Annotated in this window: 123 protein-coding genes, 2 tRNA genes, 1 riboswitch and 3 other annotated features (2 of these 129 cut by a window edge); of the genes, 15 read left to right on the plus strand and 110 right to left on the minus strand. The window is 46.2% G+C overall.

Annotation, left to right across the window (positions count from 1 at the left end; all coding sequences use genetic code 11):
- The 10 genes from EV210_RS12715 to yedF all read right to left on the minus strand — a co-directional run.
- Positions 1-5, minus strand: the beginning of a protein-coding gene (locus EV210_RS12715; RefSeq protein WP_207900729.1) for a corrinoid protein. 643 nt of this gene lie to the left of the window's left edge; only the first 5 of its 648 coding nucleotides appear in the window; it begins with the start codon at positions 3-5; its stop codon lies beyond the left edge, outside the window.
- A gap of 28 nt (positions 6-33) precedes the next feature.
- Positions 34-1,113 carry a uroporphyrinogen decarboxylase family protein gene (locus tag EV210_RS12720; protein WP_132081041.1) on the minus strand — a complete coding sequence of 360 codons (1,080 nt, stop codon included), beginning with the start codon at positions 1,111-1,113 and terminating at the stop codon, positions 34-36.
- A 17-nt stretch (positions 1,114-1,130) separates the two neighbouring features.
- Complete coding sequence (locus tag EV210_RS12725; protein WP_132081044.1) at positions 1,131-1,889, minus strand: ABC transporter permease; 759 nt, start codon at positions 1,887-1,889, stop codon at positions 1,131-1,133.
- Between the two features lie 74 nt (positions 1,890-1,963).
- Complete coding sequence (locus EV210_RS12730) at positions 1,964-3,040, minus strand: ABC transporter substrate-binding protein (RefSeq protein WP_132081047.1); 1,077 nt, start codon at positions 3,038-3,040, stop codon at positions 1,964-1,966.
- On the minus strand, positions 3,040-3,903 hold the full coding sequence (locus tag EV210_RS12735; protein ID WP_132081050.1) for an ABC transporter ATP-binding protein: 864 nt from the start codon (positions 3,901-3,903) through the stop codon (positions 3,040-3,042). Before EV210_RS12735 ends, EV210_RS12730 begins: the two co-directional genes overlap by 1 nt.
- Before the next feature lie 177 nt (positions 3,904-4,080).
- Positions 4,081-4,872, minus strand: a complete 792-nt coding sequence (locus tag EV210_RS12740) for an acyl-CoA dehydratase activase (protein WP_132081053.1) — start codon at positions 4,870-4,872, stop codon at positions 4,081-4,083.
- A gap of 3 nt (positions 4,873-4,875) precedes the next feature.
- The gene (locus tag EV210_RS12745; RefSeq protein ID WP_132081056.1) at positions 4,876-6,033 is read right to left on the minus strand and encodes a double-cubane-cluster-containing anaerobic reductase; all 1,158 of its coding nucleotides are present in this window, start codon (positions 6,031-6,033) and stop codon (positions 4,876-4,878) included.
- A 17-nt stretch (positions 6,034-6,050) separates the two neighbouring features.
- Entirely contained in the window at positions 6,051-6,287 is a 237-nt protein-coding gene (locus EV210_RS12750; RefSeq protein ID WP_207900730.1) for a putative Se/S carrier protein, read from the minus strand.
- On the minus strand, positions 6,280-7,440 hold the full coding sequence (locus EV210_RS12755) for an aminotransferase class V-fold PLP-dependent enzyme (RefSeq protein WP_243650540.1): 1,161 nt from the start codon (positions 7,438-7,440) through the stop codon (positions 6,280-6,282). The genes EV210_RS12750 and EV210_RS12755 overlap by 8 nt, the downstream gene beginning before the upstream one ends.
- Complete coding sequence (gene yedF, locus EV210_RS12760) at positions 7,437-8,027, minus strand: sulfurtransferase-like selenium metabolism protein YedF (RefSeq protein ID WP_132081059.1); 591 nt, start codon at positions 8,025-8,027, stop codon at positions 7,437-7,439. Before yedF ends, EV210_RS12755 begins: the two co-directional genes overlap by 4 nt.
- 309 nt (positions 8,028-8,336) lie before the next feature.
- On the opposite strand from yedF, the gene EV210_RS12765 reads away from it, so the two are divergent.
- Together EV210_RS12765 and EV210_RS12770 are read left to right on the plus strand one after the other, a co-directional pair.
- Positions 8,337-8,894 carry a DUF3841 domain-containing protein gene (locus EV210_RS12765; RefSeq protein WP_132081062.1) on the plus strand — a complete coding sequence of 186 codons (558 nt, stop codon included), beginning with the start codon at positions 8,337-8,339 and terminating at the stop codon, positions 8,892-8,894.
- Positions 8,870-9,463 (plus strand): DUF3841 domain-containing protein, encoded by a 594-nt coding sequence (locus EV210_RS12770; protein WP_132081065.1) that lies wholly within the window; start codon positions 8,870-8,872, stop codon positions 9,461-9,463. The genes EV210_RS12765 and EV210_RS12770 overlap by 25 nt, the downstream gene beginning before the upstream one ends.
- A gap of 48 nt (positions 9,464-9,511) precedes the next feature.
- On the opposite strand, the gene leuS is transcribed toward EV210_RS12770, so the two are convergent.
- Positions 9,512-11,989 carry a leucine--tRNA ligase gene (gene leuS / locus EV210_RS12775; RefSeq protein WP_132081068.1) on the minus strand — a complete coding sequence of 826 codons (2,478 nt, stop codon included), beginning with the start codon at positions 11,987-11,989 and terminating at the stop codon, positions 9,512-9,514.
- 53 nt (positions 11,990-12,042) lie between these two features.
- Positions 12,043-12,250: a binding site (T-box leader), on the minus strand.
- A gap of 102 nt (positions 12,251-12,352) precedes the next feature.
- Here leuS and EV210_RS12780 point away from each other — a divergent pair.
- Positions 12,353-12,748, plus strand: a complete 396-nt coding sequence (locus tag EV210_RS12780) for a hypothetical protein (protein ID WP_132081071.1) — start codon at positions 12,353-12,355, stop codon at positions 12,746-12,748.
- Between the two features lie 62 nt (positions 12,749-12,810).
- Here the strand turns inward: EV210_RS12780 and EV210_RS12785 are convergent, their stop codons facing one another.
- The 3 genes from EV210_RS12785 to EV210_RS12795 form a co-directional block, all read right to left on the minus strand.
- A complete protein-coding gene (locus EV210_RS12785; protein ID WP_165898891.1) occupies positions 12,811-14,325 on the minus strand; it encodes a glycosyl hydrolase family 18 protein in 1,515 nt (504 codons plus the stop codon).
- A 70-nt stretch (positions 14,326-14,395) separates the two neighbouring features.
- On the minus strand, positions 14,396-15,268 hold the full coding sequence (gene pheA, locus EV210_RS12790) for a prephenate dehydratase (RefSeq protein ID WP_132081077.1): 873 nt from the start codon (positions 15,266-15,268) through the stop codon (positions 14,396-14,398).
- A 43-nt stretch (positions 15,269-15,311) separates the two neighbouring features.
- Positions 15,312-15,573 (minus strand) — a binding site (T-box leader).
- 73 nt (positions 15,574-15,646) lie between these two features.
- Positions 15,647-16,708, minus strand: a complete 1,062-nt coding sequence (locus tag EV210_RS12795) for an HD-GYP domain-containing protein (RefSeq protein WP_132081080.1) — start codon at positions 16,706-16,708, stop codon at positions 15,647-15,649.
- 107 nt (positions 16,709-16,815) lie between these two features.
- On the opposite strand from EV210_RS12795, the gene EV210_RS12800 reads away from it, so the two are divergent.
- A complete protein-coding gene (locus tag EV210_RS12800; protein ID WP_132081083.1) occupies positions 16,816-17,091 on the plus strand; it encodes a metal-sensitive transcriptional regulator in 276 nt (91 codons plus the stop codon).
- Between the two features lie 45 nt (positions 17,092-17,136).
- Here EV210_RS12800 and EV210_RS12805 read toward each other — a convergent pair whose 3' ends face one another.
- The gene (locus EV210_RS12805) at positions 17,137-17,658 is read right to left on the minus strand and encodes a TlpA family protein disulfide reductase (RefSeq protein WP_132081086.1); all 522 of its coding nucleotides are present in this window, start codon (positions 17,656-17,658) and stop codon (positions 17,137-17,139) included.
- Between the two features lie 132 nt (positions 17,659-17,790).
- Between EV210_RS12805 and lgt the strand changes: the two genes are divergently transcribed.
- The gene (gene lgt / locus EV210_RS12810) at positions 17,791-18,579 is read left to right on the plus strand and encodes a prolipoprotein diacylglyceryl transferase (protein WP_132081089.1); all 789 of its coding nucleotides are present in this window, start codon (positions 17,791-17,793) and stop codon (positions 18,577-18,579) included.
- 276 nt (positions 18,580-18,855) lie between these two features.
- Here lgt and EV210_RS12815 read toward each other — a convergent pair whose 3' ends face one another.
- Both EV210_RS12815 and EV210_RS12820 read right to left on the minus strand, forming a co-directional pair.
- Complete coding sequence (locus tag EV210_RS12815) at positions 18,856-19,284, minus strand: HutP family protein (RefSeq protein ID WP_132081091.1); 429 nt, start codon at positions 19,282-19,284, stop codon at positions 18,856-18,858.
- Between the two features lie 143 nt (positions 19,285-19,427).
- Positions 19,428-20,123 carry a TerC family protein gene (locus tag EV210_RS12820; RefSeq protein WP_132081094.1) on the minus strand — a complete coding sequence of 232 codons (696 nt, stop codon included), beginning with the start codon at positions 20,121-20,123 and terminating at the stop codon, positions 19,428-19,430.
- Positions 20,124-20,468: 345 nt separating this feature from the next.
- Positions 20,469-20,650, plus strand: a riboswitch (Lysine riboswitch).
- A gap of 78 nt (positions 20,651-20,728) precedes the next feature.
- Between EV210_RS12820 and EV210_RS12825 the strand changes: the two genes are divergently transcribed.
- Entirely contained in the window at positions 20,729-22,150 is a 1,422-nt protein-coding gene (locus EV210_RS12825) for an amino acid permease (RefSeq protein WP_132081097.1), read from the plus strand.
- Between the two features lie 52 nt (positions 22,151-22,202).
- On the opposite strand, the gene EV210_RS22660 is transcribed toward EV210_RS12825, so the two are convergent.
- Entirely contained in the window at positions 22,203-22,346 is a 144-nt protein-coding gene (locus EV210_RS22660) for a hypothetical protein (protein WP_165898892.1), read from the minus strand.
- Between the two features lie 149 nt (positions 22,347-22,495).
- On the opposite strand from EV210_RS22660, the gene EV210_RS12830 reads away from it, so the two are divergent.
- Positions 22,496-23,437: a metal-dependent hydrolase gene (locus tag EV210_RS12830; RefSeq protein ID WP_132081100.1), complete on the plus strand. Its 942-nt coding sequence runs from the start codon at positions 22,496-22,498 to the stop codon at positions 23,435-23,437.
- A 209-nt stretch (positions 23,438-23,646) separates the two neighbouring features.
- Entirely contained in the window at positions 23,647-24,537 is an 891-nt protein-coding gene (locus tag EV210_RS12835) for a hypothetical protein (protein WP_132081103.1), read from the plus strand.
- A 19-nt stretch (positions 24,538-24,556) separates the two neighbouring features.
- On the opposite strand, the gene EV210_RS12840 is transcribed toward EV210_RS12835, so the two are convergent.
- Positions 24,557-25,216 (minus strand): TerC family protein, encoded by a 660-nt coding sequence (locus EV210_RS12840; RefSeq protein ID WP_132081106.1) that lies wholly within the window; start codon positions 25,214-25,216, stop codon positions 24,557-24,559.
- Between the two features lie 280 nt (positions 25,217-25,496).
- Complete coding sequence (locus tag EV210_RS23110) at positions 25,497-25,697, minus strand: hypothetical protein (protein ID WP_243650541.1); 201 nt, start codon at positions 25,695-25,697, stop codon at positions 25,497-25,499.
- A 229-nt stretch (positions 25,698-25,926) separates the two neighbouring features.
- Here EV210_RS23110 and EV210_RS12850 point away from each other — a divergent pair, with 229 nt between their 5' ends.
- On the plus strand, positions 25,927-26,601 hold the full coding sequence (locus tag EV210_RS12850) for a response regulator transcription factor (protein ID WP_132081110.1): 675 nt from the start codon (positions 25,927-25,929) through the stop codon (positions 26,599-26,601).
- Entirely contained in the window at positions 26,591-27,871 is a 1,281-nt protein-coding gene (locus EV210_RS12855; RefSeq protein ID WP_132081113.1) for a sensor histidine kinase, read from the plus strand. Before EV210_RS12850 ends, EV210_RS12855 begins: the two co-directional genes overlap by 11 nt.
- Before the next feature lie 37 nt (positions 27,872-27,908).
- Here the strand turns inward: EV210_RS12855 and EV210_RS12860 are convergent, their stop codons facing one another.
- Complete coding sequence (locus EV210_RS12860; protein ID WP_132081116.1) at positions 27,909-28,247, minus strand: FlxA-like family protein; 339 nt, start codon at positions 28,245-28,247, stop codon at positions 27,909-27,911.
- A gap of 147 nt (positions 28,248-28,394) precedes the next feature.
- Between EV210_RS12860 and EV210_RS12865 the strand changes: the two genes are divergently transcribed.
- The gene (locus tag EV210_RS12865) at positions 28,395-28,880 is read left to right on the plus strand and encodes a spore coat protein (RefSeq protein ID WP_132081119.1); all 486 of its coding nucleotides are present in this window, start codon (positions 28,395-28,397) and stop codon (positions 28,878-28,880) included.
- A 103-nt stretch (positions 28,881-28,983) separates the two neighbouring features.
- Here the strand turns inward: EV210_RS12865 and EV210_RS12870 are convergent.
- From EV210_RS12870 to EV210_RS13050, 38 genes are all read right to left on the minus strand, one after another.
- Positions 28,984-29,059: transfer RNA gene (locus EV210_RS12870), tRNA-Ala, on the minus strand.
- 79 nt (positions 29,060-29,138) lie between these two features.
- On the minus strand, positions 29,139-30,029 hold the full coding sequence (locus EV210_RS12875) for a CvfB family protein (RefSeq protein WP_132081122.1): 891 nt from the start codon (positions 30,027-30,029) through the stop codon (positions 29,139-29,141).
- A 9-nt stretch (positions 30,030-30,038) separates the two neighbouring features.
- Positions 30,039-30,389, minus strand: coding sequence for a ribosome silencing factor (gene rsfS, locus EV210_RS12880; protein ID WP_132081125.1), 351 nt, complete (start codon positions 30,387-30,389; stop codon positions 30,039-30,041).
- 154 nt (positions 30,390-30,543) lie between these two features.
- Positions 30,544-31,515 (minus strand): LCP family protein, encoded by a 972-nt coding sequence (locus tag EV210_RS12885; RefSeq protein ID WP_132081128.1) that lies wholly within the window; start codon positions 31,513-31,515, stop codon positions 30,544-30,546.
- A 25-nt stretch (positions 31,516-31,540) separates the two neighbouring features.
- Positions 31,541-32,125, minus strand: a complete 585-nt coding sequence (gene yqeK / locus EV210_RS12890) for a bis(5'-nucleosyl)-tetraphosphatase (symmetrical) YqeK (protein ID WP_243650542.1) — start codon at positions 32,123-32,125, stop codon at positions 31,541-31,543.
- 110 nt (positions 32,126-32,235) lie between these two features.
- Positions 32,236-32,487, minus strand: coding sequence for an RNA recognition motif domain-containing protein (locus tag EV210_RS12895; protein WP_132081131.1), 252 nt, complete (start codon positions 32,485-32,487; stop codon positions 32,236-32,238).
- A 75-nt stretch (positions 32,488-32,562) separates the two neighbouring features.
- A complete protein-coding gene (nadD, locus tag EV210_RS12900; RefSeq protein WP_132081134.1) occupies positions 32,563-33,189 on the minus strand; it encodes a nicotinate-nucleotide adenylyltransferase in 627 nt (208 codons plus the stop codon).
- A 99-nt stretch (positions 33,190-33,288) separates the two neighbouring features.
- The gene (locus EV210_RS22665) at positions 33,289-33,426 is read right to left on the minus strand and encodes a hypothetical protein (RefSeq protein WP_165898893.1); all 138 of its coding nucleotides are present in this window, start codon (positions 33,424-33,426) and stop codon (positions 33,289-33,291) included.
- Positions 33,427-33,471: 45 nt separating this feature from the next.
- Positions 33,472-34,686, minus strand: coding sequence for an ABC transporter permease (locus EV210_RS12905; protein WP_132081137.1), 1,215 nt, complete (start codon positions 34,684-34,686; stop codon positions 33,472-33,474).
- Between the two features lie 3 nt (positions 34,687-34,689).
- Positions 34,690-35,373, minus strand: a complete 684-nt coding sequence (locus EV210_RS12910; protein WP_132081140.1) for an ABC transporter ATP-binding protein — start codon at positions 35,371-35,373, stop codon at positions 34,690-34,692.
- Between the two features lie 71 nt (positions 35,374-35,444).
- Positions 35,445-36,518 carry an efflux RND transporter periplasmic adaptor subunit gene (locus tag EV210_RS12915; protein ID WP_132081142.1) on the minus strand — a complete coding sequence of 358 codons (1,074 nt, stop codon included), beginning with the start codon at positions 36,516-36,518 and terminating at the stop codon, positions 35,445-35,447.
- A gap of 142 nt (positions 36,519-36,660) precedes the next feature.
- Positions 36,661-37,914, minus strand: coding sequence for a glutamate-5-semialdehyde dehydrogenase (locus tag EV210_RS12920; RefSeq protein ID WP_132081145.1), 1,254 nt, complete (start codon positions 37,912-37,914; stop codon positions 36,661-36,663).
- Positions 37,915-37,926: 12 nt separating this feature from the next.
- Positions 37,927-39,054: a glutamate 5-kinase gene (gene proB, locus EV210_RS12925; RefSeq protein WP_132081148.1), complete on the minus strand. Its 1,128-nt coding sequence runs from the start codon at positions 39,052-39,054 to the stop codon at positions 37,927-37,929.
- Between the two features lie 12 nt (positions 39,055-39,066).
- On the minus strand, positions 39,067-39,360 hold the full coding sequence (gene yhbY / locus EV210_RS12930; protein WP_132081573.1) for a ribosome assembly RNA-binding protein YhbY: 294 nt from the start codon (positions 39,358-39,360) through the stop codon (positions 39,067-39,069).
- 20 nt (positions 39,361-39,380) lie between these two features.
- Positions 39,381-40,652 (minus strand): GTPase ObgE, encoded by a 1,272-nt coding sequence (obgE, locus tag EV210_RS12935; protein WP_132081151.1) that lies wholly within the window; start codon positions 40,650-40,652, stop codon positions 39,381-39,383.
- 73 nt (positions 40,653-40,725) lie between these two features.
- The gene (locus tag EV210_RS12940; protein WP_132081154.1) at positions 40,726-40,950 is read right to left on the minus strand and encodes a Spo0B domain-containing protein; all 225 of its coding nucleotides are present in this window, start codon (positions 40,948-40,950) and stop codon (positions 40,726-40,728) included.
- Positions 40,951-41,102: 152 nt separating this feature from the next.
- Positions 41,103-41,396 (minus strand): 50S ribosomal protein L27, encoded by a 294-nt coding sequence (gene rpmA, locus EV210_RS12945; protein WP_132081157.1) that lies wholly within the window; start codon positions 41,394-41,396, stop codon positions 41,103-41,105.
- Positions 41,397-41,401: 5 nt separating this feature from the next.
- Complete coding sequence (locus EV210_RS12950) at positions 41,402-41,722, minus strand: ribosomal-processing cysteine protease Prp (RefSeq protein WP_132081160.1); 321 nt, start codon at positions 41,720-41,722, stop codon at positions 41,402-41,404.
- On the minus strand, positions 41,722-42,033 hold the full coding sequence (rplU, locus tag EV210_RS12955) for a 50S ribosomal protein L21 (RefSeq protein ID WP_132081163.1): 312 nt from the start codon (positions 42,031-42,033) through the stop codon (positions 41,722-41,724). Before rplU ends, EV210_RS12950 begins: the two co-directional genes overlap by 1 nt.
- Positions 42,034-42,215: 182 nt before the next feature.
- On the minus strand, positions 42,216-43,658 hold the full coding sequence (locus EV210_RS12960; RefSeq protein ID WP_132081166.1) for an Rne/Rng family ribonuclease: 1,443 nt from the start codon (positions 43,656-43,658) through the stop codon (positions 42,216-42,218).
- A 22-nt stretch (positions 43,659-43,680) separates the two neighbouring features.
- Positions 43,681-44,382 carry a TIGR03936 family radical SAM-associated protein gene (locus EV210_RS12965; RefSeq protein ID WP_132081169.1) on the minus strand — a complete coding sequence of 234 codons (702 nt, stop codon included), beginning with the start codon at positions 44,380-44,382 and terminating at the stop codon, positions 43,681-43,683.
- Positions 44,382-46,235: a TIGR03960 family B12-binding radical SAM protein gene (locus EV210_RS12970; RefSeq protein WP_132081172.1), complete on the minus strand. Its 1,854-nt coding sequence runs from the start codon at positions 46,233-46,235 to the stop codon at positions 44,382-44,384. The genes EV210_RS12965 and EV210_RS12970 overlap by 1 nt, the downstream gene beginning before the upstream one ends.
- A 140-nt stretch (positions 46,236-46,375) precedes the next feature.
- Positions 46,376-47,251 carry a site-2 protease family protein gene (locus EV210_RS12975; RefSeq protein WP_132081174.1) on the minus strand — a complete coding sequence of 292 codons (876 nt, stop codon included), beginning with the start codon at positions 47,249-47,251 and terminating at the stop codon, positions 46,376-46,378.
- Positions 47,252-47,255: 4 nt separating this feature from the next.
- Complete coding sequence (locus EV210_RS12980) at positions 47,256-48,005, minus strand: M23 family metallopeptidase (protein WP_132081177.1); 750 nt, start codon at positions 48,003-48,005, stop codon at positions 47,256-47,258.
- 114 nt (positions 48,006-48,119) lie between these two features.
- Positions 48,120-49,226, minus strand: coding sequence for a rod shape-determining protein RodA (rodA, locus tag EV210_RS12985; protein ID WP_132081180.1), 1,107 nt, complete (start codon positions 49,224-49,226; stop codon positions 48,120-48,122).
- A gap of 144 nt (positions 49,227-49,370) precedes the next feature.
- Positions 49,371-49,649 (minus strand): cell division topological specificity factor MinE, encoded by a 279-nt coding sequence (gene minE, locus EV210_RS12990; RefSeq protein ID WP_132081182.1) that lies wholly within the window; start codon positions 49,647-49,649, stop codon positions 49,371-49,373.
- A 17-nt stretch (positions 49,650-49,666) separates the two neighbouring features.
- On the minus strand, positions 49,667-50,458 hold the full coding sequence (gene minD / locus EV210_RS12995) for a septum site-determining protein MinD (protein ID WP_132081185.1): 792 nt from the start codon (positions 50,456-50,458) through the stop codon (positions 49,667-49,669).
- Positions 50,458-51,108, minus strand: a complete 651-nt coding sequence (gene minC, locus EV210_RS13000; RefSeq protein ID WP_132081189.1) for a septum site-determining protein MinC — start codon at positions 51,106-51,108, stop codon at positions 50,458-50,460. The genes minD and minC overlap by 1 nt, the downstream gene beginning before the upstream one ends.
- Positions 51,109-51,240: 132 nt before the next feature.
- Positions 51,241-53,073: a penicillin-binding protein 2 gene (gene mrdA, locus EV210_RS13005; protein WP_132081192.1), complete on the minus strand. Its 1,833-nt coding sequence runs from the start codon at positions 53,071-53,073 to the stop codon at positions 51,241-51,243.
- 75 nt (positions 53,074-53,148) lie between these two features.
- A complete protein-coding gene (gene mreD / locus EV210_RS13010; protein WP_132081194.1) occupies positions 53,149-53,643 on the minus strand; it encodes a rod shape-determining protein MreD in 495 nt (164 codons plus the stop codon).
- Positions 53,640-54,548: a rod shape-determining protein MreC gene (mreC, locus tag EV210_RS13015; protein WP_132081197.1), complete on the minus strand. Its 909-nt coding sequence runs from the start codon at positions 54,546-54,548 to the stop codon at positions 53,640-53,642. Before mreC ends, mreD begins: the two co-directional genes overlap by 4 nt.
- A gap of 1 nt (position 54,549) precedes the next feature.
- Positions 54,550-55,596 (minus strand): rod shape-determining protein, encoded by a 1,047-nt coding sequence (locus EV210_RS13020; RefSeq protein WP_132081199.1) that lies wholly within the window; start codon positions 55,594-55,596, stop codon positions 54,550-54,552.
- Positions 55,597-55,656: 60 nt separating this feature from the next.
- Positions 55,657-56,355 carry a RadC family protein gene (radC, locus tag EV210_RS13025; protein WP_132081201.1) on the minus strand — a complete coding sequence of 233 codons (699 nt, stop codon included), beginning with the start codon at positions 56,353-56,355 and terminating at the stop codon, positions 55,657-55,659.
- Positions 56,352-56,921 carry a Maf family protein gene (locus EV210_RS13030; protein WP_132081203.1) on the minus strand — a complete coding sequence of 190 codons (570 nt, stop codon included), beginning with the start codon at positions 56,919-56,921 and terminating at the stop codon, positions 56,352-56,354. The genes radC and EV210_RS13030 overlap by 4 nt, the downstream gene beginning before the upstream one ends.
- Before the next feature lie 11 nt (positions 56,922-56,932).
- The gene (locus EV210_RS13035; protein WP_132081205.1) at positions 56,933-57,205 is read right to left on the minus strand and encodes a DUF4321 domain-containing protein; all 273 of its coding nucleotides are present in this window, start codon (positions 57,203-57,205) and stop codon (positions 56,933-56,935) included.
- A gap of 86 nt (positions 57,206-57,291) precedes the next feature.
- The gene (locus tag EV210_RS13040) at positions 57,292-57,819 is read right to left on the minus strand and encodes a Gx transporter family protein (RefSeq protein WP_132081207.1); all 528 of its coding nucleotides are present in this window, start codon (positions 57,817-57,819) and stop codon (positions 57,292-57,294) included.
- A 117-nt stretch (positions 57,820-57,936) separates the two neighbouring features.
- On the minus strand, positions 57,937-58,383 hold the full coding sequence (locus EV210_RS13045; RefSeq protein WP_132081209.1) for a hypothetical protein: 447 nt from the start codon (positions 58,381-58,383) through the stop codon (positions 57,937-57,939).
- Positions 58,380-59,198 carry a DUF3100 domain-containing protein gene (locus EV210_RS13050; RefSeq protein ID WP_132081211.1) on the minus strand — a complete coding sequence of 273 codons (819 nt, stop codon included), beginning with the start codon at positions 59,196-59,198 and terminating at the stop codon, positions 58,380-58,382. Before EV210_RS13050 ends, EV210_RS13045 begins: the two co-directional genes overlap by 4 nt.
- A 351-nt stretch (positions 59,199-59,549) precedes the next feature.
- Here EV210_RS13050 and EV210_RS13055 point away from each other — a divergent pair, with 351 nt between their 5' ends.
- The gene (locus tag EV210_RS13055) at positions 59,550-60,857 is read left to right on the plus strand and encodes a peptidase dimerization domain-containing protein (RefSeq protein WP_132081213.1); all 1,308 of its coding nucleotides are present in this window, start codon (positions 59,550-59,552) and stop codon (positions 60,855-60,857) included.
- Positions 60,858-60,931: 74 nt separating this feature from the next.
- On the opposite strand, the gene rnfB is transcribed toward EV210_RS13055, so the two are convergent.
- From rnfB to EV210_RS13305, 51 genes are all read right to left on the minus strand, one after another.
- On the minus strand, positions 60,932-61,819 hold the full coding sequence (gene rnfB / locus EV210_RS13060; protein WP_132081215.1) for an RnfABCDGE type electron transport complex subunit B: 888 nt from the start codon (positions 61,817-61,819) through the stop codon (positions 60,932-60,934).
- Between the two features lie 30 nt (positions 61,820-61,849).
- Positions 61,850-62,431, minus strand: a complete 582-nt coding sequence (locus EV210_RS13065; protein ID WP_132081217.1) for an electron transport complex protein RnfA — start codon at positions 62,429-62,431, stop codon at positions 61,850-61,852.
- Positions 62,431-63,090: an electron transport complex subunit RsxE gene (rsxE, locus tag EV210_RS13070; protein WP_132081219.1), complete on the minus strand. Its 660-nt coding sequence runs from the start codon at positions 63,088-63,090 to the stop codon at positions 62,431-62,433. Before rsxE ends, EV210_RS13065 begins: the two co-directional genes overlap by 1 nt.
- Before the next feature lie 10 nt (positions 63,091-63,100).
- Positions 63,101-63,676, minus strand: a complete 576-nt coding sequence (locus EV210_RS13075; protein WP_132081221.1) for an RnfABCDGE type electron transport complex subunit G — start codon at positions 63,674-63,676, stop codon at positions 63,101-63,103.
- Positions 63,677-63,681: 5 nt separating this feature from the next.
- Positions 63,682-64,677, minus strand: coding sequence for an RnfABCDGE type electron transport complex subunit D (locus EV210_RS13080; protein ID WP_132081223.1), 996 nt, complete (start codon positions 64,675-64,677; stop codon positions 63,682-63,684).
- A 12-nt stretch (positions 64,678-64,689) separates the two neighbouring features.
- Positions 64,690-66,009: an electron transport complex subunit RsxC gene (rsxC, locus tag EV210_RS13085; protein ID WP_132081225.1), complete on the minus strand. Its 1,320-nt coding sequence runs from the start codon at positions 66,007-66,009 to the stop codon at positions 64,690-64,692.
- A gap of 22 nt (positions 66,010-66,031) precedes the next feature.
- On the minus strand, positions 66,032-66,448 hold the full coding sequence (locus EV210_RS13090) for a SoxR reducing system RseC family protein (protein ID WP_132081227.1): 417 nt from the start codon (positions 66,446-66,448) through the stop codon (positions 66,032-66,034).
- A 312-nt stretch (positions 66,449-66,760) separates the two neighbouring features.
- Entirely contained in the window at positions 66,761-67,303 is a 543-nt protein-coding gene (locus tag EV210_RS13095) for a hypothetical protein (RefSeq protein ID WP_132081230.1), read from the minus strand.
- 118 nt (positions 67,304-67,421) lie between these two features.
- Positions 67,422-68,765 carry an SLC13 family permease gene (locus EV210_RS13100; protein ID WP_132081233.1) on the minus strand — a complete coding sequence of 448 codons (1,344 nt, stop codon included), beginning with the start codon at positions 68,763-68,765 and terminating at the stop codon, positions 67,422-67,424.
- A 393-nt stretch (positions 68,766-69,158) separates the two neighbouring features.
- Positions 69,159-70,460, minus strand: a complete 1,302-nt coding sequence (locus tag EV210_RS13105) for an SLC13 family permease (RefSeq protein WP_132081236.1) — start codon at positions 70,458-70,460, stop codon at positions 69,159-69,161.
- A gap of 161 nt (positions 70,461-70,621) precedes the next feature.
- Complete coding sequence (locus tag EV210_RS22670) at positions 70,622-70,771, minus strand: hypothetical protein (protein WP_165898894.1); 150 nt, start codon at positions 70,769-70,771, stop codon at positions 70,622-70,624.
- Between the two features lie 16 nt (positions 70,772-70,787).
- Positions 70,788-71,945, minus strand: a complete 1,158-nt coding sequence (locus EV210_RS13110) for a sodium ion-translocating decarboxylase subunit beta (protein ID WP_132081239.1) — start codon at positions 71,943-71,945, stop codon at positions 70,788-70,790.
- 119 nt (positions 71,946-72,064) lie between these two features.
- Positions 72,065-72,487 carry a biotin/lipoyl-containing protein gene (locus EV210_RS13115; protein ID WP_132081242.1) on the minus strand — a complete coding sequence of 141 codons (423 nt, stop codon included), beginning with the start codon at positions 72,485-72,487 and terminating at the stop codon, positions 72,065-72,067.
- 27 nt (positions 72,488-72,514) lie between these two features.
- Positions 72,515-72,832, minus strand: a complete 318-nt coding sequence (locus EV210_RS13120; protein WP_132081245.1) for an OadG family protein — start codon at positions 72,830-72,832, stop codon at positions 72,515-72,517.
- 26 nt (positions 72,833-72,858) lie between these two features.
- Positions 72,859-74,388 carry a methylmalonyl-CoA decarboxylase subunit alpha gene (gene mmdA / locus EV210_RS13125; protein ID WP_132081248.1) on the minus strand — a complete coding sequence of 510 codons (1,530 nt, stop codon included), beginning with the start codon at positions 74,386-74,388 and terminating at the stop codon, positions 72,859-72,861.
- Between the two features lie 90 nt (positions 74,389-74,478).
- Positions 74,479-74,892: a methylmalonyl-CoA epimerase gene (mce, locus tag EV210_RS13130; RefSeq protein WP_132081251.1), complete on the minus strand. Its 414-nt coding sequence runs from the start codon at positions 74,890-74,892 to the stop codon at positions 74,479-74,481.
- Positions 74,893-74,919: 27 nt separating this feature from the next.
- The gene (gene meaB / locus EV210_RS13135; RefSeq protein WP_132081254.1) at positions 74,920-75,858 is read right to left on the minus strand and encodes a methylmalonyl Co-A mutase-associated GTPase MeaB; all 939 of its coding nucleotides are present in this window, start codon (positions 75,856-75,858) and stop codon (positions 74,920-74,922) included.
- 77 nt (positions 75,859-75,935) lie between these two features.
- The gene (locus EV210_RS13140) at positions 75,936-76,328 is read right to left on the minus strand and encodes a cobalamin B12-binding domain-containing protein (RefSeq protein WP_132081257.1); all 393 of its coding nucleotides are present in this window, start codon (positions 76,326-76,328) and stop codon (positions 75,936-75,938) included.
- A gap of 21 nt (positions 76,329-76,349) precedes the next feature.
- Entirely contained in the window at positions 76,350-77,996 is a 1,647-nt protein-coding gene (locus EV210_RS13145) for an acyl-CoA mutase large subunit family protein (RefSeq protein WP_132081260.1), read from the minus strand.
- Between the two features lie 22 nt (positions 77,997-78,018).
- Entirely contained in the window at positions 78,019-79,524 is a 1,506-nt protein-coding gene (locus tag EV210_RS13150) for an acetyl-CoA hydrolase/transferase family protein (RefSeq protein ID WP_132081263.1), read from the minus strand.
- A gap of 682 nt (positions 79,525-80,206) precedes the next feature.
- Complete coding sequence (locus EV210_RS13155; protein ID WP_132081266.1) at positions 80,207-80,845, minus strand: redox-sensing transcriptional repressor Rex; 639 nt, start codon at positions 80,843-80,845, stop codon at positions 80,207-80,209.
- A gap of 161 nt (positions 80,846-81,006) precedes the next feature.
- The gene (locus tag EV210_RS13160; protein ID WP_132081269.1) at positions 81,007-82,731 is read right to left on the minus strand and encodes an NADH-dependent [FeFe] hydrogenase, group A6; all 1,725 of its coding nucleotides are present in this window, start codon (positions 82,729-82,731) and stop codon (positions 81,007-81,009) included.
- A gap of 25 nt (positions 82,732-82,756) precedes the next feature.
- Positions 82,757-84,547 carry an NADH-quinone oxidoreductase subunit NuoF gene (nuoF, locus tag EV210_RS13165; RefSeq protein ID WP_132081272.1) on the minus strand — a complete coding sequence of 597 codons (1,791 nt, stop codon included), beginning with the start codon at positions 84,545-84,547 and terminating at the stop codon, positions 82,757-82,759.
- 27 nt (positions 84,548-84,574) lie between these two features.
- Positions 84,575-84,940, minus strand: coding sequence for a (2Fe-2S) ferredoxin domain-containing protein (locus tag EV210_RS13170; protein ID WP_132081275.1), 366 nt, complete (start codon positions 84,938-84,940; stop codon positions 84,575-84,577).
- On the minus strand, positions 84,927-85,490 hold the full coding sequence (locus EV210_RS13175; protein ID WP_132081279.1) for an ATP-binding protein: 564 nt from the start codon (positions 85,488-85,490) through the stop codon (positions 84,927-84,929). Before EV210_RS13175 ends, EV210_RS13170 begins: the two co-directional genes overlap by 14 nt.
- 2 nt (positions 85,491-85,492) lie before the next feature.
- Complete coding sequence (nuoE, locus tag EV210_RS13180; protein WP_132081282.1) at positions 85,493-85,993, minus strand: NADH-quinone oxidoreductase subunit NuoE; 501 nt, start codon at positions 85,991-85,993, stop codon at positions 85,493-85,495.
- 75 nt (positions 85,994-86,068) lie between these two features.
- Complete coding sequence (locus EV210_RS13185; protein ID WP_132081285.1) at positions 86,069-86,806, minus strand: PHP domain-containing protein; 738 nt, start codon at positions 86,804-86,806, stop codon at positions 86,069-86,071.
- Entirely contained in the window at positions 86,806-87,144 is a 339-nt protein-coding gene (locus EV210_RS13190; RefSeq protein WP_132081288.1) for a DRTGG domain-containing protein, read from the minus strand. Before EV210_RS13190 ends, EV210_RS13185 begins: the two co-directional genes overlap by 1 nt.
- 15 nt (positions 87,145-87,159) lie before the next feature.
- On the minus strand, positions 87,160-88,491 hold the full coding sequence (locus tag EV210_RS13195; RefSeq protein ID WP_132081291.1) for a [Fe-Fe] hydrogenase large subunit C-terminal domain-containing protein: 1,332 nt from the start codon (positions 88,489-88,491) through the stop codon (positions 87,160-87,162).
- 17 nt (positions 88,492-88,508) lie between these two features.
- Positions 88,509-88,937 (minus strand): ATP-binding protein, encoded by a 429-nt coding sequence (locus tag EV210_RS13200; protein WP_243650544.1) that lies wholly within the window; start codon positions 88,935-88,937, stop codon positions 88,509-88,511.
- Positions 88,930-89,295, minus strand: a complete 366-nt coding sequence (locus tag EV210_RS13205; protein WP_132081297.1) for a DRTGG domain-containing protein — start codon at positions 89,293-89,295, stop codon at positions 88,930-88,932. Before EV210_RS13205 ends, EV210_RS13200 begins: the two co-directional genes overlap by 8 nt.
- A 199-nt stretch (positions 89,296-89,494) precedes the next feature.
- A complete protein-coding gene (locus tag EV210_RS13210; RefSeq protein ID WP_207900731.1) occupies positions 89,495-90,727 on the minus strand; it encodes an O-antigen ligase family protein in 1,233 nt (410 codons plus the stop codon).
- A 51-nt stretch (positions 90,728-90,778) separates the two neighbouring features.
- Entirely contained in the window at positions 90,779-92,092 is a 1,314-nt protein-coding gene (locus EV210_RS13215; RefSeq protein ID WP_243650545.1) for a bifunctional folylpolyglutamate synthase/dihydrofolate synthase, read from the minus strand.
- The gene (locus tag EV210_RS13220) at positions 92,092-94,749 is read right to left on the minus strand and encodes a valine--tRNA ligase (RefSeq protein ID WP_132081581.1); all 2,658 of its coding nucleotides are present in this window, start codon (positions 94,747-94,749) and stop codon (positions 92,092-92,094) included. Before EV210_RS13220 ends, EV210_RS13215 begins: the two co-directional genes overlap by 1 nt.
- A 36-nt stretch (positions 94,750-94,785) precedes the next feature.
- Positions 94,786-95,004: a binding site (T-box leader), on the minus strand.
- Positions 95,005-95,064: 60 nt separating this feature from the next.
- Positions 95,065-95,844 carry a twin-arginine translocase subunit TatC gene (gene tatC / locus EV210_RS13225; protein ID WP_132081299.1) on the minus strand — a complete coding sequence of 260 codons (780 nt, stop codon included), beginning with the start codon at positions 95,842-95,844 and terminating at the stop codon, positions 95,065-95,067.
- A gap of 158 nt (positions 95,845-96,002) precedes the next feature.
- Entirely contained in the window at positions 96,003-97,658 is a 1,656-nt protein-coding gene (locus tag EV210_RS13230; RefSeq protein WP_132081302.1) for an L-lactate permease, read from the minus strand.
- A 230-nt stretch (positions 97,659-97,888) separates the two neighbouring features.
- Positions 97,889-98,671, minus strand: coding sequence for a FadR/GntR family transcriptional regulator (locus tag EV210_RS13235; RefSeq protein WP_132081305.1), 783 nt, complete (start codon positions 98,669-98,671; stop codon positions 97,889-97,891).
- A 14-nt stretch (positions 98,672-98,685) separates the two neighbouring features.
- A complete protein-coding gene (locus tag EV210_RS13240; RefSeq protein WP_243650546.1) occupies positions 98,686-99,654 on the minus strand; it encodes a polyprenyl synthetase family protein in 969 nt (322 codons plus the stop codon).
- A 61-nt stretch (positions 99,655-99,715) separates the two neighbouring features.
- The gene (locus EV210_RS13245) at positions 99,716-99,964 is read right to left on the minus strand and encodes a 4Fe-4S binding protein (RefSeq protein WP_132081308.1); all 249 of its coding nucleotides are present in this window, start codon (positions 99,962-99,964) and stop codon (positions 99,716-99,718) included.
- An 11-nt stretch (positions 99,965-99,975) separates the two neighbouring features.
- Entirely contained in the window at positions 99,976-100,725 is a 750-nt protein-coding gene (locus EV210_RS13250; RefSeq protein WP_132081311.1) for a 2-oxoacid:acceptor oxidoreductase family protein, read from the minus strand.
- 3 nt (positions 100,726-100,728) lie between these two features.
- Positions 100,729-101,499, minus strand: a complete 771-nt coding sequence (locus EV210_RS13255; RefSeq protein ID WP_132081314.1) for a thiamine pyrophosphate-dependent enzyme — start codon at positions 101,497-101,499, stop codon at positions 100,729-100,731.
- A 20-nt stretch (positions 101,500-101,519) separates the two neighbouring features.
- Positions 101,520-102,593, minus strand: a complete 1,074-nt coding sequence (locus EV210_RS13260) for a ferredoxin oxidoreductase (RefSeq protein WP_132081317.1) — start codon at positions 102,591-102,593, stop codon at positions 101,520-101,522.
- Between the two features lie 310 nt (positions 102,594-102,903).
- Positions 102,904-103,386, minus strand: a complete 483-nt coding sequence (gene ahbB / locus EV210_RS13265) for a siroheme decarboxylase subunit beta (protein ID WP_132081320.1) — start codon at positions 103,384-103,386, stop codon at positions 102,904-102,906.
- Between the two features lie 31 nt (positions 103,387-103,417).
- On the minus strand, positions 103,418-103,870 hold the full coding sequence (ahbA, locus tag EV210_RS13270; RefSeq protein WP_132081323.1) for a siroheme decarboxylase subunit alpha: 453 nt from the start codon (positions 103,868-103,870) through the stop codon (positions 103,418-103,420).
- 85 nt (positions 103,871-103,955) lie between these two features.
- The gene (yihA, locus tag EV210_RS13275) at positions 103,956-104,588 is read right to left on the minus strand and encodes a ribosome biogenesis GTP-binding protein YihA/YsxC (protein WP_376746769.1); all 633 of its coding nucleotides are present in this window, start codon (positions 104,586-104,588) and stop codon (positions 103,956-103,958) included.
- Positions 104,585-106,897, minus strand: a complete 2,313-nt coding sequence (gene lon, locus EV210_RS13280; RefSeq protein WP_424218040.1) for an endopeptidase La — start codon at positions 106,895-106,897, stop codon at positions 104,585-104,587. Before lon ends, yihA begins: the two co-directional genes overlap by 4 nt.
- A gap of 195 nt (positions 106,898-107,092) precedes the next feature.
- Entirely contained in the window at positions 107,093-108,781 is a 1,689-nt protein-coding gene (gene lonB, locus EV210_RS13285; protein WP_132081329.1) for an ATP-dependent protease LonB, read from the minus strand.
- A 138-nt stretch (positions 108,782-108,919) separates the two neighbouring features.
- The gene (clpX, locus tag EV210_RS13290) at positions 108,920-110,182 is read right to left on the minus strand and encodes an ATP-dependent Clp protease ATP-binding subunit ClpX (protein ID WP_132081332.1); all 1,263 of its coding nucleotides are present in this window, start codon (positions 110,180-110,182) and stop codon (positions 108,920-108,922) included.
- Between the two features lie 12 nt (positions 110,183-110,194).
- Positions 110,195-110,800: an ATP-dependent Clp endopeptidase proteolytic subunit ClpP gene (clpP, locus tag EV210_RS13295; RefSeq protein WP_132081335.1), complete on the minus strand. Its 606-nt coding sequence runs from the start codon at positions 110,798-110,800 to the stop codon at positions 110,195-110,197.
- Positions 110,801-110,843: 43 nt separating this feature from the next.
- Positions 110,844-112,133 (minus strand): trigger factor, encoded by a 1,290-nt coding sequence (gene tig / locus EV210_RS13300; RefSeq protein ID WP_132081338.1) that lies wholly within the window; start codon positions 112,131-112,133, stop codon positions 110,844-110,846.
- Between the two features lie 290 nt (positions 112,134-112,423).
- Positions 112,424-112,498: transfer RNA gene (locus EV210_RS13305), tRNA-Gly, on the minus strand.
- Positions 112,499-112,658: 160 nt separating this feature from the next.
- On the opposite strand from EV210_RS13305, the gene EV210_RS13310 reads away from it, so the two are divergent.
- From EV210_RS13310 to EV210_RS13320, 3 genes are all read left to right on the plus strand, one after another.
- Positions 112,659-112,943, plus strand: a complete 285-nt coding sequence (locus EV210_RS13310) for a hypothetical protein (protein ID WP_132081341.1) — start codon at positions 112,659-112,661, stop codon at positions 112,941-112,943.
- 103 nt (positions 112,944-113,046) lie between these two features.
- A complete protein-coding gene (locus EV210_RS13315) occupies positions 113,047-114,282 on the plus strand; it encodes a radical SAM/SPASM domain-containing protein (protein ID WP_132081345.1) in 1,236 nt (411 codons plus the stop codon).
- A gap of 198 nt (positions 114,283-114,480) precedes the next feature.
- A protein-coding gene (locus EV210_RS13320) for a TrkH family potassium uptake protein (protein WP_424218041.1) crosses the window boundary here: on the plus strand, positions 114,481-115,343 show its 5' portion. The gene runs 496 nt beyond the window's last position; 863 of the gene's 1,359 nt are visible here — the first part of the coding sequence; the start codon lies at positions 114,481-114,483; its stop codon lies beyond the right edge, outside the window.

Below are 115,343 nucleotides of genomic sequence, written 5' to 3' on the forward strand. Positions count from 1 at the left end.
ATCATAATCTAATCCCTTCTTGAGCCAATTTGCTTATTGCTTACAGCCTTGAATCATTTCCATGACACGCTCGGGACAAACGGGATAACCAACCTCGCGAACAGTATCCATCATCATTTGGATGTTTTCCAACGGCGTTTCCACAGGGAGGCTGCATCCCGACATAACCACATACCCCTTCGGCGAATCATAAGCTTCCAGAATCCCCTCCAAGGTTTTAAGGCGGACATCTTGCGGTGATCCAGAGTACATAACCCCGCCGGGGTCTACATTCCCCATAATCTTGGTTTGAGAGCCAATAGCATTTTTACAATCCCTTAGGCTTGCTACATTATCAATACTCATGCCGCCAATTCCCAGGTCAGCCAGATCTTTCCAAATCTTATCAGTCTGGCCGCAAATATGAATAACGGGATTCGACCCATAACTTTTAATAAAATCTACAAGCTCTTTAAGATATGGCAGTGAAAACTCCCGGAAAACCTTGGGACTAACAACCGTACAAGACGACATGGGTTCTGATATCGTGGGATTAATGCCGATCTCCAGTGCTGCTTGCGCATAGGCTTTGCAGGTTTCCAGCGAAACCCGGCACAGCTTATGCACTGCCTGTGGATTTTTATGAATAAGCTTTAGTGTCTCGTTAGTAGTAAATAGAAAAAAAGCATTTGTGAATGCGCCGACAACACCGGCAGAGCATGCCACTTCATCTTTGGCAAGCTCCTTTAAATATTTCATTGCTTCCAGCTGCACCGGCAGCCGACCGTCCTTATAGGGATCAGCAGGACGAAGCTTATCGATATCCTGTACGCTGGCAATTGCCGGTTTTAATAAATCAGCCGTATCATCCTCCGGATAAAAAACAGTCGCTCCCATTGCTTCGGCCCAGGGAAATAAATCATTAAAAACCCGGAGACTGTCACCGCCAAACTTACGATATGCCGCCATTTGCGCCTGAGCAATCGCTTTCGGATTATGCCTAAATTCAGAAATTTTACAACCGTAGATGCGGGCAGTACCATTGGCAATATTGGGATTGCATTGCAATCTGTCTGCCGCAGAGCCATTGGCAATAGCAGCCGCTCGCTGCGCCGGCGTCATTTGATCTTGCATATTCATTCAATCCTTTATCAGTTATTAATTGTCCAATGTAGAATTCGATGTTTGATTGTATCAAAAACATACATAATCAAAACCAAAACCGCTGATGTAAAGAAAAAACCGAGCATTACCACATCAAATTTTGCGAAGTCGGAATAGTATTGAACAAAATAAGCCATGCCTGACCTTGCGCCAAACATCTCAGCAACAGACAGCATCATAAACGATAAGGTCAATGCTATGGAACAACCCACTAAAATACTGGGAGATGCCGCTGGCAAAATGATCTTATACAACTTCTCGGCTTTAGACATCTCCAGGATTGCCGCAGTTTCCAAATAACGTTTATCGATACTCATAACAGCACCAATGGTTGTCCCAAAAATAACCCAAAATGCAGCAAGCCAAATCAAGAAGATGGAGGCAGCCTGAAAGGTTGGCAGCAAATTAATGGCATACGGCGTTAAGAGCGGTACCGGAATAGCGCTGAAGGCATAGATATAAGGCGTCACATTTTTGCGCAAACCGCTTTTTAAACCAACGATTGTGCCAAGGGTAATGGCCGTGATGACCGCCATTACATAAGCAGTAATCAGCAGAAATAAAGAGCTTAACAAACCGGTCATCAGTTGGTCAATATATTGCGGAAACAACTTTAGAACTTTAAAAATGCTGGGGAAAAGAAACGCTGATAAGACGCCAAACACATCGGTCAGCAAGACATAGCCGACTAACAGGCACATCCCTATAGCCATAACCCCAAAATAGTCTTTTGCAAATTTAATCATTGGCTAAAATACCTCTTTTTCAAACTCAACAGCCTCTCTATTACATTACATCAGCTATAAACGGAGTAATTCACCTAGCTATTATTCTGATTAAATTGAACAAGTTTATCTTTGAAGAACTGGCTGTTCGGATAGTCCTTAAGCAAAGAATCCAGTGCTCTTTTATAAATAGTAGTATTAATATGATCTTCAATTTTGATATTGTTATCTTTTATATAGCCGAAATTCCCCATCTTATTCCACATCTTGACTACACTGTTTCTATATGGATCGGAATCATATTTCATATGTTCACTCTTAACAAAGCTTGCTACGGTGGCTTTATCAAGATCAAGCTTTTTTACAACTAACTCAACCACTTCGTCTTTGTTCCCCTGCATTGCTTCTTCAGCCCGCAAATAAGCACGCAGCAGGCGATAAAGTGCTTCTTGATTTTTTTCATTTTTCATCCAGGCCCCGGTAGCAAGCATCCGGCAGCAGGAATGGTTCGGCCAGTATTCATCCGGCCACATTTTGACTTTCAACCCCAAATCGGCAGCTTGCAATTGATAGCCGGTTGCAGTGGCGCCAAAATCAACCTCTCCGCTAGCTATAGCCTGTAAAACCTCTTGGTTTTTCTTATATTCAACAAAGGTTACCTCATTTAGAAGTCCGGCATCATACAATATGCCTTTCAAGACAATATCTGGCGTGCCGCCGCGAGTGATACCAATCTTTTTGCCGCGAAAGCTTTCAATGCTTTTCCATTCCGCTTCCGGTTTACCGTAGAGAGGTGTCTCGCCAATAATCATATAGCCGCCGAAAACAGTGAAATCTTGTCCATTGGCAATCTGAATAAGCGGACCGCCTGTACCATAGGTAGATATGACATCCACCTTGCCGCCGGCAAGAGCAGTAAAAGCATCTGTACCATTGTTGATATACACCATATTAACATCAATGCCCTCTTCCTTTAAAAAGCCGCGGGCTTCTGCCATATATTGAAAAACCTGACCGGAGTTATTTTGGGCAGCAACCGAAATTTTCAAAGCATCCTTGCTTGCTTTATCCTTGGTATCGGCAGTACCGCCAACGGGAGCATTGGCGCCACAGCCTACAAGAACCAGTGCCGCCACTAAGCAAAAAGCAAATAGAAACAATAGTTTTCGCATTACATAGCCTTCCTTTTTTTAAAAAATGATGGTTTCTCCGAACCGTGCTCAGTAATGGTATTGGCTTTTTTCTGCTTTAGGCGGAGTGCCTTTTCGTTAATTTCATCATAAATGATTTTTGTCAGGCGATTGCGCAAATCCAGCACCGCCGGGTCAGTAAACAGTGTCTCCCTGCTAGGCTTGGTTTTCTCGGTAAAAGAGTGGGTATAAATAATTTTGCTGGGAGCTTGTCCTAAAACCAAAATGTCTGTTGCTAACAGTAACGCCTCATCAACACTGTGCGTTACAAAAAAAATAGTCTTACGTTTTTCTTTGCCAGTCTGCCACAGCTCTAAGACGGTATCCTGCAGCAAGGCTTTGGTAACAGCATCTAAAGCACCGAAAGGCTCATCCATCAAAAGCAGGGGTGCATCAATTGCAAAAGCACGGGCGGTTGCAAAACGCTGCTTTTGCCCACCTGAGAGGTTCATGGGGTATTTGTCAAACAATTCTTCGTCCAAGCCCAAATTACATGTCCATTCTAATGCCGCCTCTTTGATTTTATGCTTATCCCAGGTCTTAAATTTCTGTTTTAATGCAATACAGATGTTATCACCTGCTGTCATCCAGGGAAATAAGCCATAATCCTGAAACACCATCGTTCTATCCAGGCTTGGCCCGCTTACAGGCTTGCCGCCAACCATCAACTGGTCCGGATTTGACTTTTCCAGTCCTGCAAGCAATCGCAGCAGCGTACTTTTCCCACAACCAGACTGACCCAGGAGACAAACAAAATCGCCAGCCTTAGCTTGATAATTCAACCCGCTTAAAACGAGTTCCTCACTATAGCCAAACTGCAGATTGTTCATTGCTACTTCTAACATTTTAACCTCCATTACGCCCCACTGCTCTCAACTTTACAAAGCGCAACTAAACTTTCCTTGGGTGTCATCCTAACATAAATACATAGAATGTACTAATTGCATTTTTCAATTGTAAATTAGGGCAGTAATCGAAAAATACTATAAACGGAAAAGAAGCGTCTCGCCCATACCGCCTGTTTATTGTTCAATAGTATTTTTCCTGGCTTTTTTCACCCAATAGGCTCTGGCGGCACCGATGGCGCCGGCAAAACAGGACAAACCGGCCGAAGTCACCGGATAGCCCAGCTGCCTTTCCAAGGCAATTCTCAGTCCCGCCATACCTGCCAAACCACCTGTCAGCAAGATGGGCGGCGCAAAATCCACCCGGGCCGTTAACGCCACCGCCCGATCCACAATCAGCTGAATAATGCCGCCAGCCACTTCCTCACGGCTTTTTCCCGCCGCCAGCTGGGAAACGATCTCCGAATCGGCAAACACAGCACACATGCTGCTGAGTGAACAGCTTTTTCCAGCTGCAAGCAGGTCCGAGAACTCTGACAGTTCAATGCCCATCCGGTTGGCCGACATTTCCAGAAAACGGCCGGTGCCTGCTGCGCACTTGGTATTCATCTGAAACGAGCGAACCTGTCCATCCTCGACGGCAATGACCTTTGAATCCTGACCGCCGATATCAATAACGGTGCGCACGCCAGGCAGCAGATAATCCGCACCAAGTGCATGACAAGTGATTTCTGTGATGGTCTGGTGGGCAAAATCAATGCCGATCCGGCCATAGCCGGTAGCAGTAATATATACAGTCTCTCTTTCAAGCCCCGCCTGCTCCAGCAGTTGTTCGAACACCGCCCGGGAAGTGTTCTTCGGGCTCCAGCCGGTGGGAAGCACACAAGAGGCAAGGATGGCGTCCTCTTGGAAGAGGACGCCTTTGCATGCGGTAGACCCGCAGTCAATACCGATTGACGCTTTAATCATTCGTTATAACATCTCCACAAAGGCACCGGCCCGGGTAGACAGCTGGCCAATATCCGCAGTACCATAGTCGGTTTCCAGTTGTAGATAGGGAATGCCCTTTTTCTGCATAAAAGCCTTAACGGCATGCGCTTCCACTGCGTAAGGATGACAGGCTTGCAGCGTCATTTCCACCACGCCGTCGACCTGAAATTGTTCACAAAGGCGTTCCAAAAGTACGAAACGGTTGTTGTCGGGCGTCATTACAGCACAGCCAATCTGCAGGTAATGCTCGGCAATACTGGTAAGCGGATCGCCTTCCTCCGGACATTGTCTATCCAGCTGTTTGGCGCCGGTACAGTTTTCAAAGACAACAACGACCGCACCGGCCTCTTCCAGCACCTTAACTACCTTTTCTGTAACGCCGCCCATAGGACAGCCGGTAATCAGAATCCGGGGCGCAGTTTCCGAAACCGGGCGTTCCCCTGCTGCATAAGCTGCCCGAATGCTGTCAATGGCATTCTGGATTTCGGCAACCTTCATATCCCAGTCAAATTTAAACTGAGCGCCAAAAAGGATTTGCAGCTGCCTGAGTCCGGTAATAGGCGGCGGCGTCATTGTGCTCAACTCATACAATTTCTTTAGCAGCTTGCGCTCGATATTCCGCCGGCGAATAGCATCCCGCAAATTATCATCGGTAATCGTAACGCCGAAGTCCTTTTCCACCCGTTCCTTTAGACGCACCAGTTCCGCCCGCCAGAGTGCTTTGGCTTCCGGGGTATCCTGACGCCGGGGAAGCTCCAGAATATGGACATTCTTGATTTGGGCCAGAAGCTCGTACATTTTCACTTTACCGTCACAGGTAGTCTCGCCCACCACCAAATCGGAGAAATACATGTAAGGGCATTTGTCGGTAATCGCAAAGCCATAGCTGGACTTTATCAGCGGACACAGGTTGCTCGGCAACACTTTCTCCGCCTCAGGGATGGTCTCGTCACTGGTAGAACACAACCCCACACTAACAAGGCCGGCAGCCATAAAAATCTCCAGCGGGGTATAGGTGCAGAACTGGCCTACCACCCCTTTGCCGCTGTCTTTAATTTTCTTCATTGCAATAAATCCATTTTGTCTTGCCTCCGCAAAACTTTCAAATATTTGGGGCAGCTCGGTCTTTCTCTCGATCATGTATTTCTCTCCCTTCATTAATACAATAAAATAATCCGCTTCTCCTGATATTCAATCTTGTTTTTTTCCATTATCTGGAGCAGCAGCTCCTCCCACTGCGGTTCCGCACACCAGGCAAGACCGCAGCTGCCGCTGATTTCCCGCGGAATCGGTATCAGCCGCCCTTGCTTGGGTTCACAGACAGCTTCCATAGCCATTGCTGCCGTAGTAGTAGGAAAGGCAATAACTAATTTGGGTAGTTTCTCTCTAGCCAATTATCCCTGCTCCCCCTTCTGCGGCAATCTCAGCAATTGCCTGAATTCCTGTGTAAATTTGCTCTTCTGTATTGAAAGAGGAAAAACTGAACCGTACAGCCCCTTGCTCCTGCGTGCCTAAAGCCATATGAGCCAGCGGAGCACAATGAGCACCTGCTCGTACACAAATATTGTAATCGTTTGCCAAGCGATCCCCCACTTCGCCGGAATCCATCGCGCCGATATTTAAGGTGACAATGGGTGCATGCGGCACAGCAGGATCGCCATAAACCTGAACGCCGGGAATTGCAGCAATCCCTTGGCGAAAAAGCTTCGTCAGTGCCAGCTCTTTGCTGCGTATCACCGCCATATCCGAAGTAATGATATACTCAACTCCTGCCAGCAAGCCAGCGATTCCATGACTGTTGGCAGTACCTGCCTCCAAGGCTTCCGGCATGCCCGTCGGATGAGTTTGTAAATAACTGTGATGCCCGCTGCCCCCTACCTTAAGCGGCATTACAGCAAGCCCTTTGCGGACACAAAACCCACCTGTCCCCTGAGGCCCCAGCAGACCTTTGTGACCGGTGAAGCAGAGAACATCAATGCCCAGCTTGTCCGCATGAAGAGGAAATACCCCGGCTGTTTGTGATGCATCCACGATCAACAGCAAACCGTTCTTTTGGCAAAAATCGGCGATAAATTCCAAATTAGTAATTGTACCGGTCAGATTAGAGGCATGAGTACAGACAACCGCTTTACTATTGGGACGAAGGGAACGGTAAAAACCTTCATAATCCAAATTTCCCTTTTGGTCAATGCCGATAATGGATAATCCCATCCCCTGGGAACGGAGCTTGTAAAGAGGACGCAGTACGGAATTATGCTCCAGAGCGGTGGTAATAACATGATCTTCTGGGGTCAGTAAACCAAGGATAGCTATATTTAAGCTTTCCGTTGCATTAGAGGTAAAAACCGTCTGGTCGGCAGTTGATCCCAGCAGCTCAGCAACAGCTTTGCGAGCCCGGAAAATACAGCGGGTTGCAGCCAGAGACGCCGGATGGCCTCCTCTCCCCGCCCCGCCGAACGTATTGATGGCCTCCAGTACCGCAAGCCCAACCGCCGGCGGCTTAGGCAGACTGGTGGCTGCATTATCAAAATAAATCATATTCATCATGGCCGCAAGATGCTTTCAGCGTCCCGCATCTCTTCGACGATGCGATACATATTGGTCGTTTCCCCTACGCCAAGCTGCTCGGCGATACCCAAATGATTCAAACAAGTACCGCAGGTCAGGACTAAAACCCCTTCCCGCTCCAGGCTGATTAAGTCAGCAAGAGAACTTGAGCCATGTACCGCCAGTTTTGCACCCGTGTTATACAGCAAGATTGTATGAGGCAGGTTTTCCAGCTGGGTAAGCGTAAAAATAAACCCTTTCAACAAGATGCGTCCCAGCTCATCATTGCCAGCCCCCATCGTATCGGAAGACAGAACGACAACCGTTTTTTTCGCACTTGCTGTTTGTTTGGGAGAAGAATCACCTTGCAGCGGTGCTCCTTTTAAAAGCGTAATGTGAAAAATACCAGCTTCACGAAATACGTCAAACTGGCATCCTGCTGACTCGGCAAACCGCCGGATATTCTGAGCTGCAGCCTCATTGTCCACCAGCACCTCTAATTGGCCCTGTTCCATTGCAGCGAGTCCTTTTTTTGTTTTAATCACAGGAAGAGGACAGGCATCTCCAATAGCATTAATTTGTTGCATGTGTTATCTCCCTTATCTCTCAGTTTCCTGATAAAGCATGCCTTCTTTTTTGTATCCTAGCACAGATACTCGAATTCCACTAATCGCAATTTTCAATCATGATTTTGAATATTCATTGATAAATCCGATAAACCACATTAATTTCTGGAAATCATTTGTTAATTGGGAGCGGTTGAAATCAATCTGATAGAAAAAAGATAAATTAAGCTGATTTTATCGAAATACTCAATAAAGTTTGACGCTGCTGATTCATTCATTATAAAATAATTGCAATTTAAGCCATTCTGCTGTGATGGGTAGGGATGAACTGTGAAAAATCTCGTAAAAGTATGGACCAAGCAGCACAAAAATATCGTAGATGATTTAGCAGGCAATAACCGGTATATTGTGAAAAAAGAGTACATTGTCAGTAAAATGGAGGATCATGCCGCCTTATACCTGGATGTGTATAACTGGTACTATCAAGCGGCAAGCAAGCTGGTACGACCACCTGATGATGTAAAATATCCTATTTGGGTGTCCCTGGCAGAAGAAGATAAGATCGGCAACAGCCCTGGCAATGTGCAAATAGAACTCTTGGTTGAGCAAGAGCAGTTGATCACCATGGACATTGATAAGTGGGGTAAGATCGTCAATTATATGTACATTCCGGCAGATACTCAGGATGCAAAAGAGCATGCTTCTCTGTTAAACCGCTACGGTATTGATGATTGCACGGCCTATATGACGCCCTTTTATCCCAACCTCAAACGAAAGATCATTAAGAGCTGGGATCGCTTATTTGATGAAAGTATTATCCTAAGTGAAGTCAGGGTAGGAACCATCTGGGAGCTGAGAAAAGAATGGATTGTCATGATAGCCAAATAACGCTATATACTGCTCAGAGTGATGAAGTAGTTCAGCATTTATTGAAGCAAGGCGATCATTATGTCAAGTTGGAATATATTATACAGAAGTACGAAGAAGTGTCCGCCGTGTTTTTGCAGTCTTACTTGTGGTACACTAAACACGCTCAGCAGGTTCTAGCCAAACCTAAGCGGGCAGAATCGGCGGTTTGGACTTTTTGTGACCTGCGATACCTTGACTGCTACCCCGGCAGCCAAATCTTGAAGCTTAGTGTACCGCTCCAGCATGCAGTATTTTTCCGGATGAGCGACTGGAACAAGGTTTTAAACCGGCAGTACATTGGGGAATCGGAAGAAGAAGAAGCAAAGTTCGCCGGAAAAATAGCCCGCTTCGGTATTGGTTATAGTGGAGATGTGTATACTACCCCCTTTTATCCGCACCTCAAAAAAGAACTCCAGGACAGCTGGAAGAAACTGTTCCGTTATGATCGGCAGATAAAGGAAACAGGCTCCTGCCTATATCCGGACATGCAGGCAGGATTGTGGTATATTGACCGGCAGTGGTTACAAGAAATCATTCCCTTTCCCTAGAATAAAAAGGCATCTTACGCATTGAAGCGTAAGATGCCTTTTTTTCCTTTATTTTACTACTATATTCACCAGTTTTTGCGGAACGCAGATGACTTTTACAATCTGCTTATCTTCAATTAGCGCCTTTACTTTATCTTGTTCCAACGCTTTTTTCTCTAGTTCGGCAGCATCAATTCCTACTGGAATCAACAGCTTATCGCGAACTTTTCCGTTGATTTGCAAGACAATTTCTACTTCAGCAACTTTAATTGCCTCGGCATCAAAGGCAGGCCACGGTTGTTTATGAACGCTATTTTCACCGATGGTTTCATGCCATAATTCTTCCGCTATATGCGGTGCAAAAGGCGCTAACAGTCTAAGCAGGCTGGAAATGACCTCATGTGCCAGTGCAGATGTAATTGGCTGCTGCTGCTCTTTAAAAGCATACATGGCATTAACCAGTTCCATAATTGCGCTAATGGCGGTATTAAAGTTGAAGCGTTCACCGATATCTTCGGTAACTTTTTTAATCGAAGTATGCAATACCCGCCGCAACTCACGTTCACTTTTACTTAAAGCTTCCTGATTAATTTCCTCCAAAGTTCCCAGGGATGGAGCGAAATGATCTACAATGCGCCACAGTCTGTTAAGGAAACGGAATGCGCCTTCTACCCCCTGTTCACTCCATTCCAGATCGCGCTCAGGCGGAGCAGCAAACAAGATAAACAGCCGGGCAGTATCGGCACCATACTTGCCTACAATTTCTTCCGGTGAAACTACATTTCCCTTCGACTTGGACATTTTTGCACCATCTTTTATAACCATACCTTGGGTCAGCAGGTTTTTAAATGGCTCATTCACATTCACCAGGCCGGCATCCTTTAGTACTTTGGTAAAGAACCGGGAATATAATAGATGGAGTATAGCATGCTCAATACCACCGATATATTGATCAACCGGCATCCAGTAGTTCGCTTTGGCCGCATCAAAGGCTTCCGTTAAGCTTTGCGGACTGGTATAGCGCAGGTAGTACCAGGAAGAATCAATAAAGGTATCCATCGTATCTGTTTCGCGGCGGGCTTTGCCACCACATTTGGGGCAGGAGCAGTTAACAAACTCTTCTACCTGCGCCAGCGGCGACACCGAGCCGGAAGTAAAATCAACATTCTCCGGCAGCTTAACCGGTAAGTCTTTATGAGGTACAGGCACCACACCGCATTGATCACAATAAATCATCGGAATAGGCGCCCCCCAGTAGCGTTGCCGGGAAACCAGCCAGTCTCTTAAGCGGTAATTGACTCTCCGTTTCCCAATGCCCTGCTGCTCCAGCCACTCTGCTATTTTCAGCTTCCCTTGCTCATTGGAGAGCCCTGAGAAATCACCGGAATCAACCATTACGCCCGAACCATCATAGGCACCGGTCATTTGGTCTAACTGGAGCTGCTTGTCATTAGGCTGAATGACGACTTTTTTCGCTAAGCTGTACTTCGTAGAAAACTGCCAGTCCCGTTCATCATGCGCCGGAACCCCCATTACAGCACCTGTACCGTAATCAACCAGCACATAATTGGCCACCCAGATCGGTACCTGAGCACCAGTGAAGGGGTTCACAGCATATGCACCGGTAAACAAACCTTCTTTTTCCGTCTCGGTCGAAGTACGGCTCACTTCGCTCATGTTGCGAATTCGCTCAACAAACTGCCGCACAGCCTGTTCAGTGGATTTACCGGCAATTAATTTTTCTACAAGGCGGTGTTCAGGAGCAAGCACCAGATAAGTGACCCCAAAAACAGTATCATGCCGGGTAGTATAAACCGCAATTTTTTCGTTTAATTCTGGTACATCAAAGGAAAATTCGGCTCCTTCACTGCGGCCGATCCAGTTTTCCTGCATCGTTTTTACGCGTTCTGGCCAGCCTTTCAACTCACTCAAATCAGCCAGCAGGCGGTCAGCATATTCGGTAATTTTGAAAAACCATTGTTCGAGTTCTTTTTTTACAACTATCGAATCACAGCGCCAGCATTGACCGTTTACCACTTGTTCGTTTGCTAAAACAGTATTGCAGTCATTGCACCAATTGACGGCTGCTTTCTTTTTGTAGGCCAGTCCACGTTCATAAAAGAGCTGAAAAAGCCACTGTGTCCATTTATAGTAGTCCGGATGGCACGTTGCAACTTCTCTGTCCCAATCATAGGACAGGCCAAGCTGCTGTTGCTGGCGGCGCATATTGGCAATATTATCCCATGTCCAGCTGGCGGGATGAATCCCATGTTTAATAGCTGCATTTTCAGCAGGCATACCAAATGCATCCCAGCCCATGGGATGCAGTACATTATAGCCTTGCATGGACTTAAAACGGGCAACTACGTCACCAATCGAATAATTGCGCACATGTCCCATATGTAAATTTCCCGAAGGATAGGGAAACATCTCCAGAACATAATACTCTGGACGCTGACGGTTCACTTCGGTGCTAAAGGCCTTGGTATCAGCCCAGTGCTGCTGCCATTTAGCTTCAATTTCGTGAGGTGCATACTTTTCTTTCATAAAGAACCTCCTAGGCTTTTTTGCATAAAAACAAAAAACGTCCACGGCTGCTAGCCAGGGACGATTTACTCGCGGTACCACCCTGATTGACGGGATTCCCCATCCACTCATACCGTTAACGCCGGTAACACGTAGACTGCTAATCGAGTTTTCGCAGCCGCTCCTTCACAGCGAGTTCAGCTTAACATGGTTTGGCTCGCAACAACCGCCAACTCTCTGCACCTGCTTTCAAGACTTACTACTCTGTGTCATTGGATTATTGATTACCATTATATAGTAGCCAAAATAGAATGTCAACTTTCGGCTATTTACTAGTTCTAACATGAAAAAGTAAGCAATAAAATAGTTTATAGGAGGTGTATTATGTATAAGTTGATTATTGGCAATGTCCGCATATCTGTAATGAATGATGATATTAAACGGGAAGAAGCAACCTCTGCTGCTAAGAAGGCCATCGCCGCTGCCAGCCAAAGGAGCAAACTGCTCAGTCACGTCGAAGTTAATACTGGTCCAAATGGACTGGAAGTGACAACTACAGAAAAAATCGGCGCTAAAGTAACAAGAAAAACGATTAAACAAAGTATGCTCGATGGTGTTTATACATCTGCCAGGGAAAAGTTTTTCCCTACCAGTGCCTTTAGCCAGAAAGACAGCTGGTTTGATGGTGATACCGGACAAGAATGGTCAGGCGAAGCAGTCCGGGTAGCCCGTGAGGAAGTATTAAAAGAACTGGAAGCTTGGATAAAATCAGTAAAATAAAGTAGACGGTCTGAACAGTACAGTTCAGGCCGTCTACTTTTATTGGTATTTCCTGGAAATAATTATTTTTTCTTTTTATTTCTCTTCTGCTTTTTCTGCTCTTTTTGCTCGGTATTTTCTGTTGCTGCTAGGGCTGGGGCTGGCTTTAATACAGTTTTCAGTACTCCCCAGACTTGCTCTTCTTCAAAATCCTTGCGCCAGGCAGCAACTCCTGCCAATTGATACTTCAACGCGAGCTGGGCTTTCAGCTTCAGCGAATCTGACTCTTCCAGCCAAATTTTATATTGTTTATCGCTTTTCGTATATTCAGCATAGAACTGGCCTTTGTCTTCCTGCCAGACAGGCTTAACACCATTTTCCCGAAGAATTTCATTCGCCTGCGTCATTGACAATGTTTTTGCCTGCACCTTAATAGTACCATCACTGCTGCTTTCTTCCCATTCACGGGTATAAAAGGGAATCCCGAGAATTACTTTTTCTTTTGGTATATCCGCCAAAGTTGCCACAATTCCTTTTTCAACCCAGCCGTAGGAAGCGACCGATCCGCTGACAGGACTTAGGCGGGGATGCTCATCATAGGCCATTACCATAACATAATCGGCGATTTGGCCAAGCTCACGCCGGTCGTAGCAGCGCGACCAGAAGGCCGAGTTGGAAGGAATCGTAACATCAATAGACAAAGCTGCATTCTGCTCATGCAAAGCAGCTGCCAGCAGCTTTACAAACGAAGCAAATCGATCCTTATCCTCTTCATACATATTTTCGAAATCAAGATTAATGCCATCAAGATTATAGAGACTCACATACAGCACCAGCTGTTTAATTATGTTTTGCTGCGCATTTGCATCCTGCAATATTTTTCTTGTCAAACCCCGGTCAAAGCCATTAGATAATAATGCCCATACCTTATACCTTTTTTCATGTGCATCAGCAACATAGCGCTGGTCGGCTTTATTCAGCACCAGGCCATCAGCATTGGCGATCGTGAACCAGGTAGGTAAGATAACATCCAGACCATCAATTGCCGGTTCAATCCCTAAATTGCGGTTTACGAGCCCTACATGGTCCCACACGGCATTAATCTTGCCCGTAAAAACAGCCTTATCTCTTGGTTTATTTACTTGATATGCCGTATAGCCCAAGCTGGCTTCCGGAATTAAGTCTACAATCCTTTCTTCTTTACGCGGTTTAGCGGTTACCCCCAATATACGGTCTAAGTTGTATAGATTGATATAAGGCTTACCAGCAATGAGCTTTAAGGGAAAATTAAGCGTTAATCCTTTTTGCAGGGTGCGATCCAAATTGGCTGTTTCCAGTTGAAATCTTGGAGTGCCTAGCGTCACATATACTCGCTTTTCTGCCAAATCAAACCGCAGCTGCTCATCAGAATACCATTTTACCGTCTCAACCGGCAGCCAGGTCTCGCCTCTGTCAACAAATGCTTTGGTTCCGCTGTCCACTTTTGCTCCCCATGCATCAGTCACAACAATATCGTTTTCCAGCAGCTGCGCCATGGAAACAACGGGAGTAAACAATAGCAATAGTCCCAAAAAAGTTAGAATGAACCGGTTACACATACTTCCTCCAGTGGTTTCTATCATACAATATTACATAATATAATATTCGTGGCTAGTTACAAATTTCCTGTTACAAACGCTCTCCATTTGGCTGGCTTGTATCGACTACAGGATAAGAACCAAAGCTTTTAAACCAGATACTTTTTTCCTGTACAGCCTTAACGGCTGCGAATACCTCGTAGTCTGCCAAACTGCCATCCAGATCAAGAAAAAAGATATAGGCTCCCATTTGTGTACGGGCAGGGCGTGACTCAATCCGCGTCAAATTCACATTACGCCGGGCAAACTCCTGTAAAATTTCACACAAGCTGCCTGGCTTCTTGCCATCGATTTGACATACAATAGACGTCTTATGCGGTTCTTTTTGTAAAACTGCCGGTTTTCGCCCCAAAACCAGAAAGCGGGTGCTGTTATACGAATTATCCTGAATGCCTGCTGCGGCAACATCCAATTCATATAATTTTGCAGCTCGCAAACTGCCTATTGCCGCATGATTGGGCATACCTGACGCGACACAGCATGCTGCTTCCGCTGTACTTTGCACTGCTTTGACCTGAGCAGACGGATAGTGTTCCTGCAGATAGCTGCGACACTGCGCCAGTGCCTGACTGTGAGATACGATCACTTCAACAGGACCATTTTGTGGATTTACCAGCAAGTTATGTCTGATCGCATGCGTAGATTCCCTGATGATAAATAGATTTTCCACAAGGGCCAGCGTGTCTAAGGTAATGGTTACTGAACCTTCCAGAGAGTTTTCGACAGGCACCACGCATTCATCACTAACACCGTTTACAACTGACATAATGGCGGCGTCAATGCTGCTATACGCAGTAAAAAGCACTTGATTTCCTGTATGAATTTGATAGGCAACTTCTTCGCTGTAAGTCCCGCGTGGTCCTAAATAAGCAACTGTCTTTTCTTCGCATTCCTGTTTCAGCATTGCTGTTCCTCCCTTAACATGCAATAAAAAAACTTCCCGCCCCGAAAAGGACGGGAAGTTATTCCCGTGGTACCACCTAAATTATCCGCCAAAGGCGAATCACTTGCTAAAGTACGGGCACTAAGCCGATACTTCCCTTTCTGTAACGGTAAAGGCTCCGGCGTAACCTACACTTTGCCTTCAGGCAAATTTCAGACCGCAACTCCCAGGTGAACTTCAGCCAAACCTTTAGTACCAGGCTCCCACCTCTTCCCGGCTCTCTGCGACAACAGTTTACGCTTACTTTTCCTGATCCTCGTTATTCGTTATTTCAGTTATTGCTGTTACTGTACCATAAGGTACAAAACGATGCAATATATTTTTTCAATCTGCCGCAATTCAGCTGTTTTCCCGGCCAGCCTGAACCAAAACTGTAAAAGCGTCTACAATGTCCGGGTCAAACTGTCTTTTCTTCTCCAGCTGTAAAATGGCAATCGCACTTTCAACATCCCGCCGCCCAAGTATAGACCGGCCTGTCGTCATCGCATCGAAGGCATCAATTACGGCAATTACCCTCGCTCCGAAAGGGATATTGTCTCCCGCCAGGCCATCCGGATACCCACGACCATCATACCGTTCATGGTGATGGCGGACCAGTAATTCGGCATCCTTAAGGCCTCTTACATTCCGGGCAATCTCTGCGCCAATGCCGGCATGCTTGCGAATAATCTCATAATTAGAATCCGTTAACTCCGCCTGCGCCAGGATGTCTTGAGCAATTGTTGCTTTGCCGATATCGTGAATTAATGCGGCTTTGGTAATTAAGGCAACTTCCTCTGGCGACAGCTCAAGCGACTGGGCCAGATCATGAGCCAGATTGCTGACAGTAACCGAATGTCCCTGTCCGAACGGATCCTTAAGCTCAAACATATTAACCATCACTTTTACGACTTCCAGAAAGTCTGCTTCATGTTGCGCTATTGCTTCTTGTTCGCTGGTTTGCTCGCGCAATAGATTAATGATAGATAGAAGGCGATTCTGAAAAACAGTAATAAAGCTGCTGTGAATATGCGCGATCCCCTGGGAAGTAGGAACCGACCAGGCTAATGATTCCGCCGTCCCTGTTTCCAACGCTCTCTTCAGGGCCGCATCCTGAGGCTGCCCGGGGCAGCCTGACTGCAGCCGGCTGTAGGCCAAATTAGTAAAACCTATTTTCCCTTCCCGGTTATAACAAGCGATTCCATAGGGAATACTCTGCCATATAGCATTATGGAACTTCACGTCTTCCCTGATTTTATGCAGCCAATATTGACTAAAACCAACATAAATCACCATGAGTATTACCAATGCAAGCCGGAGAATGTGGTTAGCCAATGCGTTACTGTCAACAATTACGCCAAATATTTGTAAAATCGCCATCGCAACAACAATGATTACTAATGGGCGTTCAACGTATTTCATCTGTTAATCACCTCTCTTCACCCATTATGCTACTATATATTATGTTGAGTTAATGAGCTCTGCCACTTCTCTCCGTTTTTAATCTGAAGACTAAAAGAGGTACAACTATGTCAGAAACTTTACCGCGCACAGAAACCTTGAACCGGCTTCGGAATATTCGAGGTCATATTGCGGGCATTGAAAGAATGGTTGACGAACAGCAAGACTGTGGCAATATCTTAATCCAGCTTTCTGCCGTCCGTTCTTCCATTGAAAAAATAGGCCTGATGCTGCTGGAAAATAACGCACTGAATTGTGTGCGTAACAGCAATTATTCGACAACGGACGATCAGAAAAACTTAGAACAGGCTATCAGGCAGATGCTGACCTTTCTAAAAAGATAACAGCCACCCGCTGCCGGGTGGCTGTTATCTTTTAACGTTAAGCAATTATAACCCTTTAATTACTTCTTCCAATTCGCTCATTGTTACCGGTCCTGACTTGCGAAATTTAATCAGACCGTCTTTGTCAATAACGATAGTAGTAGGAATAGCGCTTATGCGGAAGTTTTTTGCAACGGTGCCGTCATTATCCAAAAGCGTTGTCATCGTATAGTTGTTTTTATTAATAAACTCGCCAACTTTGTCACTGTCCTCCTGGATGTCGACTGCATAAAATGCCAAGGACTGCTGGTACTTTTTGGCGAACTTGTTTAATTCAGGCAGTTCCTCCCTGCATGGCGGGCACCAGGTAGCCCAAAAATTAATGACCGTAACTTTCCCTGACGAACCAACCGTTATCGGCTTACCGTCTAAGTTGGTCAACGTAAAACCATCAAACTGCTTTCCGGGCGTTACACCGATTTCAGCGGTAACCGTTTTTGTTGCCTTACCAGTATGAACAGCTATATACCACAGGCCTGTAACAGCCAAAATAACACACATTGCAATCAATAAAAAACGTTTTCGCACAATAATCCCTCCTAAACCTCTATTCTTCGATCTTATTCGCTAACCTGACGTAAAATTCCTATACGAATTAATTTACCTGCACCCTATCCTTTGGTAAACTATACCTAATCAGTTAATTAACAGGAGGTTTTTATGCACCAGTATCTTTTCTTTATCGGAGATTTTCCCATCAGAGCATACGGGCTGATCCTCAGTCTAGCGATTATCCTTGCTACCGGAACCGCCTATTTTTTTGCCAAACAGGACGGGAGATGGCATCAGCATATTCCAGATATGGGAATTTATTGCGGCCTGGCCGGTATTGTAGGTGCCCGCTTATGGGATGTATTCTTTTTTGACTGGCACTATTATCAGGATCATCTCTTGGAAATTCCTTTCGTCTGGCAAGGCGGCATGGCAATTCAGGGAGGAGTCTTGCTCGGTACCATTGTCGGCTATCTTTATACAAAGCGGCATGGGATAGATACCTGGGCTTTTGCTGACATTGTAGCTGCTCCTGCCGTTATTATGGGGCAGGCAATCGGACGCATGGCAAATCTGATGAATGGTGATGCCTTTGGTCATCCTACGGGAGGGAATTTCGGCATTTTATATCCCACTACTACGCTGGCTTATCAAACTTACGGCAACCAGCCGCTATGGCCCGCAGAAATCTGGGAAGGCCAAATCGATGTCATTATCTTTGTTCTTTTGCTGCTGTTTCGGACAACCAATCACGCTAAAGGACAAGTATTTATCCTTTATGCCGTGTTGTATTCCACAGCCCGCTTTTTCCTTGAATATCTGCGGGGTGATTACACCACCTTGCTGTGGGGATTGAAATCAGCCCAGCTGACTAGTCTGTCTGTCATTATATTGGGACTGGCACTCTTTTTCTGGGTTGGCAGAAAAAAGAGCCATTTGCCCAAAAAGGGCAAATAGCTCAAGCAGATTGCTCGATTGTTAATGCTCCGCTGACAAATAGCTGCACTAGCACATCGACCACTGCAGCATCAACTGCAGTGGACAAGGCAAAAAGAGCCGGCCATCAGGCCGGCTCTTTATCAATTTATTTCGAAGACCCGCTCTAGGTCGTTGAGCACGCTCTCCATCTCAAGTGTCTGCTTTTGGACAACAAAATGATGTGAGCGCGGGGAACTCCAGGGTAGCGAGTGAAGACAGTACAACGTAGCTGGGGCTTGTAGAGCGCCCGGCTGGTTACGGTTGATCTGACGGTAAGGACCGGTGCGCCAAGCCTACGGCAACTTCATTGAGATTCAATACTCCCACCCCAAAATAAATAGCTACGCACAAATGCTCTTCATAACGGGCAATGCCAATTTTCCCACCTACATTCAACCCGATAGCCCGGGAGGCAATTTGCTCCAGGGCCGCTCTAGTGGCACCGGCAACCGCTCCTTCCCCTACATGATTAGCAGCCACCACTCCCTGGCGCTGTGCAGCTACGACCGCACGTTCAATTATTTTCTTTACGGACGGAACGAACTCTCCACCAAAATCAACAGCAACCGATAATATATTCCGCTTCTGCAACCCTTGGCGGGTATCTTGCTCGTCTTGCCGGGTTTCGCTAAGCGCCATGCGCAGTGCTGCCCGCCCTATATCAATACTGGTAATTTCGTTCATAAAAAACGCACCCTTACAATTTATTTTCAACTTAAGAGCATTGTCCAATTTTATGGTAGCAGTCTACCTATCGGCTGTCAATATCTCAGCCCTACCCGTGAAAAGTAAAAAACCGGCTCGCTGCTGCGATGCCGGTTCTTAGCTTATTTTTCACTGTCCCGAAAGGCCGGAGCCCCTTCCGTATCGGCTGCAACGCTGTGTGAGCGCTGTTTCAGCCAGTGTCCTATACCAACAACAGTCACTGTTAAAGCAATTTCAAGCGGCAAAGCATAAGCTTCAAGGATCGGCCCCATTGCAGCGTCAGCTACCATCATTTTCGATGCCGTCCAACCCAAAATTGCCGCTCCAATATAAATGATGATTGGATACCGGTCCATCAGGGACATCAGCATCTGGCTGCCAAAGACAACCAGCGGAACACTCATTGCCAATCCTGCAATAAGCAGGATCATATTGCCATTCGCCACTCCGGCAATAGCCAGAACATTATCAAGACTCATAATCAGATCAGCAAATAAGATTACTTTTATCGCTTCTGTAAAGCTCGCAGCTTCTTTGCAAGCCACATCGTGCTTTTTTTCTTCTCCCAGTAAACTTACAGCAATCCACAGTAACGCTAACCCACCTACAAATTGAACATAAGGAATTTGCAGCAAGAGAGCTGCGATCATTGTTAAAACAATCCGCAACACCACTGCTCCCGCACTTCCCCAAAGGACAGCCTTTTTGCGCTGTTCGGGGGGTAAGTTTCTACTAGCCAGAGCTATGATGACCGCATTATCACCGCTTAGTATTAGATTGATGAATGTAATACTGCCTAACGCCGCCAATAGTTCCATCGAAATAACCCCTTTCTCCTGAATGTTATAGAAAAACAATAAAAGGCCTTACAAACTTTGTAAGGCCTTCTCTCCTCTAGCGAAAACAAGACCTTAGTATGCATTGGCCATACTAAAGGTCTCGCTGTTGGTTATTCCAACGGTATAGCCATGCGTTAGCAGTGGTGTTGACTATACCTAGTAGCTACTCCCCTTTAGATATTGAATTATTATCATCATATTATACCGGCCCATATCAGTCAATACATTTCTCATTTCCTCCTATGTATTTTCCTGATTTGCAATAGACAAAACATTGACGTGTCCACGAGCGGTATACTATAATCATAAATAGAAATAAATAGTGTGTCAGATAGAGGCGCGAATCATCATTATTACCTGTAATTAGCTTTGCCAAATGCCATGAGTTACAGAGAAAGGGATATTCGCCGAAGCGTAGGCTAAAAGGCTAACGTCTGCTGCTGGGCTTGTACTGAATAAGTGCAGGACTGTCACCTAGTATTTTTAGGTGGAGAACTATCTCATTAGCGGTAAGATATCTATCTTAAACAGCGTGAGATTGCTTCACGCTGTTTTTTTACGCAAATCTATAAGGAGGTTGAAGTATGCCAAAAACAACTGTTGATTTAAAACAGCTCTGTCCGGAAAAACAAGGGTTAAAACGGGATATGCTGCCGCGTCACTTAATGATGATTTCCATTGGTGGTACTATCGGTACCGGTTTATTTATGGGTTCAGGTCAAACAATACACCAGGCTGGCCCTTTTGGTGCCATTCTCGCTTATCTTGCCGGCGGTCTGGTAATGTATCTTGTATTGCTCTGTCTCATGGAGCTGACAGTTGCCATGCCTGTTTCCGGTTCATTCCAGAGTTATGCGACCCGCTTTATTTCTCCAGGTGCTGGTTTTACCACCGGCTGGCTGTATTGGATTAACTGGGCAATCTGTATTGCCGCAGACTTTACGGCAGCGGGCATTATTATGAACCATTGGTTCGGTCAAGTGCCTGTATGGATTTGGTGTGCAGTCTTTGCCGCTGCTCTGGCCTTACTCAATCTCATTTCCGTCAAAGCTTACGGGGAAACAGAGTTTTGGTTTGCCAGTATTAAAGTCGCTGCTATTGTAGGCTTTATTATTGCCGGTTCCGGTTTGATATTCGGCTTCTCCGGAAATGAAGGTGCTCTTGGCTTTTCTAATTACAATACAGGCAGCGGTTTATTCCCCAATGGTTTTAGTGCTGTCTTTTTGACAATGATTGCCGTCGTTTACTCCTTCCAGGGTGCAGAACTTGTCGGTATCGCCGCAGGTGAATGCCAGGATCCTGCTAAACATGTTCCTAAAATTATCCGGGGTATTGGCCTTAGAATTATTATCTTCTACGTCTTAGCGATTATTATTTTAGCCGCCACCATTCCTATGGAAGAAGCCGGTGTGCTGGAAAGTCCTTTTGCGCATGTCTTTGGACGTCTGGGGATTCCTTTTGCTAAGGATGTCATGAGTTTTGTCGTGCTGACTTCTGCCTTGTCGGCAGGCAACTCGGCCTTATATGCCTGCTCCCGTCTACTCTGGTCAATGTCGAAAGACGGTCATGCTCCGTCCTTTCTGGGAAGACTGAATAAAAACGGCGTTCCTTACGGCGGCGTATTAATAACACTTGTACTGGCTTGCCTCTCCCTTTTAACAGAATCGTATGCAGCGGATACAGTGTATCTCTGGCTCATGTCCAGTACCGGTCTTACAGGCTGCCTGATCTGGATGATTATTGCCTGGTGTCAGCTTAACTTCCGGCGCAAATATGTCAGCTTAGGCGGGCAGCTGGATAAGCTGACAGTCCGTACACCGTTATATCCGCTTGTACCGGTAGCAGCATTTCTACTGAATGCCGGCATTATTGCCAGTCTTTATTTTGATGAATCACAGCGAATTGTACTATATACCGGGATACCCGTCGTAGCAATTATTTATTTATACTATGTATTCTTCCTTAATAAAAAGGATAATAAGAGCTTGCCCAGCAGCTCACAATAGCTAAAACAGGCCGATGACCGCTTTGGTGGCAGACATCGGCCTGCTTTTTTTATCAAGGTCCCCCGGAGAGACGCATCAAGGTTTCGTCAATATCCGAATCCACACCTCCCGATGACGCATTAATTCCACCAACATGCTCAGCGAGCTGCGGGAACTGCTGTTGTTCTGCCTCAGGCTTTTGGTTTTTCCTATCCATGTTTATCACCTCCTCTGTTATTGCTATTATTCCTCACTTACTGCTAAGTCAACGCAGCATCCATAACTTACCGTGGACGTTTCACCATTCTTCCGTGTTATAATGTTATGTAAACTTTCTTGGAAACAAGACGGCAGGGAAGTGAATGGATGGACGCACTCACACATGGCGTGATTGGTATTACGCTAGCCGGTCTTTCGGGACAACCGGTGGCAATTGATAATCCAATTTATATTGCTGCATTTTTGGGTTCTCAGGCGCCGGATTTTGATTTTCTTACCATCATTCGCGGCGGAATGAGTTACCTGAAACAACACCGCGCTGCCTCCCATTCTTTACCTGGACTGGTAGTATGGGCTGCACTGATTGCGGGGGGGATTTTTTTCTTTTATCCCGATTCCTCATTACTACAATTGTTTTTCTGGGCTTTTGCAGGCGGTTTATCACATATCGCATCAGACTTTTTCAATACTCATGGCGCTGCAGTATTGTGGCCCCTGCGCAAAGAAAGATTAAGCTGTAATTTACTAAATGTCTTTGACCCGCTGCTATTACTTCTATTGCTTTCTCCCTATGTGTCAGGCTTACCGATTCAACAAGTGGCTTTTATCAGCTTCGCTAATGTACTGGTATATACCGGACTGCGCTTACTGTTTCGAATGCACACCACCCATCAGTTGAAGCAGCAGGTAAGCAGTGATGAACTTGAGCGTATTTTGGTAATGCCTTCATTGGAGAGAATTTTTTATTGGGATTTTGTCATTGAAACGACAGAAGGCTATCAGCTTGGGCAAACAGGATTCTTTCACTCTTCTATTAGGCTGAAAGCCAAGCTTCCGAAGCAGCCGGAATCCACCATTATGCTGGAAGCCCAGAAAACAAATCTGGCTGAATTTTTTTTGTGGTTCACTCCGTTTCGTTATTTTTCCACAGAGCATCAGGAAGGTAACTTGAATGTTCACATTTATGATTTGCGCTATTTCCAAAATCATAGCTTTCTTCACAGAGGTACGATTATCTTCGATAACGATAATTTGCCGGCAGAAAGTTACCTGCATTCTTACGGTCGAAAACTAAAGTTTCCATCTTAACAATAAGCAGCAGCCCGGCGAAGCCCGACTGCTGCTTATTGGTATTGAGGACAATTGCTAGCTGGCCCTGCCCTTAGTGGATGATTAGAAACGCCGCAGCCTTGTTTAGCTAATATCTTGCAATATTTACTAGCTAATTGGGAAAAGGTGCTGCACGTTAAGCAGCGAATAACCTACTAATCAAACGTTATGTTAAGTGAGGAATTACCATGCTACAGGCTCTGATTTTGTTTCGTGTATTACTGCCCTGCCTGCTCCTGGCAGCCGCGCTTTCTCCAGTTTCAGCGGCAGATTTCTCCCTCGGCTTTTGGCCTGCCGAGGGTTACTCTGCCTGGCGCATCGGCTTTCCCGCCACCAGCACAACTGCTTCAACCGTCGGCAGCGGTGCTTCTGAGCTTTACTATCCCCTGTCCGGTACCTACATAACAGCCCGCTATCGCTCCAATCCAATTGGCCGGTACTATTTTACGGCCGACGGTGGTTTTATGAAATCACTGTCTCCGGCAACAGGCAGTGACGCCGATTGGAATTATGCCAACAGCAGTCAATATTGGTATTACGGCAATTTTAAAACCACTGGTTCCAGCGGTTACCTGCAGCTCAGCTGGCATCGCCCGGTTCGCGTCGATACGGAAATTTTTTATGGCTATAGCTACCGGAATAATCATTTTCAGATGACTGACGGATTTTATACGGTAAATAATTATCAGAGCGTCCAAACATCACTGCCCTTATTAAATTCATCCTATAATTTACGCTATCAGGGACCGCATATAGGCCTGCAGACTACCAAGAAACTAAATGCCGCGCTTTCGGCAGTCGGTTCAGTAACCTACACTCCCCTGGCACTTGTGCAGGGGCATGGCTTGTGGAATTTGCGTGAACTGGACTTTGCTCATATTGGCCCCGGACAAATGTGGGATGCGCAGCTGGCCCTGCAGGTTAAAGTACCCAAAACCGCTGGTACCATAACCGTGGGCTACCGCTGTCAGTGGCTTGATATTTATACCGGCACGGAAAACACAAACGATTCCATTACCTGGGAAAAGGCTGCTACTATCCAAAAAGGTCTATTCTTAGCAGGGCAGCTTCGCTTTTAACCACGCCAGACCATTACCCTCATTTGATTGCCGCAGGTTTATGTAGCATTTTCCCGACGACAATGACGAATATCGCCAAGCTGAGCGGTATAAGCCAATGAGCCCAGGGGTAGGGAACCAGTAGCTGCTCTATCTTGGTATCACCTGTCATCATTTCCCCTGCAGTCCAGCCCAAAAATGCCGCTCCGGCTGTAATAATGACCGGCCATTTTTCCATTAAGGACATGATCAGCCGGCTTCCCCACAGGATGATCGGAATACTGATTGCCAGTCCAATTATTAATAATCCCAAATGTCCTTTGGCCACACCAGCAATCGCAATAACATTATCCAGGCTCATCACCAAATCTGCTATTAAAATTGTTTTTACCGCATCCCAAATGGTGCTGGCCGCTTTAATGTCCTCATGGCTTTCATGCTCACCCTTCATTAGTTTGACTGCAACCCACAGGAGTAATAAGCCTCCCGCAAATTGCAGATAAGGTACCTGGAGCAAGATAATGGCAAACAAAGTCAGTAAAATCCGTAAGCCAACCGCACCTGCGCCGCCCCAGAAAATTGCTTTTTTTTGCTGTGCTTTCGGCAGTGCCCGGCTGGCCAGCGCAATAACCAGGGCATTGTCACCGCTTAATAGCAAATTAATCATAATAATGCTAAACAGGGGCACAAGTAACTCCATTTCGTGCACCTCGCTTTTTTTGAACTGTACTATTCTCAGTGCCTATTGCAGTTCATATTATGAAAGCAACAGCCCCCCGAAGCTTTTTGCTTTGAGGGGCCTTACTATTTCCTTATGGTAAAGAGCCCGCAACAATCTACGCTACAGCCCATACCGATCATTACATACCTATACGCAGACTTTCGCCTACCCACAAGCATTACACAACCGGCACACACCTTTGCTTGACCGTCACAGATAGCTACTGAACCGCCTGCAATCTCCCGACTGCAAACGACCCTTATGTTTCACAACCCATAACGATCGCAGCTCGACCAACATACATCATTTGGGACCACACGACAACAGTTGGGCTGCCGTACAGCCTTTCACGACCCATGCCAGTCTTCCCGCCGGCTAACACCGAACCTTTCGACCCGATGCTAACCTTTGGCCGACTACTACCGAGCACCAGTGATACCCGGCACCAATCTGGGCTCAACTGTTACAGCCCCCTTACATTAATAGTATTTACAGTTATTCTTTTTTCATTCCCAGTAAAATTTGTCATACACTTTTCAACGGAAATTTATTAATCGTTCATTAAATCTTTGATTTTTCTTTGAAATATTAAATGAAAATCAAAGAATAACACGTTAAAATAGTAACTAGAAAATAATCCAAGGATGGGTAAATCTAAGAAACAAGGCTGTTACTGTTATGGGGATTTAATGAGATTATTAGTAGTAGAAGATGAACAGAAAATCGTTGATGCATTAGCCTGTTTATTGAAGAAAAATGGTTACATAGTCGATACAGCGCTGGATGGCGAAACCGGCTTGGAGATGGCTGTTTCCGGTGTATATGATACGATTGTACTTGACTGCATGCTGCCGTGCCGCGATGGGCTTAGTTTTGTAAAAGAACTCCGCCGTACAGGTTTTGATGTACCGGTGATTTTCCTAACCGCCAGAGATGCACCAAAAGAGCGGGTAGCCGGCTTAGATGCCGGTGCGGATGATTATTTGGTTAAACCCTTCTATTCGGAGGAATTATTGGCCCGGATCCGTTCCCTTACCAGGAGAAAGAGTAAAAGCTATATTGGTGAAACAATTTCTGCCGGCGGACTAACGCTAAACCCGCTGGGGGGACAAGTTACCAAAGGTAATGAAGTTATTCAGCTTACCGTAAAAGAATCGTTATTATTAGAAGTACTGATGCACAATTTCGGACAGGTCATGACCAAAGAGCGGATCATGGAAAAGGTCTGGGGCTACAATTCAGAAACTGACTTAGCGAATGTCGACCTTTATATTTATTATTTACGCAGAAAACTGAATATATCTAACATCAAGACCGTACGAGGTGTCGGATATTTTTTACAGGGAGAAGATGATGTTCGATAAATTGAGACTAAAGCTTACATTCATTAATGTCTCTATTATTTTATTATTGTTTTTGTTACTTACGGCCGGAACCTATTCTTATTCCCGGGGAGAGATTGCCCGTCGTTCGGACATGATATCCAACAGGCTGATCACCGAAATTAAGTCAGGCTTGGTCACTGATCTTCCAGTGCGCCGAGGACCGCTTCCGCCGCCCCTGCGGACTGGTCCGGCAGTTCCGTCCGGCGAGCTGCATCCCCCTGATGTCCCTCCCGGTCCCAGCTTCTTTTTTGTTAAAACTGACTTTAATGGTGTCATCCAGTCCCATTCCTCTAATCAGTCACTATTGGCTGACGAGCTAGCCGCGCTCGTCAAAACAGCCGTCCGGGAAAACACTCCCCGGGGGATTGTCTACCTTGGCAAGAGCGAGTATCCCTATCAGAGGGCTGAACTGGAAACGGAAGAAGGTCTGGTTATTTTGTTCCAGGACTTTACACGGGAAAATGATCTGCTGCGCATTCAGTTGACAGCACTTACTTTTACCGGACTCATCTGCCTCATCTTGTCTTTTTTCGGCAGTTTTTTTATGGCCCATCGCGCTATGATTCCGATTCAGACAGCCTGGCGTCAACAAAAAGACTTTTTATCCGATGCCTCTCATGAATTGCGCACGCCGCTGACTGTGATACAGACTAATCTTGATGTTGTAATGTCCAATCACACGGAAACGGTCGCTAGCCAGCTGAAATGGCTGAACAATATTCAGGAAGAGTCCATAAACATGCATAAAATTGTGGATTCCCTGCTATTTTTGGCACGAGCGGATTCAAACCAGCAGTTGCTCGACAAACAATTTTTTTCCCTTAATGCTGCCCTGATCCGGGCGGTAGATCCCTTTGAACCGCTGGCTGCCGCTAAAGGCATTACGCTGGAAGTGCTGGCCAAAACTGCGTTGAGCTGCTACGGAGATGAAATGAGACTGAAACAAGTCATCTGCATCTTGCTTGATAACGCAATCCGGCATACTCCCCGGGGCGGAAAAATTTCTATTCAGCTCTCCCAGCTCAATCAAGAAACCGTCTTAACAGTTACTGACTCCGGTGAGGGCATCGAAGCAAAGCATTTAGATAAAATTTTTGATCGTTTTTATCAGGTCGATAATTCCCGCTCTAAGGGAGGCTCCGGCCTCGGCTTAGCAATTGCCAAGCTAATAGTAGAGAGTCATAATGGTTACATCCAGGTACACAGTTCTCCCGGAGCAGGCACCACGTTTATTGTTCACCTGCCTTAATACACGAAAAAAGCCGCTGCAACCGCAACGGCTTTTTTTACGCTTCTATATCGACAGTCTGCCGCAGTAATTGCTGCTTACTGCCTGTACTTTGTTGAACTGCTGCAGCAGAAGTATTACCCGGCTGGCTGCCGGCAGCCGCTGTCGATTGCTGCTCCAGCTGTTGGATTTGAGTCTCAATCGTCTGCAGTTGTTTTTGCAGCACTTGTATCTGTTTCTGTTTATCCTCTGCGGTGGTTTCTTTATCTTGGTTAATATCGTTGATTTCTTTTTGAATTTGCTGTTTTTGCTTTTCTAACGCTTTTATTTGGCTTTGATTACTTGAACTTACCTGCCCTGTGCTAGTTTGTCCCGCCGAAACCGCAGATATTGCCATAACTAATCCCCTTCCTCTCTCACTATCCGTAACTACTTAGATATAATAAGGATAAACTATTATTCTTTGGTTTCCGTTTGAAAAACTGCAATACATTAAATCATTGTGTTTGGTAAAACTATAAGGAAACGAAAGGAGTGTTAATCAATGTCCTTACAACTTACCGAAAAAGAGATGCAATTATTGCAGGATCAACAATCTCATGAGAAAGTATGTATCGAAAAATATCAGAAATATGCCGCTCAGGCTAATGCCCCGCAGCTCAAGCAACTGTTTCAGTCTTATGCACAACAGGAGCAACAGCATCTAAATACAATCAATTCTATTCTGAGCGGGCAAGTCCCGATGATGAATCAAAATCAGCAGCAACAGCAATCTACCCAATCACAACCCAGCCAGACAGCGAATCAAACTGCAGCACCTTCCGCTAACGCCAACCCAGTTGATACCATGCTTTGCAAAGATATGCTGATGACCGAGAAGTATGTTTCCGGCGCATATGATACAGCTATCTTCGAATTCACAGACACTAATATACGGCAGGCTTTAAATCATATACAAAAAGAAGAGCAGAAGCATGGTGAGGGAATCTTTCATTATATGAGCAGTAATGGTATGTATAACGTTCAATAGACGGCACATTAAAGCAGTTAAGGTTCATCCAGCAGCCGCTGGGTGAACCTTTTTATTGATATAAAATAAAAACCCTTGCAGAATCACTGCAAAGGTTTTATTTTGGTGGAGATAAGCAGGATCGAACTGCTGACCTCTTGAATGCCATTCAAGCGCTCTCCCAGCTGAGCTATACCCCCATGTTCTGTTGACATAGATTATTATAAGACATAAAAAATCAAATGTCAACAGGATCTCCGGTAGCAATTTAGAAAATTTTTACTCTTTTTCTTCAATCTCCGGAGTAGTTTCTACCATATATGTCCACCCGTCACGCTGCTCAATCAGTCTGGCCTTGAATAGTCTTCCCAGTGCCCTTTTAAAAGCACTTTTACTCAAATTAAACTTTTCCCTGACGATTTCGGGCGCTGTATCATCGCTGTAAGGCATCCGTCCCTTACGTGCTTTCAGATACTTCAGCAGAGACTCTGCATCCTGATCCATCGCTTCTTCTTTCACCGGGCGCATGGAAACATTCAGCCGGCCGTCTTCACGGATAAATGTGACTCTGGCCGTAATGGTTTCCCCTACCTTCGGACGAGTTACCACTTCGCTGTTATGCAAAAATGCAATAAATCGCTCTTCGGTAATCAGGAAGGCTCCTTCTTCACTGTAATTATATACCGAGCCTGTAACCAAATCACCGATAGCAACATCGGTTGCCGGTTTGGAAGCAAGCCGCATTTCGTTTTCCACTTCCATCGTTACGGCTAAACGATCTGATTTATCCCGGTATAGTTTAACCCATACCTTATCGCCCGTACGCAAACGTCCACGCATGCCGGCAAACGGCATAAAGACGCCCCGTTCTGCTCCGATATCGACAAATGCACCATCACGGGTTGTATTAATAACAGTAACGTGTGCAACCTGCCCTTCTTTCATCTTGGGCAGTTTCATGCTGGCCGTCAAACGCCCTTTAGGGTCTTTATACAGATAAACAGTAACCTCATCGCCTACCTTTACGTCCGTAAGCTGCTGGGCCTTATGTAGTAAAATATCATCCGAGGTATTGCCTGTACCGGCATTTAAAAAAGCTCCTAAATCAGATACACGGGCCACTGTTAAAGCAGCCACATCGCCTGCTTTCCACTTGCTATTTCCTGTCATGCTATACTCCTACGCTTCATATACTCTCTGCGCTGCGTCATTCCACAGCCGTTCCAAATTATAAAACCGGCGATCTTCTTCTACAAAAATATGGGCTATGCATGTACCAAAATCAATGAGAATCCAGCGGGCTTCACGGTAGCCTTCCCGATGATAGGTTTTAATGCCTCGTTCCCGCATTTTTTCTTCCATATGTTCGGCAATTGCCTGAACCTGTGTTGTCGAGTTAGCACTGCATATCACAAAATAATCGGTCACCATAGAAATTCCCTGCATATCCATAATGACGATATCTCGTGCTTTCTTGTCACTTGCGGCTTCAGCTACCCACTCAGGTAAGTTGTTATGGACCTGGGTCATATTTACCTCCCGGCATTCGATTCATATACTTGAATTTTTCCAAATTATATCCTATTCTATTCTTTTTTGCAATAATCCTTTCCTGCACAGCAGGCGCAAAATTAAACAGACTGCTTTACTTACGTAAAACAATCTGTTCTTTGCATTTATTATTTTAATTTATCGCTGCTTGTGCACCCGGTATAGCACTAACCTTGGTTGTCCGCTTTAAAAACATACGTTCAACAACCTGACGGGTTTGTTCTTTATCCGGTATCCAGTAGCTCAAGCCGTCAATAGTAGCAAAATCACCAGGCACCATTTCTGCTTTTAAGGCGCTTGCCGGTTCATCTTTTATACTATTGGCGATTTTGACCATCGTAAAGATACTCATATCGGTCGATACATACTGCTGCAAAGTTGAAGTCAATGCAGGCAGCTTAAACACAGTGCCCACTTGGAACATTTGATCCGACAGGGTTTTTAAAAGCCGTTGCTGCCGCTGAACGCGGCCGATATCACCAAGTTCGTCGTGACGGAAGCGGACATATTGACCAGCTTTGCCGCCATCCAGATGTTGATAGCCCTTTTTTAAATGAATATCCAAATCCGCATACGGGTCCTGATAGCTCATATCCTGCTCTACATATAAATCAACACCGCCGAGAATATCAATCACTTTGATGAAGCCTTGCCAATCGGCTGCAACATAGTAATGGATCGGGATGTTGAGGAACTCCTGTACCGTTCGAACAGCCAGCGGTGCTCCACCATACGCATAAGCATGCGTGATCTTATCATAGCCTTTATATCCGGGAATTGAAACCTTCGTATCCCGGGGAATGGATAATAAATTAACAGCACCATCTTCAGGATTAATGCTGGCAACAATCATGGTGTCCGAACGCTGAACCTTCGATTGATCATCGCCATCATCGACACCAAGCAGCAGGATGTTAATCCGTTTATTTAACTTATCTTCCGCCAGCGTTGTAGTACCTTGAGGTTGACTGGCGACAGCAGGATGTTCCGTAAAGCGATTCCAGACGTATACAGCACCGGCGGCAGCCGCTGATAAGAAAGCAGCTAAAACCACCACAACTACCAGGACGCGGGACCAGCGGATTCTACGACGCGCTCTACGCATTGCGCATCCTCCTCTCTCCCTAATATCATTCATTTTTCTTTAATTTCATTAACATACTATTACGGCCTTCTACTGAAGCAATGTGAATAAGACCACCTTGGGCAATAATAAACTGCAGCGTTTGGTCATAGGCAGCAAGGACAGCATGATCCAAACTGCTTTCTGCCGTTTCTCTCAATTTATCCACTCCGGGAAAAGAGCGATTAGGCTCGATATAGTCGGCCAGAAAAACAATTTTGTCCAGCACCGTCATAGCAGGAGCGCCAGTTGTATGCAGTTTCACTGCCTGTAAAATCTGCTCATCTTCTATGCCAAAATCAGCTTTGGCCAGCTGTGCTCCAACCGGTGCGTGAAGCAACGATGGGTTGGCCATTTCAACATCACTGATCACTATATCAAACGATTGCGCCTTTTGCAACAGGATATTATTGGGCAGCTCCCGGGCGCAGTCATGAACCAGCCCGGCTATGCGCGCTTTTTCCGGATCAGCTCCATATTTTACGGCGAGTTTCCAGGCAGTTTCACTTACTCCCAGCGAGTGAGACAGCCTTTTCGGGGTCAAGCGTACCGTTAACATTTTTAGTATTTTTTCCAAGTCAATCACCTGCACGTTACGTTCTCCATAATTTCCGAAATTCCTCTTTTTTACCCTAAAATGGCGTATATTACAACAAAAAACCCCCTCATTACGAGGAGGATTTGTTGAATCAGTAAAGCCTATCAATTTTGGCGTGGTTTAGCTTCGTTTACTACAATCGTACGTCCGCCAAATTCAGTTTGATTCATTGCACTGATCATTTTCTCAGCATCACCATCTTCCACTTCCACAAAACCGAAGCCTCGGGAGCGGCCGGTTTCTTTATCTGTGATAATACGAGTGGAAATCACAGTACCGTAGGGAGTAAAAGCGTCAGCAAGGGCAGCATCAGTTGTGTTCCAGGGTAAGTTACCAACATACAAAGTCGTAGCCATTCGGGGATTCACCTCTTTCGCGAATTCAAGATTACAGCTTCATTATTTGCTATTTCCTTATTATTATGCGTACCTTTATTTGGAACGATTCTGATATAATTTTTCTTTGATAATATATTGTTCCACACTTTCCGGCACAATATAGGTAATTGATCTGCCTTCTCTTATCCGCTCCCGTATATCAGTTGACGATATTTCCAGTTCAGGTGTGGCCAGGCGGTGAATCCGCTGGCTGCCGATTTCCCCAAAGCGTTCTATAATCGTATCGATCATACTGTTGCAGCCTGGTCTGGTTGCCCCGACGAAACGGCACAGGTGCAGCAGCTCCGTAATATTATGCCAGGTAGGCAGCTCATGAATGGTATCAGTTCCTGTTATAAAATAAAATTCGGCCAGGCCGCCATATTGCTCAATTAGCGCTTTTACCGTGTCAATTGTGTAGGATGGGCCGGAGCGATCCATTTCAATCGAGGATACGCTGAAAAAGGGGTTCGAACAGGTAGCCATAACTGTCATAAGATAGCGATGAAGCATAGGAGTAATATTCGCATCCGACTTGTGAGGCGGATGCCCCGCCGGAACAAACAGAACTTCATCCAGACCATACTCCATGCGCACAGCTTCGGCTGTAACTAAATGGCCAATATGAATCGGATCAAAGGTCCCCCCCATAATTCCTAGTTTTCGCTTGTTCTGCTCCAATTTTTTCTCTCCCTTACAGTCTCATAATACTATTATAGCAGAATATGGTAACAAGAGTGAGCAAAAAAGCCATGCCGCGTACTCGGGCATGGCCGGCAATTAACGAAAGATTTCTAGTCCAATACGAATAACAGCCATTGCGGCTGCCATAATGACGGCTGCACGAAAGTAGTCGAATACATCATGTCTGGCCTTTTCTGTTCGCAAATAATTCAGGATTGCATATATGTATCCCATAAAAAACCCTTCCCGCTTTTCTCTTTAGTATGCAAAATTCGTAATTTATTCATACCGCAGAGCATCGATAGGATCAAGTAATGCCGCCTTGCGGGCAGGATAAATTCCAAAAAACAATCCAATTAAAACAGAGAAACTGAAGGCTAAAACAATAGAGGCCGTGGATACCACCGTATTCCAGCCGGCTATCTGTGATATCGCCAAAGACGCTCCCAGGCCAAGCAATACCCCGATGATTCCGCCTGTTACACCGATAACAATAGCTTCGATCAGAAATTGCAGCAAGATATTGTAGTAAGTTGCTCCCAATGCTTTGCGAATGCCAATTTCCCGTGTTCGTTCCGTGACCGAAACCAGCATAATGTTCATAATCCCAATACCGCCTACCAGCAAAGATATGGCGGCAATATTGCCCAGCAGCAGCGTAATCGTCTGCGTAGTCTCTTCAGCGGTAGCCATAACGGCAGCCAGATTGCGGACCGTAAAATCATCCGTCATCGTAAGGGATAAACGGTGACGACTGCGCAGCAGTTCCGTAATATCTTCTTGCACTTGGTTGATTTCATCGCCATTAGCCGCCTGAACGCTTATCGAATGTAAATTGGTTATCCCCATCATTCTTTCCTGTGCAGTTGTTAAGGGAATAAGCACAAGATCATCCTGATCCATACCGCCGGCAGACTGCCCTTTTGCTTCCAGGACACCGATAACCTGAAAAGGCGCCTTGTTAATACGAATGGTTTGTCCAAGCGGGTTAATTTCGCCGAACATATTATCAACTGTCGTTTTACCCAGTACTGCCACCCTGGAACGGGTATCCAAATCTTTCAGCGTAAAGAACGTACCTGCGCCTATTGCAAAATTACGAACATCCAAATATTCCGGCGTTACGCCTTGCACACTGGTGACCCAGTTTTTATTTCCATAGACCAGCTGATACTGCTTGCTGACACTGGGAGCAACAAAGCTTACGCCCGCTACCTCTCTGGCAATGGCTTGCGCATCCTTATTAGTCAAGCTATTGTTCGATCCCGCCGCCAAACGGACACCTGACGGTGATGTGGCACCTGGAGAAATGATCAGCAGGTTGCTGCCGAGGCTGGCAATAGAACTTTGCACCTTGTCCCGTACTCCCATGCCGATGGAAACCATCGCAATAACAGCACCAACGCCGATAATGATGCCCAGCATCGTTAAAACGGAACGCAGCTTATTGGCCTTCAAGCCTTCTAATGCAATGGTAATACTTTCCCAGAACATGTTTCACCTCCGCTTCCGGTCATCGCGCACAATCTGCCCATCTCTTACCAGAATAATCCGTTTTGCATGATCCGCTATCTCCGGCTCGTGCGTAACCAGAATTACCGTGCGGCCTTGCGTATTTAACTCATTAAAAATGTCCATAATTTCTTCGCCCGACTTTGAATCCAAATTGCCTGTAGGCTCATCAGCCATAATAATGGTAGGGTCATTAATCAGCGCTCTGGCTATGGCCACACGCTGACGCTGCCCTCCTGACAATTCATTCGGCTTATGATCAAGCCGGTTGCCCAAACCGACTAATGCCAGCGCGGCTGCTGCTCGGGTTAAGCGGTCGCTTTTGGCAACATTGCCATACACTAACGGCAGAGCAACATTCTGCAATGCCGACATGCGTGGCAGTAAATTAAAATTTTGAAAAACAAAACCAATCTTTTTATTGCGGGTTTTCGCCAGCTGATCATCGGTAAGTGCAGCAACTTCCTGGTTATCCAAACAATAAGATCCGCTGGATGGACGATCCAGGCAGCCTAGTATATTCATCAAAGTCGATTTTCCGGATCCTGAAGGTCCCATGATCGCCGCAAAGTCACCTGCCATGATTTGTAACGAAACACCGGCTAAGGCATGAACCTGCTGATCTCCCATCTGGTAGACTTTCGTAACACCGGTTAATGAAATCGTCATCCTCTGCCTCCTGCGCCTTGCATTGCAAAAAAATTTACACTGTCCAATTCTTTCCCAACTTTGCCAAGACACTACCGGCCGAACATCCCCCGCGCGGCACCGGAATTATTGGGTCCTGTTTTAGCCTGCGGCAGAATAAGCTGATCTCCGTCTTTCAAGCCGCTAAGCACTTCCACTTTGTCATCGCCCATCAAGCCTGTCGTAACAGTTACATTCTGCGGCTGCCCGTCCTGCAATACTTGTATGTACCGGCCGGCTTTATTCTCTTTTACCACTGTTAAAGGAACTAAGAGCGCATTTTTAACCTCACCGGCATGAATAGTAACACGGGCTGTCATTGTCGGCTTTAATCCCGCTGCCGCATCTACATCAATAATAACCGGGTAATAGACAACATTTTGCTGAATATTCGCCTTCTGCGATATATTGGAAACGGTACCGGTAAACGTACGGCCCGAATATGCATCCACGGTAAAGGTTACCTGCTGGCCTTCGACCACTTTGCCGATATCGGATTCATCTACCTGTGTTTCGATTTGCATTTTCGACATGTCCGCAATCGTCATTAAAACCATTGGCGTTGAGATACCGGGGGCCACCGTCTGGCCTGCCGGAATCGGCTTGCCAATGACAGTACCGGATATGGGCGCTTTAATAATTGTATCCCCTAGCTGTGCCACTGCATCATCACAAGCGGCCCTGGCCACCTCATATTCCATTCTGGCAGCATCCAGCTGCTGTAAGGCAATAGCGCCTGAGGCACCTAAACGTTCCAGACGCTCCAAGTTGGCTGCCGCATTATTCAGTTTTGACTGAGCTTGCATCACCATCGCCCGTAAATGAGTATCGTCAAGTACGGCGAGTACCTGTCCTGCCGTTACCTGTTCATTCTCATTAACGCCTACCTGCCTGATCAGCCCGGTGATTTTTGAGCTGATGTCCACACTGTTCACCGGTTTAATTGTACCTGTTGCCGACACATACGAGATAAGATCGCCCCGTTCAACAGCAGCAGTCCGGACATTTACCGCCGGCTTATTTTTATTTTGGTACCAAGTATAGCTTAATTGAGCAGTTCCTGCTATAACAAGTATAGCAATCAGCCAGCTTTTGTACTTCAATATTGTATTTCCTAGTGCAGCCATAGGCATACCTCCATCCATAATTATCTAGTACTCTCTTATTGTACGGTGTAGGGACAATACCGTCAATGAAGTTAAATAAAAATGAGGGTAGCACAAACGCTTTTGTAAAGCATTTGCGCCACCCTCATTTTTCCCGCTTTTATCAGCGAATCTGGCCGTCACCATAGATAACATACTTCGTACTAGTCAATTCGGGCAGCCCCATCGGGCCGCGGGCATGCATTTTTTGCGTGCTGATGCCAATCTCGGCACCAAAGCCGAATTCGAAACCATCTGTGAAACGGGTAGATGCATTGATATAAACAGCAGCAGCATCTACCTCCTGCAGAAAACGGCGTCCATTCGCATAATCACTGGTAACGATTGCTTCGGAATGACGTGTGCTGTAAGCAGCAATATGCTCCAGTGCAGTATCCATATCCGGAACGATTCGAATCGATAAAATAAGATCGTGATATTCGGTAGCCCAGTCCTCTTCTGTTGCAGGCTGGACAGCCTCGTGATACTTCCGGGTCTCCGGGCAGCCGCGCAGCTCCACACCGGCCTGGTGATAATCTGCCAATAGCGCAGGCAGCACTGCCGCAGCAGCGGCTTGATGAACAAGCAGCGTCTCCATTGAATTGCATACTGCCGGGCGGGAAACTTTCGCATTAAAAGCAATTTTATGTGCCATTTCCACATCAGCAGATGCATCGATAAAAGTATGACAAACGCCGGTGCCTGTTTCAATAACCGGTACCGTGCTATTTTCTACTACGGTCTTGATCAGACCTGCTCCGCCGCGGGGAATAATGACATCCAGATATTGATTCAGTTTGAGCAAAGCATTGACAGCCTGCCGGTCCGTTGTTTCGATTAACTGAACAGTACCCGCCGGTAGCCCAGCCACCTTGCCAGCCTCAGTTAAAATCTTTACAATGGCGGTATTCGAATGAATTGCTTCCGAGCCGCCGCGCAAAATGCACGCATTACCCGATTTCAGACACAAGCCTGCCGCATCGACGGTAACATTGGGACGTGCTTCATAAATAATGCCAATAACACCCAGCGGAACACGCATTTTACCAATGTCCAGGCCATTGGGGCGGTGCTGCATGCCAAGCACTTCTCCAATTGGGTCAGGCAAAGCAATAATTTGACGCAAGCCTTCCGCCATAGCTGCAATACGTGCCTCATTCAGCATTAGCCTGTCAATAAGAGAGGCGGTCATTCCCTTATCCTTACCATTTTGAATATCAATTGCATTAGCAGCAAGAAGGACAGCACTGTGTTGTTCCAAAGCACTGGCCATAGCCGCCAAGCCTTTATTCTTTATAGCTGTTGATAGTGTAGCTAATTTACGGGCTGCCTGTTTCGCCTGCCGCCCCTTGTCAGTTAACTCTGCTAGGTACTCCATAGCCTCTCCTCCTTATACCAATACTACCATATTATCGCGATGGATAACTTCATCATATAGTTTGCTGCCCAGCTTTTCTATTATATCCTGAGTCCGGACACCAGCAATTTTACGCACATCATCGGAGCCGTAATTGACCACGCCACGGGCTATTTCCCTGCCTTCACTGTTTAAAACGCGGATGGTGCTGCCTTGCTCAAATTCTCCGTCAACCTCAGTAATCCCGGCAGGCAGCAAGCTGGAGCCGGTAGTGACAATAGCCTGCTCGCAGCCTTTGTCAACAACCACCGAGCCGCGAATCCGGGCCCCAAATGCCAGCCAGCGCTTCCGGATATGCAGCCGGCTCTCCTTGGATAAAAATAAAGTCCCTACATTTGAGCCGCTCAGCACTTCCCTCACCACGCCATCACGGAAGCCTGAGGCAATAACCATCACCACCCCGGAATTAACGGCGATTTTCGCAGCTTGTATTTTGGTGTACATCCCGCCGGTACCGCGCATTGATCCCGGACCACCGGCTAAATCCTCAAGTTCAGGCGTAATATCACTGATCTCAGGAATCAGGGCGGCTGTCGGGTCACTTTGCGGGTTAGCGGTAAAAACCCCTTCTACATCAGACAGAATAATCAATACATCGGCGTCAACAATACTTGCAACCATTGCCGAAAGAGTATCATTATCACCGATCTTCAACTCATCTACCGCTACGGCATCATTTTCATTAATGATAGGAATTACACCCATACTCAGCAGTGTCAATAGTGTATTGCGGGAATTAGCATAGCGTTTTCGATTAACGGAATCCTCCCTGGTCAAAAGAACCTGAGCAACAATTTGACCGTATTCACCAAAAATCTTTTCATACGTATGGAGCAATATCCCTTGTCCCACCGCAGCGGCAGCCTGCTTTTCCGGTATCGTCTTAGGCTTTTCTTTCAATCCCAGACGATCCATGCCGGCACTTACCGCTCCTGAGGTTACTAAGATAATTTCCTTACCCTGATTCGCTAGATCCGCTAGCTCTCGCACCAGATTTTCGATCCGCTGAAAGTTTAGTTTTCCCGTTGAATGGCTCAGCGTACTAGTCCCTACTTTGATGACAATCCGCTTTGCAGTAGGAATATTGCTTCTGGTAAGCATAATCCTCTCCCCTTATGACGGCAGCTCTATCCGGCTTTTTTCTTCATTGCGCTTGTATAAAAGCCCGTTGCGGCCAATTACCTGCACTAATTGTGCGCCTGTTTCCTCTGCTAAATATTGGAGCGCATCCTTTGGCTCTTCCGGGCAATTACGCAGCACCCGTACTTTTATCAGTTCACGGGCCTGTAGAGCGTCTTGTGCGCTTTGTGCCACCGAGTCAACTACACCGCCTTTGCCGATCTGTACAACCGGATCAAGTACACTGCCCATTGCCCGTAAATGTCGTTTTTGTTTTCCTGTCAGCATATCTAGTCCCAAACTCTCCCTTATGGTCTAAATTCAAATTCCATTTCTTTGATCCGAACGGTATCCCCTTCTTTTATGCCCCGTTCTTTAAGTGCTTCATCAATGCCTTGTTTACGCCAGATGTTTTGGAAGCGCCTGAGACCCTCGTCATCTTCGAAGTTTGTCATGGCGACCAATTTCTCCAGGTTTTTGCCTTCGACAACATACGCTCCGTCATCATCTCTGCGGATACTATATTCTTCATTGGGCGTAGGCTCATAAACGACTACATCTTCCGTAGCTTCCGGTTCTTCTACATACTCGGAAAGCATTTTCCATGCCCGGTCCATTAACTCCGGCATTCCCTCACCCGTAGCGGCAGAGATAGGGAAAATCTCCCGGCCTTCTGCTTTCATAAACTCCGCTACCCGGGCAAAGTTTTCCTGACCTTCAGGCAAGTCCATTTTGTTTGCCGCAATAATTTGCGGTCTGCGAGCTAAACGTTCATTATATTGCTGAAGCTCATGGTTTATTTTCTTATAGTCTTCAATAGGATCACGGCCTTCTATGCCGGACACATCCAATACATGGATCAGTACACGGGTACGCTCAATATGACGCAGGAAATCATGCCCTAAACCGACTCCTTCATGGGCTCCTTCAATAAGCCCCGGTATATCGGCCAGCACAAAGCTTTGTCCTTCCCGCAGGCTTACCACTCCCAGGATCGGACTTAGCGTAGTAAAATGATAGGCAGCGATTTCCGGCTTGGCAGCAGATACGCGTGCCAATATACTCGACTTACCAACACTGGGATACCCTACGAGACCGACATCGGCTAATACCTTCAATTCAAGCGTCAGCCAGCGCTCAGCACCCGGCTCACCACGCTCGGCAAATGTAGGAGCCCGGTTGACGCTGTTGACAAAGCGGGCATTGCCGCGTCCGCCGCGTCCGGCTCTTGCTACCACTACTTCCTGACCAACTTCCGTAAGGTCAGCTAAAACCCGGCCTGTTTCCTCGTCCCTGGCAACAGTTCCCGGCGGGACGGAAATGTACATCGGCTCTGCGCCCCGGCCATGCATATTACTGGTTTGACCATTTCCGCCGGGCTGTGCCTTAAATTGCCGCTTGTAGCGAAAATCGATCAATGTGTTCAAGTTTTCGTCAACGACTAATATAACGTCGCCGCCCCGGCCGCCGTCACCGCCGCTAGGGCCTCCTTTGGGAACATACTTTTCCCGCCGGAAGCTGGACATACCATTACCGCCGTCACCAGCTTTAACAAAAATTCGTGCGCGATCAATAAACATGAAAATCATCCTTTAATGTGGAATCCAAAAAATACCTGCTTACTTTAATATGTACGGGTCAGCCATTTTCTACTCATGCTCCTGCTTTCAACTGACCGGTTAATTCTTCTGCCTTGACTGTCAGCTCTTCTGTCACCAGACGGTTAGGATCTTTTGACAGTTCTTCAATATATATGAGCGCCTTATCCATTTTGCCTAATTGAATCATGGCATGAATAACCTGTAGATGATTAATAAAATCATGGCGTTGCATTTTCAACAACAGGAGCACTTCCTCCTGTACTTCAAGTTTAGCCATACATCGATCAGTCCTTCCTTATTATCGACACAATGTTATCTTCTTCGCTTAATATAGTAAAAATCCTACCAAGAGAAGGTCGCTCACGATAAAAAGGATAAAAAAAAAGCAAAAACCTGCGGCGGTATGCCGCAGGTCAAGACTTTATAGGATTACATTGCAGTTTCTTCTACAGGATATACGCTTACCTGACGGTCAACGCGGCCTTTACGTTCAAAAGAAACTTTCCCTGCGATTTTAGCAAATAGCGTATCATCGCTGCCAATGCCTACATTATGTCCTGGATGGAATTTAGTGCCACGTTGACGGACGATAATGCTGCCGGCAGTTACAACTTCGCCTGCCTGGCGTTTTACACCAAGACGTTGAGCAGCACTGTCACGACCGTTCCGTGAACTACCAACACCTTTTTTATGCGCAAATAACTGAAGGTCAAATTTAAACATCTCATTCACCTCCTGTGTTCTTGAATTTGAACACTTTTAGGATAAGTGCCGGCGATTTCCTTGATCCCAAGCAACATAGTTTCAAGAATAGCCTGCGTTCGTTCATCCGGCGGACCGGTTAGTTCCATAAGAAGTCTTCCGCTCGTGATTTCAAGTTTCATTTGGCGTTGTAAACAGCGATCAAGCCCTAAAACAGCAGCCTGCGTCAATGCAGATACACCGGCACAGACAATGTCCTGTCCTTTGGGAGCAGTATTGGCATGTCCGCTTACGCGAAATCCAATTATGCTTTCCTCTGCTTCTCGCGTAATCTGTACTTTAATCATTAAGCTTCGATCTTTTCAATCACAACTTTAGTGAAAGGCTGACGATGGCCTTGACGTTTGCGGTAGTTGGATTTGGCTTTGTATTTGAAGACAAGAATCTTCTTTCCTTTGCCATGTTCAACTACTTTCGCAGTAACTTTAGCTCCTGCTACTAACGGTCTGCCGATTACGACTTCGCCTTCTTTAACTACAGTCAGAACACGGCCAAATTCAACCGCTTCTCCTTGATTAGCTTCCAGCTTTTCGATCGTTACTACATCGCCTTCAGTTACACGGTATTGTTTACCGCCTGTTTCGATAATTGCGTACATGATTACACCTCCCTTGCTTATATACTCGCCGAATACGGTATCCTTACGGATTTTAAAACCTCTCCGTGCGGTTTGGGACAGTAAGTATAGGTACTTACATCATGAAATTGTAACATACTGCCAGCTTGTTGTCAATAATTCGTAGTACCTTGGCCGCATTATATTTGAGGCAGGTTGAGGTACTAGTCCTTAACGGACAGTATGGAAAAACTTTCGGCATGCTGCGACGGCGCCGCCTCAATCGTAATCGTCCGGGAAAACTCTTGTTCAAACCGTTCTTTTTCCCCTTTGCGCAGCAATATCTCTGCTACCCGGGGATGAACCTGTACCAGCAGATTCCCTTTTACATGCTGCCGGTGAACAAGATGCCGCAGCTTGCGCAGCACATGAATTGCCACTGTTTCGGCTGACATGATCCGCCCCCGGCCTTCACAGCAGGGACATTCATTATACAAAGATTGATCCATATTCTGTCTGGCTTTTTTCCGGGTCATCTCAACGAGTCCCAGGCTGGTAAGACCTAAAATACTTGTCTTAGTCCGGTCTTCTTTTACCCTTTGCTCCAGTGCTGCTAAGACGGCCTTTTTTTGCTCTTCCTTATCCATATCGATAAAGTCAATAATAATGATCCCGCCAATATCCCGCAGTCTGATCTGACGGGCAATTTCTGCCGCCGCCTCGAGGTTGGTTTGAAAAACAGTCTCAGATAAACTGGTACGTCCGACAAACTTCCCGGTATTTACATCAATAACCGTCAGGGCTTCGGTATGATCAATCACAATATAACCGCCGCATTTCAGCCAGATTTTTCGTTTGGCCAGCTGCTCAATTTCCTCAGCTATGTTATAAAAAGAAAAAATATCCTCCGCTCCCTGATACAGCTGTACCCGCTGCACCAGCTCCGGTGAACTGAAATTCAGCAAATCACATACCCGTCCGTATGCTTCCCGGCTGTCAAGAATAAACTCGGCCACATCAGGCGACAAATAGTCGCGAACAATACGGATGACTAAATCCACATCACGAAACAACAGCGCCGGAGCGGCCGAACGCTTTGCTCTCGCCGTGAGAGCGTTCCAAAAATTCAACAAATACGCAATATCTTTGGCAATATCATCTTCACTTTTTCCTTGAGCCACTGTGCGTACGATTAACCCCATTCCCTGAGGGCGCACATTTTCGGCAACCTGTTTCAGGCGCTCCCGCTCCGCCTCGCTGTCAATCCGCCGAGAAATACCGATATAATCTACTGTCGGCATTAATACGACGAATCGCCCGGGCAAAGTAATCTGTGTAGTCACGCGAGGTCCCTTTGTCCCCATCGCATCCTTGACAATTTGCACAACTATTTCCTGACCTGCGGTTACGTTGGGGCGTTGTCCGCCAGAATCAGAAGCTGTGCGTGGTAGATCTCCCAAATATAAAAATGCATTTTTATCCCGGCCAATATCGACAAATGCAGCTTGCATACCAGGTAAAATATTTTTAACTTTACCTTTATAAATATTGCCAACAATGTGTCCGCTTTCGCTGCGTTCAACGGAAACTTCCGCCAAGTGTCCATTTTCGACCAGCGCCATACGCGTTTCTTCCGCCATGATATTGGCAATAATCGTCTTTGTCATGCCCCTCCCCCCTCGTACAGCGCTACACTACTTCCATGGGTGTTATCCGCCGCTCGTCATCGGCAATCAACAATTCCTGTCTGTCAATAAACGCACTATCCTTTTTGACAGGCAGTCCATACGTGTCAACCAGAACTGCAAGTACTTCGCCCGGCTTAACGCTGCCGGTAGGAGTCATCCGTATGCATAAACGGATTTCAAGTTCTGCCCCTTTCATCACCGCTGTCGCTTCACAGTCCATATATTGCTTAACATCGATTTCGCGCCGTCCTTTTGGTGATTCTCGTACATAGATCGTACTTTGTGCTGAATTAAAAGCGTCTAGTGCAGCTTGAATAGCGGCATTATCAGCTCCATCTACGAGCGGAACAGTCAGACTGAAAACCGACAGGTTAACAGCAGCCATTAATGCCGGTGTTCTGTCAGCAATATATTTCAATCGCCTAAGAACGATCCCTTCCGGCAGTTGCTCCTCCAGCCGTGCTTTAATCACTTGTGGTTCCAGCGTCTCGGACAAATCCATATCCATATATTCAACCCGGCTTGCCACACCTACACTTAAAGCCGAAGCATAGGCAACCTTCATATGGGGGTTGAAGCCTTCCGAATAGGCAACAGGCAGCTTGGAGCGCCGCACGGCGCGCTCAATCGTACGGGCATAGTCCAAATGCGATAAGAAGCGAATCTCATCACCTTTGCTGATTTCCAGCCTTACTTTTGCCATTATGCTCTCGCCTCCCAATCAATTACTGCCACGCCTAAATCAGGACACACCCCGCAGGTTCCACACACATCCCGGCGACAGTCAATTGTAGCATCCTGGGCCACTGCCCGGTCATATTCCTGCAGCAAATATTCTTTATGTACCGCAGATTCCAGATGATCCCACGGCAGCAGTTCATCATTGGACCTCTCCCGGTTAGCATAAAATGCCGGGTCCAGTCCGACGTCTGCAAAAGCCTGCATCCATACATCATAACGGAAATGTTCGGTCCAGCCGTCATATTTGGCACCGTTACGCCAGGCGGCAAGAATAACCTGACTAAGCCTGCGGTCGCCTCTGGCAAATACGCCTTCCAAAAAGCTTGTCCGTGCATCATGATAGTTATAAGAAATGTTGCGGTCCCGAATGAGCGACCGTAAGTATTGCTGTTTGCGTTCGATTTCAGCAACCGTATTTTGACCAAACCACTGAAAAGCCGTATGAGATTTTGGTACAAAGGATGAAACGCCGATGGTCACTTTAGCACCGCGTTTTCCCTTTACCTCCCGGTACAAGTCCAAGACTTTATATGCCAAATCGGCAATTCCCTTAATATCTTCATCTGTCTCGGTCGGCAAACCAATCATGAAATACAGTTTGACGGAAGACCAGCCTGCTTGAAAAGCAGAGCTTACCGCATCTTCAAAGTTCTTCTCAGTTACGCCTTTATTAATTACATCACGGAGCCGTTGGCTGCCGGCTTCAGGAGCGAACGTAAGCCCGCTTTTTCTTACCTGCTGCACTTCCTGGGCTAATTGAATCGAAAAGCTGTCAATGCGTAAGGACGGCAGTGATACACTGACACCTTGATCTTTAAACTGTTCAATCAGCTTTGTCACCAATTCATGCAGACAGGAGTAATCCGCCGAACTGAGTGAGGTTAAGGATATCTCACTATAGCCAGTATTGTCGATAATTTGCTGCGCCTGCTTCAACAACGTTTCCGGTTTCCGTTCCCGCACAGGGCGATACAGCATGCCGGCTTGACAGAACCGGCAGCCGCGGGTACACCCACGAAACAGCTCAATTACGGCCCGGTCATGAACAACGTCCAGATATGGCATAACCGGCTTCGTCGGATAATCAACCGTTTCTAGATCTTTGACAATCCGTTTTACGATTTTCGCTTTTGCTTCCGGACGATTGGGTGCTATTTTTTCCAGTGTTCCGTCCTGATGATAAGAAACATCATAAAACGCCGGTACATATATTCCTTCAAACTGAGCTATCTTTCTCAGCAAACCCTGGCGTCCTTCTGGTTTGCCGGCTTTTTTCCACGCTGCCACACATTCGGCAATTTCCTCTATGGCTTCTTCCGATTCGCCAAGCGAGAAGAAGTCGATAAAGTCAGCAATCGGTTCGCCATTATACGAGCAGGGACCGCCAACGATGATAAACGGATGCTCGTCAGTTCTTTCTGCCGACAATAATGGTATGCCTGCCAAATCAAGCATATTGATTATATTGGTATAGCTCAGCTCATATTGCAGCGTAAAGCCGACTACATCGAACTCCTTGACCGGACGAAAGCTCTCCAGCGTATGCAGGGGAATATCAGCGGCCCGCATTTCCGCTTCCATATCAACCCAGGGTGCAAATACGCGCTCTGCTGCCGTGTCAGGACGGCGATTCAAAATATGATACAGAATTTTCAAGCCCAGATGAGACATCCCGACCTCATAAACATCAGGAAAAGCCAGGGCGAAAGTAACATCTACCGTCTCATGGTCTTTTTTTATACTGTTCCATTCGTGTCCGGTATAGCGGGAAGGCTTGGACACCCGGTTCAAAATAGCAGGATCAAGTTGTATCATTACGTACCTCCATATGCAATCACTATAAAATAGTATTACCAAGAATTAGCATATTAAAATGCAAAGTGTTACGACAAAAAACATCATAAGCTTTATGAATGTTCTATGATAAAAGAAAAAATCCTGCCCCTTGAGCAGGATTACTGCAAAATATCAAATAGCGTAGCCGAAATTCCTTTCTTTGTCAATACTTCCCATAATTCGGTTTCGGTAACCTGCCCCTGTACTGCCAGGCTTTCATCTACCACAATAACAAGATAATATTGCTCAGGCTGAAAGTGCTTCATTACTTCTTTGATTGGCATGGAGCCTACGGCAGTGAAATGAGCCGTAGACATGATCCCCTTAGCGGTGAGCAACTCTTTTTTGTGTGCTAATACACGCATGGTTCGAAAGCCGGCAATCTGTGTCTCTGCTCTGGCCGAGGCAAAAAGAAAAATACCTGCTGCAATAAACGTTACATTAACTGTGCCGCTTAAGCCAAAGTCTGCAAGGGAATAACCCAGTAAGCCCAGGCTGATTCCTTTGCTGACAGTAACCACAATTTGCGTAGCCCTGCCATAATCCAAAACCCGGCACAGCCACGCCCGGAAGATTCGCCCGCCGTCCAAAGGGAGCGCCGGTAAAAGGTTAAAGCAAGCCAGCATAATATTCACTTGCAGAAAAAAAGCCCACTCTTCATGGCGATAAGCAAACTTAGTCATCATCAGGTGGGTGAACGCAGCTAATACCAGACTGCACAGTGGTCCGGCAGCAGCAATGAGCATGTCTTGGACCGGAGCAGCTTCATTCAGGCGATCAATACGCGCTACTCCGCCAAAAGGCAGCAATTCAATCTCTCGTACCTTAAATCCCAGCAGATGAGCTGTCCCCGCATGCGCAAGCTCATGGCAAATAATCGCTCCAAAAACGATCAACACCTTGCCAAGCATTCCTGCCAATGCAAACAAACCCAAAAGCACTAAAAACCAGTTATTTAATATAATTTGGGTTCCTGCCACCTTTCCGGTGTGCAAACCTTCACTTCCCTTCTTTGTTAGATGAATTAGCCGGAAAATCTCCTTTCAGCCGTGTCATCGGATCAACAGGCTTCCCTTTTTCCCTTAATTCAAAATATAAGATGGGCCCAGTTGTCATACCGGTTTTACCTGATTTAGCTACGACCTGTCCCTGGCTGACCATATCGCCGGCATTCACCAGAACTTCTCCCAAATGTCCATAAAGTGTCTCAATTTCCTGTCCATGTTCAATGATCAGGGTCTTGCCGAATTGGGCACTTTCTGTTATTGTTTTGACTTTACCGGAAGATGCCGCCTTTACATTCGTACCTGGGAGTGCCTCAAAATTAATGCCTTCATGCATCATTTCCTGTTTTAATACCGGATGCGTCCACCAGCCAAAGGGAGCAAGTATTTTGCCTTCAACAGGTTTAGACATATACAGCAGCGGATCGGCAGGTTTGGAAACCGTAGTTTGCACCCGTTTCAGCACCATTGTATTAAAGCCTTGCGGCGCATAAGGTGCCAGCCGTTCCGCTATATAACCAAAATCGGTCTCAACAGACAGAACATAACGAATGCCGCCTGTTACTGTTTTGCCGATTGCCGTATCGGAAATCTGGGCAATATAGCCAACCGTAAAAATAAGTGCTGCAACCACAAGCTTTTTCAGCCAGGTATAATCCGGTTCTTCGTCATATTGCCAGTGATAATCCCGGGCTGACTCACCCCACCGGGTATCTTTTTTCCATTTATTTAACAGCTTTGCCATTATTCATCCCCCCACATGCAATGGTCGCCCTTTAGTGAAAAATATATGATCAATACCCGTAAATAGACCAAAAAAGTGCACAAGCATAGCTTGTGCACTTTAAGAAGGTAACGATTAAAACATAATTTTTTGGCGCCGCATATAAATATTAAGCAGGATTCCAATGCTGACCAGGTTAGTTGTAAGAGCACTGACGCCATAACTCATCAGTGGCAGCGGAATTCCGGTGACAGGCATAATACCGGCTGTCATGCCGACATTAACCAAAACGTGGAATGTCAGCATAGATGTAATCCCGGTAGCCAGCAGTGTCCCGAAATTATCCTTGGCGGAGGCAGCAATTTTGACGCCGCGATACAGTAAGATCAAGTAGAGTATGAGAATAATCGCCGATCCGATAAATCCCAATTCCTCCCCAATAACAGCAAAAATAAAATCTGTATGGTTCTCCGGCAAAAAATTTAATTGACTCTGCGTACCGCCAAATAAGCCTTTACCGAACAGCATCCCCGAACCAATGGCAATTTTTGACTGGATAATATGATAGCCTGATCCGAGTGGGTCGACGTTAGGATCAATAAAGACCGTCAGCCGCTGCTTCTGGTAATCTTTTAAGAAATGCCAAAAGATTGGCATGATAGCCAGTCCTGCCCCAAAAATCATCATAAGGTGCCGGATGCTGATGCCGGCAATGAAAATCATCCCAAACAGTATAGCCAGAAACACAAGCGAGGTTCCTAAATCTGGCTGTTTAAGCACAAGCAGAAAAGGAATACCTACATAAATAAATACAGGTATTATCTCGCGAAATGTATTTAGCTGTCCGATTCGTTTCTCCAGCATACTTGCCAGACAAATGATCATGATCAGCTTGGAAAACTCTGAGGGCTGCAGGCTGATTGGGCCGATTTGAATCCATCGCTGTGCACCAAGCGCCGAGGTCCCGACAAACATAACTGCCAACAGCATGGCAAGGTTTGTCCAGTACAAAAAGTTAGCATACTTCGACAATACTTTATAATCCATGTGCAGCATAATAACAATAATAATAATATTGGCAATAGCAAAAAGACCCTGCCGCTGAACATACCAATATCGGTCTTCACTCGGATTGTTAATATGGGTCGCACTACCGATGATGATAAGACTAGTTACCATGAGCAATGCCGTAACTACAATAACCACAAAATCCAAATTCTTTAATAAACGCCGGTTGAGCATGATAAACTTCTTCTCCGTCTATCTACATTATCGTATTCATTATAATCATATTTTACCGCTTAGTCCAGTTTTCTTTCAAAAGTGCTAAGGACTTTTACACCCATGACTTAAGAAGGCACAGACCTTGCGTCCGTGCCTTCTTGCTTACTCATTTATATTGATATTGCGCTTCATGCGGTTTACAGGAATATTCGCAACCAAAGCTACCGAAGAATTGGAACTGGTCAAATTGACCTCCATATCCTTCTCATTAATGTCCATATAATTTGAAATCACTTTGATCATATCATCTTTCAAGACTTCCATAAACTGCGGCGAGACATTGACTCGGTCATGTACCAGCACCAAACGCAGCCGTTCTTTGGCAATATCCTTTGATCCACTATTTTCTTTGGAAAATAACCGATTAATCAGCTCAAACATTTCGTACGCTCGCCTCCTCAAAAGCCAAATATTTTTTTCAGTTTGTGCAGCAGTCCAGCTTCTGCCTGCATTTCCATCAGTGGCACATTTTCACCCGCCAGGCGGCGGACAATATTCTTATATGCAGTGCTGGCCAAAGCGGTGGGATTCACTACCGCCGGTTCACCCCGGTTAGTTGATACAACAATATATTCATCTTCCGGAATAATTCCCAGTAAATCAATTGCCAGTATTTCGATGATATCGTCAATATTCATCATATCGCCTTTTTTCACCATATGAGGGCGAATACGATTTACAATCAGCTTAGGATTGCTTTTCCCCTCTGATTCCAGCAATCCAATAATGCGGTCAGCATCACGAACGGCAGATACTTCCGGCGTTGTCACAATAATTGCTTTGTCAGCTCCGGCAATTGCATTTTTAAACCCTTGTTCAATACCAGCCGGACAATCAATCAGCACATAATCAAACTCTTGCGCTAAATCCAGGCAAAGCTGCTTCATTTGTTCCGGATTAACCGCATTTTTATCCCGCGTTTGCGCAGCAGGCAGCAGATACAGCGTTTCGTAGCGCTTGTCCCTGATCAAGGCCTGTCTTAAGCGGCAATTGCCTTCGGTAACGTCAACCAAATCATAAACGATTCGGTTTTCCAACCCCATCACAACATCCAAATTCCGCAATCCGATATCAGCGTCAACTAATACTACTTTTTTGCCTTGCAGGGCAAATCCTGTGCCCAGATTAGCGGTTGTCGTTGTTTTGCCAACGCCGCCTTTGCCGGACGTAATTACAATAACTTCACCCATTATAGCTCTTCCTCCCCTAAAGTCGCCGGCTCAATAATGATAAGTTGATTATCAATGCGTGCAGTTTCCGCACAAGTCGAAACATCCGGATGGTCCGGTGCCCGGGCAATAAGGCCTGCAATCCTGAGTTGACTAGCCATCAGCCGTTTCGCTGTAATCGTAGCTTCCTGATTGCCATAGGCGCCGGCATGAGCAATTCCCCGGCAAGTGCCTAATACGGTAATATTGCCGCCCGCAATCACTTCCGCTCCAGGATTGACATCGCCATCAATAATGACAGCACCGTCATGAATCAGCTTTTGACCGCCCCGCAAAGTCCGCGGGACAATCAGTGTTTCCTGTACATGACGCTCCATATCGGCAGGTACATAAGCCGGAACTTCCAGTGCTTCGTCCTGCTCCTCATGCTCACTGCATTCTGCACACTGCAGTCCATAATGAGCTAATAATCCCGCTAACTCTTCCCGCTGCTGCCCGCTTAAAAATCCGAGGGCAGCCGGGACTTTTACCGTTGTACCGGCAGTAAAAAAGTCTGCCGCTTCATCTAATTTTGCTTTCAGCTGGTTTAGGATAAACCCAAACTCAACTGACTGATTAATAATTAATCGAATACCATCGCGGTTTCCTTTAAACATTACTGCTTCTTGCATACTTGTCTCCTAAATATTACCATAGATCATCTGTTATTTGTCAACTAAAATTCGCTATTTCTTTTAACTATTCCTGCCATCATACAAAAAAAGAGGGGTATCCCCTCTTTTTCTTACCTTAAGAACCAAATTTTACAAAGCAGTTTGCGTTTTATAGACCTTATTGGCCTCTGCTTGCGGCTGATTAATATTAAAAGCAGCTTCCAAAATCTTTTTAGCAATCGGAACGGCTGATGACGCACCATAACCACCTTGCTCAACAATAACAACTACGACAATTCGTGGATCCTCATAAGGTCCGTAAGCAACAAACCAGCCGTGGTCATCTCCGTGTGAGTTTTCGGCCGTACCTGTTTTACCGGCAATGGATACGGGAAAATCCCGAAAAGCATCCCCTGCCGTGCCGCCTTCCTGTGCTACCTCCCGGAGAGCATCCCGAATCAAATTGAGTGTCCTGCTGGATATATCAATCTTGCCAACTTCCTCAGGTGCAAAAGACTTCGAAACCGATCCGTCGGGAGCAGTAATTTTACTGACCAAATAGGGACGGTAACGATGTCCGCCATTCGCAATTTCTCCCAGCATGACTGCAACCTGCAGCGGTGTAGTCAATTGAAAGCCCTGACCAATAGCGGCATCAAACGTCTCGGATAAATACCAGTCCTCTTCATAGACTTTCTCCTTGTAGCGCCGGTTAGCTACAAGGCCATTGCTTTCTCCCGGTAAGTTAATCCCGGTATAAGTACCAAGGCCAAAAGCACGGGCATACTTCTCCAGGTTATCAATTCCCAGCCGGTTGCCCATTTCATAAAAGTAAACATTATCTGACTTAGCGAGAGCTTCGCGAAAATTAATCCAGCCCAAAGCTTCTCCGCCTGCATTTCCCTTAGGAATAATCCAGTGTGTACCAGTATCCAGAATTTTTTCTTCCGGCGTTACTTTCCCCATTTCTAATGCAGCGGTACCTGTAACAATTTTAAAAGTAGAGCCAGGCGGGTATTCACCGGAAATCACTTTATTATCCATAGGATGATAGGGATTTTCATTAATTAATTTCCAGTCTTTGGTCGAAATACCGACGGCAAATAGATTTGGATTAAAGGTAGGCCGGCTGACCATTGCCAAAATTTCACCGGTCTGGGGGTTCATCGCAACAGCAGCGGCTGCTTTGGCATTAGTAAACTCGCTCTTTGTTTGTAAGTATTTTAACTGCTCATCAATCGCTGTTTCAGCAGCTTTTTGAATGCGGTAATCAATCGTTAATGTGAGATTACTGCCCGGTACCGGTTCTTTTTTGCCTAATTCCTGCACCGGCCTGCCGGTAACGTCAACTTCGACCTGTCCGCCGCCGTCAATCCCGCGCAGTTCCTTATCATAAACCCGCTCCAGGCCAAATTTACCAATGATATCTCCCTGCTTATAGCCTTCGGGTTTGCGCTTTTCCAACTCAACATCATTGATTTCACTCACATAGCCAAAAGCATGTGCTGCCAGTTCATTGTTAACATAATTTCGTATCGGTTGTATTTCAATTGCTACCCCGGGCAGTTCACTGCGCCGTTCTTCTATTTTCGTTACAATATCCGGTCCAATATCAGTCTTAATGCGTATTGGTTCAAAGGCTCCGTTATTTTGCTGAATTTTTGTACGGATATCGGTTTCATTCATTGCCAGAATCGCCGATAATTTGCGAATTACATCATCCGGAATCGGACCGCTTATCGGTACTAATGACACGGTAAATCCGGGACGGTTTGATACCAGCGCCACTCCATTGCGGTCATAAAAAACCCCTCGCGGGGCCATAATAGGAATTAGACGAATGCGGTTGCCGTCTGCCAACCTTTCATAATACTTACCTTGTACCACTTGCAAATAGCCTAACCGGCTAACAAGCGCGACAAAAACAATAAAAACGATAAGACCGAGCACATCGAATCGTTGATTCACCCGTTTTGCCAGCATGACAACAACCTACTCTCTCAATGATTAAAAACAAGGGTAAGAGCAACCGCACGGTTGCTCTTACGCCATCCAATACTAAGCATAATAAGCATTAACTTTCCGTATTGCTTTAGCAAAGACTTGGTGCATAGGAATAGCCATAGCCATATTATATAAGGTTATGGGAAAAACGGTGTGCACGATCGCCGCAGCAATATCCATCTTATAGCCACTTACAACAACAAAACACGTCACTATAGCACTGTTCAAAAGGGATGCCAGCAAGAGAGCGAAGGCAGGCAGTAATATATTTTCCTTAAAAACTTTCCTCTCAGCCAGGCCGAACAAATAGCCGACAGCCATTTTTGCCAATAGGTTAAGGCCAAAAACATTGCCTGAGGCCAAATCCTGAAGAAGTCCGGCGAAAAAACCAGCCCCTATGCCAGCTTCTTTTCCATAGAGTAAACTAGCTGATACTACCACTATCAACAGTAAATCCGGGCGGATCCCCTGTATGGATAGTAATGGCATAACAACCGCTTGTACAACTAGTGTAATAACGATAAAGGCTCCCCATATGATTGCCCTCATTGCCCTGTCCCCTTAACAGCCTGTCCGGGATTTTGTTCAGGATTGACGGGTGCGGCCGGATTGGGCAGGACAGGCACAGGCTCACGGGATCGAACGATGACTTGAACTTCTTCTAGTCTATCAAAATCTACAGCAGGGTTCAAGACGGCATATTTTAACAAGCCGCCTTCTTCATTGACAATATCCGTCACTTCCCCTACCAGCAGTCCTTTTGGGTAAATTCCGCCAAAACCGGAAGTAATCACCTTATCTCCCCTGATTATATCCGCATCGCGTGACAAATTCACCATGTGCGGAGACAGCGGCTTTGCGCTGTTGCCCTCCACGATTGCCGCCACCCGGGATTCAGGGCGTTGAATAAGCGAACCAACCGCACTGCGTGGATCGAGAATGAGCTGTACTTTCGCGGTTGAGGAAAATACCTGTACCACATTTCCGGCAAGTCCCTGTGGAGTAACAACAGGCATGTCTTTCGCCAAACCATCGTTGGAACCTTTATTAATGATCATAATATTTGTCCAGGCTCCCGGATCACGGGCAATTACAGCCGCAGTTACAAAATCAAACTGAGGGGCGCTTTTTTTATAATCCAGCATTGTTCGTAAGCGCAAATTTTCTGCCATAATTTCGGTAACATTTAATTCGTTTTGTTTTAACTGATCAATTTGTTCCCGCAAAGCCTGATTATCACGATATACCACGAATAACTGTCCTGTCGAAGTGGTAACACTCTGCAAGCCATAAGTCATGCGTGCCACCAGTGCTTCTACCGGCGATAGAGCAGTTGTTACAAGCTTTTCAACAAAGGTTAGTCGATAAATATTGCGGCCCGCAAAATTCGCCAGCAAAAAGACGGTTACTACAGCCATCACCAGGATGACCGCCTTTTTGTTCAAGAATCCCACTTTACAGGCCCCTTTCTCCCAGTTTTTTCGGTGTCATAAGTACACGCTTCAATAAATCAAGTGTTTCCAGGGCTCTGCCAGTGCCAATCGCCACACAGGATAAAGCATCTTCGGCAATATGGACCGGCATGCCGGTTTCTTTATTTAAGAGTGTATCGAGGCCGCGCAGTAATGAGCCGCCTCCGGTCATCACAATACCACGGTCCATAATATCAGAAGCGAGTTCAGGCGGAGTTTTCTCAAGCGTAACTTTTACCGCCTCGATTATCCCAAAAACAGGTTCATTCAATGCCCGCTGAATTTCCGTTGCCCGAATGGTCAGCGTTTTGGGCAGACCAGTTACCAAGTCCCGGCCTCTAATATCGAGCGACTCGTCAACAACAGGCGGAATAGCAGAACCGATTGAAATTTTCACTTCTTCAGCCGTTCTTTCCCCAATCATTAAATTATAGGTGCGTTTAATGTATTGAATAATTGCTTCATCCAGTTCATCACCGCCAATGCGGATGGAACGGCTGGTAACAATGCCGCCAAGTGAAATAACCGCAACTTCCGTCGTACCGCCGCCAATATCAACAACCATGTTACCCGTTGGCTCATGAACAGGTAACCCCGCGCCAATTGCAGCGGCCATTGGCTCTTCAATCAGATAGGCTTCTCTGGCGCCAGCTTGTATAGTAGCGTCAATAACAGCTCTTTTTTCCACTTCGGTAACACCGGAAGGAACGCCTACAACCACTCTGGGTCGAATAAATGATTTTGTGTCAATTGCTTTGCGAATAAAATACTTGAGCATCGCTTGTGTTACGTCAAAATCTGCTATTACACCATCCTTCAGCGGACGAATAGCAATAATGTTACCCGGTGTGCGGCCAATCATCTGTTTAGCCTCTTCACCAACAGCCAGTACCTCCCCGGTATCGCGCTGAATCGCCACTACAGACGGTTCTCTGAGCACGATTCCCTTCCCTTTTACATGGACGAGCGTATTCGCAGTCCCGAGGTCTATTCCCATATCACGAGAAAATGATCCAAAAAAATTCACCATAAAAAAACATGACTCCTTTCATAAAAGCAGTCGACGCGGTATGATTGCTTTTCGATACTGTTATAGTATACCCTTTTCTTTTAAGCTAACATACTTGCCGTCTCCGATAATTACATGATCTAATACAGAAATATCTAATAAATGACCCGCTTCCACCAATTTTTTAGTTAAAACAATATCCTCTGTACTGGGGGTCGGGTCTCCACTGGGATGGTTATGAACAAGAATAACTGAAGCAGCACTATAATTGATCGCTTCACGAAATAATTCGCGAGGATGAACGATGCTGGCATTTAAGCACCCTACCGAAATAACCGGTGTACTTAGCACATGATTCTTTGTGGAAAGCATAATAGCAACAAATGACTCTTTGGGCTCATACCGCAGTCGCGGCATCATGAGCCAAGCCGCCTCATGAGGTGAGCGAATAATAACTTTGTCACCGGGACCCTGCATAGCCATCCGCTTGCCTAATTCAACCGCCGCGGTAATGGTAACAGCCTTAGCGGCCCCAATACCCTTTACTCTGCTGATTTCCCGCGGTGTTAATCTGCCAAGAGCAGACAGACCGTCATTCTCAAATTGTTCAAGAACACGTTCCGCCAAGCGCATAACCGATTCATTGGCCGTGCCTGTACGAATCAAAATAGCCAGTAATTCAGAATTACTAAGCGCTTGTGGTCCCTTTGCAAGCAGTTTTTCACGGGGCCTCTCATCCTCTGGAAGTTCCTTCATCATCAAGGGTTTTGCATCTGTCATAGCAAAACTACACCAACCTCTGACATAAGTCGGGCCAGCGTGACCAGAGGCAGGCCCACTATATTCGTGTAACAGCCACAAATGTTTTCAACAAGCAAAGCCCCGACGCCTTGAATTGCATAGGCGCCGGCTTTGTCTTCAGGTTCACCGGTGGCAATATATCGTTCAATTTCAGTCGCAGAAAGTGTACGGAACTGTACTGCGGTCATTGCGTAATCGGTCACAACCCGATTGCCCTGAACAACAGCCAAACCCGTTATCACCTGATGCTTCCGACCTGATAAACTGGTTAACATTCGGCAGGCATCTTCCTTATCAACCGGTTTTCCAAAAACCTGCCCGTCCAGAACGACAATAGTATCCGCACCAATAACAATATCCCCTGCATTCGCTTTTTCCGCCACAGCCAGTGCTTTGGCTTTTGCCTGCATTACAGCCAATTCGGCTGCAGGCAGATCTAGCGTGTTATCCTCACTAAAATCACTTGCCATTACTACGAAAGCACAGCCAATCTGCTCTAACAATTGTTGTCGGCGAGGCGAAGCGGATGCAAGTATGATTGCCATGTTAATTCCTCCTAAAAACGTCGAAAAAGCGCAGCTGCGGCTACCATGCCGAGTAAGCTAATTAAATTGGGATAGAGAGCAAATCCAATTACGAATTTAATCACATAAAGGTTAATGGTAACCGGAGGCAAATCAAAGATCAGAAATTGCTTTACCAGGTACGGTGTTACTCCGGCGAGCAAAGTCGAATCTGCAATAATCTCACCGATAATGCCGCCTAAAACTGCTCCGGTAATCAGAAACAGCGCCAGCATACCAAAACCTTTGTTACTACCGCCTCTCATTAGTATACCTCCATCTTCAGTTCAAACACTGGTGCTTCATCAGACTTCTACAAGAATAAACAAAAATCCTCTCCTAGCGGGGATTTTTATGCCTCAAGATTCTTATTCCAGTCAAGAAATGAGCCTGACCGCTCAAAAAATACCGCAGCACATAAGCCAGTGCCAATGCCTGTCGGCAGGGCAAACAAAGTCAGCCAGGGCAAATACCAGAAAATCCCGTTGTTTGAAACCAGCTGGGATGCAATGACTAACTGCAGACTGTTATGAACAAAAGCGCCCAATACACTGATGCCAACAATGGAAAGACAGGGGCGCCAATGATTCCAGGCGTAGTCCATCACCAGTAAGCTGCCAAGCGCCCCGGACATGCTCATCACAAAAGCAGGGCCTAAAAACACACCACCGGCAACTGAACCTAAAAGCACTCGTCCAACTGACACATATAATGCCTGCCGCCAGCCAAAGCAAACAATCGCTACCAAGGATATGACATTGGCCAGACCAAGTTTAGCGCCAGGCAAAGGAAGCGGCAGCGGCAGCCAGCTCTCAACAATATGAAGCACAGCTGCAATTCCAATCAGTAAGCCTACTTGGACCATTGACTTAGCATGCATAAGCCGGTTACCTCTCAATTCCTTTACGGCATGGATATCTCCTATCTATTGTACCTCATCCTTACGGCAGGAACAATGTGCAAAAAAAACAGCGCCCTTGAAAGAGCGCTGTTTTTTTTAAATAATACCTTCAATATGCAGCATCAATTGTGCAATAAAGGTAGCGAAAACAAATGTTCCTGTATAAACGGCCAATGCTACTACAACAATACGCCATGACATCTTCTTAAACATAGCAAGATCTTTTCCTACGGCCAGCCCGGCATAAGCGAGAATAGGAGTACACAGGGCCAGGAAATCAATTTTACCGGTAAACGCCAATATTTCCTTGGCAAAAGGTGATAACGGCGATGTGGAGAGTACGGCGATAATCGATATCCAGAATACCATAGGCAGCTTCAGCGGTACAATACGCGCCAAAGCAATCCCAATTAAGGTAATTGCCATCATAATTGCATAACCGATAACGGCGTCGAGTATTGGCATTTTATAGCCGAGTGTATTCCCTGCTATTGTCATAATGCCCATTAAAGTAAAAATCTTAATGATATCCTGCCAGCTCATTTTGCTAATTCCTCCTTTTTGGAAGTGTCTGTAGGTCTGCCCAAAATAGGAGTAAGTACCTTATATAAGTAGTTCGTAATAGGCAGCGAAATAAAGAGGCTGAAATAGATCCCTACGATGGTAGTCAACAAATTACTGGCTCCGGCATAGAGCAAGATCTCATTTGCATACTCCGGAAAAACAGCTTTTATAGCGCCGGAAGCCGCAGCCATCATACTGCCTGAACCAACACCGGCCCCCATGGCAAGAGCAAAGGGATGAAAAATTTTCAACGCTGCCAGATAACCGGCTAAAAGCCCCAGCCACACTGCCCCAAACAAGGTTCCACAAATATAAACAGACATAACCCCCCGTCCCTCAGGCGAATCCAGTCCGTATTTTTCAGCAATAATTGCAATGTTAGGTTCTCTGTCTATGGAAAAAGTAGCTCCTACAGCTTCTCTTCCCAGCCCAAGCAGGATAGCAATTGGCAAGCCCAGAATAACCGTTCCGAAGAAATGGCCAACTTCTTGCAGTGAAAGAGCTAAGCCGGATTTGATCAGCTTATCCATGGAAGGACCGATAATAACACCAAGTTTTGCCACCAACATTAATGTTACCATACTAAGTACAGCTGAAGCTTTATTCATTTCCTCCAGCTTTATCAACTTCAGGCGGGGCCAGCTGATTATTCCGCCTAAAATCATTGCATACAGCATAGGCAGGAACAGCAATACGCCAGGACCTAACGGCACCTTATGTGTTCCAATGAGCTCACAAATAACAACAATTAAGAATGCACAAATATGAATTTTCCCTGATTTTAAAACACTCATCCTCTTCCTCCTTGATCCAATAGTAAAGAAAATTTGTTCCACGGAGACAATAGTACTATGTATAAACACAACTGTCAATATCGATCAGGAAATCTTTCACAAATAAAATAATGACTGATTTTTCTTACGAAGGAACCGCTTATATTTACAGCGAACTAGTACCTTGACAGGTCTAAAACGGTAGGATAATGGCGAGGCTGTTTTCTGCAAACCAAGACGGAGGAGGGAGGCATACCGGACGTATGCTGACTGACGACAACGAAGGGGTGCGGTAAACAGACCGTCAGCATTCACTGGATTAGATCTGACGAGGTACTGGTATAGAATGATTATCGCTGATGAGGTGACACAATGAATGTAAACGAATTAAAAAAGCTTGTATGTCAGGCTATTGATAACCATGCGGAACAGATTATTGCCTATGCCCAGCAGGTAGAGCAAAATCCGGAACTAGGCTTTAAAGAAGTTCAAACAGCGCGCCAAACTGCTGACTTCCTTACGTCGCTTGGCTATTCCTGCCGGGAAGAAATTGCGCTTACCGGCCTTAAAACCAGTCTTAAATCAACTGCAGCCGGCCCGAATATCGCTATTTTAGGTGAGCTCGATGCTGTTATTTGCCCCGATAGTGCAAAAGCAAACCCGCTTACCGGCGCGGCTCATACCTGCGGGCATCACGTCCAGCTTGGTGTAATGGCCGGTACGGCCTTAGGCTTGAAGCTGGCAGGTATAGCCGACGAGCTTCACGGCAATGTTACGTTCATGGCCGTTCCCGCCGAAGAGTTTATTGAGATCGCTTACCGTTCAAAATTGCGGGCTGAAGGTAAAATTCACTTCCTTGGCGGCAAACAGGAATTGATTTATCGCGGTGAATTTGATGACATTGATATAGCCATGATGGTTCATTCCGCCAAAAATGCCCCTCAGGCCAGTATCTCTATTGGCGAATCCAGTAATGGCTTTATTGGAAAAACCATTCAATACCTTGGCAAAGAGGCTCATGCAGCGGAGGCCCCGCAGCAGGGAATCAATGCCCTAAACGCTGCGATGCTGGGTTTAATGGGTATTCATGCCCTGCGGGAAACATTTTATGATCAGGATATCGTGCGGGTCCATCCGATTATTACGAAAGGCGGCGACCTGGTTAATAGTGTGCCTGCAGATGTGCGGCTGGAAACATACGTCCGGGCTAAAACGATGGCAGCCATTGATGCCACACATCATAAGGTAGACCGAGCCTTAAAAGCCGGCGGCGATGCCATTGGTGCGCAAACAATTATTCATACATTACCCGGCTATCTGCCGCTTCATTGCCCCCAAGCTTTAAATGATCTTTTCTCGGACAACGCCCGCCAGTTTATGCCTGACGAACAAATTATTCAGGTAGGACATTTTGGCGGCTCCACCGATATGGGTGATGTTTCCCACTTGATGCCGACAATTCATCCCTATGTGGGCGGGGCAACCGGCTCTCTGCATGTGCGTGATTTTTCGGTTGTCGATTATGATGCAGCCTGCATAATCCCTGCCAAAATTATGGCAATGACAGTAATTGACCTGCTTAGCGGCCAGGCCGAACAAGCGCAAACTATCTTGAAAGACTTTACCCCCTTATTAACCAAAGAAGAGTATATTCAACTGCTCAACAGCTATTACTTATAAACGAGACAGAGAAAAAGGAGACTCAGGCGTAGTGCCTGAGTCTCCTTTTTCTCTGCTAACTCTGTTGCTGCCGCCTAACCGGCTACCCCGGTCTGTCGGCACGACACACACACAGCTTCAACACTGGCCTGACTTTCTGTGCCAGGCACCAGTCCTAAAACTGCAGGTCTAATTGCTTTGGTCGGACATTTCGTTAAACAGCTGGCATCGGTGCATACTTGACGACAAATTTCAGGATTGACAACAGCCAGATTACTCTCCATTGTTATAGCCCCATGCGGACATTGGCGCATGCATAACGAGCAGGCTATACAGGCAGCCGTACATACCTTGCGGGCCACCGCTCCTTTGTCTTTGGAGTTGCAGTTAATGCGGACACTAGCCGTAAGCGGCATCATTGCAATAACCTGCTTAGGACATACAGTCTCACATTTACCACAGCCGGTGCATTTTGCCGGGTTAATAACCGGCAGCCCCTCTGCACTCATCGTCATGGCGTCAAAAGGGCAATTACGTACGCAGGTACCCAATCCCAGACAGCCATACTTACAGCTTTTCTGCCCGCCAAACAGTAAACTCGCTGCCACACAATCACTGATTCCTTCATATTGGTAAGCTTTGACTGCCCGGCCCTCACTTCCGGCACACTTTACCTGCGCAATCCGCGGCTCTATATCAGCCGCCGCTTTGCCGGTCAGTTCCGCCACCGCTTTGGCAATAGGTTCTTTGCCGGGTATGCATAAGTTCGGTGACACATCGGGATTTAACACAACAGCTTCGGCATATGCCTGACAGCCCGCATACCCGCAGGCACCGCACTGCCCTTTGGGAAGAACGTCTTCGACAATGTGGATCAACGGATTAATTTCAATAGCGAATTTGCGGTTTGCATAGGCTAATACAAAGCCAAAAACTAATCCTAATGTTGTTAATACAACTAAAATCATCATAGAAGTACTCATTTTTCTCCTCCTCTGCCGCTACAGAACACGCTATAGCGGAATCATTCCCGAGAACCCGAAGAATGACAACGCCAGCATACCTGCCAAAATAAAGGCAATCCCTAAGCCGTTTAATGATTTGGGCACATCAGCATATTGCAGCTTTTCCCGTAAGCTGGCCATGAGAATAATAGCCAGCGCAAAGCCTGCACCTGAACCGATAGCATGCACGACACTTTTGGCAAATGTAAAATTGGATTCTGCATTTAAGAGCGGTACGCCAAGCACGATACAGTTAGTGGCAATCAGCACCAGATAAATTCCCCACATATTGTATAAGGCAGGGGCGTGCTTTTTAATGATCATTTCCGTCAGCTGCACAAAGCTTGCGATTAAAACAACAAAAACAATTGTTGTAAGAAACGTTAATTGAAACGGATGCAAGACAAAGGTGTAAACGACCCAGGCCAAAATTGAGCTTAGTGTCATAATTGAAGTAACAGCCATCCCCATCCCGATGGAGGCATTCAGGTTTTTAGAAACGCCAAAGAAAATACACAGCCCCAGAAAACGGGTCAACACAAAGTTGTTAACAATAACAGCGCCCATAAAGAGTGTAAAATATTCACCCATTATCCCTCACTCCTTTGCACACCGATTGTCGGCATAATCACGGCATTATTTTTCGCTGCCTGTTGTTTTTCCTGATACTCGCTAATGAGATTAAACGCTCCCAGCATAAGCCCCATAAGTAAAAAACCTCCTGGAGCAAGTACCATGATCAGCGGAGGATCATAAGCAGCCCCGAAGATTTGTATCCCGCCAATACTGCCTGAACCAAACAGTTCGCGAATAACACCGATTAACAACATTGCACCGGCAAAGCCTGCTCCCATACCCAGTCCGTCAAAAAAAGAAGGAATAACCGGATTTTTGGCGGCAAAGACTTCAGCACGGGCAAGAATGACGGCAAATACCACAATTAAGGCCAAATAGATGCCCAGCTCACTGTACAGCATAGGCAGATACGCTTCCATTACAAGCTGTACAAGTGTAACAATGGTTGCTATCGAAGTAATATATACCGGCACACGGACTTTGGGGTTGACCCAGTGCCGGAAGATTGAAACGACTACGTTGTTGGCGGTTATAACGAACATAACGGACAACCCCATGCCAAGCGAATTAATCACAGTTGAGGTAACTGCCAATGCCGGGCAAAGACTAAGTGCAAGCCGGAAGATAGGGTTTTGTTCAAATATTCCCTTATAAAAAATATCCCATAACTTCATTGTTTCCACCTCACTTCTTTTGCGCAGCGTATTCAGCTACCTGCTCGACTGCTTCCCGAATCCCCTTGGTAACCGCCCGTGACGTGATTGTGGCTCCCGTTAACGCTTGTATATTTTTATCCGATGGTACTTTCACGACTTCCATATCTTCTGCTGCTTTGCCTGCAAAGCGCTGACGAAATTTAGAATCAGCCGCTTTATCACCTAGTCCTGGCGTTTCATTATGCGCCAGGATTTTATAATCCAGCATCTTGCCTTCCGGTGTAACAGCAGCCAGCATACGAATTGCCCCGCCATACCCTTTGCTTTCAGCCGGAACTACATAGGCGATGGTTTTGCCATCTTTTTGCGCAGCATACCAATCCGCTTTTCCCTGAATAGGTTGGAACGTTTGCGCCTCTGCTACCAATTCCTTCATTGCCCGGTTTTTTAAATTGACTCTCTCCTGCGCTGCAATGGGAGCCGTTATGGAATAGGTGCCGGCTATAATAGCACCTGATAAAAGACAGGCAATGGTTAAATTGATACCGATCTTGAAAATGCTGTTCTGCTCGTCGTGCCCGTGTCCTTGTACTGCTTCTGCCATCAGTCTTACCTCCTAGTACCGAATTTAACCGGCTTCACAAGCCGATCGATCAGCGGCGTCACCGAGTTCATCAGTAGTATGGCATAACAGACGCCTTCAGGATAACCCCCCAGCAGCCGGATGAGTACCGTTAATGCTCCGGCACCTATGGCAAAAATGATTTGCCCTTTGACGGTTATCGGAATGGTCACCATATCGGTAGCCATATAAAACGAGCCCAAAACGAGTCCGCCCGATAACATTGCCAGCAGAGGATCTCCTGTAAATAGCCCGCCATGGCCGCCGAACAGCCAGGTTAAGCCCGCAACTGTGACAATCATGAATACTGGCACATGCCAGTTAATATAGCCACGGTAAATTAAATACAATCCGCCAATAAGCAATAGCACGACTGATGTCTCCCCGGCACTGCCACTGCGTGTCCCCAGAAACAGTGCTTTATACAAAGAAGGCTGATCGCCAAAAACCTGAACTAATTTTTCATATCCCTGCAGCTTTAATATGCCAAGCGGAGTAGCAGAAGTCACTCCGTCTATTTGACTTGGCATGGAAGGCCACGTTGTCATCGCGATCGGCCAGGACGCCAGTAGAAAGGCCCGTCCGATTAAGGCCGGATTAAAAATATTGTAGCCTAAGCCCCCCATCGTATGTTTCGCGACCCCTATCGCTACCAGGGAACCCAGCAAAGGCATATACCAGGGAACAGTAGCAGGAATGTTCATTGCCAATAGCAAGCCGGTCAAAAAAGCACTGCCATCGGAAATACTCACCGGTTTATTCTGCCACTTTTGGATCAAATATTCGGTACCTACAGACGCTGCAATACAAATTATCAAAGTCAGCAATGCAGGCATACCAAAATGCCATACGGAAAATAAGGCTGCTGGAGCCAGTGTCACATTAACTGTCCACATTATTTTTGCTATTGACTCGTCACAGCGAATATGAGGCGATGCCGAAACGGCTAAGATTCCTGTCTCAATTTTACCCTCTGCATTCATTCGCCCCACCTCCTATTTTTTTACCGCCTGGGCGGCATTTTGGGCTTTAGACAATTTGATATACTGAACAATGTTTCGTTTAGCAGGACATACATACACACAGGAACCGCATTCCACACAATCCAGTAGATTATACTCTTCCTTCGCCTCCTGGTAACGGCTGCGTTCTCCCAGCAGGCTGAGCATACTCGGCACTAAGCCCATTGGGCAGGTTGCAACACAGCGCCCACAACGAATACAGGGCCGCTCCGGCCCAACATTGACATCAGCAGCGCTTAAGGCCAAAATACCAGAGGTGCCTTTAATAATGGGAGTATCCAGCGTCCGCTGCGCTAATCCCATCATTGGGCCACCCATGATAATTTTAACAGGTGGTTCCCTAAAGCCTCCGCAGCATTCAATCGCCTGGGAAAAAGTCGCACCTACCCTAAGTGACAAGTTCTGCGGTTCAGCGATAGCGCCGCCGGTTACGGTTGTAACCCGCTCAATAAGGGGAAGGCCATTTTGCACAGCATCAGCAATAGCCACTGCGGTACCGACGTTCTGAACAACAATGCCCACATCCATCGGTAAGCCGCCTGATGGAACTTCACGGTCAGCAATAACCTTAATCAGAGTTTTTTCTGCGCCCTGGGGATATTTTGTTTGCAAGGCAACCACTTGGATCGAGGTCCCTTCTGCCGCTTTGCGCATAGCAGCAATGGCGTCAGGTTTATTTTCCTCAATTCCAATGAATCCCCGGGTTACTCCGAGAATTTTCATCGCAATTTGTGTTCCTGTTATCACGTCCTGGGAGCGGTCCAGCATTACGCGATGGTCTGCCGTCAAAAAGGGTTCACACTCAGCACCATTTAAAATAAACATGTCAATTGGCTTTTCTGCAGGTGGGGCCATTTTAACGTGTGTTGGAAAGGTAGCCCCGCCCATACCGACAATTCCTGCCTGGCGGACAAATTCTTTCAGCTCGCTGCGATCAAAATCCTGCCAGTTACGCGAAAGCGGTAAACCTTCCTGCCATTCATCCTGACCATCGCTTTCAATAACAATAGCAGGACAGGTCCCAAAAACGGGATGTGGATATTCGGAGATTTCAACAATCTTACCGGATATTGAAGCATGCACCGGAGCAGAAACAAAGGCCTGTGCTTCTGCAATAATCTGTCCCTTTTTTACCAGATCCCCTGGCTGAACAATTGGAGTACAGGGTGCACCAATGTGCTGGCGGGTGGGAATAATCACCCGTGATGGAAGAGGGGCTGACCGGATGTGTTTGCTTGCAGTGTAAGCCTTGCGGTCATTCGGATGAACGCCGCCGCGAAAACTTTTTGCCATACTGTCACCTCGTTTGCATCTGTTAATTATAAATGCGGGTAATAACGGGCTGCATCTTGACATCCGACCGGATAGAGACATCCACATACTTGATATACATGACTGCCAGGCCGAACGACAGTACGCCACCGATTATTTCCGGCAATTGCGCATCATATCCAGCATTAGCTGCTAGCATCCCACCGCTGATTCCACCTATAAAGGCCGCTACCAGGGGAAGCACAAAGACGATAAACGCCGCTTTTAACATTCCGGCTTCACGAATTTCAAATTCCACACGCTGTCCAGGTAAAGCGCCTACAGGATTCTTAGCCTCCAGCACGAGCGCCGAATTGCCCGGGCAAGCCCCGCAGCTTTCACAATTATTATGCCGGCTCGCTTTTATCTTGGCCGTTTTTCCTGTAACCTCCAACACAACACCCTCCTGGCGCTTAACCATATTCCCCCTCCTTTTTGTCTACTATTCTATTAGCATCATATTCTTACATTACACATCTTAGTAACATTCTTTATCCTTTCTGCTTTCAATTATCATTTCCTGCTAATTTACGGTAAATTTACAACTTTGGCAATATTGATTTATTTTATGTAATCACGGCTTTTACCGGTAAATAAAAGAAGGGAGAGTGTTTAATGCACTCTCCCTTAGTTCATACATAAAGAAAATTTATATTGATTTTTTTATACAAATAAGCCAATCACCTGCGGATAAAGAATCCCGGGTACAGTAATTGTACCCGGGGCTCTTACTTCACTCTTTTTCATTTAAGATAATATTGCGTACAGCTTCTTCCTCTGAAATCCGCACCTTGTTAGGCAAGCGCTGATTTAAGCCATTCAATAGTTCTTCACTTGCTTTAAAAAATACTTTCTGATTTTCAGTTTTGCCCTTTTTCATTACCCGAAAGGCCAGTGTCCAGACCTTACGTCCGTCAAGCGCGGAGTGAAGACGGTATGTGCGGCGAAACTTAACGGCACCTACCAGTTTGGGAACATAGTCATAAATACCAAAAACATCTTTATAGGGTATCTCATGCACCTGAGTGCCGAATAAGCTCTTTTTCGTAATCCGGAACACTTTTTTGTCTAATTCATAGGTAAGCTTTGATTGTGCCCTGTCAATCAATACAAAAATGATCATTAATTCAGCAAAAACTTCCAGCGGAGAGAAAAAGCCAATATCAAAATACCGATAAACACTAAAACCAATCATCGCAACAAGCATAATTACACTAAAAGAAATAGCGTACGTATTCTTTTGGGTAACAATAGACCGATCTACAATTTTCTCCATATTTCCTCCTGTATCACTAAACTTACCGTTATAGTATACAGTATTTAAAGTAATCCGTACAATATGTTGACAAAATAAAATGGCCGGGATTTATTCCCGGCCATACAGAATGAATGAATTAGAGATTGAGCAATCCAAAGAAGACATAGCAGACGATTGCGCCAACCACTGACATGGACAGACCCCAGATCAACAGGTTACGGAACAATTTTGCTTTATCTTCATGCTCACCGGCGCAAGCGATGCAAAGAGCGCCGAGCGTAGAAAGAGGCGAAGTATCAACTAAGTGAGCACCGATGTTGATTGAAGAAATCATAGCAATTGGGTTACCGCCGCCAACTTCTTTAATCAAGCCGGGAACCATTGGCAGGAACATCGGCATAACTACGCCGGACGAGCTGGAGTATGCTGATATAGCACCTGTAATCAAACCAAGCCAAGCATTAACTGTGGTAGGAGTAGAGATAGCGCCAATTACTTTAACCAGAGCATTGAGTCCGCCGGCTTTATCCATAACTTCGATAAGCACGGTTACACCGCACACCATGAGCATTACGCCCCAGGGCATTACCTTAATAGCGGCTTTGCTGTCCCCTGAGCCAGTCAGCATCAATACGCCAGCCAGCATAAAGGCAATGGAACCAACATTACTCAATAGATTCAGGACAGTTTTGGAGAATAAGGCTTTCGTTGCAGGCAAGCCGGGAAGTACAACCAAGAGGATCAAAATGCCTACCATTGAGAGTGTAAGAATTTGATGCTTATTGAAAGGTTCCGGTTTGGGAGCCAATTCATCAATATTGAGCGTTTCACCGCGTTGTTTCTTAATCCAGGCCCAGCCGCCAAGAATAAAGAAGCCGCCAATATTAACCAAACCTTGCGCAATTTCCGAGTTAAAGTGAATTTTCCAGGCAAGGCCGGATAAGTCGGTAATTCCTAGGCCGCCTGCCATTTTAGCAATAATACCATTAGATATAATACCAGTAGGAGCAAAAGGTGAGAACGCAGCGCCGTTAGCGGCACCAACAACAATCAGGGTCATCAGGAAAGCCGGCATCCCGATACGGGTGGCAATCGCCATCGCAACCGGTGCCATCAACGCTGTTCCGGCAATGTTACCAGGTCCGATAGTTGTTACAAACGTAGTAAGAACAAAAATAATTAATGGCATAAATGCAGTGTTGCCTTTGCAAAGCCGTACGGAATAAGCAGTCAGCTTTTCCATCGTGCCATTTGTTTGGGCCATACCAAATAGGAAAGTAACACCGACAAGAATCATGAAAAGTCCGGTTGGGAAATAGCCCATTACTTTGGCAGCTGTTGTCTCTCCCCAGATACCGCCAACGATTATTGCGAAAGCGATGCCAAGGAAACCAACGTTCAAATCTTCATTTACACAACTGATAATTACGACAATGAGTAGGGCAACAATTGACATAATTGCAGCCAATGAAATTTCCATGTGAATTCCCCCCTATTGTATTTTCAGCTTAACTTTCCATGAGGTACTGCTTTTGTCCACATTTTAGCAGGAGGATGTTGAACAGTTGCTCTAATTATTCTTCGATTTGCAATAAAAACAATAATATACACATATACATAGTGTACGCATCCTCTCCGGCAAGGCATCACTCCTTTCTATGACATAATAGTATCACTAAAGATACTATTATGTAAATAATAAATACTCTGAAAATTTAAACCAATTAAGGAAACATAGGGATTTTATTTCCTATAAAATTCCTCTATGTCTCTATAGATATAAGTTATTCTAGCTGCAAGATAAAAATCCTTCTTTTGCTAAAAAAAGACACAAAAAAAAGAGAGGCATAAAGCCTCTCTTTTTTTTTACTGCTTATAGTCCAAGCACACCAAAAGCTACATAGCAGACAAGCGCACCAACAACCGACATGGATAAGCCCCACAACATTAAGTTACGGAACAATTTCGCTTTGTCTTCATGTTCTGCAGCACTGGCGATACAGAGAGCACCTAAGGTAGACAGAGGTGAAGTATCAACCAAGTGGGCTCCGATGTTGATCGAAGAAATCAGGGCAATAGGGTTACCGCCCCCTACTTCTTTGATCAAGCCAGGTACCATAGGCAGGAACATCGGCATTACAACGCCTGAAGAGCTGGAGTAAGCCGAAATGATGCCGGTAATGAAACCAAGAACACCATTAATCGTAACAGGGTTAGAAATAACACCGATCATTTTAACCATAGCAAGCAGACCGCCAGCTTGGTCCATGATGTCAATCAGTACGGACATACCGCACACCATGACAATAACGCCCCAAGGCATAGCTTTTACAGCTTTGGCATCATCAGCGATTTCAAACAGCAGGAAGATTGCACCGATACCGAAAGCAACGGCACCAACATCCCATTTCAGGAAGATAACAGAAATAACAAGAGCAACAATACCTGCTAAAGTAGCCCATTGTTTAGTTGTAAAAGGTTCTGGTTTGGGAGCAATTTCATCAATGTTCAGAGCACTGCCGCCACTTTGTTTTCTCATCCAGGCTAAGCCGCCAAAGAGAAAGAACCCACCGAAGTTAACAAGACCTTGCACAACTTCAGAGTTAAAGTGAACTTTCCAAGCAAGACTGGATAAGGAGTCTGCAGGAATTCCCAATTGGGGAGCCATTTTGGCAATGATACCATTAGAAATGATACCGGTAGGTGCAAAAGGTGAAAACGCAGCACCGTTGGCAGCGCCAACGATCAGCATTGTCATAGCCATTGCAGGTACGCCGATACGACCGGCGATAGCCATACCTACAGGAGCCAATAAAGCAGTGGAAGCAATATTACCAGGTCCAATAGTTGTTACCAAAGTAACCAGGAAAAAGAAGATAATAGGGATTAATGCTGTATTGCCTTTAGCAAGACGTACAGAATAAGCACTAAACTTTTCCATCGTACCGTTTACCTGGGCGCAGGCAAACATAAAGGTAACTCCGACAAGGATCATAAACAGGCCAACCGGCCACCCTTTGAAAATTGCGGCTACTTTTAAGCCAGAGAACACAATACCAACAAACAGAGCAGCTGCAATTCCAAGAATACCTACGTTCATTTCTTTGAAGCAAGAAATGATGACTATGATGCCGAGAGCGATCATAGACGCTAATGCAGGGGTACTGATATCCATGTTGTCTCCTCCTTGTATTTATTTTGTTCCAGCTAAGCTACGATTCTTGAGCCAATAAGAGGACTCCACTGTTGTGACAAAACACGTAGTATGAATCGCAAAAACAAGGCTTAACATTGGGAACTTAATATGGTTAATGCCGAAGCATTAATCACCAGATTCTAATCTTCGTCTTCTTCCTCTTCTTCTACAGGAGCAGGGAAAGCGGAATGAAGAGCTTTCGTTGCCATTATGAATACACCAATTACAATAAACATAGTTGGCAGAGCGACAAACAGCATAGTTACTGCAGCACTAGTAGCTTGACTCATCTTATTCTACCTCCTTTTACTTCGCCAGCGCCGGAATTAACGCTAGAACCAGACCACCGGCTACAACGGATGCAACCTGACCGGCAACGTTAACGCCAATTGCGTGTTGAATAATGAAGTTTGTAGGATCTTCTTTCAGAGCCATTTTTGCAATAACGCGTCCCGACATCGGGAATGCAGAAATACCGCAAGCACCAACCATCGGATTAATCTTAGTAGAGCTGAAGAGATTGAGCAGTTTAGCGAACAATACGCCGCCAACAGTGTCAAATACGAAAGCAACTGCACCAAGAACCATGATCAAACCAACATCCCAGGTTAAGAAGCGATCAGCAGTCATAGTTCCGCCGACAGTAATGCCGAGGAGCAAGGTAACAAGATTTGCCAGCTCATTTTCTGCGCAGCTGGAAAGATTCTCAGTAACACCGGATTCTTTCAACAGGTTACCAAACATAAGTGCGCCAATCAGAGCAACTGAAATAGGAGCTACAATACCAGCAATGATGACAATCATCAGAGGGAATAAGAATTTAGTGGTTTGCGAAACAGGTTCTTCCCCTTGGAAGCCCATTTTAATTTTCCGTTCAGCTTCGGTAGTAATTGCTTTAATAACCGGAGGCTGAATAACAGGAACGAGAGACATATAGGAATAAGCGGCAACAGATAGAGGTCCAAGCAAGTCAACAGCATAACGGCTTGCTACGTAAATAGTAGTCGGGCCGTCAGCAGCACCGATAATACCGATTGAAGCGGCATGCGGGAAGCTGAAACCAACAAGGGTTGCGCCAATAGCAGTAGCGAAAATACCGAACTGAGCAGCTGCTGCAAACAGCATTACAGACGGACGGCGAATCAATGGCGCAAAATCGCACATTGCACCGATAGCAATAAAAATAAGTACAGGGAACAATTCATTAGCGATACCGGCTTTGTAAAGAACGATGAGGAATCCTTCTTCACCTGGTACCTGTGAAACAGCTGAGGAAAAGGGAATATTTGCAAGAATAGCACCGAAGCCCATCGGCAGCAATAATGCAGGCTCATAGTCTTTTGCTACTGCCAGCCAAATCAGGATTGACCCGATTGCCCACATGACTACGTGTGTAAGTTTCAGGCCGATAAAGCCTTGCAGCAGTTCGTCCAGCCAAGGATATTGCATAAACAATGCTTCCATTGGTAGTTTACCCTCCCATTAAATAACTATTGCTATAGTTATTGTTTTAAATTTTATTAACTTGGAGACCTGTAGGATTTCAAGTGCTTTGCTAACTTGAAATCCGTATCTCCTGAAAATTAACCTTTGATAACAGCCAGAACTTGACCAGGTTTTACGCTTTCGCCAGCAGCAACGTTGATGGATTTAACCACGCCTGCAGCAGGAGCGCCAATTTCGTTTTGCATTTTCATAGCTTCTAACAGCATGATAACGTCGCCTTTTTTAACGGTAGTGCCTTCTTTAGCAACGATTTTGCTTACTTTACCAGGCATTGGAGCTGTGATCGGGGTGTCACCAGCAGCAACTTCAGCAGGAGCTGCTTTAGGAGCAGGAGCGGCTGCAGGAGCAGCTGCCGCAACAGGAGCGGCTGCAACAGGAGCAGCTGCAGGAGCAGGAGCGGCTGCAGGAGCAGCTGCAGGAGCTGCGGAAATAGCTACGCCTTCTTCTTGCACCTCAACGTTATAAGCTACACCATTAACATTTACTTTGAATTTTCTCATGTTTTTTATCCTCCATTCAATAATTAATTAAGCAAATTGACGGCCATCCATAACTTTTTGGCGACCGCTAGCTGCCCAGGCGTTAGTTGTACGTTTTATCCGTACTGCATGAGAGCCGGCTGTACGAGCATGTACAGTAGCTGCTACGATGGCTGCAATCATTTCAGCATCATCCATCATGGAGTTGATGCTGGCCGTAATGGCAGCAACAACTTTAGGATCGATTTCTCCGTCAACTGTGACACTTGACGGTTGTTCATCAGCGGCAGGAGCAACCTTCTCTTTTTTCTTTTTTACTGGTTGAGCCGGTTTTCCGCCACCGAACAATGAATCAAAAAAACCCATTATTCATTCCCCTTTCTTTTTGCGGGTTATAGCGGAATATTGCCGTGCTTCTTAGCAGGGCGTGCTTCACGCTTGCTAGCCAGCATATTCAATGCAGTGATAATGCGAGGTCTGGTTTCTTTTGGTTCGATAACAATATCAACAAATCCGCGCTCAGCTGCTTTGTAAGGAGTTGCAAACTCTTCAACATATTGAGCTGTTTTTTCAGCTGCATCAGCAGCACCGCGGAAAATGATATTAGCGGCACCAGCAGGTCCCATAACCGCAATTTCCGATGTAGGCCAAGCAAGTACCTGATCAGCACCTAAGTCTTGTGAGCACATTGCTAAGTAGGAACCGCCATAAGCTTTACGGGTGATAAGAGTAATTTTTGGTACAGTTGCTTCTGAATAAGCATACAGCATTTTTGCACCATGACGAATGATGCCGCCGTATTCTTGATCAGTACCAGGCAGGAAGCCAGGAACGTCAACTAAGTTAACCAACGGAATGTTGAAAGCATCGCAGCAGCGGATAAAACGTGCCGATTTATCGGAGGCGTTAATATCCAGGCAGCCAGCCATTACTTTCGGTTGGTTAGCAATAATACCAACTGTTTGTCCGTCGAAACGGGCGTAGCAGGTAATGATATTTTGCGCAAAGTGCGGCTGCACTTCATAGAATTCGCCGTTGTCAACGATTGCTTTAATAACATCTTTCATGTCATAAGGCATGTTGGAGTTATCAGGCAATAAGCTGTTGAGGCCTTCATCCATGCGGTTTGCATCATCACCGGTTTCATATACAGGAGCTTCTTCCAGGTTGTTGCTGGGCAGGAAGCTCAAGAGATAACGGATCTGCTGCAGGCAGTCGTCTTCGTTTTCTGTAGCAAAATGAGCCACACCGGATACGGAGTTATGTGTCATAGCACCGCCGAGAGCTTCAGACGTTACTTCTTCGGCAGTAACTGATTTAATAACCTGAGGACCGGTAATGAACATTTGGCTGGTGTTTTTAACCATGTAGATAAAGTCAGTCAATGCAGGGGAATACACTGCACCGCCTGCGCAAGGTCCCATGATTACGGAAATCTGGGGGATAACACCGGAAGCTAAAGTGTTGTTAAGGAAGATTTTGCCGTAGCCGGCCAAAGCATCAACCGCTTCTTGAATACGAGCGCCGCCGGAATCATTAATTCCAACGATAGGAGCACCCATTTTCAATGCAAGATTTTGCACTTTGACGATTTTAGCTGCGTGCATTTCACCAAGAGAACCGCCTTCAACGGTAAAGTCCTGTGCAAATGCATAAACTAAACGGCCGTCAATCGTACCGTAGCCAGTTACAACACCTTCACCTGGCAACTCTTTTTCACTCATGCCGAAATTGACACAACGATGGGTTACAAATTGGTCCAATTCAACAAAAGTACCTGCGTCGAACAGCTTTTCAATACGTTCGCGAGCAGTCATTTTACCGGAAGCATGCTGCTTCTCGATACGCTTTACGCCGCCGCCCAGCTTAACTTTTTCTTGCTTCTTTTTCAGAAGAGCAATTTTTTCTTGAACAGTAGCCATCTTACACCTCCATTAGAAATCCGGACACTAGTCCAAATCATACAGTATCATATTTTAGCGTATTTTGGTAGTTTTTGATACTAAAATTAATTATTTACGCTCGGATAATTCGAGCAGGATGCCGCCGGTAGCCTTCGGATGAACGAAAGCAATGCTGGCTCCGCCTGCACCATAGCGAGGTTTTTCATCAATGAGACGTACGCCTTTTTCTTTCAGGTCAGCAAGAGCAGCTTCGATGTTGTCAACGCGCAATGCTACGTGCTGGATTCCTTCGCCGTTTTTCTCAATGAATTTAGCGATAGGGCCGTCCGGAGAAGTAGATTCCAGCAATTCTAATTCGCTGTCACCGCAAGGGAAAAAGCTTACTTTTACCTTTTGTTGATCTACTACTTCATCTTCAGGAAGGTGAGTCAGTCCCAGCTGTTCTACATAGAACTTTTTAGCTTGAGCCAGATCCTTAACTGCAATACCAATGTGATCGACTTTTAAAACTTTAAATGACATGTAAATACCTCCTTAAAATAGCTTTATTTATCGTAAAACAGTAGCTAAAATACTGTTTACAACACTATAAGGGTCCTTATCGCGATTATGTACACTTTCCACAAGGCGGTCAAACTCACCAGTTGCCGTGACTTTCTTCATGACATAACGACCAATCTGTTCATCAACCATAGCAATAAGTTCATTTTTAGTACGTTGTGTACGACGGGTAGCGAGTTCTCCCGAATCCTTAAGGTACGCGATATGGTCTTCGATTGTCTGCGTCAATTCAGTAATGCCTTCATTCTGACTGGCAATTGTCCGTTTAATCGGCGGACGCCAGTCGACCTGTACAGGATTCAAATCCAGCATCATTGAAATTTCAATATTTAATTTGTCGGCACCGTCTCGATCGGCTTTATTAATCGCAAATACATCACCGATTTCCAGTATACCGGCTTTAATAGCCTGGATATCATCGCCTAAGCCAGGAACAAGCACTACAATGGTAGTATCTGCCGCTTTAATGATATCGACTTCCGACTGGCCTACACCAACAGTTTCAATAAAAATGATGTCCTTACCGGATGCATCTAATATTTTTACGGCTTCCGCGGTTTTACGCGACAAACCGCCTAAACTTCCCCGTGTTCCCATACTGCGAATGAAAACCCCTTCATCGAGGGTGAGATCATTCATCCGAATCCGGTCTCCCAGTATGGCACCACCCGAAAATGGGCTGGTAGGATCAACAGCAATAATACCGACAGTTTTACCCTGACGACGGTATTCCTTTGCCAGCTTATCAGTCAAGGTACTTTTTCCCGCTCCAGGCGGCCCGGTAATTCCAATTACATGAGCTCTACCGGTATGGGGGTATAGCTCTTGCATAATAGCAACAGCATTGTCATATTCATTTTCAACAGCCGTTATTGCCCTGGCTAAAGCCAGACGCGATCCGGCAAGTAATTCTTTTGCTATATCCATTAGGTTTTCACCACCTCATGGCTTTGCGCTGCTCCTTGCAATAAGGAGCAGCGCCATAGCCGAATTGGGATAGTATCCTATTTTACGTTAGCTTTGATGAATTCAATAATGTTGCTGGTAGGAGTGCCAGGGGTAAATACTTCGGAAACACCGCTTTCCTTCAGGAAAGGAATGTCAGCATCAGGAATAACTCCGCCGCCAACTACCAGTACATCGTTCATGCCTTTTTCGTTCAGCATAGTAACGATTTTCGGGAAAAGTGTGTTGTGTGCACCGGACAGAAGGCTCAGTGCCACTACATTAACGTCTTCCGAAAGGGCTGCTTCAATAATTTGTTCAGGAGTTTGACGAAGGCCGGTGTAAATTACTTCGAAGCCGGCATCACGAAGGGCACGGGCTACAACTTTAGCGCCGCGATCATGTCCGTCAAGACCTGGTTTTGCTACAAGTACTCTAATACGTTTTTCCATTGTTGTCCCTCCTTCTCTCGCTTACAGCGTTGCAGGCGCTTGGTATTCACCGAACACCTTACGCATTACGCCACAAATTTCACCAAGGGTTGCATAGGTTTTAACCGCATCAAGAATGAGCGGCATGAGGTTAGCATGCTCATCCTTGCAGGCAGCTTCCAGAGCAGCCAGGCTTTTTTCAACAGCGGCATTGTCGCGACGAGCGCGGAGGTCAACAAGCTTTTTCCGTTGGAACTCGCCAACAGAAGCGTCTACGCGGAGCAGACCTTCCACTGGTTTTTCCTGGATTTGGAACTGATTGACACCAACGATGATCCGTTGTTTGGTTTCAACATCCATCTGCCATTTGTAAGCACTTTCTTGGATTTCTTTTTGAATGTAGCCTTGTTCAATGGCCACAACAGCGCCGCCGATTTCATCAATTTTCTTGATGTATTCCCAGGCTTCTGCTTCAATTTGATCAGTAAGAGCTTCAATGTAATACGATCCGCCCAGTGGATCAACAACATCAGCTAAACCGCTTTCATAAGCAACAATTTGTTGTGTTCTGAGAGCAACGCGTACTGAGTCTTCAGTAGGCAGAGCCAATGCTTCGTCTTTCGAGTTAGTGTGCAGCGATTGAGTACCGCCAAGAACAGCTGCTGCTGTTTGCAAAGCAACACGAACAATGTTGTTTTCAGGTTGTTGAGCAGTTAACATGGAGCCAGCGGTTTGGGTATGTACGCGCAGCATCCAGGATTTTGGTTTTTGTGCTTTGAAACGCTCGCGCATAACTTTAGCCCATACGCGGCGGGAAGCACGGAATTTCGCAACTTCTTCCAGCACGTTGTTATGTGCATTCCAGAAGAAGGAAAGACGTCCGGCAAAATCATCAACGTCCATGCCGGCTTTGATGGCAGCTTCAACATAAGCAATACCGTCAGCAATCGTGAAAGCGATTTCCTGCGATGCAGTGGAACCAGCTTCACGAATGTGGTAACCGGAAATGGAGATTGTATTCCAGTTCGGAACATTTTTCGAGCAATATTCAAAAATGTTAGTGATAAGACGCATGGAAGGTTTCGGAGGGAAAATATAAGTGCCGCGGGCAGCATATTCCTTCAAAACGTCATTTTGAATAGTACCGTTTAATTTGTCAGGAGTTACACCTTGTTTTTCAGCAACTGCAATATACATTGCCAAAAGAACAGATGCAGGTGCATTGATTGTCATAGAAGTGGAAACTTTGCCAAGATCAATTTGATCAAAGAGAATTTCCATGTCAGCCAGCGAGTCGATGGCAACACCAACTTTACCAACTTCACCTTCAGACATTGCATGATCGGAGTCATAACCGATCTGGGTAGGAAGGTCAAACGCGCAAGACAAACCGGTAGCACCCGATTCAATCAGATAGCGATAGCGTTTGTTGGATTCCTCAGCAGTCGAGAAACCAGCATACATACGCATGGTCCAGAAACGGCCGCGATACATAGTAGGCTGTACACCGCGGGTGAATGGGAAATCACCAGGCATGCCCAGATCGCGCTCATAATCAAAACCCTCGATATCAAGCGGGGTATACAGTCTGTTGTGAGCGAGGTTTTTACGCTCAGGGTTTTTGGCAAGCGATTTTTCCACTTTTTCAGTGTAAGCTGCCACTTTAGCTTTTAGGGATTCGTTAGCCATGTTTGTAGTGTCCTCCTTTACGTTACTTTTTCATTGTTCCGGTTTGAACAAACCGGGTATGCCAAGAAAGGGCTTCTTCCAACAGATGCGGCGTATGCGCAAAGTTGGTAGCTTTTTCAGCTCTTTCTAGGTAATCAAGAAGCATAGGCTGGTAGTCCGGATGCGCACATTTGTTAATAATCACACGGGCGCGTTCTTTAGGACTCAGGCCGCGAACGTCAGCTAAGCCGCGTTCGGTAACAAAAATATGGGTGTCATGTTCTGTATGATCAAAGTGGGATACCATCGGTACAACAGAGGAGATTGCTCCACCTTTTGCTACCGAGTTAGTGCAGAAAACGGTCAGGTAAGCATTCCGGGCATAGTCGCCGGAGCCGCCGATACCGTTCATCATTTTGGTACCCATGATATGAGTGGAGTTAACATGTCCATAGATATCCAGTTCAATAGCCGTATTCATTGCAATAACACCTAAACGGCGGGCAATTTCCGGGCTATTGGAAATTTCCTGTGGACGAAGAATGATTTTTTTGCGGTATTCCGCTATATTGGCATAAAGCCGTTTTAAACCATCAGGAGAAGGAGTAATCGAAGTACCTGATGCAAAGGTCAGCTTGCCGGCATCAATCAGGTCAAACATACCATCCTGAATAACTTCGGTAAATACGCTGAGATTTTCAAAAGGCGAATCAACCAGACCGGAAACAACAGCATTTGCAACCGAACCTACACCGGATTGAAGCGGCAAGAGATTCTGAGGCAGACGGCCTTGTTTAATTTCATGCTGGAAGAATTCAATTAAGTGACCGCTCATCGCCTTGGCATCGTCATCGATAGCAGCCAGCGGGCGCACTGCGTCCGGCAGATCGCAAGGTACAATGTATGTAATCTTGTCGAAACCGCATGGAATATACGGTGTGCCGATACGATCATCAGATTTTACCAGCGGTATAGGCTGACGATGGGGTGGATCAAGCGGAATGTAAACATCATGCATGCCTTCTAATTCAAGCGGCTGGCTTGTGTTAACTTCAACGATAACAATATCAGCGCTTTGCACGAAGGAAGCAGAGTTGCCTAACGAAGTGGTCGGAACGATATGTCCCTCTTCAGTAATAGCGCAAGCTTCTACAATAGCAACGTCTACTTTGCCACCAAGAAATCCGTAACGGGATTGCTGGGCAACGTGGCTCAGATGCATATCAACATACTGAATTTTGCCGCTATTAATTTGTTTGCGAATTTCATCATTCGTCTGGTATGGGAGACGTTTTTCAATGCCATTAGCCTGAGCCAAGGCACCGTCCAGTTCTTTACCTACTGATGCGCCTGTCCATAAGTTAACTTTAAAGTTCTCTTTTTTAATACGTTCAGCTAAGGCAAGGGGAACTGCTTTTGGATAGCCTGCGGGAGTAAAGCCGCTGGTACCTATGTTCATGCCTGGCTTAATAATGGCCGCAGCTTCTTCTGCACTAACAATTTTTGCGTGCAGAGCTTTGTTGCGTACTCGATCGCGAATATCGATCATCGCACTCTCTCCTCCTGTAATTAAGAATTATATAATTCCATGCCACCAGAGCAAAGCTCTGTTGCAGCATTTCCAAAGAAAAGATTTGGACTGCCTCGTATATATTATCTTGCTCAAAGAGAATTTCATGCAATCCTTTAAAGAATTTGTAATTGCGAAAAACTTCCCGGCGAAATCAGACTTTTTAAGGAAAGAGTGCCAAGAAAATAAAAAACACCCAAAGTCAATTTGTGTATGTGAAAATATACACAAAGCAAACTTGGATGTGCCTACTTGTTACTCTGCACCGTTTGAGCGCCGAGCCATAAGCAATCGTGTTTGTGTAAGCACTTCCAATTTGGCAGCCATTGCCACAACCGTCCATGCAAGCAACTTTTCAAATAATTCATTGCTTTCCGAGATATCTATATTCTCTATGACTGTATATATTCCTTCTATATGTTGACAATTTCTTAAAAAATTTTCATATTTTTTATATTAATGGAATAAATTTAAAAACATACTTGTCGAACAAACCAAAAGCATCCAAGGCTCTGCTGTTTTTTGTCAACAGAATTGGATGCCTACCTTATTATCTACTTGTGCAAACAGTTACATAAGTCGACATAATGCGGAGCTTATTTTCTTTATATTTGTCATATTCTATATTATTTTAGTAATTCCTGCTTGTTTTTAATTTTTTTTAATCGCTTAACTGACGAGATAAAAAGTACGACAAACTGCTTAATCCTACCGATAAGTCCTCGCTAATAATCCGTACATGGCCAGGTACATTTATTCTAAGCGGCGCAAAATTCCAAATTCCTTTTACACCTGCTTCCACCAAGCGGTCAGCAACCTTTTGTGCCTGCTCAGCCGGAACGGTAATGACACCAATATGAATCTGACGCTGCTGCAGCACTTCTTCCAGCGAGTTCACATGCTGAACTTCTACGCCGTTAATCGTAAGTCCTACTTTACTAAGATCGACATCAAATATTGCCGCCAGGTTAAAGCCAAGGGACGAGAAATTTTTATAATTGGCTAACGCCCAGCCAAGATGTCCGATGCCTATAATCGCAATATTCCAGTTGCGGTGCAAACCAAGAATTTCTCCGATATTGCGAATTAATTCCCGAACAAAATAGCCTACACCTTTTTTGCCAAACTCGCCAAAAGAAGCCAGGTCTTTGCGGATTTGCTCAGGTGTAACGCCAATGCGGCGGCCTAATTCTTCCGAGGATATAATTTCAATACCTTCTTCTTGAATATGGCGCAGCGTGCGAAAGTATAACGGTAAGCGGTCAATAGTAGCTTTGGAAATAACAATGTGGCTTTTCAAAGCAGTACACTCCTTTATTTAGTGGCACGTTCTACACGCCAATATGATCTTTTATTTAACTATGTATCTATTCTCACGTCACAGAAAAAATCCTGCCGCTAAAATGGCGGCAGGCTAGAATTCCTATTAATTTTTATACTTTTCCGACAACGCTTATATTCTTATTGTCTTTTTTGCGGTTGATAATGCGTATGAAGGATATGATGCGCCTTTTCACCATTAGGTTTGCCCAACCACGTATCATACAGTTCTTTAATCGCCGGATTATCATGCGATTTGCGGAACTCATGACTCTGGTCGCATTCATAAATCAAATCAATGCGCTTTTGCCGTATATCGGCCGAAATAGGTACCGGCTGACCACCGCCGCCAATGCATCCTCCGGGACAAGCCATAATTTCAATAAAGTGATAATCAGCTTCCCCGCGACGGATTTTATCCAGGACAATCCGTGCATTCGCCAGTGTATGCGCAACCGCTACTTTAACGACCGTACCATCAAGCGCAACTTCGGCCTCTTTCATCCCGTTCAGGCCGCGCACACCATGAAACTCAATGCACTCCAGCGGTTTTCCGGTTACAACCTCTGCTACCGTTCGAAGCGCAGCCTCCATCACCCCGCCGGTTGCACCAAATATGACGCCTGCCCCTGTCGCAATTCCCATTGGGGCATCAAACTCTTCGCTAGGCAAATTAGCAAAATCCATTCCTGTTTCCCGAATCATTCGGCCAAGCTCGCGGGTTGTTAATACATAATCCACATCCTGACCGCCCTCGGTAGCCAGTTCTTCCCTGGCAGCTTCCGCCTTTTTAGCCGTACAAGGCATGATGGAAACCGAAACAATATCCTTAGGATCAATGCCTGCCGTTTCGGCATAATATGTTTTTACCAGTGCACCAAACATCTGCTGAGGCGACTTAGCTGTTGATAAATGGTCAAGCAGATCAGGATAAAACAATTCAATGAAGTTAACCCAGCCGGGGCTGCAGGATGTGATCATCGGCAGCTTGCCACCATGATTCAGGCGATGAATGAATTCGTGCCCTTCTTCCAGTATGGTAAGATCTGCAGAAAAATCGGTATCAAAGACACGATCAAAGCCAAGACGCCGTAAAGCTGCTACCATTTGACCCGTAACAATCCGGCCGTGCCCCATATCAAGCGCTTCTCCCAACGCTACCCGTACGGAAGGGGCAGTTTGCACAATAACATGCTTGGAAGGATCACTAAGTGCCTGCCATACAGCAGCCGTATCATCTTTTTCCACAATCGCGCCGGTCGGGCAGACAGCAGCACATTGACCACAGTAGGTGCAGGCCGCTTCATCGAGCCCCTGATTGAATGCCGGAGCCACAGTAGTTGTAAAGCCACGATTGACAAAACTGTAAACATGTACACCTTGCCGCTCGCTGCAAGCCCGGATACATCGGCCGCATAAAATGCATTTTTCCTGATCCCGCACCAAGGAAGGATTGGAATCATCCAGCGGATATTTTTTTCTTTCGCCGTCAAAGCGCACCTTGCGGATGCCTAGATCGCCAGCTATGGACTGCAGTTCACAGTTTAAATTGCGCTGGCATGATAAGCAATCCGGCGGATGATTAGCCAATAGCAGCTCAACCACCATTTTCCGGGCTTCCCGTATAGCCGCCGAATTAGTCCGGACAACCATGCCTTCGTTAACCGGGTATACACAAGAGGCAACCAGTGTTCGCGCACCTTCCACCTCGACCATACAAACCCGGCAGGCTCCTTCGGGCCGCAGTTCAGGATGATAGCAAAGGGTTGGAATCTTTACGCCGATTTGGCTTGCTGCTTCCAAAATAGTAGCGGTTTTGGCAACTTGCACTTTTTGTCCGTCTATTGTTATATTCACCTTTTCCATGATATCACTCTCCTTCTGGCCGGCCTCAGCCTTTAATTATTGCTTTAAAGGGACACTTCGTAACACAGGCACCGCATTTAATGCATTTTTCCGGATCAATCACATGGCGGCCTTTAATTTCTCCCGATATCGCCTGAACAGGGCAGGCCTTTTTGCACAGACTGCAGCCTTTGCACAGCTCAGTTACGCTGAAGCCGGAAAGCTTGGTGCAGGCGCCTGCCGGACAGCGCTTATCATGAATGTGAGCCTCATATTCATGACGGAAGTAGCGCAGTGTGCTGAGTACAGGATTCGGTGCCGTCTGCCCTAGGCCGCAAAGTGCCGTCGTCTTAATATTTTTCGCCATTGCTTCAAGCAGTTCAATATCATCCGGCCGTCCCTCCCCGTCCGTAATGCGGGTAAGGACTTCCAGCATCCGTTTTGTCCCTTCCCGGCAGGGAGTACACTTACCGCAAGACTCGGACTGGGTAAAGTTCAAGAAAAACTTAGCCACATCAACCATACAGGTTGTTTCATCCATAACAACCAGGCCGCCTGATCCCATCATGGCACCTGCTTGAATAAGCGAGTCATAATCAACAGGCAGATCCAGCAGGTCTTCCGGCAGACATCCGCCTGAAGGGCCGCCAATTTGCACAGCTTTAAATTTTTTGCCTTCGGGAATACCGCCGCCTATATCAAAAATGATTTCCCGCATGCTGATCCCCATTGGCACTTCTGCCAGACCTGTATTATTAATGCGTCCGGTAAGCGCAAAGACCTTCGTTCCTTTGCTGCGCTCCGTACCGATAGACGCATACCATTCTGCTCCCTCAGTAATAATCTGCGGAACATTACCAAAAGTCTCCACATTATTAATGTTAGTCGGTTTTCCCCATAGGCCCGACACAGCCGGGAATGGCGGACGGGGACGCGGCATCCCGCGTTTTCCTTCAATAGATGCCAGCAAGGCAGTTTCCTCGCCGCAGACAAAAGCGCCTGCCCCTTCCTTGATCTTTAGGCGGAAGCTAAACCCGGAGCCAAAGATATCATCACCTAATAAGCCCATTTGTTCTGCCTGCTTAATAGCAATTCTTAACCGTTTAATCGCCAGCGGATACTCTGCCCGCACATATACATAGCCTTCATCTGCCCCGATTGCATATCCGCAGATCGCCATACCTTCAATGATCCGGTGGGGATCGCCTTCTAATACGCTGCGGTCCATAAAGGCGCCGGGGTCTCCTTCATCAGCGTTACAGACCACATATTTTTTCTCTCCCGGAGCGTTGCGGGTAAATTCCCATTTGGAGCCGGTAGGAAAGCCGCCGCCTCCCCGGCCGCGCAAACCGGATTTTTTCAGCTCACTGATTACCTGTTCGGATGTCATTTCACTTAATGCTTTACCTAACGCTTCATAACCACCAACGGCAATATAGTCTTCAATGGATTCAGGGTTGATATGCCCGCAGTTAGCAAGCACTTTGCGCATTTGCTTTTTATAGAACGTAATATCATTATAATTAGGGATTTTTTCATGAGAAACTGGTTCCTTATAAAGCAGGCGGTCTACGATACGGCCTTTATAAAGATGACTTTCCACCAGTTCGGGCACATCTGTATCCTGCACACGGCAGTAAAAAACACCTTCAGGATACACAATTACAACAGGCCCCATTTCACAAAAGCCATGACAGCCCGTTTCAATAACCTTTATTTCCTTTTCCAATCCTCGTTTGGCCAGTTCAGCACTCAGCGCCGCTTCCACTTTTTTCGAGCCAGAAGAAACACAGCCGGTACCGGCACAAATGAGCACATGCGCTCTACTGTGATCCATTTTTCCCCCTCCAATTGTAAACATAAGCTAGGGCATTATTTTGCCGACAACGTATTCTTCTACAATTCTTCCATTTACCACATGCTCCGATATAATTCTTGCCACAGCATTAGGCGTTACCTTACCGTAAGTAATACGCGGTTCTCCGGGACGAACAACATCAACCAGAACTTCTTTTTCACACATCCCTATACAGCCGGTCTGTTGAATAGTTACATTCTCCAGCTTTCGTCTGGAAATCTCCTCCATTACAGCAGTTACGATTTCCCGCGCTCCTGCCGCAATGCCGCATGTTCCCATGCCAACAATAATCCGAATACCATCATTATGTCGAATGCGGTTTTGTGATTGGAGCTGCTCACGAAGTTTCTTCAATTCTTCAACCGTTTTCATATTCTTCACCTCCATATAAATTAGCAATCCCGGCTGTCAAATAATTGTCCAGCCATTCAATTACTGCGGGCTGAGTGAACGGAACATCGCCCAATGCTTCAGCCAGCTCACGGGTCTTAACAGTAAATACCCGATTCATCACAGTATGATGATAGGTAAAATCCAAATGAGGATTCAGAGCAATTAACGTTCGCACTGTAGCTGCAATATGGCCCAGCGGCGGTCTGTCAACATGACTGTATTGGTAAACCGCTGTAATTTTCGTTCCTTGGCCGGGCTCTGACTGAATATCCACGTATCCGCCGGACTGGCCTGCAGTCATCGCCAGTAAAGACAAGCCCAATCCGATTCGTCTGGTATTCCTGGTGGTCACAAAAGGATCAAAGGCGGCTTTGACCATATCCGCGCTCATCCCCCGCCCATCATCAATCACCACAATCGTCAACCGGTCAGCAGTACAATCCTCTTCGATAGATAAGTCTACCCGGCCGGCCTGTGCTTCTATCGAGTTTTGAACCAGATCCAGTATATGAAGCGCCAGCTCTCTCATCGTTAGGCATATTTGGCCAGAATTTGCGTTACTGCTTCCGGTGTCAGTCTGCCGTGTGTATCATCATTAATCATCATGACCGGCGCCAAGCCGCAGGCACCGATACAGGCCACCGTCTCCAGCGTATATTTTAGATCAGTGGTTGTACCGCCGGGTGCAACCTTCAAGATGTCTTCCAGAGCTGTCAAAATCGCTTTTGCTCCCCGTACGTGACAGGCTGTGCCCTGACAGACGCGGATAATATTTTTACCACGGGGATTTAAATGAAACTGAGAATAGAAGGTAACAACACCGTAAATTTGACTTGCCGGAATATCCATTTTCTCACTGATGTAGCGGATAGCATCCCGCGATAAATAGCCGTAAGCATGCTGCGTTTCCTGCAATACCGGAATAAGCGCTCCTTTAATACTCTCATATTTACGTAAAATTTCGTCCAGCTCAACAAATTGATTTACTTCGTTGCCTGAACAGCAACAGGTTTTGCCAACTGCACTAGTCATAAACTTCCCCCTCTTTGTCATTTATCTCGAAACAGTCTGTAACCCTTACCTAAAGATTGTCGTTACAGCTGACGATTACTGCATCCTTCTTGCATTTTGCCCAAGCAGCGCCTGACGAATTTCAGCTACCGTCGGCTCTTCCAGATAGAATTTCATTGCAGGCCCGCTCACCAAATCCTCAATAGTATGTGCGTCCGAAGCTGTTACCACCGGATATTGACCAATAACGGATAAGCGGCGGACAGCCTCGCTTTTTTCAAGCCGTCGTGAAACCTCCACTGCATCCAGTGCCAAATCTGGCGGAATGAATCCCAGCTGAGAAACTATGCTGTAAGCTGGCCGGTCTATATGGCTTGCGATGACTAAGCCGTCCAGTTCCTTTACCTTTGCCGACAATTGAGCGGCACTGATAGTCAGTGAACACAACAATAACTCTTCTTTTATCCCGACAAAATTATCTTCTGCATCTACAATAAACTGGGCGCCAAACTTTTCTTCATTATTCTTAAGCGGTGGACGATGTTCGGCGACGTATCGCTCCCATTCCTTCAGTTGCCGCATCTTATCAAACAAAACGATGAAATGCGCTTCTTCCCGGGTTTCCACTTCCATACCCGGTAAAACCGTAATGCCGGCATGCTGCGCCGCAATAAGGGCAGCTGCTACATTGTCGCAGGCATTATGATCGGTAATTGCAATAATATCCAATTGTTTTGCCGCCGCATGCCATACAATATTGCGCGGTGTCATTTCTACCGCCGCACATGGCGACAGCAGGGAGTGGATGTGGAGGTCGGCAGCAAATTGACGCATCAGTTCCCCCGGATACCAAGCGCATAGAGTCGGCCGGCAACTTCAAAGGAGGATAAGTGTGTTGTCAGTACAATCAGCCCTTCCGCTTTGGCTTTATTTACTGCCGCTTCATCAGGCTTGACGCCACCGGCAATAATAACTGCCGCCAGCCCGGCCAGCAAGGATACCGCCACCACATTTTGATGACCCTGCATTGTAATCCAGATGTTGCCTGATCCAGCCTGCCCCATTACATTACTCAGCAAATCGGATACGTAGCCGCCGCTGACCGGCTGTTCAAAGTTTTCTCCCGTTATAACAGTAAGTGCTAAATTCGAAATAATTTCCTGAACAGTCATCGTACTCCACCTTCTTTATTCTTTCGCTTCCTTATCCAGAGGCGGCGGCAGTTTTTCTGCCAGATCGACCATTTCTCTCGCTAAATCGCGCACACGTTCTCTGAGTTTAAATACGCAATCCGCTTCTGTCGCATTCCCTTGGGCAATGTCTTCCGCCAGGGCCTTACAGCTGGGAGAACCACAGGAACCGCAATCCAGACCTGGTAATGTTTCCAACGTTTTCTCCAGCTGTTCCACTTTATACATTGCCTTAAAGATATCCTCATCCAGGCGCAGAATGGGCCGGGGTTCAATAGCTCTGCGTTCATCGGCGCCAAGCTGTGATGCGATATAGGCTTCCTGCGGCAGGCGGGCATTCATCTTGTCTTCCGTTTCCATAAGCCTTGCCCGCTTCTGCATACAGTATTCAGCAACAAACCGATTCTCCACCGTCAAAGGACCGCCTATGCAGCCTCCTGAGCAGGCTAACCCTTCGATAAATTGAATGCCGGACATTTTTCCCATGACAATTTGTTCCAGCATTTCATTGACATTATGAATTTCATGGACAACCAGCGCATTGGAAGCTCCTACTGCTGAGGTTTCACCACCAGCCATAGCCCAGCCGACTCCCAGCCACGATGCCTGATAATCACAAGAGTCATTACTGTCCTTAGGCAGCGCCTTAAGCAATGCGCTATACAGCTTGGAAATTCCGATTACTCCGGTAATATTGGATTTTTCCGAGCCCAAAGGTTGTTGTACTGCTGTCATTTTTGCCGCACAAGGTGAAAGAAACCATATCCCGATTTCCTCCGGATCAAGCTGCAGTTTTTGTGCTGCTTCTGCCCGTGCAATGCGGGCAGCAACCTCAACTGGAGCATCGATTGGCACCAAATGAGCAATTAATTCCGGATATTTTACCTGAATCAGGCGTACCACCGCCGGACAAGCAGAGGAAATTGCCGGCCGGGGGATGTCATGGCGCTGCAAATAATCGCGTATTGCCAGCGATACAATTTCAGCTCCATGAGCGACCTCAAAAACCTCGTCAAAGCCAATCGTTAACAAACCGCTTAAAATGCACTGTATCGAATACTCTACCGGAAACTGCGCATATAAAGATGGCGCCGGCAATGCAATGTTATAGCGAAAATGTTCTAAGTCTGCCAGCGAATCGGTCACTGCGGTTTTTGCATGCCTGGGACAACAGCGAATACATTCGCCGCAATCAATACAGCGCGCCTCAATAATACGTGCTTTGCCGCCGCGAATCCGAATCGCTTCCGTAGGGCACCTCTTTATACAATTAACACATCCTTGACAGCGGTTCGCAATTAAACGAACCGAGTGAAAGCATTCAGACACGCTAAACACCACACATTCTAATGGCGAATCACCATAGTAATTTTCGTTCCTGATCCAACCTCCGACTGAATTGCAAATTCATCGGCACACTTAGCCATATTAGGCAAGCCCATTCCAGCACCAAACCCCAGTTCACGAATATGGTCAGGCGCCGTCGAAAATCCTTCTACCATCGCTTGTTTTATATCAGCAATCCCTGGCCCCTCATCTTCGACAACCACTTCTGTACGGTCGGAATAAATCCATACGCGTATCGACCCTTGTCTGGCATGGATAATTACATTCATTTCCGCTTCATAGGAACTGATTGCAATGCGGCGGATTACATCTGCCGGGATTCCAATCTGCTGTAAGACCCGTTTAATTTTGCTGGAGGCTTCACCAGCAATATCAAAATTTGATCCCTCTAGGGGAAACGCCAGTGCAATTGCCTGTTCATTACTCACAGCGGGCCACCTGGCGCGAACATCCGGGCAAGCCTTGCTGATACAACAATCCGCAGGCCTCATACAACGCGTATTCCGATACCATTAACGGTATTTCTTTCTCTGCGGCCATTTGGATCACGTCTTTGCCAGGGCGTTTGCCTCTGACAAAAATAATGGCAACCAAATCACTGATTTCAGCAGTTCGAATGACCTGTACATTGGTCAGCCCCGTCAACAATACTGCCCGTTCTTTTGTAAAAGCCAGTACATCGCTCATTAAATCAGCACCACAGGCACCGTTTGCATCCCTGTGCAACCAATCTGCGCCTATGATGACTTCCGCCTCAAGCGCCGCCTGTATGTCAATTAATTTCACCGGCGTACCATCCCCCTTAATGAAGAATATTCACTTTGTACGAAATTTCACAATATTTTGAGCAAAAAATTAGCGGGGCTAAAGGCCCCACAAACTTTTGTTCATATATTTACTGCATATAATTCGAAAGAACTCAGAAAATCCCTGCTAGCAAATGCCTTTCCGGCAAGAATATTTTTAATTTTGCATAAGGCAGACGTCAATAACGGTATTTGGCCTGCCACACAGTTACTACTAAAGCACAAAGCAGCCAGTACAGCATCGACATTTGAATATTGTACATAACATAATCGGTAAAGCCGCTTACCGCCAGGCCCAGCAAGGCAGATACCGCCCCGAGCATTAGACCGTTAATCCAGCGGTTGGCAGTCTCAGTCACTACTGATAAGGCTAAACGGGCATGTCCATACATAATGATTAAAAAAGCGGCTAAGCCGGGCAAGCCAATTTCGGCTGCAATATGTAAATACATATTATGAGCATGAAAAATCGTGGTGGCCGTATTTTGCACAAAAAAATCATATTCAGGGTATACCAGCCAATACGCTCCCCAGCCAATCCCCAGAATTGGCTTATCCATAATCATCGCCAGCGTACTTTCCCATAAAGCCAGCCGTAATGTTGAAGATGTATCGGTTGGATTCAAAATGGAGACCAGTCGCTCCATTACACCATCATAGCCATAAATAATCACTAAAGGAACCGCCAGTAAAACCCAAAAGATTTTCCGGTTATAGAGTACGCCGTACGCTGCACAAACAGCCAGAACACTCAGCCAGGCGCCGCGCGAATAAGTCAGAACCAGACAGCAGCCTAATATAAGCACAAACCCCAGCATGCCGCACTTATACAGCAGCTTTTCACTGCATAATCCGAGGCCGGCTGCCAATGCCATGATGACAACCAAGAAACCAGCCAATAAGTTGGGATTCTTCAGTGTGGAAAAAATCCTTACCTTTAAATCCGGGAACTGTTCACCATCTACCCATTCAAAAGCCGAGATATCCATCCCATGTATGTATTGATAAAAACCATAAGCGGCGACCAGCAGCGCTGATGCCAGCAGGGAGTATACCAGGCGCTTTACCTGCTCCAGGGAGTGAACGTTATTAATAACCAGGTAATACACGATAATATACCGTCCCATTAGATGATAGTAGTTATAAAAGCTAAAGCCGCGATCCGGCGAACCTAAAACCGATGCAGCCGATAAAACTACCAGCGCTAGGACGGCCCCGTCAAAAGGAGTACGCTTGAAATCCATTCTGCGTGTCACTGCCATCTTGCCGAACCACAACAGACAGCCTGCAGACAAAAAAACACTGGTAACATCTAATGACAACGGCAAAAAAAAGGCAACCGCAAAAATGCAGTGCTCGATCAGGTAGTTTACGTGATATTGTGTTGAAGTCGGTTGATGTAATGTGCGCACAAGTTCACCTTGTTCATTCTTGTAACGTGCCTGTTTAACAGACCATTTTTATTATACCCAAGGGACGGTAGTTTGTCTACTGAGGATAATGTTCCTGGCTGTACCAACTAAATACAACGAACCACAAACACAAACTATCCCATCCTGCCCTGCCCATTCAACAGCCAAGCCAATCGCAGCCTCAACGGTTGACGCGCTCTGGACCCGGCTGGCGGTGATTAAGGCTGCAAGCTCGCCGGGATCTTCTGCTCTTTCGGAAAGCGGTGCAACTGTTATCGCTTCATCCTCCGTCCGAATCAGGGTGCCGGTAATCGCACGAACATCTTTATCCCGCAGAATGCCGAGCACAAAGGTAATCCGTCGCCCGCCATATACATCGTCAAGCGTCTGACGCAAAGCCTGCGCACCGGCAGCATTATGCGCTCCATCAATAAGGATAGCCGGGCGGCCTGCAAATAATTCAAACCGGCCGGGCCAGACAGCTGCCGCCACACCGGCGGCAATAGTCGCTTCCGTTATCCGGCTGTCCTTGCGAGCCAGAAGTTTGAGGGTCATGACAGCAACTGCACAATTAGCAGCCTGATGGCGTCCAAGCAGCCTTAATTGTAAGTTTTCACTGCTGCCATATGCCTTAGTCTGCACGGTTACTTGCTGCCGGCCATCGCTGCCAGCCTTCCAGTCGCTGGTAAAATCTTCCCCCAGTATAAACAAGGGCGCCTCCATAAGAGCGGCCTGTTTGCGGATAACCGCCAATGCCTCTTTGCTTGCAGCGGTAACAACAGGGCTATTCTTTTTGATAATCCCCGCCTTATGCCCGGCAATTTCGGCTACGGTAGTGCCACAGCGGTCGGTATGCTCAAGGGTAACATTGGTGATTACCGCTGCTTCCGGCCGGATAACATTGGTTGAATCCAACAGCCCCCCTAAACCGACTTCGATTACGGCGTATTCCACTCCGGCGGCGGCAAAGCAATGAAATGCCGCCGCCGTCAGGATTTCAAATTCGGTAGGATGTTCCCAGCCCTCAGTCAGCATGGTTTCGATAAACGGTCTGGTATAGTCGATGATTTCGCCGAAGGCTTGCTGGGTAATGGGGTGGCCATCAATAACAATGCGCTCCGTATACTCCAGGAGATGAGGGGAAGTATACATCCCGGTCCGTATACCACTGGCCTGTAAGACAGCCGCCGTAATTGCAGTTGTCGATCCCTTCCCGTTCGTACCGGTAATATGAACCGTTTTATAGCGCCGCTCAGGATTGCCCATCAGCTCCAGCAGTTTCTCAATGCGCTTTAAGCCCAGATTGATGCCGAATTTGCCTGTAGAATGCAAATACTGTAGGGCTTCCTCATATGACATTGTCATTATGCTAATCCAGCCAAGTAAACTAAGCGTTCCTTAATGGCATTCTGTTTTTCCCGGTATTCCGCTTCTTTCGCCCGTTCTTTGTCGATAACATCCGCCGGCGCCTTGGCAATAAAACCTTCATTGGACAATTTGGATACAATACGGGCAATTTCTTTGTCTAACACCGCTAGCTCTTTATTCAGCCGTCCCGTTTCTTTCTCTATGTCGATAAGGCCTTTCAGCGGTAAATAGATTTCCATCCCGCTGACAACAGCGGTCATTGCATTTTGCGGTTTATCGGCACCGCGGCTAAGCAGCAAAACACTTTCTGCTGCGGCAAGGGATTTAAAATATTGTTCATACTGCCCCACTACTGCCGCTAACTCGGGAGTTGCGGCCTGCAGAATAACTTCGCTCTTCTTACCTGGTGGTACATTTACTTCTGCCCGCATATTCCGGATAGCCTTAATGGCTTCCATGATGGTTGTCATTTGCTGCTCGGCAGCTTCATCAAGCAGTTCCGGTTTCACCTTCGGCCACTCGGCAGTCATAATGCTTTTTCCTTCATGCGGCAAAGCCTGCCAAATCGCTTCGGTTATAAAAGGCATAAACGGATGCAGGAGCTTTAAGGTGTTCGATAACACATACCATAAAATATATTGAGCAGTTGTACGGCTTTTCGCATCCTCTTTGTTATACAAACGGTTTTTGGCTAATTCGATGTACCAGTCACAGTATTCGTTCCAGATGAATTCATAAACCAGCCGCGCTGCCTCTCCCAATTCAAACTTGTCAATATTACGCGTCACTTCGCTGACGGTTACACTATAGCGATGCAAAATCCATTTGTCAGCCAAGCTCAGTTCAGTCGGAAATGACTGCTGCCGGGGATCAAAGTCTTCCAGGTTCATTAAGACAAACCGGGATGCATTCCATATTTTATTAGCAAAATTGCGGCTTGATTCAACCCGTTCCCAGTAAAACCGCATATCATTGCCGGGAGTATTGCCGGTCACCAGCGTGAAGCGCAGCGTATCGGCACCATATTTTTCGATAACCTCCAAGGGATCAATGCCGTTTCCTAAAGACTTGCTCATCTTTCGTCCCTGCGAATCACGCACTAAGCCATGGATAAAGACATGATGAAATGGAATCTCGCCTTGAAATTCCAGGCCCATGGTAATCATACGGGCAACCCAGAAAAAGATAATATCATAGCCAGTCACCAGCACGCTGGTAGGATAAAACTGCCCAAGCTCAGGCGTCTTCTCCGGCCACCCCATGGTGGAAAATGGCCATAAAGCCGAACTGAACCAGGTATCAAGAACGTCTGGATCCTGTTCTACCTTGCCACCGCATTTCGGGCAGGCAGACACAACATCGCGGGAAACAATGGTTTCCCCACATTCACAATACCAGGCCGGAATGCGATGCCCCCACCAAATTTGCCGGGAAATGCACCAGTCGCGGATATTCTCCAGCCAATTAATATAAATCTTCGTAAAGCGCTCCGGCACAAATTTAATTCTGCCCGAAGTTACCGCTTCAATAGAAGGCTTAACCAGGGGTTCCATTGTAACAAACCACTGTTTGGATACTAATGGCTCAATTACAGTAGTGCAGCGCTGACAGTGTCCGACTGAGTGCGTATGCTCTGCTACGGCAACCAAAAAGCCTGCTTCTTTTAAGTCATTTACCAGTTGTTTGCGGCACTCATAACGATCCAGTCCTGCATATACCCCGGTATCAGCTGCCATCGTTCCGTCTGAGTTGATTACGACAATTTGCTCGAGCTTATGGCGAAGTCCCATATCAAAATCATTCGGATCATGTGACGGAGTCACTTTTACCGCACCTGTCCCGAAGGAGGGATCTACATAATCATCAGCTACCACCGGAATACGCCGTCCCACCAGGGGTAAAATCAGGTACTGACCAACATAGCGGGCATACCGTTCATCTTCCGGATGGACAGCCACGCCGGAATCGCCCAGTATTGTTTCCGGCCTTGTAGTTGCAACAGTCACATATTCGCCGTCTTTGCCCTCTACCGGATAACGGACGTGATATAAATTGCCCGGTTTTTCCTCATGCTCAACTTCAATATCACTAAGAGCGGTATTGCAGCGGGGGCACCAGTTCGTAATGCGGCTTCCCTGATAAATCAGTCCTTTTTCATATAAACTGACAAATACTTCCTTAACGGCCTTGGAGCAGCCTTCATCCATCGTAAAACGCTCCCGGCTCCAGTCGCATGAGGCCCCCAGACTTTTCAGCTGATTGCTGATACGGGCACCGTATTGATGTTTCCATTCCCAGACCCGTTCAATAAATTTTTCCCGGCCAATGTCGTACCGGCTCAAGCCTTCGTTTTTTTGCAGCATTTCTTCTACTTTTATTTGCGTCGCAATACCGGCATGATCGGTTCCCGGCATCCACAGCGTATTGTAACCCTGCATACGCTTTAAGCGGATTAGAATATCCTGCAGTGTATTGTCAAGGGCATGTCCCATATGCAACTGACCGGTAACATTCGGCGGTGGAATAACGATGCTAAAAGGCTCCTTGTCAGTGTCCACTTCTTCATGAAATAAGTTTTCCTCTTCCCAATACCGATACCATTTTGCTTCAACAGCCTGGGGATCGTAAACAGTTGGGATCGTATTATCAGCCATCATTTAATTCCTCCTAAAATAAAAAACCCTTCATCCTGTTAGGACGAAAGGGTCTGCTTCCGTGGTACCACCTATATTCCTGCCTAAGCAGGCTCTATACGGCGTAACGTGCCGGGGACGGGCAAGCCTATACTTACTTTCAGCCTGCCGGCTCAAGGACGACTTCACGGCACCTTATTTCCCAAGCACCCTTTCAGCCGGGAGGCGCTCTCTCTGAGGGAGTATACCACTACTATTTCCTGTCATTGCCGTTTTTTATGATATTGGCAATATCATACCAATTCAATTCTCTTATGTCAAGAATTCCAAACCTGGTTACTTGCCTAGTATATATTTTACCAGCAAAATACTGACTTCATACAATACAAGCATCGGAATAGCAATCATCGTCTGTGAAAAAACATCCGGTGTCGGCGAAATGACAGCTCCGATTACAAAAGACATAACCAGCATAATTTTTCGCTTATTGATGAGGTAAGCAGAGGTTATGACCCCCATCTTTGCCAGAACAACGAGAAACAGCGGCAATTCAAAAACAGCTCCAAATGGCAGCAGGAAGGATACGACAAAAGAAAAATACTGCCCAATTGAAAACAGCGGCTGCAACTCGGCAGTTGTAAATCCGACGAAAAACTTAATCCCGGCAGGCAATACAAAAAAATAGGAAAAGGCCAAGCCTACAAAAAACAAAATAACCGATGCCGGCACCAGAATAAAGGATACCTTGCGTTCTTGCCTGGTAAGAGCAGGTAAAACAAATGCCCACAGCTGATATAAAACAACAGGCAGTGCCAGGAGCAGCCCGGCAAAAAATGAGGCTTTCAAATAAGTAAAAAATGCTTCAGCAGGACTCATATAGTACAATTTCCCAGCCGGAGCGGTAATAAAATGAATTAATTCCTCCGAATAAAAATAAGTAACACCGCTGCATACAACAACAGCTGCAATCGAAATAATTAAGCGTTTCCTCAGTTCCTCCAGATGATCAATTATGGACATTTCTGCTTCATCAAGCTCTGTTGTCTGCTCACCGGAGACTACAGCAAGTTGACCAGAGGGTTCATCAGAGGCGGCTGGCGGTATTATTTCCGGCATTTATGGTACCTCGCTTTTCATCATCTGCGCTGGACTTTCTATGCTCTATTATACCTGCCATAGATATAAAAAACAATTATTAAACCGCCTTCGGTCAACGGCGGTAAAAAAAAGGCAGCCTGCAGTTAAATAACTACAGGCTGCCTGATCTTTAATCGTTACGGCAGCATCCAGTGCAAGGCGTAAGCCTGCAGCAAGGTAAGTACCGACATGAATAACAGCATCGCCAAACTATGCAGGACTGTAAACCTAAAGATCGTTCCTTCTTCCCCAACCAGGCCAGTCGCAGCAGTTGCTACCGAAATGCTTTGCGGAGAAATCATTTTACCGGTCACTCCGCCTGATGAGTTAGCGGCAACAGTAAGATGTGGATCTACGCCAATCTGTTCGGCTGCAGTCTTCTGCATCGATCCAAACAGCGCATTGGCGGAGGTATCCGAGCCGGTAAGGAATACCCCCAGCCAGCCAAGGATAGGAGCAAAGAAAGGAAAAACAGCACCAGTGGCGGTAAAAGCCAAACCGAGTGTAGAACTCATTCCGGAATAGTTCATGATATAAGCCAAACCTAAAATCATGGCAATAGTACCGATCGGGAACCTGAGCTGAACAATGGTACGGCCCAGACAGCTAAAGGCCCTGCCAAAACTGTAATTAGGGATAATCAATACCGAAAGCAGACCGGAAATGAAGATTGCGCTGCCGGCAGCGGATAACAGATTAACCATATATTTTGCCGGATATGCGCTAGCTTTAGCCACCACAGGAGGTGCTTTTTGAATAAGGCCATCCAAACCTGGCCATGAAATTAAGAATAAGGGATTGAGCTGATCGATTTTTAACAAAGTAAGCTTAAACTTTAAGAAGCGATCGTCTGCCCACAGGAAAACCAATAAGGCTAATATTAAATACGGTCCCCAGGCTCTCAGCACTTCACCTGTCGAGTATTTCAACTGCACTTTTCCACCTGCAGCCGGCTTTTCATCCGGGAAGTGCCATACTTTTACCGGTTTCCAGAATTTCAAGAAGATCAATAGACCAACGATTGTAACAATTGCCGACGTAATATCAGGCAAATACGCATTAACGTAATTGGAGGTGAGAAATTGAGTGCCCGCAAAACAGATGCCCGCTACAAGCACCGCAGGCAGAACCTCCATCGCCCGTTTCCAGCCGCACATCGTCACAACAAGCCATAATGGTACAAGCAGCGAAAGAAACGGCAGCTGCCGTCCAACAACCTGGCTAATTTTCATAATATCCAGTGAAGATACTTGTGCTGCAACCACAATGGGAATACCAATAGCACCGAAAGCAACCGGTGCAGTATTGGCAATCAGGCATATGCCCGCGGCGTATATAGGGTTGAAACCCAAGCCAACCAGCATCGCGGCCGTAATTGCCACTGGTGTACCAAAGCCGGCAGTTCCTTCAATGAACGAACCGAATGCAAAGGCGATAAACAAAGCCTGCAGACGCCGGTCATCTGTAATGGATGCCAGGGAGTTCTTAATGATTTCAAACTCGCCTGATTCCACGGACATATTATAGACCCAAATAGCCGTAACAACAATCCAGACAATAGGGAAAATCCCGTAAAGAGCTCCATTAAGCGTTGCACTTACGGCTAGGCTTACCGGCATTTTCCAGACGATTATCGCAACCAGTACAGCTGAAGTCACACCAACTGCAGCCGCAATATGACCTTTAACCCGCTTGACCCCCAGCATATATAATAATAAGAATAGCGGAATAGCGGCAACCAAAGCAGAAAGACCAATATTCCCAAGCGGATTATACTCCTGGACCCACGTCATTTCATACACTCCTTTGCAATGTTGTTGTCTTTAATTCGATATGCAGCTAGGTTTTCATCACCCCCTTTCAAAAGAAATACTGCAACCTTGTGAAAAAAATACCATTGTCCTGTCATTAACAGGAAACTTTGTGAAACAATTAACATATATCAGATTATTCTGAATCTTTGTTGTGAAAAAAATAACTTTCCCTCAATTTTAGAGATAAGTTGTAATAGTGTACACTTATTCTACGAGGGAAAGCCAAAATCCTTGGTGATTTCATGTTCAGGACCAATTCTTTTCATTTTTTTTACCGAATTCATGCCCCCTGTTTTGAGGCTCATCATAACATCTTCGACCAGGATTAAATGGTCCCGCATATGGCGGCGGGCCAGCTGCGGATTATGTCCGGCTATTGCCGTATAAATCTGCTCATGCGACTGATACAAGATTTCCGGCATATCTTCTACTAAAAATAATTTTTGCCGCGCGGTTTTAAATGTGTTGGTCATTAAATCAGATATACTGTTCATCACTCGCACTAAAATCGCATTACCGGAGGCACGGGCAATAGTAAAATGGAACGCCGCATCACTTACGTCGCCGATTTCTCCTGTACCAATCTGGTCTTTCATTACCGCCATTATCCGGGCCAGCTCCTCTAAATCATCGCGGCTCGCTCGAACGGCTGCTAGTGCGGCAATTTCAATCTCCAGTATCTTCCTGACCTCGAGCAATTGAAGGATATCATCAATTTCCACTTGCAGAAGAAACGATAAGGGTTCCAGCATGCCTTCATAGGATATTCGGCGGACGAAGCTGCCTTCACCCGGACGTATTTCAATAATTCCCATCATTTCCAGTGCACTAAAGGCTTCACGGACGGATGCCCTGCTGACGGTCATTTTTTCTGACAATTCCCGCTCAGAAAGCAGCTTATCGCCAGGCTGCAGTTTTCCGTCGACAATCAGTTTTTTTATCTGCTGAATAATCTCTTCATATATTTTGGTTGTTTTAACCGGCTTAAACATGCTGCCTCCAACGATTAATAGTTGCGCTTTCCTACAAAATCAGCTACTTCCAGTAAAGCTGACCGGACTGCCACATCAAGTGACTGGGGCAGAACATTACGCGCCTGCTGCAAATAGCGAGCCGCCTGCTTATAGGAATACTCAATCGAACCGGCATTGTGAACAATTGCCAAGCCTTGTTTTATGTCTGCTTCATCCATCCGCTTCCGTACAATAATCTCCCGCAGCTGCCGTCCGGCAAAAGGGTCGCGCAAGGCATGAATAATCGGCAAGGTAATAATGCCTTGCCGCAGGTCATTGCCGGCAGGTTTACCCAGCTGCTCTACCGATGAAGTAAAGTCAAGAATGTCATCCGTAATCTGAAAAGCCATGCCAAGAGAATATCCGTAGTCATGCAGCGCCTGTATATCCTGCTTGGACATACCGGCCATAATAGCACCAATACGAGCACTTCCGGCAATAAAATCAGCTGTTTTTTTTGCTATGCGGTCATAATAGGCTGCTTCCTGCTGATCGGGGTTAAAGCTTTCTTTGATCTGAACAATTTCCCCTTCGCACATGGAACTAATAACGTCCGCCAATATACGCAGAATTTCATTACTGCCCTTGGATGCAACGATGGAAAAAGCCTTGGCAAAGAGAAAATCACCGGACAAAACAGACGCGTGATTTCCCCATTGGGCATTAGCTGTTGCAATCCCGCGCCGGGTTGCTGCACTATCGATAACATCATCATGAACCAAAGTCGCCATATGAATCAGTTCAATAGCTGCAGCAACGGAAATTATATTACTGTCAGATATATGACCCTGTTTAGCACACAATAAATATAAGGCGGGCCGCAAGCGCTTGCCACCCGCCTTGGTAAGATGCGCGCTAATATCGGTTAACATTTCAACCGGAGTTTGTATTACAGAAAGCAACTCAGCTTCGACAAGTGCTAAATCACTCGTCACCATCGCGAATATAGAGCTATTCCTCACTATCGTATCACCTTTATCGGAATTCTTACTCTATAATACACGATTCTCCGATTACCGTCTACTATTTCTTCTTCTCCACGCGGATTGCACAGTCGGGGCATACCATCTGGCAGATGCCGCAAACAATACATTTTTCCATATCGGCCTGTACACGCGGTGTGCCGTATACCCCTAAATCCTCTGACCAGCTGATACATTTTACCGGACACTTCTCAATACATAAGCCGCACCCTTTGCATAAGCCGGGAAAAATCGACCAAATGCCTTTGCTATTCTCATAGCTTGAAGAATTCCAATTTGTTTTTCCCATTTTAACTCCTCCTACCTCGAGCCCTTAACAATGTCATGACCCCGCTCTAAGGCTTTAAAATTCATATTCCGCAGATCGGGATTCGCTTTGAACTTATCACCAAGCTTGGACTCAAGTGCCTGCTTAATTGCCTCAAGCGGCAGCACATCGGTGGCAGCGATAACGGCTCCCAGAATAATCATGTTAAATACCCGGGGATGAAACTCATTTTTTGCGATGTCGTTTGCCGGAATGGGAATGACCCTTTTCACTTCACTGGGAACATCCGCGGGATTGATTCCCGGCCCTTCTTTAGTAAAGGAGCAGGTTTTTGGCTCGCCTGCAATTAATTCCTGCTGCAAGTCCTGATTGGGCCTCTCGACCGTAGTTTCCGGCGCTCCCGGCATCCCTGCGGTGGGACAAGGCGGCGTCACATCAAAATATTGGAGCCCAATGATATTATCATTTACTTCGCCTTCTTGAATGAGCGAATTATCATAAAGATACACGGTGTTTTTACCGGCGTGAACTTTAGTCCGGTTTACCGCCCGGGCACTGAGGGGAATCAAAATATCTGCTTTCTGAAATTTGGGAGCACCGATCGGGCCATCACTGATCTGCACATAGGCTATGGACACACCACCCCGCTGCTCGACACCAAAATTCGGGATATAAAGAGCTTGTTTTCCCTCCTCATTAGCCGCCTCTGCCAAAATCTCCGCGATCGATTGCACGCCTTGTCCACCTTCACCGGCAAGGGCAATCTTAATGACCTCTGCCATAGCTCAACCCTCCTTTGCCTGCGGAGTACGCAGCTCGCCGACTTTAAAATATTGAGGCATTTCCTTTTCTACAAATTCCCACGTTTGTTTGGCATTCGTCCGCCAGTTGGTTGGACATGACGCTAACGCTTCAACAAAAGAAAATCCGTTACCGGCAATTTGATTCTCCAGCGCTTTTTTCAAAAAGCCTTTTAGCTGACGTACATTGGCGATAGTGCCGCGGGCTACATAAGCACCCGCCGGAGCGACTGCCGCAACCATTTCCGGTCCGAGTGTCGGTTGGCCTGTTTGTTCCGTATCACGCCCATAGGGAGTTGTTTCCGTCTTCATGCCGGGTAAAGTCGTTGGCGCCATTTGTCCGCCTGTCATCCCATAATTACAGTTATTGCATAAAATAACGGTAATCTTCTCATTGCGGACCGCAGCGTTGAATAAATGCTGTGAACCGATGGCATAACCACCGCCATCTCCCATGTAAGCTACGCCAATAACCTCCGGGTTAGCCCGCTTAATGCCGGTAATGACCGGGGTTGTACGCCCATGGTGAGTTTGCACTGTGTCTATAGCAAAAAAATCCCACGCCAGCAGCGAACAGCCGATATCACAGCCGTAGACCATCTTGTCTTTAATGCCCAGCTCATCAATGGCTTCCCCTAATGCTTTGAGAATAATACCATGCCCACAGCCGGGGCAGAATTTGTGCGGTTTTGTTTCCTCGTTCCAGCATGAAGGCATTGGGGGCTGGAGAACATCATCCTTCGTAACTTCCTGCATAATCGTTCCTCCTTGGCAGCTTACAGTTTTTTATATTCCGCAATAATTTCTTCCGTAGTAATGCCTACCCCGGGACGCAGCATCGGGACAATTTCAATTGTGCTGCCGTACAATGAATTTTGCACAAGCTTCAGCAATTGGCCATAAGCTGATTCGGCGATTAATAACCTGCCGGCATTTTTGATAGCCTTCTTCAGCTGCTCATCCGGAAAAGGCCGAAGCGTAATTGGGCGGAAGAATCCAACCTTCTTTCCTTCCCGGCGCAACTGATCATACGCCCCTTTTGCTGCACGTGATACGATACCATGCGTAAGCAGAATCACGTCGGCATCTTCACACCCCTGTTCATCCCACTCAATTACCTCCGGAGCCATCGCTTCCCAGTCCCGTTGGTTAGACATAACCACATCATACAATTCATCTTCCGTATTATACGTATTGCGTATATGCTTGAACTGTTTCCCCGGAGTTGTATCGCCAAGGATAGGTTCCGGTTTTACCAGTTTGATCCCTCTGGCTTCCGGGTCATACATGGTCAGCGGCTCTCTCATTTTCGCCTGATATCCGTCGCCCAGGATAAAGGTCGGGAACCGGTAAGTCCAGGCCACATTGAAAGCCTTGATTGTATAATCAAAAATCTCCTGGTGAGTTGCTGTTGAGTAAACGACCCGGTGGCCTTCCCCATTACCGCCAAAGGTTGTCAGCGTAACCTCCTGCTGGGCATATATAACAGTAGCTGTTGAAGGCCCGCCGCGCTGCTGTATGACATAGACAATCGGCAGCCGCATCATTTCTGCCATGCTCGCCGATTCCTGCATTAATACGTTTCCGGGGCCTGCCGAGGCCGTAAAGGCTTTCCGTCCGGCAATCACCCCTCCCAACGTAGCAAAACCCGCCGAGATTTCATCTTCTGTCTGTAAAAACTTCTTCCCATATTTTGGAGCCAGTCTTGTCCAGTAATGCATAATCTCATTTTGCGGCGTAATGGGATAGCCGTAGATAATATCAACCTTCGCAGCTACAGCCGCCCAGGCAACGACTTCATTGCCTGTCATGAATACTCTCTGCTCACCTTTTAGGGACACTTCAGCCATGCGAACACCCTCCTATAAAAATTTAGGCCGTTTTATAAAAACCAACCCCGCCGGCAGTCTTTATCTACCTTATTTTTTCCGGGCAATTTATAGGCTATCCAATTAAATACCAGTAAATACACTAAAAAAAGTACAGGCGGCACATAGACTGGAACCCTGCATTTGTGGACACTTGGGGACGGTCCTTTTTTGTCACAAAAAGTTGACAAAAAAGGACCGTCCCCAGCTGTCCTATTAAGTAGCAGTAAATGCACCTAAAGTAAAGAAACAGGGTATGCATATCAAGTTATAATATGCATACCCTGTTTCTTTACTTTTCTTCTGCCTCTTGAAAATAACGCATACTCGTTTTTTTCCACTCTTTTGTACTAAATAGCATGATACACTCCGGAATCCGGGCATTTTGCGCAAGCTCTGCTGCGATTGCACAGCAAGCTTCCCGATCATGGGCATGGAGCATGGTATAAAAATTATATGGCCAGTCAGGCGCTGAATTTCTGCCATAGCAATGGGTTACTGCCGGATGGTCAATCATCACTTTGCCAATCTCTTCCTGCCTTTCATCCGGCACATTCCAGGCACAAAGCGCATTTGCAGCATAGCCAACTTCCCGATGTTTCAGCACCGCTCCCAGCTTGCGCATTTGTCCGTTTTCTTTGTATTTCTGCAGTCTTGCCAGCAATTCATCTTCACTAATCTGCAAGCTATCGGCAATTGCTCGATAGGGTTCTACCGTCAAAGGAAAATCACCCTGCAAAGCTGCAATTATCTTTTTATCCAATAAATCCAGCAAATTGTCCACCTGCCTTATCTCATCACAGCTATTATTCCAGCTTAAACTGAACGCTGACTTTATACTTCTTGGTTGCCGGCAGGTTAAGCATCTTCTCAACGCCCTCCCTTGCCCCGATAGAAGCTAGGATTTGTTCCTGCAGGCTAAGATCAGGCGTGAGTAAAGCAAACCACAGATTAAACTCTCCTTCACGCTCATAATTATGGGTAACCCCCGGATAATCATTAATAAACCGGGCAACATCGGCCAGCTTTTCCGGCGCAACTTTAACAGCTACCAGCGTGCCTGTGTAGCCCAGCTTAGTAGAATCAAAAAAAGGACCCATGCGGCGGATATAGCCATTGTCCTTTAAATATTGCAATCGTTCCAGCACTGCAGCCTCTTCGGTACCCAATCGCGCAGCCAGTTCGGCGAATGGCCTTTTGGCAAGAGGCAAATCAGTCTGCACGATATTCAGGAGTGCCTTGTCAAAAGATGTAAGCATGGCTCACTGCCTTTCTTTACTAAATAAAGATCTATGTATGGGAATGACAGGCAACAGCAGCTACTGTTACCTGCCACTCATTTCTTTATTTCAGCAGTATCCTGGAGATTGTGTCGAGCAATTCATCCCGCCCATCTCCTTTTAAGGCGGAATAAGGGATGACTCTTCCCTGAGCTCCTAATTGCCTGGCAATCGTATCGGTATTTTTCTTAATTTGCGAACGGTTCAGCTTATCAGCCTTTGTAGCAATAAGCTGGACAGGTGCGGGGCCCTGGCTAAGCCACTGATAGGCGTCCTTATCGCTTTCCATCGGGTCATGCCGAATATCGATCAACTGGCATACCAACCGCAGACGCGGGGATTCCATGATATACTGGCTGATGAATTTCGACCATTGCAGCTTATTCGACTTTGCCGTTTTGGCATAGCCATAACCAGGTAAGTCAACGAGAAACCATTCGATCCGCTGTTCTTCTTCCAGCTTGGCATTTACCGAGAAGAAGTTCACTGTCTGTGTTTTTCCCGGTCTGCCGCTAACTAAAGCCAACCCCCGATGGCGGCATAACGAGTTAATCAAAGATGATTTTCCCACATTGGACCGGCCAATAAAAGCTACTTCCACCACTTCACCCGGTGGATACTGATCCGGACGTACGGCAGAGGCCAGATATTTGGCATTTAAAATATGAAGTTTTGCGATATCCGTCCCTGTCATCATTCAGTCACCAATGCGGTTTGCAGTACTTCATCCATATGCTCAACGAGGATAAACTCCAGACTGCGTTTAACGTTAACCGGCAACTCATCCAAATCACGCTTATTCTCCTGAGGCAGGATGATCTTCTTAATACCGGCACGATGAGCAGCCAATACTTTTTCTTTAATTCCGCCCACAGGCAGTACACGCCCCCGGAGGGTAATTTCACCAGTCATCGCCAGGTCAGACCGCACAGCTTTACCGGTAAGCGCAGAAGCAACCGCAGTTGCCATGGTAATACCGGCAGAAGGACCGTCTTTGGGTATGGCGCCTTCAGGAAGATGAATATGAATATCCGTCTTCTCATGGAACTCAGGATCGATCCCTAACTCATTCGCTTTCGTACGTATATAGCTGAAACCGGCTTGGGCCGATTCGCGCATGACTTCGCCCAGCTGTCCGGTAAGCGTAAGCTTGCCTTTGCCCTTCATGATCGATACCTCGGTTGCCAATACATCGCCGCCGACTTCCGTCCAGGCCAAACCGGTAGAAACTCCCACCTGATGATTGCTTTGGGCCTGAGCATGACGGTATTTTGAAGCGCCAAGGAAGGTATGGAGATTCTGAGTGGTAATTTTAATGCTGGTACGCTCATTCTGCACAATTTGGCGGGCGGCCTTGCGGCAGAGTGTCGCCATATTGCGTTCCAGATTGCGCACACCCGATTCCCGCGTATACTCACGAATGACTTTTTGCACAGTTCCTTCCGTAAATATCACCTGCTTATCGGTCAGGCCATGATCGCGCACTTGTTTTGGAATAAGATAGCGCTTAGCAATTTGCACCTTTTCTTCTTCCGTATAACCAGGAAGGGAAATGATTTCCATCCGGTCAAGCAACGGCCGTGGAATATTGTGCATCACATTGGCGGTTACTACCCACAGCACACGGGACAAATCAAACGGAACTTCCACATAATGATCACTGAAAGAGTTATTCTGCTCCGGGTCAAGCACCTCAAGCAGCGCTGCCGACGGATCCCCGCGGAAATCGGAGCTCATTTTATCAATTTCATCTAACAAGAACACCGGATTTTTGGAACCAACTGTTTTCATCCCCTGAATAACGCGTCCCGGCAGTGCGCCAACATAAGTACGTCTATGTCCGCGGATTTCGGCCTCATCTCTTACCCCGCCAAGGGAAACCCGCACGAATTTCCTCTCCATTGCGCGGGCAATCGAACGGGCCAGTGAAGTTTTACCAACTCCAGGCGGCCCCACCAGGCACAAAATAGGTCCTTTCATGCTTTGGGTCAGCTTACGGATCGACAGGTATTCCAGAATCCGTTCTTTCACCTTTCCTAAACCATAATGATCTTCGTCTAATGTTTCTTCGGCCAGCTTAACATCCAGGCGGTCGGTTGTCTCTTTGCTCCAGGGCAGTGCTAACAACCAATCCAGGTATGTCCGTATAACAGCACTTTCCGCCACCATGGGCGGCATTTTCTCCAGCCGTTCAATTTCCTTGATGACTTTTTCCGCCACCTCTTTCGGCAGAGTCTGTTCCTTCAGGCGCTGCCGGTACTCATCAACCTCAGCCGTCCGGTCGTCTTTGTCGCCGAGTTCTTTTTGAATCGCTTTTAGCTGCTCACGCAGATAGTATTCTTTTTGTGTTTTTTCCATCTGCTTACGAACACGTACATTTATTTTCTTTTCCAGTTCAAGAATTTCCATTTCCCGGCCAATAATCTCGCACAGCTTCTCTAAGCGCTCTTTTACGGGCACAGCGTCAAGCAGAGCTTGCTTATCTTCAATTTTTAAAGACAAGTGGCTGGCGATCAAATCAGCAAGCCGCCCCGGTTCTTCAACCGTTACAACTGAAACGAGCGTTTCCGGCGGAATCTTCTTACTCAGTTTCACCCATTGTTCAAACTGGTGAACAACAGAGCGGGTAAGAGCTTCCACTTCCGGGGTCTTGCCTTCCATCTCTTCATATTCTATTATTTCCACTTGATAGTAAGGTTCAAGCTCGACAAACTTTTCGATGTTTGCCCGGTGCAGACCTTCTACCAGCACACGGATGGTGCCGCCAGGCAGCTTTAGGAGCTGTTTAATTTCTGCAACCGTTCCGGTTGAGAAAATATCTTCAGGCAGTGGTTTATCATTTTGAGCATCTTTTTGGCTGGCCAGCATAATCAGGCGATCGTGAACCATCGCTTCTTCCAGCGCACTTATCGATTTTTCGCGACCGACATCCAGATGAATGATCATATATGGAAAAACCAAAATGCCGCGCAAAGGCAATAAAGGAATTAGACGTTTTTTAGCCACAATAGGGAACCTCCTTATGAATGCAACAATGTCAGTCTTAGTTTGGCGTTACTATTTATAAATATTCTTAGCAGTATAGCAAAATCCCTTTTCTTCTTTAACAAAAGAGAGAAGTATAACCATTATTTTGTAATATTTTTTTTAGTTAAACAAAAAAGCCAGGAAATTCCCGGCTTTTTAGTGTCTTATTCTTCTTTACATTTGAACGCCTGCCGCAGTAAGTAAATCATTCTGAGGAACAGCAACCTCGATACGCGGCACTTCCTCACGTGCTTCCAGCAGAGAATGCTTAATTACCTCATTAATTGATTCAACCGGAATGACTTCAATTCCCAAGGTAGTAAATAATTCTTGCCAGTTTTCTTTGGGAATGATCACTTTTCTTGCTCCGGCCTGCTTCGCGGCAATCACTTTTGCACTTACTCCGCCAACCGGCTTTACAAAACCACGAATGGATATTTCTCCTGTCATTGCCACAGTATTATCAATGGGTATTCCTTTGATAGCCGAATAAATCGCCGTGGCTACGGTTACGCCTGCTGAAGGTCCATCAATCGGACCACCGCCGGGAAAGTTAATATGAATGTCATATTTATGGATTTCGACACCGTATTGGTTTGCCAGTACAGTAAGTACATTATCCATTGATCCCTTGGCCATGCTCTTGCGCCGTATTGTTTTACCAGGAGTACCGATTTCTTCTTCTTCAACGACTCCGGTAATCGTTACCTTCCCGTTGCCAAACAGGTTAGGAACTGCTGAAACTTCAATTTCCATTACGGTGCCTATGTTAGGACCAAATACGGCTAAACCGTTAACAATCCCAATTTGCGGCTTTAATGGTATCTTTTTATCAGGCCGTGGATTATATTGACCAAAATTAATAACCCATTCTGCTGTAGCCTGACTGATTACTTTTTTGTTTTCATTTAAGGTTATCCCGGCAGCGATCTGGATCATATTCACGGCTTCACGACCATTGGAAGCATACGCTTTCAAGATCGCCAATGCGCCAGGTTCAATTTCAAAGCCAATTTTCCGCACGGCATTATTGGCAATGTCCCCAATTTCATCTGCCAGCAAAGGGCGAAAATAGATTTCCACGCACCGGGAACGGATTGCAGGCGGAATCTCTGTCGCCATCCGGGTTGTAGCACCTACCATACGAAAATCGGCAGGCAGACCGTTCTGAAAAATATCATGAATATGAGAGGGAATATTGGTATCTTCACTGTTGTAATAGGAGCTTTCGAGAAAAACTTTGCGGTCTTCCAGCACTTTCAGCAGCTTATTCATCTGAATATGATGAAGCTCACCAATCTCATCAATGAATAATATACCGCCGTGCGCCTTAGTAACCGCTCCCGGTTTGGGTTGAGGAATGCCGGCCATTCCCATCGCACCGGCGCCCTGGTAGATTGGATCATGCACAGTTCCAATTAGCGGATCGGCAATGCCCCGCTCATCAAAACGGGCTGTACAGGCATCCATTTCGATAAACTTAGCGTTGAGATTAAACGGCGACAACGGGTTGCGTTTTGCTTCCTCCAATACCAGCCGCGCTGCAGCTGTTTTACCAATCCCCGGAGGACCATAAATCAACACGTGTTGTGGATTAGGACCGCAAAGAGCCGCTCTGAGCGCCTTCAGCCCCTCCTCTTGTCCAACGATTTCCGCAAATGTCTGAGGACGGGTTTTTTCCGATAACGGTTCAGTAAGCGAAACTTCTCTCATTCGCTGTAATTTATCCATTTCTTTTTTTGATTCCCGCTCTACTGCCACCTTATTGCCTTGTTGAGAGCGCAGGAGATTCAAGAAATAGAAACCGATAACGATGGCAAAAAAGAATTGAATCAAACTGATTACATTTACTGCATAATCCACCTTTGCCAACGACCTCCTTTCCACAGCAAATTAAATTTTCACTGTTAGTATCGGCAGTCCACTCTATTTTATCCTGGCAAAAAGAGGCAAGGACAGCTCATTAAACACAAAAAAATAAGAGGAGAAATCTCCTCTTATTTATGCCGATTCTTCTTTTTTCTTCGCTTTACGTTCAACGGTAACCATGACAGGTTCTTCCTTATTGGTAATAACCTCTTTGGTTACGATGCATTTCGAAACGTCAGCCCGGGAAGGTACTTCATACATAACATTGCGCATGATAGCCTCAATAATTGCTCTAAGGCCACGGGCACCGGTGTTACGCTTCAACGCTTCCGCCGCAATTGCTTTTAATGCATCTTCCTTGAATTCCAGCTGAACATTATCCAATTCCATGAACTTTTGATATTGCTTAATTAAAGCATTCTTAGGTTCAACCAGAATACGGACAAGTGCGGCCTCATCAAGTGCATCCAAAGTGACAATTACTGGTAACCGGCCAACGAATTCGGGTATCAGTCCAAAGCGCAGCAAGTCTTCAGGTAAAATATTTTTCAGCATTTCGCCGATATTTTTGTTTTCCTTGCTTTGAACTTCCGCACCAAAGCCCATCGTCTTTTTGCCGGTCCGGGTGCTGATAATCTTATCAATACCGTCAAACGCACCGCCGCAAATAAACAGGATATTGGTTGTATCAATCTGAATAAATTCCTGATGCGGATGCTTACGGCCGCCCTGAGGAGGCACACTAGCTACCGTACCTTCAAGAATTTTCAGTAATGCCTGTTGGACTCCTTCACCGGATACATCCCTGGTAATCGAAGGATTTTCCGATTTGCGGGCAATTTTATCGATTTCATCGATATAAACAATACCCTTCTCCGCTTTTTCCACATCATAATCAGCGGCCTGGATGAGTTTGAGGAGAATATTCTCCACATCTTCACCCACATAACCGGCTTCCGTTAGGGATGTAGCATCAGCAATTGCAAAGGGAACGTTCAGCAGCTTCGCCAGTGTCTGAGCTAACAATGTTTTGCCGCTGCCGGTAGGCCCCAGCATCACAATGTTGGACTTTTGCAGTTCTACATCATCTACTTTAGCACCTAAATTGATGCGCTTATAGTGATTGTAAACAGCTACGGACAAGCTTTTTTTCGCTTCATCCTGCCCAATGACATACTGGTCAAGAATATCTTTAATTTCTTTTGGCTTCGGAACATCTCTGAGTTCGAGATCGACATCTTCACTCAGTTCTTCCTCAATTATTTCATTGCAGAGTTCAATGCATTCATCGCAGATGTAAACTCCTGGTCCGGCAACTAACTTTTTAACTTGCTCTTGTAACTTGCCACAAAAGGAGCACTTTAGCTGACCCCTGTCATCCCCAAATTTCAACATAATACCACCTCTCTATTTGGGACTCTCTTTGCGTTGCTCACCCCGGACCAATATAGAATCCACTAATCCGTATTCTTTTGCTTCCTGGCTGGACATAAAGAAGTCACGTTCGGTATCACGCTGAATTTTTTCCAGAGGCTGACCGGTATGATGAACGAGAATTCCATTCAACACGTCCTTAAGCCGCAGAATTTCTCGCGCATGAATTTCAATGTCGGTTGCCTGCCCTTGAGCACCACCCAAAGGCTGATGAATCATAATGCGGGCATAGGGTAAAGCATACCGCTTGCCTGCAGCACCGGCAGACAAGAGCAGCGCTCCCATACTGGCGGCAGAGCCAAGGCAAATCGTTGATACATCCGGCTTAATGTGCTGCATTGTATCATAAATTGCCAGTCCGGCTGTCACAACGCCACCAGGGCTGTTAATATACAAGTGGATATCCTTGTCAGGATCCTCCGCTTCTAAAAACAACAATTGAGCAATAACTAAATTCGCCACATGATCATCAATCGGACCGCCGATGAAGATAATGCGGTCTTTAAGCAAACGGGAATAGATATCATAGGCCCGTTCGCCGCGGCTGGACTGCTCAACTACCATTGGCACATAAGACACGAAAACCACCTCGGGTTAATTTTATTTACCCATTACTTGAAGATTACGCATTTACAGCGTTATCAATAATAAACTGGGCTGCTTTCTTGCGCACGACGGAATCTACCAATCCCATAATGCGGCCTTCCTTGCGGATAATTTCCCAGACGTCTTTAGGATCTGCACCAAAGTTCTTGGCCATTCCCACAACTTCTGCATCCATTTCTTCAGGAGTTACTTCCAGTTTTTCGGTTTTTGCAACAGCTTCCAGAAGAAGATCAGTTTTAACATTAACAGCCGCTGCCTCACGGTAGGTTTCCCGGAGCTTAGCGATATCCATGCCGGAATATTTCAGGTAATCATCCAGCTTCATACCACGATTCTCCAGGCTAACCTGCAGATCCTGGATCATTTGTCCAATGCGCTGTTCAATCATAACTTCCGGAATATCAACAGTTGCATTATCTACTGCCGCTTTAACGGAATTGTTACGGAAATCGCGTTCGGCGTTTTCAACTGCAGTCTGTTCTAACTTATTCTTCAAATCAGCCTTTAATTCCTCCAGGCTTTCAAACTCACTGACATCTTTCGCAAAGTCATCATCCATTTCAGGCATTTCCTTGCGTTTGATATCATGAATTTTCACTTTGAACTCGGCTGCTTTTCCAGCCAGCTCAGGCACAAAATAATCTTCCGGGAAGGAAACTGCTACGTTTTTTTCGTCGCCAGCCTTTGCTCCCAGTAATTGATCTTCGAAACCGGGGATAAAGCTGCCCGAACCGACTTCCAGCGGATAGCCTTTGGCGTCGCCGCCTTTGAAAGGCTGACCGTCAACAAAGCCTTCAAAATCAATGATTGCAAAATCTCCATTAGCAAGCACAGCATCTTCAACTACGACCATTTTGGCATGACGATTGCGCAGGCTGTCCAGTTGGCGGGCAACGTCTTCTTCCTTAACTTCAGGAGCGGCCTTCGCAACTTTGACACCTTTATAGTCACCTAATTGAATTTCAGGCTTAGTTACAATCGTCGCTTTAAATTTCAGCGGCTGATCTTCCTGGAAAGTAACAACCTCAATTTCAGGACGGGTAACAGGTTCAACTTTCTGTTCTTCCAAGGCTTTATTATATGCAGCAGGAGCAAGTATTTCAAAAGCCTCATCTAAAATAGCCTCTTTGCCGATGCGTGACTCAAGAACCTTCCGGGGAGCCTTACCTTTGCGGAAGCCCGGAATATTTACGCGGCTTGCCAGTTTTTGGTATGCCTTATCCACCGCTTTCGTTACTTCAGCCTGAGGGACTTCCATCTCCAACACCATTTTATGATTGTCTATTCTTTCCGCTATTACCTTCATTTATGTACTTTCCTCCTTAGAAATGCTTTCGGCATTACCTGGCTGTCAACAGTATTCCCACATTGACAGAAAAAATTACCAGTAGGCAAAACGATGGCATGCCATACCCTAAATCATACCATAAGAGTATGACAAAAACAAGATATTGTACTTGATTCAACCATATTAGAAAGACCTGGCTGCCAAGTCCTTTAGATACAGGCGAAAAGCCCATGCCGTTCTTATGCCTAGTTAGAAACTTTCACTTTCAGATAAGATAAAAAAACCTAACAGTCAACTGTTAGGTTCTGTGGAGCGGAAAACGAGATTCGAACTCGCGACCCTCGCCTTGGCAAGGCGATGCTCTACCGCTGAGCTACTTCCGCATACCAATATGCATTTTTGCAACATAGTTTATTATAGAGAGACCGCTTATTATTGTCAACACCGATTTGCATTTTTTCTTTTTTATGTTTCACCCTTCCGTGCATTTCTACATACTATGTACCATAAGTACTTCTAAAACAAAAAAGGAGGCTGTGCCTCATGCGAAACGGCAGATATAATCGTCCGAAATGGGAAGATCCTGAATTAAACGACTGGGATGACCGGTTTGATGATGACTGGGAAGATGAAGATGACGCAGAATGGCGGGATGACAGATGCCTGCCAATTTTAGGGGTTGGTTTGGGCGTAGGCTTCATTGCCGGCTTCGGCTGTTTCCCCCGGCGCCAATGCTATCCACGCTTTAGCTGTTACCCACGTTCCTGCTATCCACGGATCAGCTGCAATCCCAACGGCTGTTTCCCCTGGAACTGCTATCCGCGCTAGTTCTTGGTTAGACGTCCGCCACTGGCCGGCGTCTTTTTCTTTTTCACACCCGGGCCTCTCCCTTCATATGCTATAGGAAAGATTGAGGAAGGGGGACTTTCCATTGTTTTTTCGCTTGCACAAGCATTGCCATATTGTCAGAGGAGCCAAGCGCGGTGCGATCTACAACATTCATTCCGGCAAGGTCTTATCGATTAATAGAGGTGCTCTCGAGCTGCTAACAGAGTGTCAGGCAGCTCCACTTGAAGATCTTATAGATATTTCCGATCCGGAAAACCAAGTTTATCTCAAATTTTTAAATGACTTAGTCACGAAAGAGCTTGGTTCCATGTACATTCTGGAGCCTGAAGGTGTAGCGGACCGCGCAGAGCCGGATGAGCCAACACTTGAATTTCTCTGGCTTGAGCTGACCTCGAACTGCAATAATCGCTGTCTCCATTGTTATGCCACCAGCGGCCCCTGCCAAACACCGGATGTAGTTCCCCTTGAACGCTGGTTATCAGTAATCACGGAAGCGAGACAGATTGGAGCTACAGCAGTTCAGTTAATCGGCGGAGAGCCATTATTTTATCCCGAGTGGCGTCAATTAATCGAAAAAGCCACCCTCGAGGGTTATGAATATATTGAAATATTCACAAATGCCACCACGATAACCGACAGTGATATTGCTTTTTTTGTCGAGCATAATGTTAACATTGCCACCACGATTTATGCGGACAATGCTGCCGTTCATGATCAAATTACGCTTAATCCGGGCAGCTTCGCCAAAACGTTCGGCAATATCAAAAAAATTCTCGCAGCAGGCATTCCACTGCGGATCGCTTCTATCATTATGAAACCCAATGAGCAGGAAGTGGATAACATTATGCAGCTGTGCGGCGAACTGGGGGTTGAAGTAAACCCGCCGGATGTCGTTCGCCCTACCGGACGCGGTGATGATAAGGACTTATTGCCGCTTACTTATCGTAAGCCTCCAATAAAACCACCTTTCCATACCGACAGTCAATCGTTTTTCCGGGCAGCAGCCTGCCATTCCTGTTTAGCAGGAAAGCTAGCCATCACGTCGGACGGAGAAGTAATTCCCTGTATCTTTGCCCGCAATCAAGTCTGCGGCAATATCCTTACCGAGCCTCTGCCGGAAATTGTAGCAGGGGAAAACCTGCAGCGCATCTGGCATACCACCAAGGATAAAGTAGAAAAATGCAAAGACTGTGAATACCGCTACGCCTGCGGCGACTGCCGTCCGCTGGCTCAGGGCAGCGATTCGGCCAAACGCTGGCTGGCCTGTTCGTCCGATTGCGGTTATAATCCGTATACTGGTGTGTGGGAAGAGAAATAAACCGTCAAGGCTCTTTTTTTCTTCCAGTAGTATTGTATAATAATAGTAGGCTCAGCCTGGCTGCTCCAATCGGGAAGCAGTATGCTTTCCGGTTGGAGTACCAGTTTTATTCTGGTGCTTCAGGATAAAATAGGAATAAATCGGTTTTACTATTAATGCCGATTACGCACAGGATATCATAGTAGTGGAGTGACTTATTTGAATCAGTATCAAAATAGTAACCTGCTTGACATTTCCCGCTGGAAGCTGTCCCCTTACCAAATTCTATCGGCCAGCTTTGCCGCACTTATCCTCTTAGGGGCCTGCTTGCTATCCCTGCCGATAGCATCCGCCAGCGGCCAATCTACCAATTTCATGAATGCATTGTTCACGGCAACATCGGCAGTCTGCATTACCGGTCTGAGTGTCGTAGATACCGGAACCTATTGGTCCTTGTTTGGACAACTTGTCATCATCGTACTGGTTCAAGCCGGTGCACTGGGCATCATGACAATGACGACCCTGATCGCCCTGCTGATCGGAAAAAAAATCAACCTGCGTCAGCGGCTCCTTATGCAGGAGTCTCTTAATCAACTTACGCTGTCGGGGATCGTGCGAATTACCATTTATATTTTGAAGATGACCCTGCTGATTGAATTTATTGGCGGGACAATATTAGCGCTTCGCTGGTACGGCGAGTACGGCCCGCTTAGTATTTACCTGGGTTACTGGCATGCAATCTCTTCTTTCTGTAATGCCGGTTTTGATCTGCTGGGCAACTCGAAAAGCCTTACAGGTTATGTTTCGGATCTTACCATTAATCTAACGGTTGCCATGCTCGTACTGCTAGGCGGTATGGGCTTCAGCGTCATAGCCGACATATGGACAACCCGTAAGTTTTCCCGGCTGTCACTGCATACCAAACTTGTCGTTGTCACCAGCCTTGTACTGCTGCTGGCAGGAACAGTTGTCATTTTTCTGCTTGAGTATAATAATTCAGCTACACTAGGACCGCTCAGCTGGCAAGACAAACTTCTCAGCAGCTTTTTCCAGTCTGTTACCACCCGCAGTGCAGGCTATAA

The organism is Anaerospora hongkongensis, from assembly GCF_004339805.1.
In the GTDB taxonomy this organism is placed as follows: Bacteria; Bacillota; Negativicutes; order Sporomusales; family DSM-15969; genus Anaerospora; species Anaerospora hongkongensis.

Bases quoted from the DNA above. Each gene is read 5' to 3' on its own strand.
- EV210_RS12720 (WP_132081041.1), bottom strand. From the start codon at position 1,113: ATGCAAGATCAAATGACGCCGGCGCAGCGAGCGGCTGCTATTGCCAAT.
- EV210_RS12725 (WP_132081044.1), bottom strand. From the start codon at position 1,889: ATGATTAAATTTGCAAAAGACTATTTTGGGGTTATGGCTATAGGGATG.
- EV210_RS12730 (WP_132081047.1), bottom strand. From the start codon at position 3,040: ATGCGAAAACTATTGTTTCTATTTGCTTTTTGCTTAGTGGCGGCACTG.
- EV210_RS12735 (WP_132081050.1), bottom strand. From the start codon at position 3,903: ATGTTAGAAGTAGCAATGAACAATCTGCAGTTTGGCTATAGTGAGGAA.
- EV210_RS12740 (WP_132081053.1), bottom strand. From the start codon at position 4,872: ATGATTAAAGCGTCAATCGGTATTGACTGCGGGTCTACCGCATGCAAA.
- EV210_RS12745 (WP_132081056.1), bottom strand. From the start codon at position 6,033: ATGATCGAGAGAAAGACCGAGCTGCCCCAAATATTTGAAAGTTTTGCG.
- EV210_RS12755 (WP_243650540.1), bottom strand. From the start codon at position 7,440: ATGATGAATATGATTTATTTTGATAATGCAGCCACCAGTCTGCCTAAG.
- yedF (WP_132081059.1), bottom strand. From the start codon at position 8,027: ATGCAACAAATTAATGCTATTGGAGATGCCTGTCCTCTTCCTGTGATT.
- EV210_RS12770 (WP_132081065.1), top strand. From the start codon at position 8,870: ATGGATTGTCATGATAGCCAAATAACGCTATATACTGCTCAGAGTGAT.
- leuS (WP_132081068.1), bottom strand. From the start codon at position 11,989: ATGAAAGAAAAGTATGCACCTCACGAAATTGAAGCTAAATGGCAGCAG.
- EV210_RS12780 (WP_132081071.1), top strand. From the start codon at position 12,353: ATGTATAAGTTGATTATTGGCAATGTCCGCATATCTGTAATGAATGAT.
- EV210_RS12785 (WP_165898891.1), bottom strand. From the start codon at position 14,325: ATGTGTAACCGGTTCATTCTAACTTTTTTGGGACTATTGCTATTGTTT.
- pheA (WP_132081077.1), bottom strand. From the start codon at position 15,268: ATGCTGAAACAGGAATGCGAAGAAAAGACAGTTGCTTATTTAGGACCA.
- EV210_RS12795 (WP_132081080.1), bottom strand. From the start codon at position 16,708: ATGAAATACGTTGAACGCCCATTAGTAATCATTGTTGTTGCGATGGCG.
- EV210_RS12800 (WP_132081083.1), top strand. From the start codon at position 16,816: ATGTCAGAAACTTTACCGCGCACAGAAACCTTGAACCGGCTTCGGAAT.
- lgt (WP_132081089.1), top strand. From the start codon at position 17,791: ATGCACCAGTATCTTTTCTTTATCGGAGATTTTCCCATCAGAGCATAC.
- EV210_RS12815 (WP_132081091.1), bottom strand. From the start codon at position 19,284: ATGAACGAAATTACCAGTATTGATATAGGGCGGGCAGCACTGCGCATG.
- EV210_RS12820 (WP_132081094.1), bottom strand. From the start codon at position 20,123: ATGGAACTATTGGCGGCGTTAGGCAGTATTACATTCATCAATCTAATA.
- EV210_RS12825 (WP_132081097.1), top strand. From the start codon at position 20,729: ATGCCAAAAACAACTGTTGATTTAAAACAGCTCTGTCCGGAAAAACAA.
- EV210_RS22660 (WP_165898892.1), bottom strand. From the start codon at position 22,346: ATGGATAGGAAAAACCAAAAGCCTGAGGCAGAACAACAGCAGTTCCCG.
- EV210_RS12830 (WP_132081100.1), top strand. From the start codon at position 22,496: ATGGACGCACTCACACATGGCGTGATTGGTATTACGCTAGCCGGTCTT.
- EV210_RS12835 (WP_132081103.1), top strand. From the start codon at position 23,647: ATGCTACAGGCTCTGATTTTGTTTCGTGTATTACTGCCCTGCCTGCTC.
- EV210_RS12840 (WP_132081106.1), bottom strand. From the start codon at position 25,216: ATGGAGTTACTTGTGCCCCTGTTTAGCATTATTATGATTAATTTGCTA.
- EV210_RS12850 (WP_132081110.1), top strand. From the start codon at position 25,927: ATGAGATTATTAGTAGTAGAAGATGAACAGAAAATCGTTGATGCATTA.
- EV210_RS12855 (WP_132081113.1), top strand. From the start codon at position 26,591: ATGTTCGATAAATTGAGACTAAAGCTTACATTCATTAATGTCTCTATT.
- EV210_RS12860 (WP_132081116.1), bottom strand. From the start codon at position 28,247: ATGGCAATATCTGCGGTTTCGGCGGGACAAACTAGCACAGGGCAGGTA.
- EV210_RS12865 (WP_132081119.1), top strand. From the start codon at position 28,395: ATGTCCTTACAACTTACCGAAAAAGAGATGCAATTATTGCAGGATCAA.
- EV210_RS12875 (WP_132081122.1), bottom strand. From the start codon at position 30,029: ATGACAGGAAATAGCAAGTGGAAAGCAGGCGATGTGGCTGCTTTAACA.
- rsfS (WP_132081125.1), bottom strand. From the start codon at position 30,389: ATGACCCAGGTCCATAACAACTTACCTGAGTGGGTAGCTGAAGCCGCA.
- EV210_RS12885 (WP_132081128.1), bottom strand. From the start codon at position 31,515: ATGCGTAGAGCGCGTCGTAGAATCCGCTGGTCCCGCGTCCTGGTAGTT.
- EV210_RS12895 (WP_132081131.1), bottom strand. From the start codon at position 32,487: ATGGCTACGACTTTGTATGTTGGTAACTTACCCTGGAACACAACTGAT.
- EV210_RS22665 (WP_165898893.1), bottom strand. From the start codon at position 33,426: ATGGGATACATATATGCAATCCTGAATTATTTGCGAACAGAAAAGGCC.
- EV210_RS12905 (WP_132081137.1), bottom strand. From the start codon at position 34,686: ATGTTCTGGGAAAGTATTACCATTGCATTAGAAGGCTTGAAGGCCAAT.
- EV210_RS12910 (WP_132081140.1), bottom strand. From the start codon at position 35,373: ATGACGATTTCATTAACCGGTGTTACGAAAGTCTACCAGATGGGAGAT.
- EV210_RS12915 (WP_132081142.1), bottom strand. From the start codon at position 36,518: ATGGCTGCACTAGGAAATACAATATTGAAGTACAAAAGCTGGCTGATT.
- EV210_RS12920 (WP_132081145.1), bottom strand. From the start codon at position 37,914: ATGGAGTACCTAGCAGAGTTAACTGACAAGGGGCGGCAGGCGAAACAG.
- proB (WP_132081148.1), bottom strand. From the start codon at position 39,054: ATGCTTACCAGAAGCAATATTCCTACTGCAAAGCGGATTGTCATCAAA.
- yhbY (WP_132081573.1), bottom strand. From the start codon at position 39,360: ATGCTGACAGGAAAACAAAAACGACATTTACGGGCAATGGGCAGTGTA.
- obgE (WP_132081151.1), bottom strand. From the start codon at position 40,652: ATGTTTATTGATCGCGCACGAATTTTTGTTAAAGCTGGTGACGGCGGT.
- EV210_RS12940 (WP_132081154.1), bottom strand. From the start codon at position 40,950: ATGGCTAAACTTGAAGTACAGGAGGAAGTGCTCCTGTTGTTGAAAATG.
- rpmA (WP_132081157.1), bottom strand. From the start codon at position 41,396: ATGTTTAAATTTGACCTTCAGTTATTTGCGCATAAAAAAGGTGTTGGT.
- EV210_RS12950 (WP_132081160.1), bottom strand. From the start codon at position 41,722: ATGATTAAAGTACAGATTACGCGAGAAGCAGAGGAAAGCATAATTGGA.
- rplU (WP_132081163.1), bottom strand. From the start codon at position 42,033: ATGTACGCAATTATCGAAACAGGCGGTAAACAATACCGTGTAACTGAA.
- EV210_RS12960 (WP_132081166.1), bottom strand. From the start codon at position 43,658: ATGACAAAGACGATTATTGCCAATATCATGGCGGAAGAAACGCGTATG.
- EV210_RS12965 (WP_132081169.1), bottom strand. From the start codon at position 44,382: ATGGCAAAAGTAAGGCTGGAAATCAGCAAAGGTGATGAGATTCGCTTC.
- EV210_RS12970 (WP_132081172.1), bottom strand. From the start codon at position 46,235: ATGATACAACTTGATCCTGCTATTTTGAACCGGGTGTCCAAGCCTTCC.
- EV210_RS12980 (WP_132081177.1), bottom strand. From the start codon at position 48,005: ATGGCAAAGCTGTTAAATAAATGGAAAAAAGATACCCGGTGGGGTGAG.
- rodA (WP_132081180.1), bottom strand. From the start codon at position 49,226: ATGCTCAACCGGCGTTTATTAAAGAATTTGGATTTTGTGGTTATTGTA.
- minE (WP_132081182.1), bottom strand. From the start codon at position 49,649: ATGTTTGAGCTGATTAATCGGTTATTTTCCAAAGAAAATAGTGGATCA.
- minD (WP_132081185.1), bottom strand. From the start codon at position 50,458: ATGGGTGAAGTTATTGTAATTACGTCCGGCAAAGGCGGCGTTGGCAAA.
- minC (WP_132081189.1), bottom strand. From the start codon at position 51,108: ATGCAAGAAGCAGTAATGTTTAAAGGAAACCGCGATGGTATTCGATTA.
- mrdA (WP_132081192.1), bottom strand. From the start codon at position 53,073: ATGCTGGCAAAACGGGTGAATCAACGATTCGATGTGCTCGGTCTTATC.
- mreD (WP_132081194.1), bottom strand. From the start codon at position 53,643: ATGAGGGCAATCATATGGGGAGCCTTTATCGTTATTACACTAGTTGTA.
- EV210_RS13020 (WP_132081199.1), bottom strand. From the start codon at position 55,596: ATGGTGAATTTTTTTGGATCATTTTCTCGTGATATGGGAATAGACCTC.
- radC (WP_132081201.1), bottom strand. From the start codon at position 56,355: ATGACAGATGCAAAACCCTTGATGATGAAGGAACTTCCAGAGGATGAG.
- EV210_RS13030 (WP_132081203.1), bottom strand. From the start codon at position 56,921: ATGGCAATCATACTTGCATCCGCTTCGCCTCGCCGACAACAATTGTTA.
- EV210_RS13035 (WP_132081205.1), bottom strand. From the start codon at position 57,205: ATGAGAGGCGGTAGTAACAAAGGTTTTGGTATGCTGGCGCTGTTTCTG.
- EV210_RS13040 (WP_132081207.1), bottom strand. From the start codon at position 57,819: ATGCATGCTAAGTCAATGGTCCAAGTAGGCTTACTGATTGGAATTGCA.
- EV210_RS13045 (WP_132081209.1), bottom strand. From the start codon at position 58,383: ATGAGCTGGCAGGATATCATTAAGATTTTTACTTTAATGGGCATTATG.
- EV210_RS13050 (WP_132081211.1), bottom strand. From the start codon at position 59,198: ATGAGTGTTTTAAAATCAGGGAAAATTCATATTTGTGCATTCTTAATT.
- EV210_RS13055 (WP_132081213.1), top strand. From the start codon at position 59,550: ATGAATGTAAACGAATTAAAAAAGCTTGTATGTCAGGCTATTGATAAC.
- rnfB (WP_132081215.1), bottom strand. From the start codon at position 61,819: ATGAGTACTTCTATGATGATTTTAGTTGTATTAACAACATTAGGATTA.
- EV210_RS13065 (WP_132081217.1), bottom strand. From the start codon at position 62,431: ATGGGTGAATATTTTACACTCTTTATGGGCGCTGTTATTGTTAACAAC.
- rsxE (WP_132081219.1), bottom strand. From the start codon at position 63,090: ATGAAGTTATGGGATATTTTTTATAAGGGAATATTTGAACAAAACCCT.
- EV210_RS13075 (WP_132081221.1), bottom strand. From the start codon at position 63,676: ATGGCAGAAGCAGTACAAGGACACGGGCACGACGAGCAGAACAGCATT.
- EV210_RS13080 (WP_132081223.1), bottom strand. From the start codon at position 64,677: ATGAATGCAGAGGGTAAAATTGAGACAGGAATCTTAGCCGTTTCGGCA.
- rsxC (WP_132081225.1), bottom strand. From the start codon at position 66,009: ATGGCAAAAAGTTTTCGCGGCGGCGTTCATCCGAATGACCGCAAGGCT.
- EV210_RS13090 (WP_132081227.1), bottom strand. From the start codon at position 66,448: ATGGTTAAGCGCCAGGAGGGTGTTGTGTTGGAGGTTACAGGAAAAACG.
- EV210_RS13095 (WP_132081230.1), bottom strand. From the start codon at position 67,303: ATGGAGAAAATTGTAGATCGGTCTATTGTTACCCAAAAGAATACGTAC.
- EV210_RS13100 (WP_132081233.1), bottom strand. From the start codon at position 68,765: ATGGAAATTTCATTGGCTGCAATTATGTCAATTGTTGCCCTACTCATT.
- EV210_RS13105 (WP_132081236.1), bottom strand. From the start codon at position 70,460: ATGGATATCAGTACCCCTGCATTAGCGTCTATGATCGCTCTCGGCATC.
- EV210_RS22670 (WP_165898894.1), bottom strand. From the start codon at position 70,771: ATGAGTCAAGCTACTAGTGCTGCAGTAACTATGCTGTTTGTCGCTCTG.
- EV210_RS13110 (WP_132081239.1), bottom strand. From the start codon at position 71,945: ATGGAAGCATTGTTTATGCAATATCCTTGGCTGGACGAACTGCTGCAA.
- EV210_RS13115 (WP_132081242.1), bottom strand. From the start codon at position 72,487: ATGAGAAAATTCAAAGTAAATGTTAATGGTGTAGCTTATAACGTTGAG.
- EV210_RS13120 (WP_132081245.1), bottom strand. From the start codon at position 72,832: ATGGGTTTTTTTGATTCATTGTTCGGTGGCGGAAAACCGGCTCAACCA.
- mmdA (WP_132081248.1), bottom strand. From the start codon at position 74,388: ATGGCTACTGTTCAAGAAAAAATTGCTCTTCTGAAAAAGAAGCAAGAA.
- mce (WP_132081251.1), bottom strand. From the start codon at position 74,892: ATGTCATTTAAAGTTTTAAAAGTCGATCACATTGGTATTGCAGTTAAG.
- meaB (WP_132081254.1), bottom strand. From the start codon at position 75,858: ATGGATATAGCAAAAGAATTACTTGCCGGATCGCGTCTGGCTTTAGCC.
- EV210_RS13140 (WP_132081257.1), bottom strand. From the start codon at position 76,328: ATGGAAAAACGTATTAGAGTACTTGTAGCAAAACCAGGTCTTGACGGA.
- EV210_RS13145 (WP_132081260.1), bottom strand. From the start codon at position 77,996: ATGGCTAACGAATCCCTAAAAGCTAAAGTGGCAGCTTACACTGAAAAA.
- EV210_RS13150 (WP_132081263.1), bottom strand. From the start codon at position 79,524: ATGATCGATATTCGCGATCGAGTACGCAACAAAGCTCTGCACGCAAAA.
- EV210_RS13160 (WP_132081269.1), bottom strand. From the start codon at position 82,731: ATGGAAAAGGTGAATATAACAATAGACGGACAAAAAGTGCAAGTTGCC.
- nuoF (WP_132081272.1), bottom strand. From the start codon at position 84,547: ATGGATCACAGTAGAGCGCATGTGCTCATTTGTGCCGGTACCGGCTGT.
- EV210_RS13170 (WP_132081275.1), bottom strand. From the start codon at position 84,940: ATGAAAACGGTTGAAGAATTGAAGAAACTTCGTGAGCAGCTCCAATCA.
- EV210_RS13175 (WP_132081279.1), bottom strand. From the start codon at position 85,490: ATGAGAGAGCTGGCGCTTCATATACTGGATCTGGTTCAAAACTCGATA.
- nuoE (WP_132081282.1), bottom strand. From the start codon at position 85,993: ATGACTAGTGCAGTTGGCAAAACCTGTTGCTGTTCAGGCAACGAAGTA.
- EV210_RS13185 (WP_132081285.1), bottom strand. From the start codon at position 86,806: ATGCGTCAATTTGCTGCCGACCTCCACATCCACTCCCTGCTGTCGCCA.
- EV210_RS13190 (WP_132081288.1), bottom strand. From the start codon at position 87,144: ATGACTGTTCAGGAAATTATTTCGAATTTAGCACTTACTGTTATAACG.
- EV210_RS13215 (WP_243650545.1), bottom strand. From the start codon at position 92,092: ATGACAATGTCATATGAGGAAGCCCTACAGTATTTGCATTCTACAGGC.
- EV210_RS13220 (WP_132081581.1), bottom strand. From the start codon at position 94,749: ATGGCTGATAATACGATCCCAACTGTTTACGATCCCCAGGCTGTTGAA.
- tatC (WP_132081299.1), bottom strand. From the start codon at position 95,844: ATGCCGGAAATAATACCGCCAGCCGCCTCTGATGAACCCTCTGGTCAA.
- EV210_RS13230 (WP_132081302.1), bottom strand. From the start codon at position 97,658: ATGACGTGGGTCCAGGAGTATAATCCGCTTGGGAATATTGGTCTTTCT.
- EV210_RS13235 (WP_132081305.1), bottom strand. From the start codon at position 98,671: ATGTTTAAGCCGGTTAAAACAACCAAAATATATGAAGAGATTATTCAG.
- EV210_RS13245 (WP_132081308.1), bottom strand. From the start codon at position 99,964: ATGGGAAAAACAAATTGGAATTCTTCAAGCTATGAGAATAGCAAAGGC.
- EV210_RS13250 (WP_132081311.1), bottom strand. From the start codon at position 100,725: ATGGCAGAGGTCATTAAGATTGCCCTTGCCGGTGAAGGTGGACAAGGC.
- EV210_RS13255 (WP_132081314.1), bottom strand. From the start codon at position 101,499: ATGCAGGAAGTTACGAAGGATGATGTTCTCCAGCCCCCAATGCCTTCA.
- EV210_RS13260 (WP_132081317.1), bottom strand. From the start codon at position 102,593: ATGGCTGAAGTGTCCCTAAAAGGTGAGCAGAGAGTATTCATGACAGGC.
- ahbA (WP_132081323.1), bottom strand. From the start codon at position 103,870: ATGCTTACATCTTTTGACAAGGCACTCCTGAATATCGTGCAGACTGAT.
- yihA (WP_376746769.1), bottom strand. From the start codon at position 104,588: ATGATGACAGGGACGGATATCGCAAAACTTCATATTTTAAATGCCAAA.
- clpX (WP_132081332.1), bottom strand. From the start codon at position 110,182: ATGTTGAAATTTGGGGATGACAGGGGTCAGCTAAAGTGCTCCTTTTGT.
- tig (WP_132081338.1), bottom strand. From the start codon at position 112,133: ATGAAGGTAATAGCGGAAAGAATAGACAATCATAAAATGGTGTTGGAG.
- EV210_RS13310 (WP_132081341.1), top strand. From the start codon at position 112,659: ATGCGAAACGGCAGATATAATCGTCCGAAATGGGAAGATCCTGAATTA.